At 73.6% G+C, this 111,918-nt stretch carries 109 protein-coding genes (2 of these 109 cut by a window edge); 55 read left to right on the top strand and 54 right to left on the bottom strand.

The genetic code is table 11. The features are described 5' to 3' along the window. The 4 genes from D1J63_RS02300 to D1J63_RS02285 all read right to left on the bottom strand — a co-directional run. On the bottom strand, positions 1–347 hold the start of the coding sequence (locus tag D1J63_RS02300; RefSeq protein ID WP_125627492.1) for an NHLP bacteriocin export ABC transporter permease/ATPase subunit. Its footprint begins 2,476 nt before the window's first position; the window shows 347 of its 2,823 coding nt (coding positions 1–347); it begins with the start codon at positions 345–347; its stop codon lies beyond the left edge, outside the window. A 1-nt stretch (position 348) separates the two neighbouring features. After that, positions 349–2,571, bottom strand: coding sequence for an NHLP family bacteriocin export ABC transporter peptidase/permease/ATPase subunit (locus D1J63_RS02295; protein ID WP_125627491.1), 2,223 nt, complete (start codon positions 2,569–2,571; stop codon positions 349–351). Then, on the bottom strand, positions 2,568–3,374 hold the full coding sequence (locus D1J63_RS02290; protein ID WP_164712688.1) for an HlyD family efflux transporter periplasmic adaptor subunit: 807 nt from the start codon (positions 3,372–3,374) through the stop codon (positions 2,568–2,570). The genes D1J63_RS02295 and D1J63_RS02290 overlap by 4 nt, the downstream gene beginning before the upstream one ends. 99 nt (positions 3,375–3,473) lie before the next feature. Further along, on the bottom strand, positions 3,474–3,689 hold the full coding sequence (locus tag D1J63_RS02285) for a hypothetical protein (protein ID WP_007389398.1): 216 nt from the start codon (positions 3,687–3,689) through the stop codon (positions 3,474–3,476). Between the two features lie 603 nt (positions 3,690–4,292). On the opposite strand from D1J63_RS02285, the gene D1J63_RS02280 reads away from it, so the two are divergent. The 5 genes from D1J63_RS02280 to rfbB all read left to right on the top strand — a co-directional run bounded on the left by D1J63_RS02280 (position 4,293) and on the right by rfbB (position 10,460). After that, a complete protein-coding gene (locus D1J63_RS02280; RefSeq protein ID WP_125627489.1) occupies positions 4,293–5,522 on the top strand; it encodes a S1 family peptidase in 1,230 nt (409 codons plus the stop codon). A 481-nt stretch (positions 5,523–6,003) separates the two neighbouring features. Continuing rightward, positions 6,004–8,490, top strand: a complete 2,487-nt coding sequence (locus tag D1J63_RS02275; RefSeq protein WP_125627488.1) for a SpoIIE family protein phosphatase — start codon at positions 6,004–6,006, stop codon at positions 8,488–8,490. 120 nt (positions 8,491–8,610) lie between these two features. Further along, complete coding sequence (locus D1J63_RS02270) at positions 8,611–9,033, top strand: CBS domain-containing protein (protein ID WP_102928149.1); 423 nt, start codon at positions 8,611–8,613, stop codon at positions 9,031–9,033. 117 nt (positions 9,034–9,150) lie between these two features. Next, a complete protein-coding gene (locus tag D1J63_RS02265; protein WP_125627487.1) occupies positions 9,151–9,330 on the top strand; it encodes a hypothetical protein in 180 nt (59 codons plus the stop codon). Positions 9,331–9,485: 155 nt separating this feature from the next. Beyond that, a complete protein-coding gene (gene rfbB, locus D1J63_RS02260; RefSeq protein WP_125627486.1) occupies positions 9,486–10,460 on the top strand; it encodes a dTDP-glucose 4,6-dehydratase in 975 nt (324 codons plus the stop codon). Positions 10,461–10,547: 87 nt separating this feature from the next. Here the strand turns inward: rfbB and D1J63_RS02255 are convergent, their stop codons facing one another. Next, entirely contained in the window at positions 10,548–11,132 is a 585-nt protein-coding gene (locus D1J63_RS02255) for a hydrolase (protein ID WP_061440820.1), read from the bottom strand. 133 nt (positions 11,133–11,265) lie between these two features. On the opposite strand from D1J63_RS02255, the gene D1J63_RS02250 reads away from it, so the two are divergent. Continuing rightward, entirely contained in the window at positions 11,266–11,766 is a 501-nt protein-coding gene (locus D1J63_RS02250; protein WP_125627485.1) for a metallophosphoesterase, read from the top strand. 73 nt (positions 11,767–11,839) lie between these two features. On the opposite strand, the gene D1J63_RS02245 is transcribed toward D1J63_RS02250, so the two are convergent. Next, positions 11,840–13,093, bottom strand: coding sequence for a YncE family protein (locus D1J63_RS02245; protein WP_125627484.1), 1,254 nt, complete (start codon positions 13,091–13,093; stop codon positions 11,840–11,842). A 216-nt stretch (positions 13,094–13,309) separates the two neighbouring features. Here D1J63_RS02245 and D1J63_RS02240 point away from each other — a divergent pair, with 216 nt between their 5' ends. Beyond that, positions 13,310–13,969 carry a TetR/AcrR family transcriptional regulator gene (locus D1J63_RS02240; RefSeq protein WP_125627483.1) on the top strand — a complete coding sequence of 220 codons (660 nt, stop codon included), beginning with the start codon at positions 13,310–13,312 and terminating at the stop codon, positions 13,967–13,969. A 27-nt stretch (positions 13,970–13,996) separates the two neighbouring features. On the opposite strand, the gene D1J63_RS02235 is transcribed toward D1J63_RS02240, so the two are convergent. Further along, the gene (locus D1J63_RS02235) at positions 13,997–14,362 is read right to left on the bottom strand and encodes a nuclear transport factor 2 family protein (RefSeq protein ID WP_125627482.1); all 366 of its coding nucleotides are present in this window, start codon (positions 14,360–14,362) and stop codon (positions 13,997–13,999) included. A 181-nt stretch (positions 14,363–14,543) separates the two neighbouring features. On the opposite strand from D1J63_RS02235, the gene D1J63_RS02230 reads away from it, so the two are divergent. Continuing rightward, on the top strand, positions 14,544–14,828 hold the full coding sequence (locus tag D1J63_RS02230) for a hypothetical protein (RefSeq protein ID WP_102930073.1): 285 nt from the start codon (positions 14,544–14,546) through the stop codon (positions 14,826–14,828). Between the two features lie 8 nt (positions 14,829–14,836). Here the strand turns inward: D1J63_RS02230 and D1J63_RS02225 are convergent, their stop codons facing one another. Then, positions 14,837–16,591: an ABC transporter ATP-binding protein gene (locus D1J63_RS02225; RefSeq protein WP_125627480.1), complete on the bottom strand. Its 1,755-nt coding sequence runs from the start codon at positions 16,589–16,591 to the stop codon at positions 14,837–14,839. Positions 16,592–16,768: 177 nt separating this feature from the next. Here D1J63_RS02225 and D1J63_RS02220 point away from each other — a divergent pair, with 177 nt between their 5' ends. The 5 genes from D1J63_RS02220 to D1J63_RS02200 all read left to right on the top strand — a co-directional run bounded on the left by D1J63_RS02220 (position 16,769) and on the right by D1J63_RS02200 (position 21,361). Continuing rightward, positions 16,769–17,857 (top strand): S-(hydroxymethyl)mycothiol dehydrogenase, encoded by a 1,089-nt coding sequence (locus tag D1J63_RS02220; protein WP_125627479.1) that lies wholly within the window; start codon positions 16,769–16,771, stop codon positions 17,855–17,857. Continuing rightward, positions 17,857–18,486, top strand: a complete 630-nt coding sequence (locus D1J63_RS02215; RefSeq protein ID WP_125627478.1) for an MBL fold metallo-hydrolase — start codon at positions 17,857–17,859, stop codon at positions 18,484–18,486. The genes D1J63_RS02220 and D1J63_RS02215 overlap by 1 nt, the downstream gene beginning before the upstream one ends. 149 nt (positions 18,487–18,635) lie before the next feature. After that, entirely contained in the window at positions 18,636–19,562 is a 927-nt protein-coding gene (locus tag D1J63_RS02210; protein ID WP_125627476.1) for an SDR family oxidoreductase, read from the top strand. 138 nt (positions 19,563–19,700) lie between these two features. After that, on the top strand, positions 19,701–20,501 hold the full coding sequence (locus tag D1J63_RS02205; protein ID WP_125627475.1) for an SDR family NAD(P)-dependent oxidoreductase: 801 nt from the start codon (positions 19,701–19,703) through the stop codon (positions 20,499–20,501). A 164-nt stretch (positions 20,502–20,665) separates the two neighbouring features. Then, entirely contained in the window at positions 20,666–21,361 is a 696-nt protein-coding gene (locus tag D1J63_RS02200) for a L,D-transpeptidase family protein (RefSeq protein ID WP_125627474.1), read from the top strand. Between the two features lie 34 nt (positions 21,362–21,395). Here D1J63_RS02200 and D1J63_RS02195 read toward each other — a convergent pair whose 3' ends face one another. From D1J63_RS02195 to D1J63_RS02180, 4 genes are read right to left on the bottom strand one after another with little or no spacing between them, the layout of a single operon-like run. Then, positions 21,396–22,598: a Gfo/Idh/MocA family oxidoreductase gene (locus D1J63_RS02195; protein WP_125627473.1), complete on the bottom strand. Its 1,203-nt coding sequence runs from the start codon at positions 22,596–22,598 to the stop codon at positions 21,396–21,398. Between the two features lie 38 nt (positions 22,599–22,636). Then, the gene (locus D1J63_RS02190) at positions 22,637–23,977 is read right to left on the bottom strand and encodes a sugar ABC transporter substrate-binding protein (protein WP_125627472.1); all 1,341 of its coding nucleotides are present in this window, start codon (positions 23,975–23,977) and stop codon (positions 22,637–22,639) included. Between the two features lie 10 nt (positions 23,978–23,987). Next, a complete protein-coding gene (locus tag D1J63_RS02185) occupies positions 23,988–24,950 on the bottom strand; it encodes a carbohydrate ABC transporter permease (RefSeq protein ID WP_197924707.1) in 963 nt (320 codons plus the stop codon). Between the two features lie 60 nt (positions 24,951–25,010). Further along, positions 25,011–25,907, bottom strand: coding sequence for a sugar ABC transporter permease (locus tag D1J63_RS02180; protein WP_125627471.1), 897 nt, complete (start codon positions 25,905–25,907; stop codon positions 25,011–25,013). Positions 25,908–26,077: 170 nt separating this feature from the next. Between D1J63_RS02180 and D1J63_RS02175 the strand changes: the two genes are divergently transcribed. Next, positions 26,078–27,241, top strand: a complete 1,164-nt coding sequence (locus tag D1J63_RS02175) for an ROK family transcriptional regulator (protein WP_125627470.1) — start codon at positions 26,078–26,080, stop codon at positions 27,239–27,241. Between the two features lie 163 nt (positions 27,242–27,404). Beyond that, positions 27,405–27,590, top strand: a complete 186-nt coding sequence (locus tag D1J63_RS02170) for a hypothetical protein (protein WP_125627469.1) — start codon at positions 27,405–27,407, stop codon at positions 27,588–27,590. Positions 27,591–27,659: 69 nt separating this feature from the next. On the opposite strand, the gene D1J63_RS02165 is transcribed toward D1J63_RS02170, so the two are convergent. Next, positions 27,660–28,997 carry a S1 family peptidase gene (locus D1J63_RS02165; RefSeq protein WP_125627468.1) on the bottom strand — a complete coding sequence of 446 codons (1,338 nt, stop codon included), beginning with the start codon at positions 28,995–28,997 and terminating at the stop codon, positions 27,660–27,662. A gap of 131 nt (positions 28,998–29,128) precedes the next feature. Between D1J63_RS02165 and D1J63_RS02160 the strand changes: the two genes are divergently transcribed. Both D1J63_RS02160 and D1J63_RS02155 read left to right on the top strand, forming a co-directional pair. Continuing rightward, positions 29,129–30,310, top strand: coding sequence for an aminotransferase class I/II-fold pyridoxal phosphate-dependent enzyme (locus D1J63_RS02160; protein ID WP_125627467.1), 1,182 nt, complete (start codon positions 29,129–29,131; stop codon positions 30,308–30,310). 68 nt (positions 30,311–30,378) lie between these two features. Further along, positions 30,379–30,786, top strand: coding sequence for a PPOX class F420-dependent oxidoreductase (locus tag D1J63_RS02155; RefSeq protein ID WP_125627466.1), 408 nt, complete (start codon positions 30,379–30,381; stop codon positions 30,784–30,786). 7 nt (positions 30,787–30,793) lie between these two features. On the opposite strand, the gene D1J63_RS02150 is transcribed toward D1J63_RS02155, so the two are convergent. Both D1J63_RS02150 and D1J63_RS02145 read right to left on the bottom strand, forming a co-directional pair. Next, entirely contained in the window at positions 30,794–31,216 is a 423-nt protein-coding gene (locus D1J63_RS02150) for a zinc ribbon domain-containing protein (protein WP_102927520.1), read from the bottom strand. Between the two features lie 142 nt (positions 31,217–31,358). After that, complete coding sequence (locus D1J63_RS02145; RefSeq protein WP_125627465.1) at positions 31,359–32,087, bottom strand: TetR family transcriptional regulator; 729 nt, start codon at positions 32,085–32,087, stop codon at positions 31,359–31,361. A 130-nt stretch (positions 32,088–32,217) separates the two neighbouring features. Here D1J63_RS02145 and D1J63_RS02140 point away from each other — a divergent pair, with 130 nt between their 5' ends. Then, positions 32,218–33,051 carry a hypothetical protein gene (locus tag D1J63_RS02140; protein ID WP_125627464.1) on the top strand — a complete coding sequence of 278 codons (834 nt, stop codon included), beginning with the start codon at positions 32,218–32,220 and terminating at the stop codon, positions 33,049–33,051. 38 nt (positions 33,052–33,089) lie between these two features. Continuing rightward, positions 33,090–33,581, top strand: a complete 492-nt coding sequence (locus D1J63_RS02135; RefSeq protein WP_125635122.1) for a flavin reductase family protein — start codon at positions 33,090–33,092, stop codon at positions 33,579–33,581. Between the two features lie 14 nt (positions 33,582–33,595). On the opposite strand, the gene D1J63_RS02130 is transcribed toward D1J63_RS02135, so the two are convergent. Continuing rightward, positions 33,596–33,979, bottom strand: a complete 384-nt coding sequence (locus tag D1J63_RS02130; RefSeq protein ID WP_197924704.1) for a hypothetical protein — start codon at positions 33,977–33,979, stop codon at positions 33,596–33,598. Positions 33,980–34,302: 323 nt separating this feature from the next. Next, the gene (locus D1J63_RS02125; RefSeq protein WP_102927518.1) at positions 34,303–35,244 is read right to left on the bottom strand and encodes a MurR/RpiR family transcriptional regulator; all 942 of its coding nucleotides are present in this window, start codon (positions 35,242–35,244) and stop codon (positions 34,303–34,305) included. A 192-nt stretch (positions 35,245–35,436) separates the two neighbouring features. On the opposite strand from D1J63_RS02125, the gene D1J63_RS36640 reads away from it, so the two are divergent. Next, a complete protein-coding gene (locus D1J63_RS36640) occupies positions 35,437–35,607 on the top strand; it encodes a hypothetical protein (protein WP_164416401.1) in 171 nt (56 codons plus the stop codon). A gap of 117 nt (positions 35,608–35,724) precedes the next feature. On the opposite strand, the gene D1J63_RS02120 is transcribed toward D1J63_RS36640, so the two are convergent. After that, the gene (locus D1J63_RS02120) at positions 35,725–36,423 is read right to left on the bottom strand and encodes a nucleoside/nucleotide kinase family protein (protein WP_125627462.1); all 699 of its coding nucleotides are present in this window, start codon (positions 36,421–36,423) and stop codon (positions 35,725–35,727) included. A gap of 54 nt (positions 36,424–36,477) precedes the next feature. Between D1J63_RS02120 and D1J63_RS02115 the strand changes: the two genes are divergently transcribed. The 4 genes from D1J63_RS02115 to D1J63_RS02100 all read left to right on the top strand — a co-directional run bounded on the left by D1J63_RS02115 (position 36,478) and on the right by D1J63_RS02100 (position 41,784). Beyond that, positions 36,478–37,218 (top strand): beta-phosphoglucomutase family hydrolase, encoded by a 741-nt coding sequence (locus tag D1J63_RS02115; protein ID WP_102927516.1) that lies wholly within the window; start codon positions 36,478–36,480, stop codon positions 37,216–37,218. Further along, positions 37,215–39,593 carry a glycosyl hydrolase family 65 protein gene (locus tag D1J63_RS02110; RefSeq protein ID WP_125627461.1) on the top strand — a complete coding sequence of 793 codons (2,379 nt, stop codon included), beginning with the start codon at positions 37,215–37,217 and terminating at the stop codon, positions 39,591–39,593. The genes D1J63_RS02115 and D1J63_RS02110 overlap by 4 nt, the downstream gene beginning before the upstream one ends. Positions 39,594–39,740: 147 nt before the next feature. Beyond that, positions 39,741–41,237 (top strand): hypothetical protein, encoded by a 1,497-nt coding sequence (locus D1J63_RS02105; RefSeq protein ID WP_125627460.1) that lies wholly within the window; start codon positions 39,741–39,743, stop codon positions 41,235–41,237. Positions 41,238–41,310: 73 nt separating this feature from the next. Beyond that, positions 41,311–41,784 (top strand): DUF5709 domain-containing protein, encoded by a 474-nt coding sequence (locus D1J63_RS02100; RefSeq protein WP_125627459.1) that lies wholly within the window; start codon positions 41,311–41,313, stop codon positions 41,782–41,784. 69 nt (positions 41,785–41,853) lie between these two features. On the opposite strand, the gene D1J63_RS02095 is transcribed toward D1J63_RS02100, so the two are convergent. The 3 genes from D1J63_RS02095 to D1J63_RS02085 form a co-directional block, all read right to left on the bottom strand. Further along, positions 41,854–42,075, bottom strand: a complete 222-nt coding sequence (locus D1J63_RS02095) for a hypothetical protein (protein ID WP_102928430.1) — start codon at positions 42,073–42,075, stop codon at positions 41,854–41,856. 77 nt (positions 42,076–42,152) lie between these two features. Continuing rightward, a complete protein-coding gene (locus tag D1J63_RS02090) occupies positions 42,153–43,283 on the bottom strand; it encodes a PP2C family protein-serine/threonine phosphatase (protein ID WP_125627458.1) in 1,131 nt (376 codons plus the stop codon). Between the two features lie 59 nt (positions 43,284–43,342). Continuing rightward, complete coding sequence (locus tag D1J63_RS02085; protein WP_125627457.1) at positions 43,343–44,551, bottom strand: glycoside hydrolase family 64 protein; 1,209 nt, start codon at positions 44,549–44,551, stop codon at positions 43,343–43,345. Between the two features lie 416 nt (positions 44,552–44,967). Here D1J63_RS02085 and D1J63_RS02080 point away from each other — a divergent pair, with 416 nt between their 5' ends. Both D1J63_RS02080 and D1J63_RS02075 read left to right on the top strand, forming a co-directional pair. Continuing rightward, a complete protein-coding gene (locus D1J63_RS02080; RefSeq protein ID WP_125627456.1) occupies positions 44,968–45,867 on the top strand; it encodes a GNAT family N-acetyltransferase in 900 nt (299 codons plus the stop codon). Between the two features lie 122 nt (positions 45,868–45,989). Beyond that, the gene (locus tag D1J63_RS02075; RefSeq protein WP_125627455.1) at positions 45,990–46,358 is read left to right on the top strand and encodes a hypothetical protein; all 369 of its coding nucleotides are present in this window, start codon (positions 45,990–45,992) and stop codon (positions 46,356–46,358) included. Positions 46,359–46,364: 6 nt separating this feature from the next. Here the strand turns inward: D1J63_RS02075 and D1J63_RS02070 are convergent, their stop codons facing one another. Then, positions 46,365–47,252 carry a Gfo/Idh/MocA family oxidoreductase gene (locus D1J63_RS02070; protein WP_125627454.1) on the bottom strand — a complete coding sequence of 296 codons (888 nt, stop codon included), beginning with the start codon at positions 47,250–47,252 and terminating at the stop codon, positions 46,365–46,367. A gap of 388 nt (positions 47,253–47,640) precedes the next feature. On the opposite strand from D1J63_RS02070, the gene D1J63_RS02065 reads away from it, so the two are divergent. The 9 genes from D1J63_RS02065 (at position 47,641) to D1J63_RS02025 (ending at position 59,920) form a co-directional block, all read left to right on the top strand. Further along, positions 47,641–48,573 (top strand): dienelactone hydrolase family protein, encoded by a 933-nt coding sequence (locus tag D1J63_RS02065; protein ID WP_125627453.1) that lies wholly within the window; start codon positions 47,641–47,643, stop codon positions 48,571–48,573. Positions 48,574–48,744: 171 nt separating this feature from the next. Then, positions 48,745–51,501 carry a helix-turn-helix transcriptional regulator gene (locus tag D1J63_RS02060; RefSeq protein WP_125627452.1) on the top strand — a complete coding sequence of 919 codons (2,757 nt, stop codon included), beginning with the start codon at positions 48,745–48,747 and terminating at the stop codon, positions 51,499–51,501. 120 nt (positions 51,502–51,621) lie between these two features. Continuing rightward, positions 51,622–52,899: a helix-turn-helix domain-containing protein gene (locus tag D1J63_RS02055; protein ID WP_125627451.1), complete on the top strand. Its 1,278-nt coding sequence runs from the start codon at positions 51,622–51,624 to the stop codon at positions 52,897–52,899. A 1,155-nt stretch (positions 52,900–54,054) separates the two neighbouring features. Next, positions 54,055–54,846, top strand: coding sequence for an ABC transporter ATP-binding protein (locus tag D1J63_RS02050; RefSeq protein WP_125627450.1), 792 nt, complete (start codon positions 54,055–54,057; stop codon positions 54,844–54,846). Beyond that, complete coding sequence (locus D1J63_RS02045) at positions 54,843–55,640, top strand: ABC transporter ATP-binding protein (RefSeq protein WP_125627449.1); 798 nt, start codon at positions 54,843–54,845, stop codon at positions 55,638–55,640. Before D1J63_RS02050 ends, D1J63_RS02045 begins: the two co-directional genes overlap by 4 nt. Beyond that, on the top strand, positions 55,637–56,536 hold the full coding sequence (locus D1J63_RS02040; protein WP_125627448.1) for a branched-chain amino acid ABC transporter permease: 900 nt from the start codon (positions 55,637–55,639) through the stop codon (positions 56,534–56,536). Before D1J63_RS02045 ends, D1J63_RS02040 begins: the two co-directional genes overlap by 4 nt. After that, positions 56,529–57,677, top strand: coding sequence for a branched-chain amino acid ABC transporter permease (locus tag D1J63_RS02035; RefSeq protein WP_125627447.1), 1,149 nt, complete (start codon positions 56,529–56,531; stop codon positions 57,675–57,677). The genes D1J63_RS02040 and D1J63_RS02035 overlap by 8 nt, the downstream gene beginning before the upstream one ends. Continuing rightward, complete coding sequence (locus tag D1J63_RS02030) at positions 57,674–58,954, top strand: ABC transporter substrate-binding protein (RefSeq protein ID WP_125627446.1); 1,281 nt, start codon at positions 57,674–57,676, stop codon at positions 58,952–58,954. Before D1J63_RS02035 ends, D1J63_RS02030 begins: the two co-directional genes overlap by 4 nt. Before the next feature lie 147 nt (positions 58,955–59,101). Beyond that, complete coding sequence (locus D1J63_RS02025) at positions 59,102–59,920, top strand: SAM-dependent methyltransferase (RefSeq protein ID WP_125627445.1); 819 nt, start codon at positions 59,102–59,104, stop codon at positions 59,918–59,920. A gap of 91 nt (positions 59,921–60,011) precedes the next feature. Here the strand turns inward: D1J63_RS02025 and D1J63_RS02020 are convergent, their stop codons facing one another. Further along, a complete protein-coding gene (locus tag D1J63_RS02020; protein ID WP_125627444.1) occupies positions 60,012–60,932 on the bottom strand; it encodes a helix-turn-helix transcriptional regulator in 921 nt (306 codons plus the stop codon). A gap of 134 nt (positions 60,933–61,066) precedes the next feature. After that, positions 61,067–61,294 carry a DUF397 domain-containing protein gene (locus D1J63_RS02015; protein WP_061440777.1) on the bottom strand — a complete coding sequence of 76 codons (228 nt, stop codon included), beginning with the start codon at positions 61,292–61,294 and terminating at the stop codon, positions 61,067–61,069. A 180-nt stretch (positions 61,295–61,474) separates the two neighbouring features. On the opposite strand from D1J63_RS02015, the gene D1J63_RS02010 reads away from it, so the two are divergent. The 4 genes from D1J63_RS02010 to D1J63_RS01995 all read left to right on the top strand — a co-directional run bounded on the left by D1J63_RS02010 (position 61,475) and on the right by D1J63_RS01995 (position 65,037). Then, entirely contained in the window at positions 61,475–62,053 is a 579-nt protein-coding gene (locus D1J63_RS02010) for an ATP-binding protein (protein WP_102928132.1), read from the top strand. A gap of 28 nt (positions 62,054–62,081) precedes the next feature. Beyond that, a complete protein-coding gene (locus D1J63_RS02005; protein WP_164712686.1) occupies positions 62,082–62,627 on the top strand; it encodes a hypothetical protein in 546 nt (181 codons plus the stop codon). Positions 62,628–62,834: 207 nt separating this feature from the next. Beyond that, on the top strand, positions 62,835–64,604 hold the full coding sequence (locus D1J63_RS02000; RefSeq protein ID WP_125627443.1) for an ABC transporter ATP-binding protein: 1,770 nt from the start codon (positions 62,835–62,837) through the stop codon (positions 64,602–64,604). A gap of 172 nt (positions 64,605–64,776) precedes the next feature. Beyond that, entirely contained in the window at positions 64,777–65,037 is a 261-nt protein-coding gene (locus D1J63_RS01995; RefSeq protein ID WP_164712685.1) for a DUF5133 domain-containing protein, read from the top strand. Between the two features lie 69 nt (positions 65,038–65,106). On the opposite strand, the gene D1J63_RS01990 is transcribed toward D1J63_RS01995, so the two are convergent. Then, positions 65,107–65,931, bottom strand: a complete 825-nt coding sequence (locus D1J63_RS01990) for a helix-turn-helix domain-containing protein (protein WP_125627441.1) — start codon at positions 65,929–65,931, stop codon at positions 65,107–65,109. 135 nt (positions 65,932–66,066) lie between these two features. Between D1J63_RS01990 and D1J63_RS01985 the strand changes: the two genes are divergently transcribed. Beyond that, positions 66,067–66,552 (top strand): hypothetical protein, encoded by a 486-nt coding sequence (locus D1J63_RS01985; RefSeq protein ID WP_125627440.1) that lies wholly within the window; start codon positions 66,067–66,069, stop codon positions 66,550–66,552. A gap of 107 nt (positions 66,553–66,659) precedes the next feature. Next, positions 66,660–66,875, top strand: a complete 216-nt coding sequence (locus tag D1J63_RS01980; protein WP_102928128.1) for a hypothetical protein — start codon at positions 66,660–66,662, stop codon at positions 66,873–66,875. A gap of 45 nt (positions 66,876–66,920) precedes the next feature. On the opposite strand, the gene tgmB is transcribed toward D1J63_RS01980, so the two are convergent. From tgmB to D1J63_RS01965, 3 genes are all read right to left on the bottom strand, one after another. Beyond that, positions 66,921–67,907, bottom strand: coding sequence for an ATP-grasp ribosomal peptide maturase (gene tgmB / locus D1J63_RS01975; RefSeq protein WP_125627439.1), 987 nt, complete (start codon positions 67,905–67,907; stop codon positions 66,921–66,923). Between the two features lie 16 nt (positions 67,908–67,923). Next, entirely contained in the window at positions 67,924–68,115 is a 192-nt protein-coding gene (gene tgmA / locus D1J63_RS01970; RefSeq protein ID WP_003978169.1) for a putative ATP-grasp-modified RiPP, read from the bottom strand. 118 nt (positions 68,116–68,233) lie between these two features. Continuing rightward, positions 68,234–68,554 carry a YkvA family protein gene (locus tag D1J63_RS01965; protein WP_164712684.1) on the bottom strand — a complete coding sequence of 107 codons (321 nt, stop codon included), beginning with the start codon at positions 68,552–68,554 and terminating at the stop codon, positions 68,234–68,236. Between the two features lie 205 nt (positions 68,555–68,759). Here D1J63_RS01965 and D1J63_RS36870 point away from each other — a divergent pair, with 205 nt between their 5' ends. Next, positions 68,760–70,250: a hypothetical protein gene (locus tag D1J63_RS36870; protein WP_125627438.1), complete on the top strand. Its 1,491-nt coding sequence runs from the start codon at positions 68,760–68,762 to the stop codon at positions 70,248–70,250. Positions 70,251–70,329: 79 nt separating this feature from the next. On the opposite strand, the gene D1J63_RS01955 is transcribed toward D1J63_RS36870, so the two are convergent. From D1J63_RS01955 to D1J63_RS01945, 3 genes are read right to left on the bottom strand one after another with little or no spacing between them, the layout of a single operon-like run. Beyond that, positions 70,330–72,459: a xanthine dehydrogenase family protein molybdopterin-binding subunit gene (locus D1J63_RS01955; RefSeq protein ID WP_125627437.1), complete on the bottom strand. Its 2,130-nt coding sequence runs from the start codon at positions 72,457–72,459 to the stop codon at positions 70,330–70,332. 29 nt (positions 72,460–72,488) lie between these two features. Beyond that, a complete protein-coding gene (locus D1J63_RS01950) occupies positions 72,489–73,481 on the bottom strand; it encodes a xanthine dehydrogenase family protein subunit M (RefSeq protein ID WP_125627436.1) in 993 nt (330 codons plus the stop codon). Next, complete coding sequence (locus tag D1J63_RS01945; protein ID WP_102929581.1) at positions 73,478–74,041, bottom strand: 2Fe-2S iron-sulfur cluster-binding protein; 564 nt, start codon at positions 74,039–74,041, stop codon at positions 73,478–73,480. Before D1J63_RS01945 ends, D1J63_RS01950 begins: the two co-directional genes overlap by 4 nt. Positions 74,042–74,197: 156 nt before the next feature. On the opposite strand from D1J63_RS01945, the gene D1J63_RS01940 reads away from it, so the two are divergent. Further along, entirely contained in the window at positions 74,198–74,884 is a 687-nt protein-coding gene (locus D1J63_RS01940; RefSeq protein ID WP_125627435.1) for a maleylpyruvate isomerase N-terminal domain-containing protein, read from the top strand. A 63-nt stretch (positions 74,885–74,947) separates the two neighbouring features. Here D1J63_RS01940 and D1J63_RS01935 read toward each other — a convergent pair whose 3' ends face one another. Beyond that, a complete protein-coding gene (locus D1J63_RS01935) occupies positions 74,948–76,108 on the bottom strand; it encodes a hypothetical protein (RefSeq protein WP_125627434.1) in 1,161 nt (386 codons plus the stop codon). A gap of 192 nt (positions 76,109–76,300) precedes the next feature. On the opposite strand from D1J63_RS01935, the gene D1J63_RS01930 reads away from it, so the two are divergent. Continuing rightward, the gene (locus tag D1J63_RS01930; RefSeq protein WP_102929972.1) at positions 76,301–77,095 is read left to right on the top strand and encodes an SDR family oxidoreductase; all 795 of its coding nucleotides are present in this window, start codon (positions 76,301–76,303) and stop codon (positions 77,093–77,095) included. 10 nt (positions 77,096–77,105) lie between these two features. Here the strand turns inward: D1J63_RS01930 and D1J63_RS01925 are convergent, their stop codons facing one another. Beyond that, positions 77,106–78,203 carry a YihY/virulence factor BrkB family protein gene (locus D1J63_RS01925; RefSeq protein ID WP_164712682.1) on the bottom strand — a complete coding sequence of 366 codons (1,098 nt, stop codon included), beginning with the start codon at positions 78,201–78,203 and terminating at the stop codon, positions 77,106–77,108. Positions 78,204–78,393: 190 nt separating this feature from the next. On the opposite strand from D1J63_RS01925, the gene D1J63_RS01920 reads away from it, so the two are divergent. From D1J63_RS01920 to D1J63_RS01905, 4 genes are read left to right on the top strand one after another with little or no spacing between them, the layout of a single operon-like run. Further along, positions 78,394–78,801, top strand: a complete 408-nt coding sequence (locus D1J63_RS01920; protein WP_102929974.1) for a hypothetical protein — start codon at positions 78,394–78,396, stop codon at positions 78,799–78,801. Continuing rightward, on the top strand, positions 78,798–79,583 hold the full coding sequence (locus tag D1J63_RS01915) for a hypothetical protein (protein ID WP_176152825.1): 786 nt from the start codon (positions 78,798–78,800) through the stop codon (positions 79,581–79,583). The genes D1J63_RS01920 and D1J63_RS01915 overlap by 4 nt, the downstream gene beginning before the upstream one ends. A gap of 38 nt (positions 79,584–79,621) precedes the next feature. Then, the gene (locus tag D1J63_RS01910) at positions 79,622–80,146 is read left to right on the top strand and encodes a roadblock/LC7 domain-containing protein (RefSeq protein ID WP_125627432.1); all 525 of its coding nucleotides are present in this window, start codon (positions 79,622–79,624) and stop codon (positions 80,144–80,146) included. A 52-nt stretch (positions 80,147–80,198) separates the two neighbouring features. Next, positions 80,199–80,573: a hypothetical protein gene (locus D1J63_RS01905; protein WP_102927216.1), complete on the top strand. Its 375-nt coding sequence runs from the start codon at positions 80,199–80,201 to the stop codon at positions 80,571–80,573. A 67-nt stretch (positions 80,574–80,640) separates the two neighbouring features. Here D1J63_RS01905 and D1J63_RS01900 read toward each other — a convergent pair whose 3' ends face one another. Continuing rightward, complete coding sequence (locus D1J63_RS01900; RefSeq protein ID WP_102927215.1) at positions 80,641–82,005, bottom strand: FAD-dependent oxidoreductase; 1,365 nt, start codon at positions 82,003–82,005, stop codon at positions 80,641–80,643. Between the two features lie 267 nt (positions 82,006–82,272). On the opposite strand from D1J63_RS01900, the gene D1J63_RS01895 reads away from it, so the two are divergent. Then, complete coding sequence (locus D1J63_RS01895) at positions 82,273–83,742, top strand: MFS transporter (protein ID WP_125627431.1); 1,470 nt, start codon at positions 82,273–82,275, stop codon at positions 83,740–83,742. A 37-nt stretch (positions 83,743–83,779) separates the two neighbouring features. Here the strand turns inward: D1J63_RS01895 and D1J63_RS01890 are convergent, their stop codons facing one another. Beyond that, a complete protein-coding gene (locus D1J63_RS01890) occupies positions 83,780–83,926 on the bottom strand; it encodes a hypothetical protein (protein ID WP_102927213.1) in 147 nt (48 codons plus the stop codon). A gap of 153 nt (positions 83,927–84,079) precedes the next feature. Between D1J63_RS01890 and D1J63_RS01885 the strand changes: the two genes are divergently transcribed. After that, a complete protein-coding gene (locus D1J63_RS01885) occupies positions 84,080–84,253 on the top strand; it encodes a CsbD family protein (RefSeq protein WP_102927212.1) in 174 nt (57 codons plus the stop codon). Positions 84,254–84,364: 111 nt separating this feature from the next. Here D1J63_RS01885 and D1J63_RS01880 read toward each other — a convergent pair whose 3' ends face one another. The 3 genes from D1J63_RS01880 to D1J63_RS01870 form a co-directional block, all read right to left on the bottom strand. Next, positions 84,365–85,210: a chitosanase gene (locus D1J63_RS01880; RefSeq protein WP_125627430.1), complete on the bottom strand. Its 846-nt coding sequence runs from the start codon at positions 85,208–85,210 to the stop codon at positions 84,365–84,367. Between the two features lie 162 nt (positions 85,211–85,372). Further along, the gene (locus tag D1J63_RS01875; RefSeq protein WP_164712681.1) at positions 85,373–88,108 is read right to left on the bottom strand and encodes a SpoIIE family protein phosphatase; all 2,736 of its coding nucleotides are present in this window, start codon (positions 88,106–88,108) and stop codon (positions 85,373–85,375) included. Positions 88,109–88,241: 133 nt separating this feature from the next. Next, on the bottom strand, positions 88,242–90,821 hold the full coding sequence (locus D1J63_RS01870; RefSeq protein WP_125627429.1) for a SpoIIE family protein phosphatase: 2,580 nt from the start codon (positions 90,819–90,821) through the stop codon (positions 88,242–88,244). Positions 90,822–91,100: 279 nt separating this feature from the next. On the opposite strand from D1J63_RS01870, the gene D1J63_RS01865 reads away from it, so the two are divergent. Both D1J63_RS01865 and D1J63_RS01860 read left to right on the top strand, forming a co-directional pair. After that, on the top strand, positions 91,101–92,456 hold the full coding sequence (locus D1J63_RS01865; protein ID WP_125627428.1) for an endo-1,4-beta-xylanase: 1,356 nt from the start codon (positions 91,101–91,103) through the stop codon (positions 92,454–92,456). A gap of 228 nt (positions 92,457–92,684) precedes the next feature. Further along, on the top strand, positions 92,685–93,113 hold the full coding sequence (locus tag D1J63_RS01860; protein ID WP_164712680.1) for an ATP-binding protein: 429 nt from the start codon (positions 92,685–92,687) through the stop codon (positions 93,111–93,113). A gap of 5 nt (positions 93,114–93,118) precedes the next feature. On the opposite strand, the gene D1J63_RS01855 is transcribed toward D1J63_RS01860, so the two are convergent. Beyond that, positions 93,119–93,484: an STAS domain-containing protein gene (locus tag D1J63_RS01855; protein ID WP_102927905.1), complete on the bottom strand. Its 366-nt coding sequence runs from the start codon at positions 93,482–93,484 to the stop codon at positions 93,119–93,121. Between the two features lie 182 nt (positions 93,485–93,666). Here D1J63_RS01855 and D1J63_RS01850 point away from each other — a divergent pair, with 182 nt between their 5' ends. Beyond that, on the top strand, positions 93,667–93,945 hold the full coding sequence (locus D1J63_RS01850; protein ID WP_233648190.1) for a hypothetical protein: 279 nt from the start codon (positions 93,667–93,669) through the stop codon (positions 93,943–93,945). Between the two features lie 498 nt (positions 93,946–94,443). Here the strand turns inward: D1J63_RS01850 and D1J63_RS01845 are convergent, their stop codons facing one another. Together D1J63_RS01845 and D1J63_RS01840 are read right to left on the bottom strand one after the other, a co-directional pair. Continuing rightward, positions 94,444–96,096, bottom strand: coding sequence for a glycerol-3-phosphate dehydrogenase/oxidase (locus D1J63_RS01845; RefSeq protein WP_241235497.1), 1,653 nt, complete (start codon positions 96,094–96,096; stop codon positions 94,444–94,446). Beyond that, positions 96,093–96,710: a TetR/AcrR family transcriptional regulator gene (locus D1J63_RS01840; protein WP_125627426.1), complete on the bottom strand. Its 618-nt coding sequence runs from the start codon at positions 96,708–96,710 to the stop codon at positions 96,093–96,095. Before D1J63_RS01840 ends, D1J63_RS01845 begins: the two co-directional genes overlap by 4 nt. Before the next feature lie 71 nt (positions 96,711–96,781). On the opposite strand from D1J63_RS01840, the gene D1J63_RS01835 reads away from it, so the two are divergent. Beyond that, entirely contained in the window at positions 96,782–98,380 is a 1,599-nt protein-coding gene (locus D1J63_RS01835; RefSeq protein ID WP_164712679.1) for an FAD-binding oxidoreductase, read from the top strand. Between the two features lie 72 nt (positions 98,381–98,452). Continuing rightward, positions 98,453–99,334 (top strand): YegS/Rv2252/BmrU family lipid kinase, encoded by an 882-nt coding sequence (locus D1J63_RS01830; protein WP_102927305.1) that lies wholly within the window; start codon positions 98,453–98,455, stop codon positions 99,332–99,334. A gap of 54 nt (positions 99,335–99,388) precedes the next feature. On the opposite strand, the gene catB is transcribed toward D1J63_RS01830, so the two are convergent. The 13 genes from catB to D1J63_RS01765 all read right to left on the bottom strand — a co-directional run. Beyond that, complete coding sequence (gene catB, locus D1J63_RS01825) at positions 99,389–101,668, bottom strand: catalase CatB (RefSeq protein WP_125627425.1); 2,280 nt, start codon at positions 101,666–101,668, stop codon at positions 99,389–99,391. Between the two features lie 136 nt (positions 101,669–101,804). After that, positions 101,805–102,032, bottom strand: a complete 228-nt coding sequence (locus D1J63_RS01820; RefSeq protein ID WP_125627424.1) for a hypothetical protein — start codon at positions 102,030–102,032, stop codon at positions 101,805–101,807. A gap of 142 nt (positions 102,033–102,174) precedes the next feature. After that, positions 102,175–104,070: a DUF2264 domain-containing protein gene (locus D1J63_RS01815; RefSeq protein WP_125627423.1), complete on the bottom strand. Its 1,896-nt coding sequence runs from the start codon at positions 104,068–104,070 to the stop codon at positions 102,175–102,177. Further along, on the bottom strand, positions 104,067–105,098 hold the full coding sequence (locus tag D1J63_RS01810) for a hydroxyacid dehydrogenase (RefSeq protein ID WP_125627422.1): 1,032 nt from the start codon (positions 105,096–105,098) through the stop codon (positions 104,067–104,069). Before D1J63_RS01810 ends, D1J63_RS01815 begins: the two co-directional genes overlap by 4 nt. Then, positions 105,095–105,958: a carbohydrate ABC transporter permease gene (locus D1J63_RS01805; protein ID WP_125627421.1), complete on the bottom strand. Its 864-nt coding sequence runs from the start codon at positions 105,956–105,958 to the stop codon at positions 105,095–105,097. Before D1J63_RS01805 ends, D1J63_RS01810 begins: the two co-directional genes overlap by 4 nt. After that, positions 105,955–106,941, bottom strand: a complete 987-nt coding sequence (locus D1J63_RS01800; RefSeq protein ID WP_125627420.1) for a sugar ABC transporter permease — start codon at positions 106,939–106,941, stop codon at positions 105,955–105,957. Before D1J63_RS01800 ends, D1J63_RS01805 begins: the two co-directional genes overlap by 4 nt. A gap of 26 nt (positions 106,942–106,967) precedes the next feature. Continuing rightward, positions 106,968–108,299 carry a sugar ABC transporter substrate-binding protein gene (locus tag D1J63_RS01795; RefSeq protein ID WP_125627419.1) on the bottom strand — a complete coding sequence of 444 codons (1,332 nt, stop codon included), beginning with the start codon at positions 108,297–108,299 and terminating at the stop codon, positions 106,968–106,970. 125 nt (positions 108,300–108,424) lie between these two features. After that, positions 108,425–109,534 (bottom strand): substrate-binding domain-containing protein, encoded by a 1,110-nt coding sequence (locus D1J63_RS01790; protein ID WP_125627418.1) that lies wholly within the window; start codon positions 109,532–109,534, stop codon positions 108,425–108,427. 80 nt (positions 109,535–109,614) lie between these two features. Then, entirely contained in the window at positions 109,615–109,935 is a 321-nt protein-coding gene (locus tag D1J63_RS01785; RefSeq protein WP_125627417.1) for a gas vesicle protein K, read from the bottom strand. After that, a complete protein-coding gene (locus tag D1J63_RS01780) occupies positions 109,932–110,180 on the bottom strand; it encodes a gas vesicle protein (RefSeq protein ID WP_206209684.1) in 249 nt (82 codons plus the stop codon). Before D1J63_RS01780 ends, D1J63_RS01785 begins: the two co-directional genes overlap by 4 nt. Beyond that, positions 110,177–111,022, bottom strand: a complete 846-nt coding sequence (locus D1J63_RS01775; protein ID WP_125627416.1) for a GvpL/GvpF family gas vesicle protein — start codon at positions 111,020–111,022, stop codon at positions 110,177–110,179. Before D1J63_RS01775 ends, D1J63_RS01780 begins: the two co-directional genes overlap by 4 nt. Next, entirely contained in the window at positions 111,019–111,363 is a 345-nt protein-coding gene (locus tag D1J63_RS01770) for a gas vesicle protein (RefSeq protein WP_125627415.1), read from the bottom strand. The genes D1J63_RS01775 and D1J63_RS01770 overlap by 4 nt, the downstream gene beginning before the upstream one ends. A 24-nt stretch (positions 111,364–111,387) precedes the next feature. Next, positions 111,388–111,918: the 3' portion of an SRPBCC family protein gene (locus D1J63_RS01765; RefSeq protein WP_125627414.1), read on the bottom strand. 426 nt of this gene lie beyond the right edge of the window; 531 of the gene's 957 nt are visible here — the last part of the coding sequence; its start codon lies beyond the right edge, outside the window — the gene reads right to left on this strand; its stop codon occupies positions 111,388–111,390.

The following is a 111,918-nucleotide window of genomic DNA, read 5'->3' as shown; positions in this document are numbered from 1 at the left end:
CCGTACGCGTCGTACGACCACGTCTGGGTGTGCGCCGGCTGGTACAGCTCGCGCAGTGCGATGCGGTGCACGACGCAGTCCCGCAGCGGACGCGCCACCAGCGTGTGCTGCGGCCCGGCGACCGGCCCGAGCAGCACCGAGCCCGCCTCCAGGCGCCCCAGGTGGTGCCAGTGGCCCTGCTCCGCGGCGTCCACCGCGAACAGGTCCACCGCCCCGGACACCACGAGCCACAGCACCTGCGGCCCCTCCAGGTCCAGCCGGTTGAACCCGGCGCAGTCCACGCGCGTACCCAGCGCGCCGAGAGCCCCCAGGACCAGGTCGCCCTGTCCCTCCTGCACGGTCGTCATCTCACCGCTCCCTGACCAGCGCCGCGTACGCGCCGCCGTGTGCCACCAGCTCCGCGTGCCGCCCGCGCTCCACGACCGTGCCGTGCTCCAGGACGACGATCTCGTCGCTGTCCCGCACGGTGCTGAGCCGGTGCGCGATCACCACGCAGGCGCAGCCGCGCCGGCGCAGGTTGTCCATGACCACCAGTTCGGTCTCCGCGTCCAGGGCGCTGGTCACCTCGTCCAGGACCAGGATGCTCGGCCGGCGCACCAGCGCCCGGGCGATCTCCAGACGCTGGCGCTGCCCGCCGGAGAAGTTCCGGCCGTCCTGCTCGACCGGGCTGTGGATGCCGCCCGGCCTGCGCATCACCACGTCGTACAGCGCCGCGTCCCTGAGCGCGTCCACCACGGCGTCGTCGGGGATCGACGGGTCCCACAGCGCCACGTTGTCGCGCACCGAGCCCTCGAACAGGAACACGTCCTGGTCGACGAAGGAGACCGAGGACGCCAGCGCCCCGCGCGGGATGTCGTCCAGCCGCTGCCCGTCGACGCGGATCACCCCGTCCCAGGGCGCGTACAGGCCCGAGATCAGCCGTGACACCGTCGACTTGCCGCTGCCGGAACCGCCCACCAGTGCCACCTGCTGTCCCGGCCCGACGGTCAGGTCGAAGCCGGTGAGCAGCGGCTTGTCCAGCGGGTTGTAGCCGAAGGAGACGTTCTGCAGTTCGACGTGACCGTGCAGCCGACGGGTGGAGTCGGCGCCGCCGGGGCGGTCGTAGAGCGGGTCCGCCCGGAAGTTCTCCACGTCCTTCAGCCGCGCCACGTCGGCCGCGAAGTCCTGGATGCGGCCCGCGACGCCGTTCAGCCGGGTCAGCGGGGCCGTGAAGCGGACCACCAGCGCCTGGAAGGCGACCAGCAGACCGACCGAGATGTGGCCCTCGACCGCGCGCATGCCGCCGATCCACAGGATCAGCGCGCTGTTCAGCGTCGCGAGCGTCGGCGCGACCACGCCCAGCCAGGCGCTCGGCACCCCGAGCCGCTGCTGCTCCTCCAGCGTGGTGGCGTGCTGGCCGGCCCACTTGCGGAAGTAGCCGTCCTCGCCGCCGGTCGCCTTCATCGTCTCGATCAACTGGAGGCCGGTGTACGCGGTGTTGGTCAGTCGTGCCGTGTCCGCCCGCAGCTTCGCCGTACGGGTCGCGCGCAGCCGGATCACGACCCGCATCGCGAGGATGTTGAGCAGCGCCACCCCGATGCCGACGAAGGTGAGCTGCGGGTCGTACGTGTACAGCAGTACGGCGTACAGGACGACCACGATCGCGTCCACGCCCGCCGCGGCGAGGTCGCGGGCCAGCGTCTCGGCGACCGCGTCGTTCGACTGGAGGCGCTGCACCAGGTCGGCGGGGCTGCGCTGGGAGAAGAAGGTCACCGGCAGCCGCAGCAGGTGCCGCAGGAACCGGGCACTGGAGAGGGTGGAGGAGATGATGCGGCCGTGCAGCAGGTTGGCCTGCTGGAGCCAGGTCAGCACCACCGTGAGCAGCACACAGGCGCCCATCGACGCGAACAGCACGCCGAGCAGCGAGGTCTGCCCGCCGATGAGGAACATGTCGATGTAGGTGCGGCTGAGCGCGGGCACCGCCGCGCCGACCGCCACCAGGAGCAGGCTCGCCAGCACGGCCGCGGGCAGTGTGCCCGCGGTTCCGCGCAGCCGGGCCGGCATCGCGCCGAGCACACCGGGCTTGCGGCCGCCGCGGGTGAAGTCGTCACCGGGCTCCATGGTCAGCACGACACCGGTGAAGGAGCCGTCGAACTCCTCCAGGGACACGAAACGGCGGCCCTTGCCCGGGTCGTTGATGAACACCCCGCGCCGCCCGAACCGGCGGCCCATGCCGTCGTAGACGACGTAGTGGTTGAACTCCCAGAAGAGGATGGCCGGTGCCGTCACCTCGGCGAGCGCGGCCAGGTCCATCTGCATGCCCTTGGCGGTGAAGCCGTAACCGCGCGCCGCCTTCAGCAGGTTGCTCGCGCGGGATCCATCGCGGGAGACACCGCAGGCGATCCGCAGCTCCTCCAGCGGGACATGACGGCCGTAGTGCCCGAGCACCATGGCGAGGGAGGCGGCGCCGCACTCCACGGCCTCCATCTGGAGCACGGTGGGTGTACGGACGGTCTTCGCCCGGCTCTTGGGCACGCTGCGCCTTGGCGGGGCGGCGCGGCGCCTGCCCCGGGTCTCCTGTGCGGTGCTCACGGCAGCAGCCAATCGACGGGACGCTGGTCGGCCAGCCGGATCGAGCCCGTGGCCAGGGTCATGGAGGTCAGTTCGAACGGCGGTCCCTCGGCCGAGGACCACTCGTAGCCGCTCTTCGTGGACGTGGAGGTGTCCAGCCGTACCGTCACGGCGACCGGCCTGCCGTCCTTGGTGAACTGCTCGCCGAGCGCGCCGTCCCCGAGGAAGGCACCGATCGTCTGTGCCGACTGGGCCGAGCGGTCCACGGACTTCACCTCGCCGTGCAGGACGCCGTACTGCTGCGTCGGCACCGACTGCACGGTCAGGTCGACGGAGGCGTGCGCGGGGATGGCGGCCGCGTTCTCGGCGGGGACGTAGACGGTGGCGTAGAGGGGGTCGTCGGCGTGGGCGACCTTCTCCACCGAGGCGACGTTGGCACCGGTGCTGATGATCTGCCCCACGGTGGCCGCGAGCGCGCTGACCCGGCCGGCGTCGACCGTGCGGACCACGCTCTCGCCCTCGGCGGTGCGGACCTTCAGCACCGGGGCGTCGGCGGCGAGCCGCTGACCCGGTCGGGCCAGGACCGCGGTGACCTGCCCGGAGACGGGGCTCTGGAGGAGGTAACTGCCCTGTCCGTGGGTGAGGATGGCGGGCGCGGAGACCGTGGAGGTCACCGAGCCGCCCACCGCCCACACGGACGCGGCGGCCATCGCGACCAGGGTCACGGACAGCACCAGCCAGCCCTGGGGACGGGCGAAACGCACCGGAAGATCGAGGTCCTCCGGTGACTGGAGTTTTGCGAGGGCCTGTTGGCGGAACTGCACGGCTGACGTATCCAGGGCTCGACGAGAACGGCCGCGGGAGAACGGCCGAAAAGTCCCGGAGCCTGGACGGCTCCGGGACTCAGCGACGCAAGGGCGCGATCAGAGACCGGCGACCAGGCCCGTGACCGGGGCCGTGTTCAGGCCGGTGGCACCCTCGACCGTGCCGACCACGGTGTTGACCAGGCCGGAGACCGGGGCGATGCCGTCCACCAGGCCGGTGACGGTGCCGACGGCGTTCACGTTCAGGCCGCCGGAGACGTTGTCGAGGTCGGCGTCCGAGATCTCGACGGTCTCAACCTGGGGGGTGGAGTTCATGATGGAACTTCCCTTCGTATAGCCATTTCACAAGGGGGGAGCGGCCCCCTCTGGGGACAGATGACGGCCGCGGCCCACGGGCGCCGGGCGCCCGTTTCCAGAGCCCTCCGCGGCCCCCGCGGTGCGATGGATCAAAGCACGCGGCGGGTCCGGGCTTCCAATCAATCACCCCTCCCACCAGCGCACTTGCGACCTCCGGGCACCCAAGCGTGCAGGAGCGCGCACGCCTTCGCGGCGACTTCTTCACACGGTGCGCGACATCGGCTCGTGCGATCCCTTGCCCCCGCGGCGGCGATTGGGACACTCCGGCTCCAAAGGCGTACGGGTCCTCGCCGGCTTGTGCAGATGCCCGGGCGGGGGTGACCGGGTTGGGCATTCGATGTGCAGATTCGCTGAAGCAGTCATTCCGCTCCGTGGCCGGAACAGTGCGTTACCGCTTGATCGCGGAGGGTGTCGATGGTCGGCGTGAAACGGAGTGCGCCGGGGCGCGGCTCGACGGCCCGTCTGAACACCGCGCCCGGCCCGTGCGTACCAACAGCCGTCCAGGCGCCCCCAACTGCCGGACCGGCGGGTACCAACCCCGGTCCCAGGAGGTCGAGTAGGTTGAGTCACAAGCGAATCCCCAAGCGCAAGGCCGCGATGGCGGCGGGCGGCGTGGTCGCACTCGGAGCGGCCGCCGTCCTGCTGCCGAACGCCAACGCCTCGCAGGACGGCGGCTCCCCGGACGACGCCGCCGCGGCGCCCAGGACCCTCAAGGCGGCGGACGCGTCGGATCTCGCCTCACGGCTCGCCGGTCTGCTCGGCGACACCTTCGCCGGCTCCTACTACGACTCCGGCGCGCAGCAACTCGTCGTCAACGTCGCCCCCGGCGACGACAACCAGGTCGTGGTGCGGGCGAAGGAGGCGGGTGCCAAGGTCCGCGAGGTCGACAACAGCATGAGCGAGCTCAGGAGCGGAGCACGGACCCTCAAGTCGGAGGCGAGCATCCCGGGCACCTCGTGGGCGATCGACCCGCGCACCAACAAGATCCTGGTGACCGCCGACAGCACCGTCACCGGCGACCGGTGGGACCGCCTCGAATCCACCGTCGAGGGCCTCGGCGACGGCATGGCGACGGTCAGGAAGTCCGCCGGCACCTTCAAGACGTTCGCGTCGGGCGGGGACGCCATCTTCGGAGGCGGTGCGCGCTGCTCGCTCGGCTTCAACGTCACCGCGGGCGACGGCTCGCCCGCCTTCCTGACGGCCGGTCACTGTGGCGTCGCCGCCGACCAGTGGTCCGACGCGCAGGGCGGCCGGCCGATCGCCACCGTCGACCAGGCGGTCTTCCCCGGCCAGGGCGACTTCGCGCTCGTCACGTACGACGATCCGGCGACCGAGGCCCCGAGCGAGGTGAACCTCGGCGACCAGACCCTGCCGATCGGCCGGGCCGCCGACGCGACGGTCGGCCAGGAGGTCTTCCGCATGGGCAGCACGACCGGACTGGCCGACGGCCAGGTCCTCGGCCTGGACGCCACCGTCAACTACCCCGAGGGCACCGTCACCGGCCTCATACAGACCGACGTCTGCGCCGAGCCGGGCGACAGCGGCGGCTCCCTGTTCACCCGGGACGGCCTCGCGATCGGGCTGACCTCCGGCGGCAGCGGCGACTGCACGGTGGGCGGCGAGACCTTCTTCCAGCCGGTCACCACCGCCCTGGAGGCGGTCGGGGCCACCCTCGGCGACGAAGGCGCGGGTGGCGGTGAGGGTGCCGGTGCCGGAGAGTCGGGTGGTGCCGGTGACGCGGGTGAGGGCACGGGAGTCGGCGGCGACGACGGGTCGGGGCTGACGGGCTGACGGGGGGGGGGGGGGGGGGCTGACGGCTGACGGCACGTCCACCGGACCGCCGTCCCGACCCCCGGCGGGATGGGGCGGCGGTCCGGGTGTACGGCACACGTACCGACCCGGCGGGCGGCCTCCGGTGGCGGGCGTCGGCGCCCCGCAGGTCCGGGCGGCAGGGCGCGCAGGCCCCGGGTCTCCCGGCCCGCCCCGCTGCCCGGCCGATCCGCTCCCGGTCTCGCCCGCCTCGCCCGCGGTGCCGGTCCGCGCCGTTTCGCCCGCGGCACCGGCCCTCGCCGTTTCGCCCGCGGTGCGGGTCCGTGCCCCGCGTGCCGGCCGTGTCCGCGTCGCGCCCCGTGTACCGGCGCGTGCCCGCACCGCGCCCGCCCCGTGCCCACCGGCAGGGCTCCACCCGCACCCGTCCCGCGGCGGAAGCGCCCGTACGCGAGCCCCCGGTGTGCTCCTCGGCGCCGGTACCCGATCCGTAGGGGCTGCGCAGATGTCCCATAAGCGCTGTAATGGCGACGTGGTCGAAGAGGGCACTGCGGAACGCGGACCGAGGGCGCTGCGTGCCGAGGGTGCCCTGAAGGCGATCGCGGCCGGCCCGGAGCCCCGGGAGCGGGTGCGTGCCATCCTCGAGCAGGCACTGGTGTTCGCGGGCGCGTCCTTCGCCGCCCTCTACACACCCGGCGACGACCCCGAGCTGCTCTGTCTGGTCGTGTCGGCCGGTGCGCCGCGCACCCTGTACGGCGTACGGGACAGCTATCCCGCGGCCGGTGGCTCCCCGGTCGCCGACGCCCACCGCGCCGGCGAGGCGGTGTGGATCGGGCCGGAGGAGTTCGCCGGAACGGCCGAGTCGCGGCACGTGCCGTCCAGCGGCTTCTCGCTGGCGGTCCTGCCCGTGCGCGGGGACGGCGGCGGCTGCCTCCTCGTGCTGACCGAGCGCCCGGGCGGGTTCGACGCCGACGACCGCGGGTGCCTCGAACTGATCGCCGAGGCCATGACCTGCCCCACCCCGGCCGGAGCCGTCGGCACCACCGAGTCCGGCGACCTCCAGCCGGACGCCTTCACGCTGGCCATGGACACCGGCCGGGCGGAGGTCGGCGACGGCATCCTGCGCCTGTTCGGCCTCGCCCCCGAGGAGTTCGACGGCAAGGTGGAGACGCTGCTCGGGCTCACCGTGCCGGAGGACCTGCCGTCGCTGATGTCGGTGACCGAGTCCGACCACATGACCATCGGCGAGCGCGAGCTGGAGTTCCGGGTGCTGCAGCCCACCGGCCCGCCGAAGTGGCTCCGGCTCAGCGGACGCCTGCTGCCCGCCGGCGACGGCCGGCCCGCCCGGCTGGTCGGCACCGTCGCCGACGCCTCCACCCTGCGCCCGGACGTGACCGATGTCGCCCGCGTCCAGCGGCTCGCCGCCACGCTCGCCACCGCCGGGACCGTGCGCGACGTCAGCCAGGCCGTGGTCGCCGCCCTGCGCCGACCGCTGCGCGCCGACCGGATCGCGCTGGCCGAGCTGGAGAACGACCGGCTCGTCGTCACCGTCCTGGATCCGCCCGACCCCGAGTCCTGGCCCGAACTGTGGCGCCTGGAGTGGCGCACCGAGTGGCCGGACGCCCCGGTACGGGCCATGCCCACCCTCGCCGCCGCGCTGCGCGAGGGACGCGCCCGGATCTGGCCGGCGGGCACCGGCGACCTGGAGCCCGCACTCGCCGACGTGGGCCCCGGCGGTCTGGCCGTACTGCCGCTGCCCGCGGGCGGCCGCATGGCCGGCGCCTGCCTGATCGGCTGGGACGCCCCGCACGACTTCGGCCCCGACGAGCGCGCCCTGCTCACCGCCTCGGCGGGCCTCGCCGGGCAGGCCCTGATGCGCGCCCACGCCTTCGACGCCGAGCACGAACTGGTCGGCATGCTCCAGCGCCAGCTGCTGCCGCGCCGGCTGCCGAAGCTGCCCGGTGCGGTCGCCGTCGCCCGCTACCTGCCCAGCACGGCCGGACTGGAGCTGGGCGGCGACTGGTACGACGTGATCCCGCTTCCCGACCACCACGTGGCCCTGGTCATCGGCGACGTCCAGGGGCACAGCGCCGGCGCGGCCACCCTGATGGGCCAGATGCGCACGGCCCTGCGCGCCTACGCCGTCGAGGGCCATCCGCCGGACGTGGTGGTTTCCCACGCCAACCGGCTGCTGACCGGCATGGAGACCGACCTCTTCGCCACCTGCGTCTACGTCGACCTCGACATGGAGGAGGGCTCCGCCTGGTGCGTGCGCGCGGGGCATCTGCCGCCGGTGCTGCGCCACCCCGACGGCAGTACGGAGATCGCCGAGGTGGAGGGCGGTCCGCCGCTCGGCGTGGTCACCCAGGCCGACTTCCCGATGAGCCCGCTGCGGCTGCGGCCCGGCACGCTCATCGCCCTCACCACGGACGGCCTGGTGGAGTCGCCCGGCGCCGACATCGACGAGGGCATGGACCGGTTCGCGCACGCCCTGGCCGTCTCCGACCCCACCCACCTCGGACTGGTCGCCGACGCCCTGCTGGGCAACGCCCGCCGCAACGACGACGTCGCCCTGCTGCTGGTGCGCTACGACGGCATGGCCCTGCGCCCGCTGCGCGAGAGCTGGTCGGTGTGGCGGCTGCCCGAGGCCGTACGGCACGCCCGCCGCTTCACCCGGCGCACCCTGCGCTCCTGGGGCGTACCCGACGACGACATCGACGGCGTGCTGCTGATCGTCTCCGAGCTGGTCACCAACGCCCTGGTGCACACCGACGGCAAGGTGCGGCTCGACCTCACCCTGATCAGCGGCCGGCTGCGCGTCGCGGTCGCCGACGCCTCGCCGCGCACACCCGTCAAACCGACCAGTATCGGCTGGGAGGCCACCGGCGGGCGGGGCATCCTCCTGGTCGAGGCGATGTCGGCGACCTGGGGGACACTGCCGGTCAGTGGGGGCAAGCAGGTGTGGAGCGAGATCCCGGTGGGCGGCGGCTGAGCGCCCTGGGCCGAGCCCGAGGGGGCACCCTCACCGACGTGCGGGGCGGCGCCCCGACGGGTACCCGCCCGGTCGACCACGAGCGGGTGCGGAACCCGGGAACCGAGGAGCGAGTGCCCCATGACCCAGTACGTCCGCGACATCATGACCGGCGACCCGGTGACCGTCGAGCCGCTGACCTCCGTCACGGCCGTGGCCCGCCTCATGCGCGACCGGGACCTCGGAGCCGTCCTGGTCACGGAGGGCGACCGGCTGCGCGGCCTGGTCACCGACCGCGACCTGGTGGTCCGGTCGCTGGCCGGGGGCGGTGACCCGGAGCAGACCACCGTCGCCGGGGCGTGCAGCGACGACCTGGTGACCGTGCGCTCCGACGAGGAGCTGAGCCACGCCGTCGAGCTGATGCGCGAGCACGCCGTACGCCGGGTCCCGGTCGTCGACGACGACGGCCACCCGGTCGGCATCGTCTCCCTCGGCGACCTGGCCATGGAGCGCGACCCGGAGTCGGCGCTCGGCGACATCAGCGCGGCTCGCCCCAACCCGTAGGCACCGCTGGGCACATGCGCACGGTGTTTCACGGCGCGCCGCACGGGGACCCGACAGGGCGAGCGCACCAGGCGCACCGGGCGCGGAGGACGCGGAACCAGAAGGAAGATGATGCTCGTGACCACGGAAACCAGCGGCAAACCGGTTGCCCGCCGGCTGGAGACCGGCTGGTCGAAAGCCCGCCGCCTGCGGAGCAGGGGTGTGCCGCGCACCTGTGTGCCGGCCGTCGAGGACGGCAGCACCACCCGCGCACCGCAACCGGGCCAGGAGTCGAACATCGTCCGGGGCGAGGACTGAACGGGCCCCGAGGGTGGTGACACCGCCCAGCGCGCCGGCCTCGGGGCCGGCGCGGTGCGCGTTCCGGGCCGGTCACGGACGGCGGTGGACACACCGGTAGCGTCTCAGGCGCCCGCACCGCCCGTCCCCCACCGCAGCAAGGCACGGAACCGCCCATGAACATCCTGGTCACCGGCGCCGCCGGATTCATCGGCTCCCGGTACGTCCGGACCCTCCTCGCCTCCGACGAACCAGGGACACCGCGGATCACCGTCCTGGACTCCCTCACCTACGCCGGGACCACCGCCAACCTCGAAATCGGCCACCCCCGGCTGGAGTTCGTGCACGGCGACATCCGCGACCGGGCGCTCGTCGACCGGCTGACGGCCGAGGCGGACCAGGTGGTGCACTTCGCGGCCGAGTCCCATGTGGACCGCTCGATCCACGCCGCGTCCGACTTCGTCCTCACCAACGTCGTCGGCACCCAGAACCTGCTGGACGCCGCCCTGCGCCACGGAGTGGGACCCTTCGTCCACGTCTCCACCGACGAGGTCTACGGCTCGGTGGAGTCCGGCGCGGCAACCGAGGAGCATCCGCTGCGGCCCAGTTCCCCGTACGCCGCGTCGAAGGCGTCGGGCGACCTGCTGGCCCTGTCCTACCACCGCACCCACGGGCTCGACGTACGGGTGACCCGGTGCTCCAACAACTACGGCCCGCACCAGTTCCCCGAGAAGCTCGTGCCGCTGTTCGTCACCCACCTCCTGGACGGCCGCCGGGTCCCGCTGTACGGGGAGGGACGCAACGTCCGCGACTGGCTGCACGTCGACGACCACTGCCGGGGCGTCGACCTCGTCCGCACCCGGGGCCGGGCCGGCGAGGTCTACAACATCGGCGGCGGCACCGAGTTGAGCAACCGCGAGCTCACCGGCCTGCTCCTGGACGCCTGCGGCGCGGGCCCGGACCGGGTGGACCACGTCGAGGACCGCAAGGGCCACGACCTGCGCTACGCGGTCGACTGGAGCAAGGCCCGCGAGGAACTGGGCTACCGCCCCCGGCGTGCCTTCGCGGCAGGGCTGGCCGAGACCGTCGCCTGGTACCGGGACAACAGGGCCTGGTGGGAGCCGCTCAAGCGGCGCACCGACGCGGGCTGACGGGCGGCGGCGCGTTCAACCCGCGGCCATGCGACCCGGTCGTGTGTCCCAGCCGTATGTCTCAGCCGTATGTCTCAGTCGTGCGTCTCAGTCGTGCGTTTTGGCGAGCAGCTCCAGGATCTCCCGCGTCGTGCCCGTCTCGCCCAGGCGCGGGAAGATCCGCTCGACGCTGCCGCGGTGTGCCTCGGCGCTCATGTCGCTCATCGCGTCGGTGGCGAGCGTGACGTGGTAGCCGTGCTCGTGGGCGGCGCGGGCGGTGGACTCCACGCCGATGCTGGTGGCGATGCCGGTCAGCACGATCTGGGTGACGCCGCGGCGGCGCAGTTGGACGTCGAGGCCGGTGCCGTGGAAGGCGCCCCAGTTGCGCTTGGTGACGGTGATGTCGCCGGGATGCCCGGCCAGCTCGTCGACGATCACGTCCCAGCCCTCGGGCCGCGGACCGCCGGCGCCCCCCGCCTCCGTACGACCCGGCACGGCGTCCGCCCCGTCGGCGGCGAAGGAGACCCGGACCAGCACCACCGGCAGACCGCGGGCCCGGAAGGCCTCGGCCAGTTCGGCGCTCCGGGCGACGACCTCGGCGCCGGAGTACGGCTCGGTCGGCGCGGCGACGATACCGGCCTGGAGATCGATCACGACGAGGGCGGTGCGGGGGTCGAGGGCGGTGACGGACATCGGGTGGTGCCTCTCAGACGGATCTCGGACGGTTCGGGGGTGCCCGGTCGGCGCCCCGGACCACCGTAAATTCGACAGGTAAGACTGTCCAGCTGAGACTGCACAGTTTTACCTGTCGATTAAACTGGGGCGCGTGCGTCTGCTGATCACGTCCGACACCCACCTGCCCAAGCGCGCCAGGGAACTGCCGGCGCCCCTGCTGGCGGAGCTCCCCCGTGCGGACGTCGTCCTGCACGCCGGGGACTGGGTCGACACGGTCACCCTCGACCTGCTGGAGAGCCGCAGCCGCCGACTCCTCGGGGTGTACGGCAACAACGACGGGCCCGCACTGCGCGCCAGGCTGCCCGAGGTGGCGTACGCGGATCTCGGCGGCCTGCGCTTCGGAGTCGTCCACGAGACCGGCGCCGCCCAGGGGCGGGAGGCACGCTGCGCCGCCCGCTTCCCCGACCTGGACGTCCTCGTCTTCGGGCACAGCCACATCCCCTGGGACACCACCGCGGCGACCGGCCTGCGGCTGCTCAACCCGGGTTCGCCCACGGACCGTCGCCGTCAGCCGTACCACACCTACATGACCGCCACGGTCGCCGACGGCCGGCTCGGGGACGTCGAGCTGCACCGGCTGCCGCCGCGCTGACGAGAAGGGCGGGAAAGGGCGGGCGCACAGCTGCTGCCGCCGGCGACACGACGGGCCCGGACGGCACGGAGCCTCAGCGGGCCGACGGTCCGGTCCAGCCGGCCGCCACATGACCGATGCGGACCCGCTGCGGGTGGTCGCCCACGGGGACGGAGACCGACTTCCCGCCGGTGGCGAAGTCGATGGCCGTGACCCGGTCGGCGCCGCTCTCGGAGACCACGCAGTGCGTGCCGTCGCCGCTGACCGTGGCCCAGTACGGCTTGGCGGCGGACACCAGCGGACCCTCCTGGAGGGTGTCGCGGTCGACCACCGTCGCGTAGTCGTCCATCGTGCCCGCCACACAGATCTTGGCGCCGTCCGGACTCATGGACAGGCCGTGGTGCCGCGAGTCGTTGACCCACGTGGTGCGGTCCTCGCTCGCGGCGGGGTTCTTCGGCAGGGTCTTCGTCCGGGTGATCCGGTCGGTGGCCACGTCGTACTCGAAGAAGCCGTTGAAGAACGAGACCTGGAAGTACAGCTTCGACTCGTCGGGCGAGAAGACGGCGGGCCGCACCGCGTCCGAGTGGTCGCCGAGGCCGATCGCGTCGAGCCGTTCGCGCATGTCGACGACCCTGACCCGCTCGTACGTCCGCGCGTCCACGATCGTGATGCGCCGGTCGCCCTTCGTCCAGTCGAGCCAGGGGGCGTCGAGCGCGGTGTTCACCTCGCCGATGGACATGTTCCAGATGTACTTGCCGTCGCGGGTGAAGATGTTCTCGTGGGGCTTGTCGCCGGTGGCGAAGGAGCCGACCTGTTCACCCGTCTCGATGTCCAGGACGTGCACGGTGTTGGAGGTCGAGGCCGAGACGGCGACCCGGGTGCCGTCGGGGGAGACCGCCATGTGGTCGGAGCGGTAGCCGGACACGGGGAAGCGCCAGTCGATGTCGCCGGTGGCGAGGTCGACGGAGACCACGTCGGCGAAGCTCGGCCGGGAGACGACCACCGAGGTGCCGTCCGGCGTCGAGTACATGTCGTCGACGAGCTGGTCGTGTCCCTCGCCGACACCGTTGCGGATGGCCTGGAAGTAGATCCACTTGATCGGGTCCGCGTTGATCTCCGCCATCCGCTCGGCCCGGTCCGGGACGACGTCGATCCGGCCGATCCTCGCGAAGTCGCCGGTGGACCGGATGACGTCCGCGGTGCCGTCCCAGTTGTTGCCGACGAACATCACCTCGCGCAGGTCGGCACGGGCGTCCGGGGCGGCCGAGGCGGTGGCGGCGGGCGCGGCGGCGGTCAGGGCGAGGGCGGCGGCGACGGCGCCGAGGTGCCTGGTGGTGAAGGCGGGCATGCTGCTCTCCTCCGGCAAGGGGGTGGTGGGGGCGATGGAGCGCTGGAGCCGTGGGGCGGTGGTGTGCTGGAGCGCGCAATCTGAACACAGCTGCTTTCAGAGTGAACTTACTGCAAAGTAAGGAAAGAGCGCCCTTCTCCACAAGGCCGCGGACACGACAAAATCGGCTGCACGGCGAGGAGTTGCCGCGGCGAGAGAAAGGGAGGGGGAGAGCGGGTGACGGGCAGGCTCAGGGCACCGACGGGCCGCTACGGCGGCAAGTCGGCCGCACAGCGCCAGGCCGAGCGCCGTCGGCGCTTCCTCGACGCGGCCCTCCAGCTCTTCGGCGACACCCCCGGCTACCGCGCCACTACGGTGGCCGCCCTCAGCGACGCCGCCGGTCTGTCCACCCGCCAGTTCTACGAGGAGTTCCGCACCCTGGAGGACGTGCTCGCCGCACTCCACCTCCAGGTCAACGACTGGGCCGAGCAGGCCGTCCGCACCGCGGCCGACGACACCCGCGACCTGCCGCTTCCCGAACGCGCCGCCGCGATCTTCCGCGCCTACGCGGGCAACGTCACCGCCGATCCACGCCGCGTCCGCATCACCTTCGTCGAGATCATCGGCGTCAGCCCGCGTCTGGAGGAGCAGCGGCTGGCCCGCCGCGCCCGCTGGGTGGACCTCATCCGCGCCGAGGCCCATGCGGCCGCCGGACGCGGGGAGGCGGCGCCCCGTGACTACCGGCTGGCCGCCACCGCGTTCATCGGTGGCGTCAACGGCCTGCTGCACGACTACAGCGCGGGCTGGGTGGACGCGACCCTGGACCAGGTCGTCGAGGAACTGGTCCACCAGCTCCTCGCCCTGCTGCGCCCACCCGGCTCGGACCCGGGGTGCTGACCGCCCCCACGCAGTGAAGGCCCCGGACTACTCGTCCCAGGCCTGGATCATGGTCTGCTCGACGATCTCGCCGTCCCGCAGCGAGAGCATCGACTCGGCGAGGACCCGCACGCCGTCGGGATAGGTGCATTCCTCGGTGTACGCGGCCTGGTCGCCCTGGACGACGCAGCGTGCCATCCGGTGGGTCATGTCGCGGCCGTAGACGTCGTCGAGCATCTCGGCGATCTCGTCCCGGCCGTGCAGGACCTTCGGGCGGCTGGGCTGGTCGTACCGGTCGACGATGCGGACCTCCGCGTCCTGCGCGTACAGCGACAACAGGGGTGCCGCCGTCTCTCCTTCGATGCCCCGGCGCAGGGCTTCGGTGTCGAAGCCGGGGCCTGTCGTGGTACTCATGACGACCTCCTTCGGACGTCGAGAGCCGCGGCCCGGAGCGGAGACGGGCCGCCTCGGCCCTCTCCCTTCGAGCTTCCTCCGACTCACCGCCCGGGGCAACGCCGACCGCGGCACTGCTCCTCACGGGTGACCGGCACCGCCCGCCCGTGTCCGCCACCGGCCCGAGGGCGTTGCTCAGCACATGATCTCAACACGACGTATCGTCGCCGTCGTCGGGCTCGCCGCCGGTGTCACCGGCCTCGCCGCCCCGATGGCGAGCGCGGCAGGCGGGGGCCCGCTGGGCACGGAGAAGCTCAGCGTGACGAACACCCTCGACACACTCGCGGTCGGTGACATGCCCGCCGAGGACCGGGCACGGATGCCGCTCCCCTCCCAGCAGCTGAACCGGCTCCAGGACCTGCAGCAGCTCCAGCAGGTCACCGGCCTGGTCTCACCGCTCTTCGGCGTCGTCCCCGCCCTGGGCTGACGTCGGCGTCAGCCACCGGACGCCAGGAACTGGGTGGCCGCCAGCTCCGCGTACAGCGGATCGGCGGTCACCAGCTCCCGGTGGGTGCCGACCGCACGCACCCGCCCCGCGTCCATCACCACGATCCGGTCGGCCGCCGTCACCGTGGACAGCCGGTGCGCGACCACCAGCACCGTGGTCGTCCGGGCCACCTCCGCCACGGTGTCGCGCAGCGCCGCCTCGTTGACCGCGTCCAGCTGCGAGGTGGCCTCGTCGAGCAGCAGCAGCCGGGGACGGCGCAACAGCGCCCGGGCGATGGCCACCCGCTGGCGCTCACCCCCGGACAGCTTGGTGCCGCGATGCCCGACCAGCGTCTCCAGGCCGCTCGGCAGCCGCTCCACCAGGGAGTCCAGACGCGTCGTCTTCAGCACGGCGATGAGCGTGCCCTCGTCCGCCTCCGGGTTGCCCAGCAGCAGGTTGTCCCGCAGGGAACCGGAGAGCACCGGGGCGTCCTGCTCCACGTAACCGATCGCGGCCCGCAGCGAGGCCAGTTCCCACTCCCCGACGCTCCGGCCGTCCAGCGTGATCTCCCCGGCACTCGGGTCGTAGAACCGCTCGATCAGGGAGAAGACGGTGGTCTTGCCCGCGCCCGACGGACCGACGAACGCCGTCATCCCCCGGGCCGGCACCTCGAAGCTCACCCCGTGGTGGATGTACGGCAGGTCGTCGGCGTAGCGGAAGCGGACATCGTGGAAGGCGACGGACGCCGGCCGCGCACCGGGCGACGGCAGCGGAACCGGCCGGGCCGGCGGCTCCGCGGGCAGGCGCAGCGCGTCCTGGATCCGGCCCAGTGCCGCCCGGCCCGTCTGGTACTGCGTGATCGCGCCGACGACCTGCTGGATCGGGGACATCAGATAGAAGACGAACAGCAGGAACGCCACCAGCGTGCCCACGTCGATCGCCCCCGTCGCCACCCGCGCCCCGCCCACCGCGAGCACCGTGATGAAGGCGATCTGCATCGCCAGGCCCGCCGTGTTGCCCGCGGCGGCCGACCACTTGGCGGCGCGCACGCTCTGCCGCCAGGACTCCTCGGCCGCCTCGTGCAGCGCCCGCTCCTCCCGGGGCTCGGCGCCCGACGCCTTCACCGTGCGCAGCGCCCCGAGGATCCGCTCCAGCGCGGCGCCCATCAGCCCCACCGCGTCCTGCGCCTGCCGGCTCGCGCGGTTGATGCGCGGCACGATCAGCCCCAGCACCGTGCCCGCCCCCACGACCACCGCCAGCGTCACCCCGAGCAGCACCGCGTCGACCACGCCCATCATCACCAGCGTCGCCACCAGCGTCAGCCCGCCGGTGCCCAGGCCGATGAGGGAGTCCGTGGTGACCTCGCGCAGCAGCGTCGTGTCGGAGGTGATCCGGGCCATCAGGTCACCGGGCTCCGTGCGGTCCACTGCCGCGATCCGCAGCCGCAGCAGATACGACGACAGGGTGCGCCGCGCGCCGAGCACCACCGACTCCGCGGTGCGCCGCAGCACGTACGAACCCAGCGCGCCCAGCGCCGTGTTGGCGACCACCAGCCCCGACATGGCCAGCAGCGCCCCGGTGATGGCCCGGTCGTGCGCCAGGTCGTCGATCAGCTCCCGCGCCACCAGCGGCAGCAACAGCCCCGTGGCGCCGGTGACCAGGGAGAGCAGGGCGCCCGCGCACAGGGCCGTGCGGTGGGGGCGTATGTAGGACAGGAGCAGCCGCCAGGCGGGCGTGCCGGTCTCCGGCTCTGCGGTGGTCACGTCGCTCCTTCGGCACGCGGGCGGGGCACTCAGGCTACGTGGGCGCCCGGGCGGGCGGGCCGCCGGTGCACGGCCGACCGGCCGAACCCCGGCAACCGCCCTGTCACCTGCCCCTTTCCGATCACTTGAGCGTAGGGTCTGGGGGAACGCTGTACGGCCGAGGAAGGGGTCAGGAGCATGGCGCAGGAAGTACGCGGCGTGATCGCGCCGGGCAAGGACGAGCCGGTCCGGATCGAGACGATCGTCGTGCCGGACCCCGGTCCGGGCGAGGCCGTGGTGAAGATCCAGGCCTGCGGGGTGTGCCACACCGACCTGCACTACAAGCAGGGCGGCATCAGTGACGACTTCCCCTTCCTGCTCGGCCACGAGGCCGCCGGTGTCGTGGAGTCGGTCGGCGCCGGTGTCACCGACGTGGCCCCCGGCGACTTCGTGATCCTCAACTGGCGTGCCGTGTGCGGCAAGTGCCGGGCCTGTCTGCGCGGGCGGCCCTGGTACTGCTTCGACACCCACAACGCCGAGCAGAGGATGACCCTCGCCTCCACCGGCCAGGAGCTGTCCCCGGCTCTCGGCATCGGCGCCTTCGCCGAGAAGACGCTGGTCGCCGCCGGACAGTGCACCAAGGTCGACCCGGCCGTCTCCGCCGAGGTGGCGGGTCTCCTCGGCTGCGGGGTGATGGCCGGCATCGGCGCCGCCATCAACACCGGCAACGTCGGCCGCGGCGACACCGTCGCCGTCATCGGCTGCGGCGGCGTCGGCGACGCGGCGATCGCCGGGGCGTACCTGGCCGGTGCCTCGAAGGTCATCGCCGTGGACATCGACGACCGCAAGCTGGAGACCGCGCGGGGGATGGGCGCCACCCACACCGTCAACTCCCGCGGGACCGACCCCGTCGAGGCGATCCGCGAACTGACCGGCGGCTTCGGCGCCGACGTCGTCATCGAGGCCGTCGGCCGCCCGGAGACCTACCGGCAGGCCTTCTACGCCCGCGACCTGGCCGGCACCGTCGTCCTGGTCGGCGTCCCCACCCCCGAGATGAAGCTTGAGCTGCCGCTGCTCGACGTGTTCGGCCGCGGCGGCTCGCTCAAGTCCTCCTGGTACGGCGACTGCCTGCCCTCCCGGGACTTCCCGATGCTCATCGACCTCCACCTCCAGGGCCGCCTGGACCTCGGCAAGTTCGTCACCGAGACCATCCGCCTGGACCAGGTGGAGCAGGCCTTCGACCGGATGCACGCCGGCGACGTACTGCGTTCGGTGGTGGTGCTCTGATGGCCCCGCGCATCGAACGCCTCGTCACCTCCGGGCAGTTCAGCCTCGACGGCGGCACCTGGGACGTCGACAACAACGTCTGGCTCGTCGGTGACGACCACGAGGTCGTCGTCATCGACGCCGCCCACGACGCCGACGCCATCGCCGAGGCCGTCGGGGACCGCCGGCTCACCGCGATCGTGTGCACCCACGCCCACAACGACCACGTCAACGCGGCGCCCGCGCTCGCCGAGCGCACCGGCGCCACCATCTGGCTGCACCGCGACGACCTGCCCCTGTGGCAGCAGACCCACCCCGACCGGGACCCGGACGCCTGGCTGACCGACGAACTCGTCATCGAGGCCGCCGGCGCCGACCTGACCGTCCTGCACACCCCGGGGCACGCGCCCGGCGCGGTCTGCCTCTACGACCCCGGTCTCGGCACCGTCTTCACCGGCGACACCCTCTTCCGGGGCGGACCCGGTGCCACCGGCCGCTCCTACTCCCACTTCCCGACCATCATCGACTCCATCCGCGACAAGCTGCTCGTCCTGCCGCCCGAGACCGAGGTCCGTACCGGCCACGGCGACTCCACGACCATCGGGGCCGAGGCCCCGCACCTGGAGGAGTGGATCAAGCGCGGGCACTGACCGCGGCCGGGGCAGTCTCCGTCAAGAACGCCCCGGACACGCGGTAAAAGGTGACAGAAGATGTCCGGCTTCCCGGGCACCCTCGAACTCGACATCGCCCGCGGGGCGTGAGCCGTGCGCGGCACGAGGGAGAGGAACGGGAGCCGGACATGACAGGGTCACCGAAGGGTCCGCTGACGGGCAGGGTCGCACTGGTCGCCGGGGCCACCCGCGGCGCCGGCCGGGGCATCGCCGTGGAACTGGGCGCGGCCGGCGCCACCGTCTACGTCACCGGCCGCAGCACCCGCGCCCGGCGCTCGGAGTACGACCGCCCCGAGACCGTCGAGGACACCGCCGACCTGGTCACCGAAGCCGGCGGCCACGGCATCGCCGTACCCGTCGACCATCTCGACCCGGCGCAGGTCGCCGGCCTCGTCGACCGCATCGCCCGCGAACAGGCCCGCCTCGACGTCCTGGTCAACGACATCTGGGGCGGCGAGCACCTCTTCGAGTGGGACAGCCCCGTGTGGGAGCACGACCTCGACAACGGTCTGAGGCTGCTGCGGCTCGCCGTCGAGACCCACGCGATCACCAGCCACCACGCCCTGCCGCTGCTGCTGCGCCGCCCCGGCGGGCTGGTCGTCGAGATGACCGACGGCACGGACGCCTACAACCGCGACCACTACCGCAACTCGTTCTTCTACGACCTCGCCAAGACGTCCGTCCTGCGCATGGCCTTCTCCCTCGGGCACGAACTGGGACCCCGCGGCGCCACGGCGGTCGCGCTGACCCCCGGCTGGCTGCGCTCGGAGATGATGCTCGACCACTTCGGCGTACGCGAGGAGAACTGGCGCGACGCCCTCGACCGCGTCCCGCACTTCGCCATCTCCGAGACGCCCCGCTACGTCGGCCGCGCGGTCACCGCCCTCGCCGCCGACCCCCACGTGGCACGCTTCAACGGCCGGTCCCTCTCCAGCGGCTCCCTCGCCCAGGAGTACGGCTTCACCGACCTCGACGGCAGCCGCCCGGACGCCTGGCGCTACCTCGTCGAGGTACAGGACCCGGACAAGCCGGCCGACGTCACGGGGTATCGCTGAGCGTCGGCAGGCCCGGGTCGGCCCGTACGGCGGCCGCGCCGATGACGGCGCCCAGGAGCGCGGGGAGTTGCCGCAGGAACGCGGACATGGACGCACGGTGGCTGCCCCGGTGATGGTGGCGGTACTACCGTCTGGCCCATGACGGACACCAGGCGTTTCACCGACCACACGGCACTCGTGACGGGCGCGGCCCGGGGCATCGGCGCGGCCACCGCACGCCGGCTCGCCGCGGAGGGGGCCCGGGTGCTGCTGACCGACGTGGACCTCGCCGCGGCGCGGCACACGGCGGCACAGTTGACGGAACAGGGGCTCGCCGTGGCGGCGTTCGCCTGCGACGTGCGGGACCGGGCGTCCGTCGAGGCGGCCGTCGCCCATGCCGTGGACGCCTTCGGCGGGCTGGACGTCCTGGTCAACAACGCCTACGCGTGCACGCCCGACGTCCCGCTGTTCGAGGACGAGCCGGACGAGGTCTGGGCCCGCGACCTCGACGTCACCCTCACCGGCGCCTACCGCTGCTGCCGGGCCGCCCTGCCCCACCTCGCCGCCTCGGGACGCGGCGCGATCGTCAGCGTCGGCTCGGTCAACGGGGTCCAGGACTTCGGCAACCACGCCTACAGCGCCGCCAAGGCCGGCCTCGCCTCGCTGACCCGGACCCTCGCCGGGCACGCCGCCCCGCGCGGCGTCCGCGTCAACCTCGTGACACCGGGCACGGTGCGCACCACGGCCTGGGAGGGCCGGGAGGAGGAACTGGCGGCGGTACGGGGGCTGTACCCGCTGGGGCGGGTGGGCGAGCCCGAGGACATCGCGGCGGCCGTCGCCTTCCTCGCCTCGCACGACGCCGCCTGGATCACCGGCACCACCCTCGCCGTCGACGGCGGCCTGACTGCGGTCAACACCGGCTTCAGGCGCGCCGTGCGGGAGCCGGACGGCATGGACTGAGCGGGCCGACAGGCACGGTCCGCCCGGTGGCCTTTGTCACTGTTTCGTCGCGGCGGCGGGCGGCGCGCAACCAAAGCCGCCGGACGCCGGTCTAGCAGGCCGGGATCGCACGAAGGCGACCTTGCACTCGGCGCACCGCCGCGACGCGAAAGGCATGACCGGCCATGGGGGACACACGCAGACGGGGAGCCGTCGCACTCGGGATCACGGCACTGGTGGCACCGCTGACACTCGCGCTCACGGCGGCACCGGCACAGGCCGCCGGCTGCGGCGCGAAGGCGGGCCCGTACCAGAAGAAGGTGGAGAAGTTCCTCGGCCGCAAGGCCGACGGCAAGCAGTCCACCGCCGACTGCAAGGCCATCCGGGCCTTCCAGACCAAGCACGGCATCACGCCCAACGCCGGCTACGCGGGGCCCGTCACCTGGGGAGTGATGGACCTGATGACGAAGCAGAAGGCCGTCGGAAAGAACCCGAACAAATCCGGCAAGTGCCCCACCAACAAGGGCCGTATCGCCTGTGTGAACCTCAGCCTCCAGCTGAGCTGGATCCAGGACGGCAAGAAGCTGGTGTACGGGCCGGTCCCGGTCCGCACCGGGCGCAACGGCTACGAGACCCGCACCGGACTGAAGAAGGTCTACTGGCGCAACATCGACCACGTCTCGACCATCTACCACGTGCCGATGCCCTACAGCCAGTTCTTCGACGGCGGTCAGGCCTTCCACTCCGTCGGCGTCAGCATGTGGAACCCGCCGGGCTCGCACGGCTGCGTCAACATGCGGAAGGCCGACGCCAAGAAGTACTGGTCGCTGCTGAAGAAGGGCGACGACGTCTACGTGTACGGCCGCAAGCCGGGCACCTGACGGAGGCGGGGCGCCCGGCTCGTGCCGCGGCGCCTCACAGCTCGGGGGCGTCCCCGAAGTCCGGGATCTCGAGCCGGACCCCGCCCTGCCGGGCGGACTCGTGCGCGACGATGCCCGGCAGGGTGTAGCGGGCCGCGACCCACGCGTTCACGGACGGCAGGGTCCGGGAGCCGACCGCGGTCACGAAGTCGTCCACCAGGAAGTGGTGGCTGCCCTCGTGACCGTTGTGCATCCGGTCGAAGACCCGGGGCAGTCGCGCCCGGTCGTGCACCGGCGCCGAACCCGAGGTGAAGGCGGCCCGCAGCTCCGGCGCTATGTGCCGCAGCGACGGGTCGTCGGGAGACGTGGTGGGCTTGGGCTCCAGCAGTTCGCTGATGTCCTCCACCCCGCTCTTGTCCTGCCACAGCGCCACCGTCGCCAGCTGCTCCATGCTCGCCTCCGTGCCGAAGAAGCGGAAACGGGACTCCCGGATGTGCGAGGGATAGCCGACCCGGCGGAACTCGTTCGTACGGAACGACCCGCCGCCGGCCACCTCGAACAGCGCGGTCGCGTTGGAGACGTCGTTGTCGAACCGGCTGACCGACCGGTCGAAGACCCCGTCCCCGCGCTCGTCCACCACGCCGATCGCCGAGACGCTGACCGCGTGGGTCCGCCAGGCGCCCAGCACCCCGCCCACCGAGTGCGTGGGGTAGAGCAGCGGCGGATAGCTGGCCGTGGCCTTCCAGCCGTCGCCGCCGCTGTACCGGTAGGCGTCGTAGAAGCCGAGGTCCATGTCGTGGACGTAGTCCCCCTCGGCGTAGAAGAGCCGTCCGAAGGCGCCTTCCGCGATCTTGTTGCGGGCGTGCACGGTCGCCGGGTTGTACTGGCTGGTCTCGCCCATCATGTACGTCAGCCCGGTCGCCTTGACCGCGTCGATGATCTCCGCGATCTCCTGGGTGCTGATCGCCATGGGGACCGCCGAGTACACGTGCTTGCCCGCGCCCAGCCCCTGGAGCACGAGGGGACCGTGGGTCCAGCGCTGCGTGAAGATCGCGACGGCGTCCACCGCCTCGGACTCCAGCATCGCCTCGTAGCTCGGGAAGGTGCCGGTCAGGTCTTCGGCGGCGGCGAGCCGCTCGGCCCGCTCCGGCAGCAGGTCGGTGACGAACACGTCGCTCACACCGGGGTGGGCCCGGAACAGCCTGGCGAACTGTCCGGAGAACTGGCCGGCGCCGACGATGCCGAGGGAGAACGTCATGGATGGCGTGCCCTTCACTGGTCGCGTCATTGGTCGCGTCACTGGTCGAGGATGAGATTGATCTGGTCGTTGGTCTCGTCGAGGCTGTCGGCCGGCTTGCCGCCGCCGTAGACGTCCTGCATGGCCGGATGCATGAGCGCCAGCACGTCCGCGGCGTACTCGGTGATCGGGAACGTGAAGGTCCGGAAGTGCTTCTTGTCGTCCACGGGCCGCGTGAAGGCCGAGACGTCGATGCCCTTCCTCCCGTACGCCGCGACGGCCGCCTCGGTGCCGCCGGGCGTGGCCGGGAAGACGATGCCGTAACCGCCCACGGTGCGCTGGCACTCCTCGGAGGCCAGGTACTTCACCCACTTCAGGGCGCCCGGTTTGTTGTCGGCGTTCTTGGTGACGGAGTCCGCGAGGCCGTTCATCATCGTGGCCCGCTTGCCGGTGGGGCCCTGGGGAGTGACCGCGGTGGCGATGTCCATGCCCTCGAAGCCGGCGTACGTGGAGATCATCCACGCCCCGTCGAAGGCGGTGGCCGCCCTGCCCGCCGCCACCTGGGCGTTGGCCTGGTTCGACCGGGAGTAGTCGGTGAACGGGGCCATGTAGCCCTTGTCCGCCAGCCCGAAGTACCACTCGATCACCGACTGGAAGGTGTCGTCGTCGTACCGGTACTCGGTGCCCCACCGCTCCTCGTCGGTGTAGGTCCAGCCCGCGGAGGCGGCGAAGTGGCTCCAGGTGGTCTGGCCGTCGCCGTCCCCGCCGCCGCCCGTGGCGAGGCCGTAGACCTCGACGTGGTCCTTGTCGAAGCCCGGTTCGTCGCCCCGCCTGCCCTCGGCGTCCACGGTCAGGTGGGCGATGGCCTTCTCGAAGGTGCCGCCGTCCTCCGGGTTCCAGTCGAGGCCGTTCAGCTCCTCGGCGCCGAGCCCCGCCTCCGCCGCGAGCCTCTCGTTGTAGAAGAGGGCGACGGTGTCCCAGTCCTTGGGGGCGCCGTAGCGGTGCCCGTCCTCGCCGATCCAGCCGGCGGCCAGGCCCGGCTGGTAGGCGGCGTCCTCGATGCCGAGGCCGTCGAGCGGCTCCAGCACCTCCAGATCGGCGAGCTGACCGAACTTCTGGACGTGGTCGGTGAACACGTCCGGCTCGGTGCCCGCGATGAGGCTGGCCGTGAGCTTGGTCCAGTAGTCGTCCCAGCCCATCTGGGAGATCTTCACGTCCAGCCCAGGGTTGCGCCGCTCGAAGCCCTTCGCGCACGCCTCGTACGCGGGCAGCTGGTTGGCGTCCCAGAGCCAGTACGTCACCGTGTTCCCCGACGACCCGGAGCCGTCGCCCTGCGCGCAGCCGCTCACCAGGGACAGCGCCAGCGCCCCGGTCAGCGCCGTGGCCGTACGAAATCGCATGCCCGTCCCCTCACTTGACGCCGGTGAAGCCGATGGTGCCGACGATGCGGCGCGCGAAGACGCCGAACAGCAGCAGCATGGGCAGCGCCGCGATCAGCGTGGCCGCCATGAGGCCCGACCAGTCGGTGCCGGTCTGCGGGGTCTGGGCGCGGAAGACGGCCAGCGCCACGGTCAGCACCCGCGAACTGTCGCTGTAGGAGACCATCAGCGGCCAGAAGTAGTCGTTCCAGGCCGTGATGTACGTCAGGACGGCCAGGGTCAGGACGGGCGTCGACGCCATCGGCAGCAGCACCCGGAAGAACACCCGCACCTTGCCGGCCCCATCCAGCAGGGCCGCCTCCTCGACCTCCCTCGGGACGTTCATGAAGAACTGCCGCAGGAAGAACACCGCGAACGGTGTCATGAACATCGTCGGCAGGGCGATGCCCAGCAGGGAGTCCACCAGGCCGAGTTCCTTGATGAGGACGAAGTTCGGCAGCAGGGTGAAGATGGCGGGCACCATCAGCCCGGCCAGGAACAGCGCGAACACCGTGTCCCGGCCCCGCCAGCGCAGCCGGGCGAAGGCGTAGGCGGCCATCGCGGAGAAGAGGATCTGGCAGCCGGTGATCAGGGTGGCGACCAGCACGGAGTTGAGCAGGTACCGCCAGAACCTGAGCCCGCCGCCGGCCCCGCCCTGTGCGATCGCCTCCTCGGCGGACTGGAGGCCCAGCGCCCGCTCGAAGCCGCCCGCGGTGGGGTCGACCGGCAGTGGGTCGGCGGGGTGGGCGGCCAGCCCGGTGTTGGTGGACAGGGCGGTGCGCAGGATCCAGTAGAAGGGCAGCAGCGTGACGAGCACGATCGCGGCCACCACCGCCCAGGCCACCGTCCGCCCGGGGGAGAGGCGGCGTCCGCCGCGCCGGCCCGCGACCGCGGGGCCCGCGCGGGCCGCTTCGGCGGCGGGCGCGGTGGCGGGCACGGACGTGGTGTCGGTCATTCCGTTTCTCCTCTCCGTCTCTCTGCGTCGTCTCCGGGCCGGTTCCGCGCCGTCCGCGCGTCAGCCGAGGTCGGTGCGGCCGGCCCGGGTGAGCCGGTACTGGACGAAGGTGATGGCGCTCAGCACGACGAGCAGCGCGACGGACATCGCCGAGGCGTAGCCGAACTGGAAACGGCCGAAGGCGGCGCCGTAGATGTAGTACTGGAGAACGTTCGTGGCGTTCGCGGGCCCGCCCGCGGTGGTGACCGCGACCGTGTCGAAGACCTGGAACGACCCGATCACCGTCATGATCAGGACGACGGCGAGGACCGGTCGCAGCAGCGGCATGGTGATCCGCCGGAACATCCGCCACTCGCTCGCACCGTCCACCTTCGCGGCCTCGTACATGTCCTTCGGGATGGCCTGGAGCCCGGCGAAGAGCAGCAGTGCCGTGTAGCCGACATGGCGCCACACGTTGATCAGCGCGATGGCCGGGATCGCCCACGTCTCGTCGGCCAGGAAGGGAACCCGGTCGAATCCGAGGCCCGCGACGATCTCGTTGCCGATGCCGAGCTGGGTGTCGAGGATCCACAGCCAGACGATGCCGGCCACGACGTTGGACATCAGATACGGCGTGAGCACGATCCCGCGCAGCACCGACGACTGGGTGAGCCGCTGGAGCAGCACGGCGACGGCCAGCGCCGACACGGTCTGCACCCCGATGTTGATGACCACGTAGACGACCGTGACCCGCAGCGAGTCCCAGAAGATGGGGTCGTGGACCATCCGCACGTAGTTGTCCGGGCCCACCCACTCGGCCGGTGTCAACAGGTTGAAGCGGGTGAAGCTCAGGTAGACGCCCCGCAGCGTCGGCCAGAGCAGGAAGACCACGAAGCCGAGGAGCGCCGGTGCGACGAACACCGCGGCGAGACGTCCGTCACCCCGGTTCCCGGCACGGCTGCTGGAGGCGACGGCCATCGGAAGACTCCCCTCGCGTGCGGCGGCCCGAACCTTGTTTACTTTTGGCGCGGAACAATCATTCCGTCAAGGGGTCGCGTCCACATCGTTCAGTGGCTTTTCGGGGGGCACGTCACGGGGATACGGTAAGGGTGTTGTTTCCGAGCTGGAAGAAAATGGAGCCCGAGTCCATGCCCCCACGTGCCGAAAGCTGGCCGCCTCTGAGCCCCGGGGAGCGCTCCGTGGCGATCGAGGTCCTCGTGCACGGCCCGCTGTCCCGCAGCGAGATCGCCCGGCGGCTCGGCCTCTCGCCCGGCAGCCTCACCCGGCTGACCAAGCCACTCACCGAGTCGGGGCTGCTGGTGGAGGTCCCGGAGGCGGGCGGGCCCGCCGAAGTGCGACAGGGCCGCCCCTCCCAGCCGCTCGACGTGGTCGCGGACTCCCGGTACTTCCTCGGCTTCAAGATCACACAGGACATGGTGTACGGCGTCGTCACCACCCTCAGGAGCGAGATCGTCGCCCGCCACGACCGCGCCCTGACCGGCCACGACCCCGACGAGGTCGTGGGTCTGCTGGCCGGTATGACCGCCGAGCTGTCGCGTGACCGGCCCGGCGTCGCCGGGATCGGCGTCGGCGTCGGCGGACTCGTCGAGGACCGGTCCGTCGTCGGCGAGTCGCCCTTCCTGGGGTGGCGGGGGGTGCCGCTGGCCGCACTGGTGCGGGAGCGCACGGGGCTGCCGGTCGTCGTGGAGAACGACACCGCCGCCTTCGTGGAGGCGGAGACCTGGTTCGGGGCGGGGCGCGGCCTGGACCGGTTCGTCGTCCTCACCATCGGCGCCGGGATCGGGTACGGACTCGTGCTCGGCGGCAGGCGGGTGCCGTACGCCGGGGACGAGGACCGCGGCTTCGGGCGCCACTGGATCCTCGACCCCCACGGCCCGCTCACGCCCGACGGCCGGCGCGGCAGCGCCGTCTCCCTGCTGACCATCCCCAACATCCGCTACCAGGTGCGGGCCGCCACCGGCCGCGACCGGACCTACGAGGAGATCCTCGCGGCCGCCGCGGCGGGGGAGCCCATGCCCGCGCGGGTCGTGACGGAGGCCGGGCGGGCGCTGGGCACCCTGGTGGCGCAGATCGCCAACTTCGTGATGCCGGAGAAGATTCTGCTCGCGGGGGAGGGCGTCGGGCTGATGAAGGTGGCCGGCGACGTGGTGGACGCGGCCGTCCGCGACAACCGGCACCCGAGGGCCGCGCCGGTCGGTCTGGAGACCAAGGTGTCCGACTTCCACGACTGGGCGCGCGGCGCCGCCGTGCTGGCGATCCAGGTGCTGGTGCTGGGGGCGGCGCAGGAATGAACATGCGGGGGTGAACGGGCGGCCCGTGTGCGGCAGGACACATCGGCGGGAACGAACTCGCCCGCAGGTCTTGACAGATGGCAAGATCGACGTGATCAGTAACACGGTCCGATATGTCCGCTTGGCTCGCGATTACTCACATCGTCTTCACGCCGGGCGCCGTATGCTTCACAGCATGTCCACCAGTGTTGAACCCTCCTCCGAGCGATCGGCTGCCGAGGTCAACGAGGAGATCCGGGCCCTGTGGCTCCGGTCGGGCGGGACACTGAGCGTCGAGCAGCGCGCGGAGTACCAGCGGCTCGTCATGGAGTGGGCCCACGCGGCCCCGGAGTCCGTGAAGGCCGCCTGACCGGCGCCCGCGGACTCCTCGCCCCCGGCCCGCCGGCAGCCGCGCGGCCGGCCCTCGTACCGGCCCGGGTCAGCCCCATGTCGCCGAGTACTGCCGTCGGTAGGCCTTGCGGTCCTGCTCCGTGCGGATCCACCGCGTCGCCACCAGCGCGACCAGGCTGCCCGCCACGACCAGCAGCCCCGGCCCGACGTTCCGGCGGTCCGTGAGCCGGGCCAACAGCGGCGTGCCGTCCGCGCCCGCCGCCGGGGCCGCCGCTCCCGCGGCGCCCGACGCCGAGGGCGCCGGCGTACCGGCCGCGGCACCCTCCCCGCCGGAGACGATCAACCGGACCCCGAGCGACTTCATGGCCTCCGGCAGCGGCTGGAAGAACGTCGTGCCGCCCTTGGCGCAGTCACCGCTGCCTCCCGACGTCACGCCGAGCGCGAGGCCCTCGGAGAACATCGGCCCGCCGCTGTCCCCCGGTTCGGCGCACACGTCCGTCTGGATGAGTCCCGTGACCGTGCCCTCCGGGTAGTTGACCGTCGCGTCCAGCGCCGTCACCCGGCCGGCCCGCAGTCCGCTGGTGCTTCCGCTGCGGAACACCCGCTGCCCCACCGCCGGTTCGCCCGTCCCGGTGATCCGCACGCCCTTGCCGTCGCCGACCGCCACCACGTCGGCGTCGTCTCCCGCCTTTCCACCCGCGTACTTCACCAGGGAGAAGTCGTCCCCGGGGAAGCTCCCGGCGACCGTTTCGCCGACCTGCCGGCCCCCCTCGCCGTCGCCGAACCAGACGGAACCCGTCGGCCCGCAGTGACCGGCGGTCAGGATGAAGTCGCTCGTGCCGTCCGTCACGTTGAACCCCGCCGAGCAGCGTCCCGCGGTGGACAGGATCGGCTCCGCCCCGTTCAGGCGGGTGGTGAACGTCCCCTCGACGCGCTCCATGCGGACGAACTCCCCGATCCCCGCGGCGACGCCCGTCAGCCGCGACCAGTCGGCCCCGGAGACCGTGCGGTCGCCGCGCACCACCACCTCGTTCGACCGGTAGTCCAGCGCCCACGCCGTACCGGGCACCCGGGGTGCCGCACGCAGCGTCGAGGCCGCCGACCTCAGCTCGGACATGCTGTGCCGCACCACCTTCGCCCGCGCACCGGCCCGCCGCACCGCGTCGGCCGAGGACTCGTCCGTGACCGCCACGACCGGCCGCCCGTCGGCGTCCACCCAGTGCCCCGCCGTACGGTCGCCGCCCAGCCCTGCCACGAGATCGGCGCCGGCGCCGGACGCGGTCCGCGCGAGGGTGTGCGGCGCGGCGGACGGACCGGGAGGTTCACTCGCCACCGCCCGGGTGACCATCGTCCCCCCGAGCAGCAGCCCGCCGACGGCCGCCAGCCGTGCCACTCGCCGGACGATGCGTCGTCGTGCGTGCCTCATGCGTGCGCTCCCGAACCCGACCGCGCGGCGTCGCCGCCGCGGGGGCCTCCGGACGTCGAGCACCCTCCTCCCATACGGCGGCGGACCGCGCGGTGTTCACCCCGCCCGCAGGCGGGTCCTATCTTAGGCCCATGACCAGCACCCCGCGGGACCAGTCCGGAGAACCCAATCCCCTGCACGCGCTCACCCTGGACGAGCTTCGCCGCCGTACGAGCATGAAGTGGCGTACCCACCCCGCGGACGTACTGCCGCTGTGGGTGGCCGAGATGGACGTGCCGCTCGCCCGGCCCGTCGTGCGCGCCGTCACCGAGGCCATGGAACTCGGCGACACTGGCTACCCCATTGGCACCGCCTACGCCGAGGCGCTGGCCGCCTTCGCCGGCAAGCGGTGGGGCTGGGACGACCTGGCCGTCGAGCGCACGGCGATCGTGCCCGACGTGATGCTCGGCGCCGTCGAGATGCTCAGGCTGGTCACGGACCCCGGCGACCCGGTGATCGTCAACCCGCCGGTGTACCCGCCGTTCTACGCCTTCGTCACCCACATGGACCGGCGCGTCGTCGAGGCACCGCTCGACCCCGGCCTGCGGATCGACCTCGGCGTGCTGGAGGAGACGTTCCGGCGCGCCGTCGCGGGCGGCGGCCGGGCCGCCTACCTGCTGTGCAGCCCGCACAACCCGACCGGCACCGTGCACACCGCCGACGAACTCGCGGCCGTCGCCGCCCTCGCCGAGCGCCACGGCGTCAGGGTCGTCGCCGACGAGATCCACGCACCCGTCGTCACCGCGCCCGACGCGCGGTTCGTGCCCTATCTGAGCGTGCCCGGCGCCGAGCGCGGCCTCGCGCTGATGTCGGCCTCCAAGGGCTGGAACCTGGCCGGCCTCAAGGCGGCCCTGGCCCTCGCGGGACCCGGCGCCGCCGCCGACCTGGCGCGGATGCCCGAGGAGGTCGGGCACGGACCCAGCCACATCGGCGTCCTCGCCCACACCGCCGCCCTGCGCGACGGCACCGCCTGGCTGGACGCGGTGCTCGCCGGGATCGACGGGAACCGGCGGCTGCTCACCGCCCTGCTCGCCGAGCGGCTGCCCGGGGTCGTCCACCGCCCCGGCGAGGCGACCTACCTCGCCTGGCTCGACTGCCGTGCCCTGGACCTCGGCGACGACCCCGCGGAGGTCTTCCTCGACCGGGGCCGGGTGGCCCTCAGCTCCGGTCTCCCCTTCGGCAGCGGCGGCGCGGGGCACGTACGGCTCAACCTGGCGACCTCGCCGGAGGTGCTCACGGAGGCGGTCGGGAGGATGGCGGCGGCCCTGAGGTGACGCGCGGCGCCGCCGGGCCGTACGGACCCGCCGGGGCCCGTCCGGGTACGGGTCTAGACTTCCGGATCATGGACGACGACGCGTCGCTGGAACGGCTCGGCACCGGCAAGTACCTGCTGGTCACGACCTACCGCAAGAACGGCACCCCGGTCGCCACCCCGGTGTGGGTGGTGCGGGACGGGGACGCGCTCGGGATCTGGACGGTGGCCGACTCCTGGAAGGTCAAACGCGTCCGCAACCGCGCCGACGTCCTGGTGGGCCCCTGCGACGTGCGTGGCAGGCCCACCGGCGAAGGGGTCCCGGGGACGGCGGAGATCTGCGACCCGGCCACCACGGCCCGCTACCGGAAGCTGCTGATCCGCAAGTATGGCGTCGTCGGCCTGCTCACCCTCCTCGGCAGCCGGCTGCGCCGGGGACTCGACGGCACCGTGGGAATCCGCATCACGCCGACGTCCGGACCGGTGGCCGACGACTGACCGGTGCTCAGGTCCAGGCGCGGTAGGGCTCGTCGACCAGCTGGAAGACCGGCTCGCCCCGCACCGGGTCCTTGGCCGTGGACAGCCGCACGCGGTCGCCGCTGTGGATACCGATGAGCGGACCCATCACCCGGCCGCGCAGCACGAAACCCTCGGCCATTTCTATGAGCGAGACGTTGCGCGCGGCAGGGGTGTTGCGGTGCACCACGGTGGCGTGGCGCACCGTCCCGGTGCCCTCGCTCCGTTCCGTCCGCAGCTCGCTGCCGCGGCAGACCGGACACAGCACCCGGTGGTACATGGCGGTGCCGCACCAGGTGCACCGCTGGTAGAAGACGGCCTCGGAGTCCGGGCCCCGGCCCTTGGCCTCCGGGTCGAGCAGGCCCGTCGCGGGGCCGGCTGCCTGCTGAGCGACGTTTCCTGAGTGGTACACGCTGGTCAACTCCCTGCGCTCGGGCCGGAATCCCGCGTGCGCGGTCGCCGGGCACGCGTGTGCGCGGCTCACCGTGCCGCCGTGCACGCACCTCAGCGTATGGCACTGAGTGTCACTCGTAAAGGCACTCGGTACCCCGGATTCAGAACGCGGACTCGATCTCCCGCAGGACCTGCCACAGGGGTGTCCCGCGCCGCGCGGCCACGACCACCACGTCCTCGGGCGAGTCGCCCCGGGGCGGCGCCACGGGTACGTCGCCGAACGCGGACTGCGCGTACGCCAGCGCGTGGTCGACCGCGGCGCCCGCGTCGTCGCGGCCGTCCGAACGCAGCCAGGACCGCAGGGCGTTGTTGTGCGCCGCGACCACCGCCGCCGCGATCACGTCGGCGCGCAGGATGCCGTCCGGGCGCCCGCCCAGCCGCCCGCGCAGATACTCGGCCAGCGCGCGCTCGTAGCGCCACACCACCGACAACTCGTAGGCGCGCAGCCCCGGGACCTTCTTCGTGAGGTGGTACCGCTGCACCGAGAACGCGGGGTTCTCGGCGTACATGCCGAGGACGAGCCGGGCCGCGTCGCAGACCCGCCGCACCGGGTCGGCGTCCTCGGGGGAGCGGGCCAGGAACGCCTTCATGTCCGTCAGGCACCGTTCGTGGTCGGGGAAGACCACGTCCTCCTTCGACGGGAAGTACCGGAAGAAGGACCGCCGTCCGACGCCGGCCAGGGCGACGATGTCGTCCACGGTGGTCTGCTCGTACCCCCGCTCGAGGAACAGCCGGAACGCCGCCGCGACCAGCGCGTCCCGCATCGGCGGCCGGACCTGTGCCGCATCCGTCCCGTCCCCGCGGCGGGGCGCCGCACTGCTGGTGCTCATGAAGGGGAACGTAGCAGCCCGGCGAGGTGGGTGGCACTCAGTGCAGTGAAAGGAGGGAACCGAGTGCACTCGTGTCCGCTCTTCGCCGATCGCATACGATCACTTCCGGTCAGCCCCGGAGGAGTTCCGTATGCCGTTCGCCCGCCCCCGCATCCTGTACGTCACCGACCTGGCCTACCGGGCACGCGGACGCCGGTACTGCGACGAGGACATCTTCCTGACCTCCCGGCTGCGGGAGGAGTTCGACCTGGCCCTGTGCCATCCCCGGGACGCCGCCGCGCTGCTGGACGGCTTCGACGCCGTCGTCGTGCGCAACAGCGGTCCGGTGCGGGAGTACAAGGCCGCCTACGACGCCTTCCGCGAGCGCGCGGCCGAGCGCGGAACACGTGTCTACAACCAGCTCACCGGCCGGGCGGACATGCTCGGCAAGCAGTACCTGCTCGACCTGACCGCGGCGGGATTCCCGGTCGTCCCCACCGTCGACCGCGCCGAGGACCTGCACCTGCTGCCCGTCGCGGACGAGTACGTCGTCAAGCCCAGGCTCGGCGCGGACTCGGCGGGGCTGCGGATCGTCCCGGCGGCGGGCGTGCCCCAGGCGCTGGGCGACGCCGCGGACCTGCTCGTCCAGCCGCGCGTCGACTTCGCCTACGAGGTCTCCTTCTACTTCGTCGACCACGACTACCAGTACGCCCTCCACGCGCCGCACCCCGACCGTCGCTGGCGGCTGGAGCCGTACGACGCCACCGTGGCCGACCTCGACTTCGCGCGGCGGTTCATCGAGTGGAACGGCGTCGACCACGGCATCCAGCGCGTCGACGCCTGCCGCGCACCCGGCGGTGAGCTGCTGCTGGTCGAACTGGAGGACCTCAATCCCTACCTGTCCCTGGACGCCCTCGACGAGCCCGTCCGCGACGCCTTCGTCACCGCCCTGCGCACGGCCCTGCGGCGCCTTCTCGCCACCTGAGCCGGCCGAGCCGCCCGTGCCGTCCCGGCGTGCCTAACATGGCCGCCATGGACGTGTTCCTGGACCGGCTCGACCCGGACATGTGCGTCGTCACGGCCGCCGCGCACGGGGAACGGGCCGGCTGCCTGGTCGGCTTCTCCTCGCAGTGCTCCATCCGGCCCGTGCGCTACGTCGTATGGATCTCCGACGTCAACCGGACCTTCCGCGTCGCACGGTCCGCCGACGTCCTCGCGGTCCATCTGCTCGCCCGCGACCGGCGCGAGACGGCGGAGCTGTTCGGTGGGCGCAGCGGCGACGACGTGGACAAGTTCCGGCGGGTCCACTGGCGGGAGGCGTACGGCGGGGCCGTCGTGCTGGAGGACGCCGAGGCGTGGTTCGTCGGCCGGGTCCTGGAGCGCGTCCCGGGGGGCGACCACACCGGTTTCGTCCTCGATCCGGTCGAGTGGGGCGGGCGCGAGAAGAGTGCCGGTGGTCCGCTGCTGCGGCTCGCCGACGCCCGCACCATCGCGCCGGGACACCCGGTCGACTGAGGCGGTCCGGCCCGTCAGCGTCCGGCGGTGCCCCGCTCGGCCAGTGCCTCGGTGACCGCCCGCACGCTGCGCGCGATGTGCTGCAACTGGAGGACCTCCGCCGCGTACAGCTTGATGGTGTGCTCGATGGCCGCCTCGTGCAGCCCGAGCCGCGGCAGGTCCGCGCGGGCGGTCTGCAGCGCGGTACGGGCCACCCGGATCTCGTGCTGCACCTGGATCTGCGCATGCCGGGCGAGCAGCACCGGGTGGCGGATCAGGGCCGGATAGCCGGAGTAGCGCGCCGGCACCAGCTCGCGCAGCCACCTGGTGGCCGAGCGTTCCCAGTCGTAGCTGCCGGGTGTCTTGACCTGGCAGGGCCAGTCCGGGCTGGTGCGCGTGGTCGTCAGGGGCATGATCATCGCTTCCGGGGGTGCGGCGTCGACGGGGTGGGCGACGGGTGGGGGGCGGCCCCGGTCCAGGGGACGACCGGGACCGCCGCGGGCGCTCGCGCAGGCGATGCCCGACCGGAACCCCCGGTGCGCCGGAGCGGGTAGGAGTCGGCGGCCGGGTGTTCGCGGCAGATGGGGACGCGCTCCGGGGCGGCCGGGGCGCGATCCGTGAGCAGTATTTATATATGCCATCCGCTTTGCAAGGCGTATGAAAACATTCATTTCCGCTTTGACCGGGGAAGCCCTCGTACGCACCGCCCGCTGCCGCCGCCGGGCGTCCCGGCGGGGCCGGCTCAGTCCCGCAGGAAGAACTGGTGCTGGTCGGCGACCTGCTCGTACTCCTCCAGCCGGGCCTGCGTCCGCTCGGGGTCGGCGTCCGTCATGGCCTGGAGCAGCGCCGCGCACATCACGCCCGGCGCCGCGTAGGAGTCGAAGACCAGCCGGGACCCCGTGCCCGTGGCGAAGGTGACGTCGGCCTCGTCCACGACGGGGCCGAGCGCCAGGTCGGTGATCAGCGCCACCTTCAGTCCGGCCCCGCGTGCCACCCGCACGGCGCCCAGCGTCTCGTGGGCGTGCCGGGGCATGGAGAAGGCCAGCACCCAGGTGCCGCCGGCCTCCCTGGACTGCAGCAGGGCGTCGTAGGCGACGGTGCCGCCCCGGGTGACCAGGCGTACGTCGGGATGGATCCGGCGGGCCGCGTAGGCGAAGTACTCGGCGAGCGAGACGGAGATGCGCAGCCCGAGGACGGTCAGGGGCGCGGAGGCGGCCAGCTTGCGGCCGACGTCGATCACCCGGTCGGCGTCGGCGAAGTCGCGCCGCAGGTTCTCCAGGTTCTCGATCTCGGCGTCCACGGCCGCCTGGAGTTCGTTGCCGCGGCTCTCCTCGGCCGCGAAAGTGCCCCGGCCGCCGAGCGCGATCGCCTGGAGCCGCTCCCGCAGCGCCGGGTAGCCGCTGAAGCCGACCGCCGAGGCGAACCGCGTCACCGAGGGCTGGCTCACGCCGACCCGGTCGGCCAGGTCGGTGATCGACAGGAACGCCGCCTCGGTGAGGTGGTCGATGAGGTACTGGGCGATGCGCCGCTGTCCCGGGGAGAGACGGGGCCGGTCGAACAGCGTCCTGAGCCGGGAGGTGGGGGAGATCTCCGACTCGGGGGCCGCCCGTCCGGACGTGATCGCCGACGCCTGTGCGCGTGCCTGCTGCGGCGATGGCACGGGTGCGTCTCCTGTGTCTCCCATGTCTCCCACGGAGGTCAACATAGCTCACCCCCCCGCGCCGGCCAGGGCGGACCACCGCACACGCGCCCCGCCCCGGACGGCAGCGCACCGCCCGGAGGAGGACCCCACCGTCCGGGAAGGGGGATAGCACCGCGTCGCCCGGGAACCCGCCGCGGCACAAGGACCCGCAGACACGGACGAGGAGCCGACGTCATGACCGTCCCGGAAGAGAACCGGCCGAAGACCGACACCACCGACGACGTTCTCGAGCAACCCGCACGCCGCCGCGAGGACGAGCCCCGCCCGCCCGGCGGCACCGGCCGGACCCTGCGCGAGGCCCTGGAGGAGGCGCACGTCCGCCCGGACGACTTCGACGAGAAGTGACCGCGTCGGACGTCGACGAGGAGTGACCGGTTCAGACGGACGTCGAAGGGAAGTGACCGCGTCGCACGTCGACGAGCAGTGACTGTTTCAGACGGGCGTCGACGAGCAGTGACCGTTTCAGACGGGCGTCGAGGGCGCCGGTCCCCGCGCGCCCGGGGGCGGGCCCGTCACCGCGTCCGCCGGTACCACCAGGTCGGCCCGGTGCCGGGTCGCGGCGACCAGGTCGGCGTTGCGCCGGTCGGGTCCCAGCGCCCACGCGGCGGCGTCGGCCGGTGACTTGCCGAAGCGCTCGTGCCGCGCCACGAGCCGCCGGACGCGCTCCGTCTCCTCCAGCGCGCAGAACCACACCTCGTCGAGCCGCGGCCGCACCCGCGCCCAGGCCCCGCTCTCCAGCAGCAGGTAGTTGCCCTCCGTCACGACGAGCCGGGCGGCCGGCGGCACCGGCAGGGCCCCGGCGATCGGCTGCTCCAGCACCCGCTCGAAACCGGGCGTGTACACGACGTCGCCGTCGGGCCCCGTGCCCTGCTCGCGCAACCGCGCCAGCAGCGCCGCGTACCCGGCGGCGTCGAAGGTGTCCGGCGCCCCCTTGCGGTCCCGGCGGCCCAGCCGGTCCAGTTCGGCGTCGGCCAGGTGGAAGCCGTCCATCGGCACGTGCGCCACCCAGGGCTCGCCCGCGCCGTTCAGCTCCCGCACCAGATTCCCGGCGAGCGTCGACTTTCCCGCCCCCGGAGGGCCCGCGATGCCCAGGATCGCGCGCCGTCCGTCCCGGGGCAGGCGGCGGGCACGGGCGAGCAGGTCCTCGAACGTCAGCGGCACATCCCACAGTGTGTCACCTGATCGGAGCCGCCCCGACGGGGAACTGTGGGGGGTATGACGACGCAGCTCGGACTTCCCGACGACATCCAGGCCTGCCTCTTCGACCTCGACGGGGTCGTCACCAGGACCGCGGTGGTGCACGCCGCCGCCTGGAAGGCGACCTTCGACGCCTTCCTGCGCGAGCGGGACGGCGCGGGCTTCCGTCCCTTCACCGACTCCGACTACGACCAGTACGTCGACGGCCGCCCCCGCGCCGACGGCGTCCGCTCCTTCCTCGCCTCGCGTGGCATCGAACTGCCCGAGGGCACCGCCGACGACCCCCCGGACGCACAGACGGTCAACGGCGTCGGCAACCGCAAGAACGAACTCCTCCTGGAGAAGATCCGCACCGACGGTGTGGAGGCCTACGAGGGCACGCTGCGCTACATCGACGCAGTCCGGGCCGCCGGCCTCGCCACCGCGATCGTCTCCTCCAGCGCCAACACCCGGGACGTGCTGCGCTCCATCGACGCCGAGCGGCTGTTCGACGTACGGATCGACGGCGTGGTGGCCCGGGAGCGGAAACTGCCCGGCAAACCACATCCCGACACCTTCCTGGCCGCCGCCCGCGACCTCGGCGTCGAGGCGTCCCGCGCCGCCGTCTTCGAGGACGCGCTGGCCGGCATGGACGCGGGCCGCTCCGGACACTTCGGCTACGTCGTCGGCGTCGACCGCGTGGGCCAGACCGACGCCCTGTACGCCCACGGCGCCGACCGCGTCGTCAAGGACCTCGCCGAGCTGGGGGGCCACGCGTGATCACCAACCGGACGTACACCGTGGAGCCCTGGCGGGTGCGCGAGACCGCCCTCAACCTCGACCTCCTCGCCCAGAGCGAGTCCGTGTTCGCGCTGTCCAACGGGCACGTCGGCTGGCGCGGCAACCTCGACGAGGGCGAACCGCACGGCCTGCCCGGCAGCTACCTCAACGGCGTCCACGAACTCCACCCGCTGCCCTACGCCGAAGCGGGCTACGGTTATCCGGAGTCGGGCCAGACCGTCATCAACGTCACAAACGGCAAGCTGCTGCGGCTGCTGGTCGACGACGAGCCCTTCGACCTGCGCTACGGGCGGCTCGGCAAGCACGAACGCACCCTGGACCTCAGGCGCGGTGTGCTGGAGCGCACCTGCGAGTGGACCTCCCCGGCGGGCACGACCGTCCGGGTGCGCTCCACCCGCCTGGTCTCGCTCACCCAGCGCGCCATCGCCGCCGTCGAGTACGAGGTCGAGCCCCTGGACGCTCGGACCCGGGTGGTCATCCAGTCGGAACTGGTCGCCAACGAGAGCCTGCCCTCCTCCGACGGCGACCCGCGGGCCGCCAAGGCCCTGCGGTCCCCGCTGGAGCCGGAGGAGGACCTGGCCATCGGGTCGCGGCTGCGGCTGGTCCACCGCACCCGGCGCAGCGGCCTCAGGGTCGCCGTCGCCGCCGACCACGTGGTCGACGCCCCCGGGGAGATCACCACCAGCAGCGAGAGCAACACGGACGTCTCCCGCCTGACCGTCACCTCGGTCCTGGACCCGGGACAGCGGCTGCGGGTGCAGAAGACCGTCGCCCACGGCTGGTCGGGCGCGCGCTCCCGCCCCGCGATGAGCGACCAGGTCGAGGCCGCGCTGGCCGCCGCCGCCCACGGCGGCTGGGACGGGCTCCTGGCCGAACAGCGGGACTATCTCGACGACTTCTGGGCCCGCGCGGACGTCGAGGTGCACGGGGACGAGGAGATCCAGCAGGCCGTCCGCTTCGCCCTGTTCCACGTGCTGCAGGCCGGGGCGCGCGCCGAGCAGCGCGCGATTCCGGCCAAGGGACTGACCGGTTCCGGATATGACGGTCACGCGTTCTGGGACACCGAGATGTTCGTGCTGCCCCTGCTGACCTACACCGCCCCCAAGGCCGTCGCGGAAGCGCTGCGCTGGCGCCAGGACACCCTGCCCGCCGCCCGGGACCGCGCCACCCAGCTCGGGCTGCGCGGCGCCGCGTTCCCGTGGCGGACCATCGACGGCTCGGAGGGCTCCGCGTACTGGCCCGCCGGCACGGCCGCCTTCCACGTGGCCGCCGACATCGCGCACGCCGCGGTGCGCTACACGGCGGCGACCGGCGACCTCGACTTCGAACGCGAGACCGCCCTGGAACTGCTGGTGGAGACGGCCCGGCTGTGGCGCTCACTGGGCCACCACGACCCCCACGGCGTCTTCCACATCGACGGCGTCACCGGTCCCGACGAGTACAGCGCCGTGGTCGACGACAACACGTACACCAACCTCATGGCACGCTCCAACCTCCTCGCCGCGGCCGACGTGTGCGAACGCCACCCCGAGGAGGCGGCCCGGCTGGGCGTGGACGAGGAGGAGAGCGCGACGTGGCGGGACGCCGCCGAGGCCGTGCACATCCCGTACAACGAGGAGATCGGCGTCCACGAGCAGCAGGCCGGCTTCACCCGCCACCAGCGCTGGGACTTCGCGAACACGGGTGCCGACCAGTACCCGCTGATGCTGCACTTCCCCTACTTCGACATCTACCGCAAACAGGTGATCAAGCAGTCGGACCTCGTGCTGGCCATGTACACCTGCGGCAGCTGGTTCGACGCCCACTGCGACGAGGAGCAGATGGCGGCCAACTTCGCCTACTACGAGCCGCTGACCGTACGGGACTCCTCCCTGTCCGCGTGCTGCCAGGCCGTCGTCGCCGCGCAGACGGGACATCTGCGGCTGGCCTACGACTACGCGACCGAGGCCGCGCTGATGGACCTGGCGGACCTGGAGCACAACACCCGCGACGGACTGCACATCGCCTCGCTGGCCGGCACCTGGATGGCGCTGGTCGCCGGCTTCGGCGGCACCCGGCGGGACGGCGACGGCCTGCGCTTCACGCCGCGCCTGCCCGAGAAGTTCAGCCGCCTCGCCTTCCGGCTCCAGTTCCGCGGCCGGTGCCTGCGGGTGGAGATCGGCCCCGACCGGGCCTCGTACTCGCTGCTGGCCGGACCGCCGCTGACGATCCATCACCACGGCACCGAGGTGCGGGTGGACGGGGACGAGCCCGTCACCCTCGGCATTTCCGCGCCGAAGTGGCGGCCCACGCCCGAGCAGCCCCCGCACCGCCGCCCGGGCGTCGCCGACCGGCCGGGGCCCGGCGAGGAATGAGAGTGCGCGACTGGCCGAGTTCTGCCCTGCATGTCCGGGACGCGCGGGTTAGTTTGACCATGTTTTCCGGGAATCCGGGCTCCCGCCACGGGCGGCAGGAGGTGAGAAACGAGCGGCCCCGCGACGAGCGGGGGTGAGGGGTGCACGATGGCCGACGGCGTGAACGCCATTCTCGTCGACGGACGCGGTGGCGAGGCGGCGAAGGCCTCCCGCACCCCGTGGCGGCCGCGCGGCGACGCGCCGGTCGCGGTGGTGGCCGGTGTCTTCACCCTGGCCCAACTGCTGCTCGTCCACCCCTCGATGGGGCTCGGCTGGGACGAGATCGTCTACACCAGCCAGGTCACCACCCACCACCCCGCCGCCTTCTTCAGCGCGCCCCGCGCCCGCGGCGTCTCCCTGCTGGTGGCGCCGGTGGCCTCCTGGTCGGCCTCCACCGAACTGCTGCGCGTCTACCTCGCCGTGCTCTCCGGCCTGGGGCTGTACCTCGCCCTGCGCGCCTGGAAGGGCCTGTTCCCGTCCCGGGTCCTCGCCACGGCCGGCGCGTTCTTCGCCACCCTGTGGGTGACCCTCTTCTACGGCCCGCAGGCCATGCCCAACTACTGGGTCGCGATCGGCGCCCTGATCACCGTGGGCTGCCTCCTGCGGGCCCTCGGCGCCCCCGGACCCCGGCGGGCGCGCTCCGCCCGGGGCGCGCTGTGGGGAGTCGCCGCCGGGGCCCTGCTGATGGCGCTGATGCGGCCCACCGACGCCGTCTGGGTGAGCGTCCCCCTGCTGGTCCTGCTCCTCGTCCGGCGCCACTGGCCGCTGCTGCTCGCCCTCGCGGGCGGTCTGGCGGTCGGGGGAGGGGAGTGGGCGGTGGAGGCGTACGCCTGGTACGGAGGGCTCGGGGAGCGGCTCCAGAGGGCCTCCGAGATCCAGGGCGGCCTCGGCTGGAACATCGCCGTCGACGACCAGATGCGCAGCCTGGGCGGGCGGGGCCTGTGCCGCCCGTGCACCGGGGACATGCCGCACCCGGTGGTCACCCTGTGGTGGCTGCTCCTCCCGGCCGTCGCGATCCTCGGCGCGGTCGTCGCGGTCCGGGCCCGGCGCGCCACCGCGACGCTGGTACCCCTGGCCTGCGCCGTCACCGCCGCGGTGCCGTACCTGTTCCTGATCGGCTACGCGGCGCCCCGCTTCCTCCAGCCCGCCTACGCCCTGCTCGCCCTCCCGGTCGCCGACGCGCTGTGGCACCTGGCCAGGACCGGACGCGACCGGTGGCGGCCGGTGGCCGCGACGCTGGTCGCGCTCGCGGTGGCCGGGCATCTGGCGGTCCAGCTCTCGGTCCTCGTGGGCACCGTGAACGGCAACGTCGACAGCCGCGAGGACTGGGCCCGCGTCGCCGACGAACTGCACCGGCTCGGCGTCCGCCCGCCCTGCCTGCTCACCGGGCACGAGTCCATCCCGATCGGCTACTACACCGGCTGCTCCTCCGGCTCCACCGGCGGCAACAACGAGAACACCACCGCCGCCGAGATCGTGGACACCGCCCGGCGGATCCCGGTCGCCGCCCTCACCGGCCCGGGCGGCACCCCGCCCGCCTACGCCCGCGACTGGGACCCCCACCACATCACCGACCTGGAGATCCGCGTCGCGCCCCCGGGTTAGAGATCGCGTATCGGGAAACGCGAACCGGACAGCGAGACCACCGAGCGGACGCGAGCGCGAGAGGGAGGCAGCGATGGGCACGGACCCGATGGCCGACGACGCCTACCAGCCCACCGGCACCAACGAGGAGCAGGAGGACGCCGCGCCCCTCGACCTCCAGGACGCCGTCGACGAGCGGACCTACGACGACACGCTCGACGAGGGCTACTCCCCGCCGGAGAAGCCCCTGGGCGTGACCAAGCACGGCACCACCGCCGCCGAGCAGCACGAGGGCGAGACCCTCGACGAACGGCTGGCCGAGGAGGTGCCCGACGTATCGGCCCCCGACGGGGACGGCGTGGGCGACGAACCCGGGGGCGAGGGCGAACCGGTCGACCCGGAAGCGGGCACCGACCGTTCCGGCCGCCTGGTCGCCCCCGACGAGGGCGTACGCACCGACACGACCAAGGAGACGGTCGCGCAGGACGTCGGCATCGACGGCGGCGCCGCGGGCGCCGAGGAGGCCGCGGTGCACGTGGTGGAGGACGAGACGGAGCTGCCGGAGTAGTCCCGGACACCCCCCGGACCGAGCCGGGAGCCCCGGCCGGACGCACAGTCCGGCCGGGGCTCCCGGCGGTCAGGGCAGCAGCTTGTCGAGGGCCGAGGGGCCCTCCTCGGCCAGCTTGCGCCTGGCCCACTCCAGGTTCTGCGGGGTGATGTCCCGGCCGGCCGCCAGGACGAGGTCCTCCGGGGACACCTCCGTGCCGGTGCGGGCGTGGAGCAGGTCGTCCGGAGTGGCGCGGTCGTCCCCCGCGCGGGCTTCGGAGGGTCGGGAGGCGTCGGGCTGTGACGTCGACATGATCAGTGCTCCTCGGATCCGGATCGCTGCTTCGGTGCCGTGCTGTTGTTCGGTCCCGAATATCCCGATAACACCATTCAATGCGGAAGCGGCCCGCGCATCCCGAGCGCCGGCGGCGCGGGAGTGAGCACGAGCATGGTCACGTCGTCCTGCACGTCCGGGCAGAACCGCACGAGGTCCGCCCAGACCAGGTCCGGGAGCGCGGCGGACTCCTCGCCCGCGAGGCCGCCGAGCCGCTCCGCCAGCGGATAGAAGGCGCCGCTGTCGTCCCTCGCCTCGACCACGCCGTCCGAGGCGAGGAAGAGCCGGTCGCCGGGGCGCAGCGACACCGTGCACGCCTCGATCGCCCCGGCGTCCGCGAGGCCGAGCCCGAGCGGCGTCCACGGCGACACCTGAAGCTCCGTGGCGTCCGCGCCCCGCAGCAGCAGGGGCGGCGGGTTCCCGCACACCACGACCCGCACCTCCAGGGCGTCGGCGGAGAACTCCAGCAGCGCGGCCGTCGCGAACAGCTCGGCGTGCCGCGCGTCCGCCGAGTCCACCAGCAGCCTGCGGTCCAGCCGCCCCGCCACCGACGCCAGGTCCGGCTGGTCGAGCACCGCCTCCCGGAACGCCCCCAGCAGCGAGGCCACCGTCGCCACCGCCGACAGACCGTGCCCCTGCACGTCCCCCGTCACGACCCGTACGCCGAAGGGGCCGTCCCGGACGTCGAAGAAGTCGCCCCCGACCAGCGTCCCGCGCTGCGCCGCCCGGTACAGCCCCGTGCAGCGCACCGCACCCACCCGCTCCGGCAGCGGAGGAGCGACGGCGCGCTGCGCGGCCTCGGCGACCGTGCGCTCCAGACCCAGCTGTGCGTCCCGGCGGCTGCGCACGAAGGACACGAAGACGCTGAGCACGGCGACGAAGACGATGGTCAGCAGGTCGGCGTCGCCCGGCCGGTCGAGCCCGAGCGCCGGGATGTGCAGCAGCGCGATCACCACACCGCCCAGCACGGCGGTCGCCAGCGGGCCGTACGACAGGACGGCCAGCGGCGGGATGGCGCCCAGCAGGAAGCCGATCTCCAGCGGTTCGTGACTGAGCAGGGTGGCCGCGCAGATCACCACGACGAGGGCCGGCGGGAGCACCCGGACCCAGCGGGGCGGCGGCGCCCCGCTCAGCCAGCTCCGCCGGTCCTCGCCCCGACGCGGTGACAGGGCGGGCACCTTTCGCACACCACCACGCTCCTACGCCGGAGCACGGCGCGCACGCGGGGAGCGGCCCCCCCGCGCGTCTAGAGGGCGCCGAGCGTCAGCCGGAACCCGGTGGGCGCCGTGTCCTGGATGTACGAGGCGAAGTCGGCCACGTCGTCGAAGGCGAAGCCGTACGCCCTGCCGTCCTCGGTGGCGGCGTGCACCGCCTTGGCGTAGTGGTTGGTCAGCGCGGTCCGGTAGAACGTCGCCGGGTCGGTCGTGGGCTGGTCGGCCGAGGAGACCAGCGTGGAGCGGTTGAAGCCCGCACCGAGGACCGCGGCGACGGGGCCGGTGGTGCCGTCGTTGGGCGCGGCGAGGTTGCCGTCGCAGAACAGCACGTCCCGGGTGGACGGCTTGGCGAAGGACACCTGGGCGGGACCGTCGAAGGTCAGCCGGTCCCCGCGCACCCGCCCGGTGAAGGTCCCCGCGTTCGTGGTGATCCTCAGGTCCTTGCCGGTGTACGTGCTCCACACCTCGTCGATGTACGGGGCGAGGTAGTCCTTGGGGAACAGACCGGCGTCCAGCCCGTGGCCGGGGGCGATCACGCGGAGGTCGTCCACGACCAGCGGCGCGAACTCCTCCACCTTCCGCACCGCGTCGAAGACGGCCGCCCGGCCGCCCGGGCGTATGGTGCCGGTCGTCCGGTCCTCGGCGCCGGTCAGCCGGATGCTCAGCGGCACACTGAACATGTCGACCATGGTGGTGTTGCAGAACATCCCGGAGGAGTTGTACGTGAACTCCGCGCAGTCGTGCAGCACCCCGTGGTTGGGGTCGGACTCGACCCAGCCCGCCGGGTACTGCAGTGCGGGGTTGCCCGCACCGTCGGCGACGACCTTGAACTTCAGCTTCTCGCCGAGGGACACGTAGATCCGGCCGGAGAGGTGGGGCAGGTTCAGCCTGGTCTCGCCGCTGCCGGCGAGGCCGATCGCGTAGTCGGTGTAGCCGTCGGCGCCGTTGTCGGAGAGGGCAACGGGGGCGACGGCGCCGTCGGGGGTGACCCGCACCTGGCGGCCGTCCACGTTGCCGACGATGTACACGTGCACGTCGGCGTTGCCGAAGGAGCCGGTGTCGTTGACGATCGTCAGCGGCAGGGCGCCGGCCGCCCCGGCCTTCGGCGCGGCGTCGTCCGAGCCGACTTCCGCGAGGGCGTGCGGGGCGACGGCAGCGGCGACGGGGGCGGCCACCACCATGCCGCCGAGGGCGACCAGAAGCTTGCGGCGGGCGAGCGGACGCTGGTGACGAGGGGTCATGTGGGGGGTCTCCAGAGTGATCGGGGCATGGCGGCGGGAGAGTCCTGAGAGCGCTCTCACGGCGTGCGCCGATGCTAGGCGGCGGCCACGGCCCGGCCAACCACCTCCGACGGTGCTCAAAGGCGTTGTCCCAGATGGGAGTTGGGGCGGGTGCGAGGTGCGGAGGAACGCTTAACCGCCGTTTAAGGCCCGTTTAATCCACGCCCCCACGGTTCAGTCCACGCCCCCCCACCGTCCGCGTCGGAAAAGCTGTGGCCGTACCCGCCCGGCGGCCACTAGTGTGTGCCCGACGCCCTGAGACACACGGAAGGAGGGCAGAGCCGTGCAGTTCACCTCATCCTCGCGCTCCCTCCCCGTAGTCCCGGCGTACCTCGACTGACCGGGAGCGCACCACACCTGCACCTCCCGGAGGAACCGTGACCGATCTGGTCATCCGCGCGCTCGACGCGAGCGACGCCCATCTCTTCGACACCCTGCCCGACCCGTTGGACGCCCGTGAGGGCCACCGGCGCACCCGACACCGCCCCGACTGGAAGCGGGTCGCCCTGCGCGACGGAACCGTCGTCGCCCGGGCCGCCTGGTGGGGCGGCCCCGACGACACCGAACCCGTCACCGTCAACTGGTTCGACGTGGCCGAGGGCGAGGAGGAAGCCGGAGCCGAACTCCTGCGCACCGCGCCCTGGCAGGTCGAACTCGAACTCAACCCGCCCGGCACCTGGCGCGAGGACCCCGCCGTGCGCGCCGCCACCGAGGCACGCTTCACCGCCGCGCGGGCGGCCGGTTACGACCTCCTGGTCGAACGCTTCCTGTACCGGTGGACACCGCAGTGCGGGCTCCCCGAGCGGCCCGGCCGCCTGGACTTCCGCCCGGAGCCCGACGACGCGGTGTTCTTCGACGCGCTGCGCCGCATCCACTCCGTCACCCTGGACGCCCACGCGCTAATGGACATCGCGGAGGGCGGGCTCGACCAAGCCGCGCAGTCGGAGCTGGACTTCTTCCACTGGTGCCCGTCGCCGCGGGAGTGGTGGCAGCTGGCGTACACCTCGCGGGGCGAACTCGCGGGCATCCACATCCCCGCGCACAACCCGTCCGGTCCGTGCATCGGTTTCATCGGCGTCCTGCCGGAACACCGCGGGCGCGGATACGCCTACGACCTGCTGGCCGAGTGCACCCACTTCCTGGTCGAACGGGGCGCGGAGTTCGTCTCCGCGGCGACGGACCGGGGGAACCATCCCATGGCCGCCAACTTCGCCAAGGCCGGCTACCCGGTCGTGCGGGAACGGATCAACTTCCGTCCCGCGGCGGCCGTGCGCTGACCGGATCGGACCGGATCCGGATCGTGCCGGACCGGGCCGGAGCGACTCCGGCCCGGTCCGGGTGGCGGATGGCATGCTGGCCCCGCACGGATGATCACCAGCGCGGGTCCGGCGGAGGCGACATGGGGTTCGAGGGCGAGACCTGGCACGTGCGGGGCGTGCCGGACACCGGGGAGGACGGGGGAGCCGGCACGGAGATCGGGGAGATCCTGATCGAGGACGCCGACTTCCCCTGGCTGTCGGGGCGTTTCCGCGCCGGCCCGGCCTTCGACGCCGTCCGGGGCCTGTTCGCCCGCGAACTCGCCCTCGCGGAACGGGACGGAGCCGGGCACCGGGCGGAGTGGGAGACGGTCTGCGCCGAGATCGGACGGCGGGTGCGGCTGGTGTCGCCCGACGGTCCGGTCGCCGAGTTCCTGCTGCACATCGACGGCGACCGGGCCTGGTTCCGGTGGAGCGACGCGCCCTTCGAGCGGGAGGGGGCCGACCGCTGAGCCCGGTCAGTCCCGGTCGGTCAGCAGGGCCTCGGCCTCGGCGAGGATCTCGGTGACCCGCAGGCCGAACGCGGCGTCGCACGGATGCGGGCGCCCACCGCCGGCTGCGGCGAGCAGCGCGTCCGCGGCCCGCCGCAGGGCCGGCACCGGACCTTCCGTCGTCTCCGGGAGCAGCGTCACGCCGGCCCGGCCGCGCAGTTCCACCGTGGCACCCGCCGCGGCGGGCGGCGCCGTCAGGCTGAGCGTGAGCGTGCTGGACGCCCCGCCCACGTGGTCGAGCACCAGATGGACGGTGTCCCCGGGGCCCGGCGCGGCCGCCGCCACCCGCCGGGCGTCACCGAGGACCGGCAGCAGCACGGACAGGGCGTGCGGCCCCACGTCCCACAGGGCGCCCTTCTCCCGCCGCCAGGGCGAGTCGGCGAACGGGCTGTCGCCGTCGCCGAACACGGCACCGAGCCACTGTGCCCGGGCCGTGAACCAGCCGTCCCCGGTGGCCTGTTCGGTGATCCACGCCTCGGTCCCGGGCTGGAAGCGGGTGGTGAAGAAGACCACCGAGGCGACGCCCGCCGCGCGCACCGCCTCCACCACCGCCCGCCCCTGCGCCACCGTCGGCGCGAGCGGCTTGTCGAGCAGCAGATGCCGCCCGGCCCGCGCCGCGCGCACCGCCAGGTCGGCCTGCACGGCCGGGGGCAGCGCGACGGCGACGGCCTCCACGTCGGCCAGCAGGGCGTCGACGTCGTCGTAGGCGCGCGTGCCGTGCCGCTGCGCCACTGCCTTCGCGGCGTCCGGGCGACGCCCCCACACCCCCACGAAGTCCAGCCCGTCGTGCCCGGCCAGCGCGGGGGCGTGCGCCATGTCCGCCCAGGGGCCGGTGCCGAGCAGTCCGATGCGCATCCCGTCGCCTCTCCGCAGTGCCGGACCCCGGTACGGGCCCGCCGATGTTCCTCCAGGACGGCCGATGCGTGACACCCGGCCGCCGCCGAGCGTGCCACACCGACGGGGTGCGCGAACAGGGCGGACGGTGCGAGCGGGTGGGAGGACGGTGCGCCGGGCAGCGGGGCGGCGGCACGTGGGAGGGCGTGCCGAACCCCGGTTCGGCGGCCCGACGCGCACGAGACCGGTAATCCTGCCGATCCCCCCGGCCGCCCCGCCCGTCGACAGTGGCACCGCCAACTCATCGGCGAAGCCCGTCCGGCGGGTGTCCCGGGACGCGACCCCACGCGTTCCGGGCCGTGTGCGACCACCGGCCGGCCGCTCGCCACGACCGAGAGGACCACTCCTCGTGCAGCAGAACCCCCACGCCCACGCCGCCCCCGAGGTCTCACGCCCCGCCTTCCGCGGCACCCGGCGGCGACTCGCCGGCGTGACGGCCGCCGTGGCCGCGGTCTTCGCGCTCGGCACCCTCACCGGCCCGGGGGCCCAGGCCGCCGACAACCCGTACGAGCGCGGCCCGGCACCCAGCGAGTCGAGCATCGAGGCGCTGCGCGGCCCCTACTCCGTGGCCGACACCCGCGTTTCCTCGCTCTCCGTCACCGGCTTCGGCGGCGGCACCATCTACTACCCGACCAGCACGAGCGACGGCACGTTCGGCGCCGTCGCGATCGCGCCCGGATTCACCGCGTACCAGTCCTCCATGGCCTGGCTCGGACCGCGGCTGGCCTCCCAGGGCTTCGTCGTGTTCACCATCGACACCAACACCACGCTGGACCAGCCCGACTCACGCGGCCGCCAACTGCTGGCCGCCCTGGACTACCTCACCGAGCGCAGCTCCGTCCGCGGCCGGATCGACAGCAGCCGCCTCGGCGTGATGGGCCACTCCATGGGCGGCGGAGGCACCCTGGAGGCCGCCAAGTCCCGGCCGTCCCTCCAGGCGGCGATCCCCCTCACGCCCTGGAACCTGGACAAGAGCTGGCCCGAGGTCAGCACCCCGACGCTGATCGTGGGGGCCGACGGCGACACGATCGCCCCCGTGGCCACCCACGCCGAGCCGTTCTACTCCAGCCTGCCCTCCGCGACCGACCGGGCCTACCTGGAGCTGAACAGCGCGACCCACTTCTCGCCCAACACGTCCAACACGACGATCGCGAAGTACAGCATTTCCTGGCTCAAGCGGTTCATCGACAACGACACCCGCTACGAGCAGTTCCTGTGCCCGCTGCCCCGGCCGAGCCTGACGATCGAGGAGTACCGGGGCAACTGCCCGCACGGCTCCTGACCCCGGACCGCTGTGCCGGCGCACGACCGGGACCGGGGCCGGTTGGGCGCCGGCACAGCGCTTCCGCGGCCCGCCCGGGCGCACCACCGCAGGTGACGGCGCCGATGCCCGGGCGGCCACGGGCGGACCGGCGCCTTCCGCCTCGGGTTACGCGCGCGTAACCTCCCGGGAATGACCGGAGAGACGACCGTACGCACGGCCGTGCGGATCCACGGCCACGGCGCGCAACGCAGGGCCCTGCGCGCCCTGTTGGACGGGCTGCCCGCTCACGGCGGCCGGCTGCTGCTGGCCGGCGAACCCGGACTGGGCCGGACCGCTCTGCTCCAGTGGGCCGCCCGCTCCTTCCGGGCGGGGCCCGTACTCCACCTCGGCCCGGACCCGGAGGCGACCGCGACCGCGGGGCATCTGCTCGACACCCTGCGGGCGGCGGCCGACGGGGCGCCCCTGCTCGTGTGCGTGGACGACGCGCACCTGTGGGACGCCCCGGCCCGCAGCGCGCTCGGCCGCGCGGCGGAGCACCTGGACAGCGCCGGGCGGGTCGGCCTGCTCCTGTCCGCCGCCTCGGACCGCGCCGTCGACCCGGCCCTCGCCCGCCTGCCCGTCGTCCGCCTGGATCCGCTGGCACCGCCGCGGGCCGCCGCCCTGCTCGACGACGTGACCGACGGCGCCGCCGCCCCGGCCGTCCGGGAGCGGCTCCTGGCCGAGGCGGAGGGCAACCCGGCCCTTCTCCTCGCCATGACGCGCAGGCTGTCACCGGCGGAGCTGCGCGGACACCGCCCCCTGCCCGGTCCGCCGGCCGACGCCGCGACCCTCGTCGAGGTCGCGGGCGGCGCTGAGGCCGCCCCGTCCGCCCGGGCGCGTGACATGCTCCTGACGGTGGCGGCGGCCGTACGGGCCTCGGACGGGCCGGACGTCGACGCCGGCCTCGTCCGTGACGCGCTGCGGCGCCTGCGGCCGGCACGGGAATCCGGCGCGCGTCCGGAACCGCTGCCCGCGCAGCTCGCCCGGGCCGGCGACCGGCTCCGCTTCCACAGCCCGCTGGTGCGCCGCACGGTGTACGCCATCGGCGCGCCGGACCGGCGCCGCGCCGTGCACGGGGCGTTGGCCGAGGTGCTGGAGAGCGGCGGCGACCGGCTCCCGGGACTGCTGCACCGGTCCTGGTCCCTGAGCGGTCCGGCGCGGGACCCCGCCCGGGCGGACCGGCTCGCGGCGGTGGCGGCCGACGGCACGGTGCCGTCCTCGTACCGGCTGCGCGCGACGGCGTACGCCCGCGCCGCCGAACTGACCGCCGACTCGGCGGGACGGGCGGAGCGGTACACCGCCGCGGCCGAGCAGGCCCTGCTCGCGGGGCGGCCCGAACAGGCCCGGCCGCTGCTGGCCGCGGCCCGGGACCGCGCCGCACCCGCCGCCGTACGGGGACGGGCCGAGCTGGTGCGCGGGCTCGTGGAACTCGGGGACGGCCCGGTCGGCGACGCCCATCAGTCCCTGTCGCTGGCGGCCTCCCTGCTGGCCGAGGCCGCGCCCGCCGAGGCCGCGACCGCCGCTCTGGCCGCCGCCGACGCCGCCTGGGCCGCGGGCGACCTGCCCGCGTGTCTGGCCACGCTCGCCCCGGAACCGGCTCCCCGCACCGGGGGCGCGGCCTCGCTCCGGCGGCCGCACGGGCCCACCACCGTGGCGGCCGTCATGCACCACCACCGCGTCGGCATGCGGGCGCTGCTCGAAGGGCGGCTCGACCGGGCCGGTGCACCGCTCGGGCAGGTGGTGGAGCGGGGCAGGACCGAGGACCGGCCCGAGCCGCTGTTGCGGTCGGCGGCGGCCGCGCTGCTGCTCGGCGACGTGGACGCGGCCCGCCGCGCCGGCGCCCGGGCCCTGGCCGCCGTCCGGCAGCTCGGGTCCCAGTCGCTGGAGCCCCGGGCGCTGGAGTACCTCGCCTACGCCGAACTGCGTGCGGGCCGGCACCCGCAGGCCCGCACCCACGCGGAGGAGGGGCTGCGCACCGCACTGCGCGCCGGGCAGCGCAACACGGCGGCGCACCACCGGGCCGTGCTCGCCCTCGCGGCGTCGATCGAAGAGGAGCCGGACGCCGTCGCCCGCCACGTCGCGGAGGCCCTGGAGACGGCCCGGCGGCACGGGCTCGCCCAGGCGGCCACCCTCGCCCAGTGGGCGGCGGCCCGCGCCGACCTCGGCCGGGGGCGCCCCTTCGACGCCGCGGACCGGCTGGGTCTGCTGGTCCTCCCGGGGCCGGGGCGGGGCCACTTCGCGGTGTGGCGGCTGGCCGTGCCCTGCTTCGTGGAGGCCGCGGTGCCGGCCGGACGCCACGAGGAAGCCCGTGAGGTCCTCACCGACTTCGCGGGCTGGGCGGCGTTCGGCGCCGACCCGCAGGCAGCCGCCCAACTGGCCCGCTGCCGGGCCCTCCTCGCACCGCCCGACCGCGCCGACGACCTCTACCGCCAGGCGCTCGCCCGCCACGACGAGGCGGGCGGCGACTTCGAACGGGCCCGCACCGCGCTGCTGTACGGCAAGTGGCTGCGCCGGCGGCGCAGACCGCGCGAGGCCCGCGACCGGCTCGGCGCCGCGCTGGCCGGCTTCGAACGCTGCGGCGCCGGCGTCTGGGCCGCCCAGGCACGCGACGAACTGCGCGCCCTCGGGGCGGCCCCGCACGCCACCGGCACACCGACCCCGCTGGGCCGTCTGACCCCGCAGCAACTGCGCATCGCGCGGTACGTCGCCGAGGGCGCCACCAACCGCGAGGTCGCGCTGGCCCTCGGCGTGAGCACCCGCACCGTCGACTACCACCTCCGCAAGGTGTTCGCCGCACTCGGCATCCGGTCCCGGCTGGAGCTGGCCCGTGTCGTCGGGCAGGCGGAACAGGGCCGAGCGGCCCGGCGGACGGCCGCGCACCAGGAAAAGACCGGTGCACGACCCTAGGGACCGACCGGACGGTATGTCATCCTTCGGGGCAGGACGAGTCAGGGGGCAGACCCGGCGCGGCGGGACGGCCCGCCGCGGGGCGGCGCCTCCGCAAGCCCTGCCCTGGGGAGGACCGCGATGCAGCACGCCGTACGGTCACGAGCAGCGATCCGCACCGGGCTGACGCCCGTTCCACGCCCGCGGACACCCGGCGTCACGTCGTTGATCGACGCCGACGCCCTGCGTGTCCTGCACCGGGCCGCCCGCACCCTGCTCGACGACCTGCCCGACCTGACCGACCGCCTGGTGGCCCTGCTGCAGGAGCAGGAGCCCGCCTACCGGGCCGCCGTCACGAAGGACGCCGCCGCCACCTGGCAGGAGGCGCACCGCTCCCTGCGGCACAGCGTGGCCTCGCTGCTCGACCCGCGCGGCGCCCGGGACGCGGCCCGTCGCTGCTCCTGGCGGATCGGCGCCGCCCGCGCCGAGCAGGGGCTCCCGCTGGACGCCCTGCTGCACGCCTTCCGCCTGGGCGGCTCGCTGGTGTGGCAGCGGCTCGTGGAGGAGACGTCCAGGGCCGCCCCCGAGGACGTACGGCTCCTCGTGCACGTGGCCGCCGACGTCTGGAATTTCGTCGACGAGCACTGCACCCTCGTCGCGGACGCCTACCGGCAGACCGAGTGGCAGATCGGCCGGCGCCGCGAGAACCGGGCCCGGCTGCTGGCCGCCGGCCTGCTCGACGGCACCGGCCGCATCGCCGACCTGCCGGAGGCCGCCCGGGCCCTGGGCCTGCCGGAACAGGGCCGATACGTCGTCGTCGCCGTCACCGGCGGCCCCCCGGCCCGGTCCGACGCCGCCCGCGCCGTCGCCGTACCGCCCGGAGCCCGCGTCCACTGGCACGCCGGGCCCGAGGTCGACTACGGCATCGTCCTGGTCGGCGCCGTGGAAGGGCTCACGGACCCGGGGCCGCCCGCGTCCCACGCCCCCGTCCCGGGCCTGCGGATCGGCGTCGGCAGCCCGGTCGAGGGACTCGCCGCCGTCGGCGACGCCCGCAGGCTCGCGGACACGGCCCTGGACATCTGCCCCGCGGCGGGCGGCACCGTACGACTGGCCGACCAGCTCCCCGCCGCCCTGGTCGTCTCCAGCCCCGAGCTGGGGCGTGCCCTCGCCGAGAAGGTGCTCGGCCCCCTGCTGCGCCTCGAGCCCGCCGACCGCGAGGTACTGCTGGACACCCTCACCACGTGGCTGGAGTGCGACGGTTCGGCCCAGCGCGCCGGTGAACGCCTCTACTGCCACCGCAACACCGTCCTCAACCGCCTCCGCCGCTGCGAACAACTCACCGGCCGCTCCCTGGCCCGCCCGGCCGACGTCGTCGAGTTCAGCCTGGCCCTGACGGCGCGACGCGTTCTGCGCGACTGAATCGGCAGCGACGCCCACGCCGGCACGGGGACGGTCTGGCCCGGCCGTCACCCGGCACCAGCGGGGTGCCGCCTTGGGTGGGGCGTCCTCTCATCGTCCGACGGGTCCTGTGCGATTGAATCGGTCGCGACGCCGACGCCGGCACAGGGGACGGTCTGGCCCGGCCGTCACCCGGCGCCAGCGGGGTGCCGCCTTGGGTGGGGCGTCCTCTCATCGTCCGACGGGTCCTGCGCGATTGAATCGGTCGCGACGCCGACGCCGGCACGGGGACGGTCTGGCCCGGCCGTCACCCGGCGCCAGCGGGGTGCCGCCTTGGGTGGGCCGTCCTCTCATCGTCCGACGGGTCCTGCGCGATTGAATCGGTCGCGACGCCGACGCCGGCGCGGGGACGGTCTGGCCCGGCCGTCACCCGGCGCCGGCGGCGTGCCGCCTTGGGTGGGGCGTCCTCTCATCGTCCGACGGGTCCTGCGCGATTGAATCGGTCGCGACGCCGACGCCGGCGCGGGGACGGTCTGGCCCGGCCGTCACCCGGCGCCAGCGGGGTGCCGCCTCGGGGGGGGGGGCGTCCCCTCACCGACCGTCCGGTGGACCCCCGGCGGGACGCCGCCGCCCGCACGACAGGTCGGCGGTGTCCCGCCGGACCGTGCGCTGTTCGGTGCCCGCCCATGGGGCTGGTCCGGCCGACGCGCGCCGGGCGGCCGTGGCGCGGCTGCCGACCGACGTACCTGGCAGCGTCGTTCGCCGATGGGCGCCTCTGTGACTCATGCCCGGTCGCCGTCCGGCGCCAGCCGTGTGTCTTCTGGGCGGGGGGCTTTCCGACCGGCCCGGTGGGTGGGCCCGTCGGCGGCATCCTGCCGATTCGTGCGCTGCCCACCGCACGCCGTCGGAGTGGTCCGGGGCCTTTCCCCGACTCTTGCCTCGGCCCCACCGGCCAAGGCCTGGCCTGCGCCGGCGCTCCGCTCCGTCGGTGCGAGCGCCGGGGCACGCCGTCCGGCCACCGCCCCCTGGGCATCCGCACAGACTCACCCGCCCCGGACTGGGACCCCGCAGCGACCCTGCCCGACCCCCCTGTACCGCCGACCGACCCCGTGCTGTCGTGAGCTCCCCCCGATCACCCGTCACCGTGCCCTCCCGGCCCGGTCCCAAGGAGCCGCGATGCCCGCAGCACCACCGGACGGCGCGCCCGCGCTGCACGTCGAGAGCCTCGACGTGACGTACGGGCGCGCACTGTCCGCCCTCCGCTCCGTGTCCCTGACCGTCCCGCACGGCGCAGTCGTCGCGCTGCTCGGTGCCAACGGCGCCGGCAAGACGACGCTGCTGCGGGCCGTCTCGGGCACCCTGCGCCTGCACCGCGGCGCGATCACGGCGGGTCGCGTCCGCTACGGCGACACGGCGCTCGACGGCCGCGACCCGGTCGCCGCCGTACGCGCCGGAGTCGTCCAGGTGCCCGAGGGCAGGCGGGTGTTCGCCGGCCTCACCGTCGACGAGAACCTGCGGGCCGGCGGACTCGGCCTCAACCGGCGCGCCCCGGCCCAGGTCCGCGAGGCCAGGGAACGGGTCTTCACCCTCTTCCCGAGGCTCGCCGAGCGCACCCGCCAGGCCGCCGGCCTGCTGTCCGGCGGCGAGCAGCAGATGCTCGCCATCGGCCGCGCCCTGATGGCGGCGCCCCGCCTGCTCCTCCTCGACGAACCCTCCCTCGGGCTCGCCCCGATGATGGTCGACCGCATCGCCGAGGTCGTCCGCGAGATCAACGCCCAGGGCACCGCCGTACTCCTCGTCGAACAGAACGCCGGCATGGCACTGTCCCTGGCCGAACACGCCTACGTCCTGGAGGTCGGCGAGATCGGGCTGTCGGGCGCCGCCGCCGAACTCGCGCGCACCGACGCCGTACGCCGCCTCTACCTGGGCGAGACCGCCGACGCAGCCGACGGCAAGGGGGCCGCGTGACCGCCCCCGTCCCCGCACCGCCCGCGCTCGACGTACGGGGCGTCACCGTGCGCTTCGCCGGTCTCCTCGCCCTCGACGACGTCTCCTTCACCGTCGCCCCCGGCACCGTGCACGCCGTCATCGGCCCCAACGGCGCGGGCAAGTCCACCTGCTTCAACGTCCTGTCGGGCCTGTACCACCCCGCCGCCGGCACCGTACGGCTCGGCGCCGCCGAGCTGACCCGGCTCGCCCCGCACCGCATCGCCGCCCTGGGCGTCGCCCGCACCTTCCAGAACATCGTCACCACCCAGGGCACCGTCGCCGACAACCTCATGCTCGGCCGGCACGCCCTGTCCCACGCCGGGTTCGCCGCCAGTGCCCTGCGCCTGCCGCGCGCCGTGCGCGAACAGCGCGAACACCTCGCCAAGGCCCGCGAGATCGCCGAACTCACCGGCCTCGGCGCCCACTTCGACGCCCCCGTCGCGTTGCTGTCGTACGGCGACCGCAAGCGCGTCGAACTCGCCCGCGCCCTCTGTCTGGAGCCCCGTGTCCTGCTGCTCGACGAACCCGTGGCCGGCATGAACGCCGCCGAACGCACCCGGACGACCCGGGTGATACAGGAGGTCCGCGCCGAACTCGGCCTGTCCGTCGTGCTGGTCGAGCACGACATGGGCCTGGTCATGCGGCTCGCCGACGAGGTCATCGTCCTCGACTTCGGCCGGGCCATCGCCCACGGCACCCCCGACGAGGTGCGGCGCGACCCCGAGGTGCTCCGCGCCTACCTGGGCACCACCACGGGGGAGGACGCGGCATGACCGGCTTCCTCGACAGTCTCCTCAACGGGCTGGCCCTGGGCTCCGTGTACGCCCTGATCGCCCTCGGCTTCGTCACCATCTTCAAGGCCTCCGGCGTCCTGAGCTTCACCCACGGTTCGCTGCTGCTGCTCGGCGGGTACCTCGTCGCCGTCCTCCACGACGACATCGGCTTCGCCGGGGCGCTCGCCGTCGCGGTCCTCGTGACGGCCGCCGCGGCCGGGGCGCTGGACCGGCTGGTGCTGCAACGCGTCGGCGGCGGCGACCCGCACGCCGCCCACGTCCAGACCATCGTCACCATCGGCGTCGACATCGTCCTGGTCACCGACCTAGCCCGGCGCATCGGCGGCGATCTGCTGCCGCTCGGCGACCCCTGGGGCTCCGCCGTGACCGACCTCGGACCGGTGACCGTGGCCGACAGCCGCATCGCCGCGATCCTCGTGTCCGCCGTCGCGATCGGCGGCGCCTTCGCCCTCTTCCGGTTCACCCCCTGGGGCCTGTCGCTGCGCGCGGCCGCCGAGGACCGAGAGGCGGCCGCCCTCATGGGCGTACGGCTCACCCGCGTCCGCACCGCCGCCTGGTGCCTGGCCGGCGCACTCGCCGCACTCGCCGCCGTCTTCCTGGTCGCCTTCCCGGCACCCGGCCTCGAACGCACCACCGGCCAGATCGCCCTGAAGGCCTTCCCGGCCGCCATCCTCGGCGGCATGACCTCCCCGGTCGGCGCCCTGGTCGGCAGCATGCTGATCGGTCTCACCGAGGCCTTCGTCGCCGGCTACCAGACCGACCTGCACGTCCTCGGCGAGGGCTTCGGCGACGTCGCGCCGTACGCCGTGATGGTGCTCGTCCTGCTGGTGCGCCCCGCCGGACTCTTCGCGGCGAAGGGAGCGGCCCGTGTCTGATCCGCGACCCCTCCTGCGCAAGCGCGGCCCGCTCCTGCTGACCGCCCTGCTCCTGTGCGCCCTGCCCTTCTACCTGGACGCATTCTGGCTCCGCATCGGCCTGTTCTCCATGGCCGCCGCCATCGGCGCCGTCGGGCTCGGCCTGCTCAGCGGCAGCGCCGGGCAACTCTCCCTCGGGCACGCCTTCTTCCTCGCCGTCGGCGCCTACGGCTACGTCTGGCTGGCGGGCGAGCCGGGCCCCGGGCTGCCGCCCGCAGTGGCCCTCGTCCTGGCCGTCCTGCTCGCCGGGGCGGCGGGCGGCCTGTTCAGCCCCGTCGCCGGGCGCGTGAAAGGCATCTACCTCGGCGTGGCCACCCTCGCGCTGGTCTTCCTCGGCCACCACGTCCTGCTCACCGCGGACTCCGTCACCGGCGGCTTCAACGGGCGCTCGGTGCCGCCGCTGGAGCTGGGCGGCTTCGCCTTCGCCGAGGGCGAGCCGGAACTCACCGTCCTGGGCGTGCCGTTCGGCGCCGAGGAACGGCTCTGGTACCTCGGTCTCGCCCTGTTCGCCGTCACCTGGTTCACCGCGCGCGGACTGCTGCGCGGACGGCCCGGGCGTGCCCTGGTCGCCCTGCGCGACAGCGAGACCGCGGCCTGCGTCATGGGCGTGCACGTGGCCCGGTACCGCTCGGCCGCGTTCGTCGTCTCGTCGATGTACGCGGGCCTCGCAGGCGTCCTGCTCGCCCTCTCCTTCCGCCGCGTGGTGCCCGACTACTTCTCCCTCGCGCTCTCCGTCGACTACCTCGCCATGATCGTCATCGGCGGCCTCGGCTCGGTGGCCGGAGCCACCGCGGGAGCGGTCTTCGTCACCGCGCTGCCCCTGCTGATGACCCGCTACGCCGACCAGTTGCCCCTGGTGGCGGCGCCCGGCTCCGGCGACGCCTCGATCGGCCCGACCGAGGCGTCCCGCTACCTCTACGGCGCGGCCATCGTCGTCATCCTCCTCTACGCCCCCGACGGCCTGCACGGACTGGCGAGCCGCACCCGGGCCCGCCTGCGCCGCCGGCCACCGGCCACCCGGCCTCCCGGCACCGGGCCGGTCACCGCCGCCACCCCCGCCACCTCCGACACCACCGCACGAGCCAAGGAGCACACCCCGTGAACGTCACGCACCCCAGGCCCCGCACCGCCCGGACCGCCGCCCTGGCCGCGGCACTGGCCGCCGTGCTGCTCGCGGGCACCGCCTGCAGCTCCAAGGCGGACGGCGGGAGCACCGACGACGTCGCCGAGGGCGTCAGGACCGGACCCGGAGTGGGCGAGAAGAGCATCAGACTCGGCGCCCTGACCGACCTCACCGGCCCCTACGCCACCCTCGGCAAGAGCATCGTGCAGGCCCAGCAGATGTGGGCCGACGAGACCAACGCCGCGGGCGGCATCTGCGGACGCCAGGTCGAGATCGTCGTCAAGGACCACGGCTACGACGTGCAGAAGGCGGTCACCGCCTACGCCGACATCGCGCCGGACGTCGTCGCCCTGCCCCAGGTCATCGGCTCCCCGGTGGTCGCCGCCCTGCTCGACGACATCGAGCGGGACCACATGCTCACCTTCCCGCAGGCCTGGGCGGCCTCCCTGCTCGGCCGGGACTCCGTCCAGGTCCTCGGCACCACCTACGACATCGACATGATCGCCGCCGTGGACTTCCTCACCCGTACCAAGAAGCTCGCGAAGGGCGACACGATCGGTCACGTCTACTTCGAGGGCGACTACGGCGCCAACGCGCTGGAGGGCTCCGAATGGGCCGCCGAACAGGCGGGGATGAAGGTCGTCGGACAGAAGATCAAGGCAACGGACACCGATCTGACCGCGCAGGTGTCCGCGCTGAGCAAGGCCGGGGTCAAGGCGATCCTGATCAGCGCCGGCCCCGCCCAGACCGCCTCCCTCGCCGGAGTGGCCGCGGCCCGCGGCCTGAAGGTGCCGATCGTCACCAGCGCGCCCGGCTACGCGCCCCAGCTGCTGAAGACGCCCGCGGCGCCGGCCCTGGAGGCCATGGTGCACGTGGTCAGCGCCGCACCGGCGGTCAGCTCCGACCTGCCGGGCGTGAAGAAGATGGCCGCCTCCTACCAGAAGGCGTACCCGGGCGAGCCCGTCGACTCCGGCGTGCTCTCCGGCTACAACGCCGCCCGGCTGATGGGGGACGACCTGAAGAAGGCCTGCGAGGGCGGCAGCCTCACCCGGCAGGACGTGGTCAAGGCGCACCGCTCGCAGAAGAACGCCGACACCGGACTCGGCACCCCGCAGAACTTCACCTACGTGACCGCACCGGCCAGCCGGTCCACCTATGTGCTCAAGCCCGACGCCAAGGCGCTCGGCGGCCTGGTCGGCGTGGAGGAGGCCCACAAGGCGGCAGGCGTGGACGCGTATCTGGCCGCACGCGGCTGACCCGATCGAGTGGCCGTCAACTGGGTTGCGTGACAATCCATTTGACGGCCACCGGATCCGGCCTCTGGTTTGGCTGACCACTAGGTCTTTAGGATGTACTGTCTGTCATGCCAGTCCAGTTGGCGCCCGTACGGAGCTGGGGGAACGATGCAAGCCGACAAGCAGCTGTCCACGGAGATCGACGCCAACGTGCCAACAGCGGCACGTATGTACGACTTCTACCTGGGCGGCAAGGACAACTACGCGGCCGACCGGGCGGCCGTCGGCGAACTCGACAAGGTCGTCCCCAGCACGCGTCGGCTGGCGCTGAACAACCGGCGTTTCCTCCAGCGGGTCGTCCGCGTCCTCGCCGAGGACTACGGCATCCGCCAGTTCCTGGACCACGGCTCCGGCCTGCCCACCCAGGACAACGTGCACCAGGTCGCCCAGCGCGTCGCCCCCGACTCCCGCGTCGTCTACGTCGACAACGACCCGATGGTGCTGGTCCACGGCCGGGCACTGCTCGACCAGAACGACCAGACCGCCGTCATCCACGCCGACATGCGGGCGACGGAGGAGATCTTCTCCCACCCCGACACCCAGCGTCTGATCGACTTCTCGCAGCCGGTCGCCGTGCTGTTCAACTCGGTCTTCCACTGCATCCCGGACAGCGACACCGACGGGCCCAAGGCGGTCGTCCGCCGGGTGACCGAGCGGCTCGCGCCCGGCAGCTTCGCCGTGATGTGCCAGCTGGTCAGTGAGGACCCCGAGGTGCGGAAGTTCGTCACGGACTTCATGGACCAGGCGACCCAGGGGCACTGGGGCCGGGTGCGCGAACCGAAGGACGTCGAGGCCCTCTTCGAGGGCATGGACATCCTGGAACCGGGTCTCGTGGAGGTCTCCACCTGGCGCCCGGACACCGAGGTGGCGCCACGTCAGCTCACGGACGAGTGGATCGAGTTCGGCGGGCTGGGGCGGCTGCGCTGAGCGCCCGCACCGACGGGCCGGCGCACCGCGACGACGGACACCACGAAGGGCCGCACGCATCGCGTGCGGCCCTTCGCGCGGTCGCCGCTCGCTACTTGGCGGCGTAGCGCATCGCGATCGTCTCGCGCAGCCGGTCCAGTGACTCGCGCGGGGTCAGCGCCTCGTCGGCCAGCCGGTCCAGCGCGACCCGATACTGCTCGGTCTCGTCCCGGTCCTCCAGGAAGTTGGCGCTCCCGATGTGCTCCAGATAGACCACGTCGGGCAGATCGGCGCCGCCGAAACGCAGATAGGTGACGGGAATCGCGGGCGCCGACGCGTTCGTCACGTCCAACGGCACGATCTGCAGCGTCACATGGGGCTGCTCCGCCATGTCGACGAGATGCTCCAGCTGCTCCCGCATGACCTCGCGGCTGCCCAGCACCCGCAGCAGCACGGACTCGTCGATGATCGCCCACAACTGCGGCGCGTCGGCGCGGCTCAGCAACTCCGCCCGGCGCTTGCGCAGCTCGACGCGGCGCCGGACCTCTCCCGCGGCGGCGTTCGGCAGGCCGCGCTCGACCACGGCCTCGGTGTAGGCGGGGGTCTGGAGCAGACCGGGGACGTACTGGATCTCGAAGGTACGGATGGTCGAAGCGGCCTCCTGGAGGCCGACCAGGCGGTCGAACCACTCGGGCATCAGGCGCTTGTCGTACCGCTGCCACCAGCCCGGTTCGCCGGCCCGCTGCAACAGCTTGAGCAGGACCGAGGCCTCGTAGGCGTCGGTGCCGTACCGCTGCAGAAGCGCGCGTACGTCGGTCTCCGTGGGCGGCTTGCGGCCCTTGCCCGACTCGATCCGGGAGAGCTTCGCGCCGCTGAACCCCACGTCGCGGGCGGCCTGGTCCTGGGAGAGGCCGGCGTCCTCGCGGAAGCCCGCCAGCTGGACGCCGACGAGCATCTTCAGCAGGGTCGGGGCCGGCTCGGCCCGCTCCAGGTAGGGCTCGAGACGGGAGATGCGATGCGACGCGGCGGACATCCTGACTCCCAGCAGACCGGCAGACTTGAAGGGAACACTATCTCATCCCATCGGTGCTCGCCGCATCCGCCCGTAGAAATCGGGTAGTTGGGCTCCGTTTGGGGCTCCGCTCGCGACCGCCGCGCCGCTCCGCCCTACAGCAGGTGGTCGAACTCGCCGTCCTTCGCCCCGGCGAGGAAGGCGGCCACCTCCGCCGGCGTGTAGACGAGCGCGGGACCGTCCGGATAGCGGGAGTTGCGCATCGCGATGCCTCCGTCCACGAGGGCGACCTCGACGCAGTTGCCCTCGGCGTTGCTGTGCCGACTCTTCTTCCAGCAGGCGTCCAACAAGCTGGCCTGCACTCCGTTGCGCACTGGTGGCACCGCGGTCTCCTTGCTGTTCGGGGGAGCGGACCGAGCCGTGCCGGTCCCCGAGCGCCCCCATCCGACTTTTTTCGCGCAATTTCTCGTGCAATTGCACGCGAGCGCTCTAAGCGTGGATAATAGCCGTGGCGTCAACCCCCCGGTTGAGGTCCCGTTCTGACGTCGCATCAGGGAGATGCTGTGCCGTCACCTGCGCATCCAACGCTCCGGTCGCCCGGCGAACCCGTGTCGGAGGCAGGCGCGACGAGCCGCCCGGCAGGGCTCCCGCACCCGGCGCGAGAGGCCGCCGGCCGGACCGAGCGGTCGCTGCCCGCCTCGTACGAGAGCCGTCCCGCCCTCGGCGGCGGGCCGGCCTCCGCCGCGCTGCGCGTCGCGTGCAGCCGGGAGGGGTTCGCCCGGGCGCGGGTCTTCACGCGGGACACGCTGCGCGGGTGGTCGCTCGAACATCGCGGTGACGACGCGGTCCTAGTGGTCACCGAACTCGTCTCCAACGCCGTGACGCACGCGGTGCCGTCGGCCGCGGCCGGTGTGCCGGAGGTCAGGCTCGGGCTCGCCCTGGGCCCGGCCCGGCTCACCCTGACCGTCGCCGACCCCGGGGACAACACGCCCGTGTTCAACCCGTCCGACGGCTCCGCACTCCGGGAGCACGGACGCGGCCTGTGCATCGTCGACGCGCTCGCGGAGGAGTGGGGCTGGGCCCCGCGTCCTCCGGCGGGCAAGACGGTCTGGGCCACGTTGTCGACCCGTCCCCTCACCTGACCCGACTGCCGCGGAAGGGCCCCACACCATGCGCAGCGCTCCGACACCCGAGCCGAGCATCCAGCGCACCGACCGTCACGCACCACCCGGCGCGCACCGCACCACCGCCCTGCTGGCCGGCCTGGACGGCGTGCCCTGGAGCGACATCCAGGACTCCACCGGCTCGGCGGCTGCCATTCCCCGGCTGTTGCGCAAGGTGGCCCGAGGTGACGCCGAAACCGCCCGCGCGGCCCTCGGTGACCTGCGCAAGCGGATCTGCCAGTACGGCTTCGTCGTCGAGCAGGCTACCGCCGCGACCGTGCCCTTCCTGTGGGAGCTGGCGCAGCGGCCCCAGGTGAGCTGCCGGGCGCAGATCATCCAGCTGTTGAAGAACATCGCCGACGCCCGGCAGTGGGAGACCACCGCCACCGCCTATCCCAAGCTGCTCAACCACCGCGAGAACCCGGTGGCCTGGGAGCGTGCGGCCCGGCAGGCCGTCCGCGCCCGGCGGGACGGGCTGGAGCGGCTGCTGGCCGAGGACGACACCGAGATCATGCGCGCCAGCACGGAACTCGCCCGCACTCTCGGGGACTGACGCCCCGCACACTCGAGGACCGAGGAGACCGGGACCCGCGCCCTCCACGGGGGAGAAGGCGCGGGTCCCCTCCACGCCTGCCGCGGCCTTCAACGGCCTTCACCGCCATCCACGGTGCGGAACGGTGTGGCGTACTGCTGGCCGACGGGGTAGGAAAGCGCGGGAAGCAAGCGCTTTCCCCACTCGGTCACCAGGAGGACCACGCCGATGGCGTCGCCGCCCGAAAAGCCGCTCGACCACCGCTACCGGGGCGAGCACCCGATACGCACCCTCGTCTACCTGTTCCGCGCCGACCGCCGCCGGCTGGCGGGCGCGGTCGCCGTCTTCACCGTCAAGCACAGCCCCGTCTGGCTGCTGCCCCTGATCACCGCCGCCATCATCGACACCGTCGTGCAGCACGGCCCGATCGAGGACCTGTGGACCAGCACCGGGATCATCATGTTCATCCTGGTGGTCAACTACCCGCTGCACCTGCTGTACGTACGCCTTCTCTACGGCAGCGTGCGCCGCATGGGCACCGCCCTGCGCTCCGCGCTGTGCACGCGTATGCAGCAACTCTCCATCGGCTACCACTCGCGGGTCAGCGCGGGCGTCCTGCAGGCCAAGGTCGTGCGGGACGTGGAGACGGTGGAACAGATGGTGCAGCAGACCGCCGAGACGGGCCTCGGCGCGTTCACCGTCCTCACCGGTGGCCTCGTCATCATCGCCGTGCGCACCCCCGAGTTCCTGCCCGTCTTCCTCGTCGTCGTCCCCGCCGCCTCCCTCCTCGTGGCCCGGCTCCGTGCCCGGCTGCGCACCCACAACGAGCACTTCCGCCACGAGGTCGAGACCCTGTCGTCCCGGGTGACCGAGATGACCCGGCTCATCCCGGTCACCCGCGCCCACGGCCTGGAGGGCAAGGCCCTGCGCCGCATGGACGGCACCCTGGACCGGCTGCTCACCTCCGGGATGCGCCTGGACCTGGTCAACGGCCGCTTCGGCTCGCTGTCCTGGGTCGTGCTCAACGTGGTCGGGGTGCTGGTCCTCGCGGGAGCCGCGCTCATCTCCTACTACGACGTCTGGGGAGTCACCGCCGGCGACGTCGTCATGCTCAGCGCCTTCCTGACCACCCTCACCAACTCCACGACCACGCTGGCGGGCCTCGCCCCCGTCATCACCAAGGGCCTGGAGTCCGTCCGTTCGGTCGGCGAGGTGCTCCAGGCGCCCGAACTGGAGGACAACGAGGGCAAGTCGGAGCTGACCTCACTGCGCGGAGCCGTCACCTTCGAGGGCGTCGGGCACCTCTACGAGAGCGACGGGCGGCCCGCGGTCAGCGACTTCACCCTCAGCGTCGAACCCGGCGAGACCATCGCCCTGGTGGGCGCGTCCGGCGCCGGCAAGTCCACCGTGCTCAACCTGGTGATCGGCTTCCTGCGGCCGACCTCGGGCCGGCTGCTGCTCGACGGCACCGACATGAACACCCTCGACCTGCGCACCTACCGCCGCTTCGTCTCGGTGGTGCCGCAGGAGTCGATCCTGTTCGACGGCACGATCCGGGAGAACGTCGCCTACGGCATGGACGACGCCGACGAGGAGACGGTGCGCGCCGCCCTGCGCGACGCCAACGCCCTGGAGTTCGTCGACCGGCTGCCGCGCGGCCTGGACACCCTGGTCGGGGAGCACGGGGCCAGGCTGTCCGGCGGACAGCGCCAGCGCCTCGCCATCGCCCGCGCCCTGATCCGCGACCCCCGGGTGCTGATCCTGGACGAGGCCACCTCGGCGCTGGACACCCGCTCGGAGGCGCTGGTCCAGCAGGCATTGGCCCGGCTGCTGCGCGGGCGCACCACGTTCGTCGTCGCGCACCGGTTGTCCACCGTGCGGGGCGCCGACCGGATCGTGGTGATGGGCGAGGGCCGGATCCTGGAGACCGGCACGCACGAGGAACTCCTCGCCGGGGGAGGGGCGTACAGCGCACTGCACAGCGGGCAGGTCGCCTGAGCCGTCTCGGAGGCTGCCGATCCGTCCGCTTTCAACTAACTCGTCGACCACTCCTGATGGCGTTCGGACAGGAAAGGACGGGATCTGGTCAATTGCGAACGCGGCCGTGCATGATGTGACTGATTCCCTGGGGTTCGGGCATACGCAGCGAAAACCGAGAGAGGGGCGCTTCGTGCTCGAACCGGACCCGAAGGTCGTCAGGGAGTTGCTGACGCGGTTCGCGTCGCTGCGGATCGCTCAGGCGGAGAGGGAAAGCCCGGAGGCGGCGCGGGAACTGGCGGACGTCAGTTACACCCTGTGCGTGATGATGGCGACGACCGCCGTCCACGACGCGGTGGCGAGGGCGGACGCGCTGCTGCTCGCCAAGGGGCGCGCGCGGGAAGTCGGCTCGCTGAACGCGGACGGGGAGAGCGGCCTGTCCCTGGCTGTGTGACACCCCCACCCGCCCACCCCGTGTCGTGGCGCGAACCGGCCACTCCGGCCCGCACCACGACACGGGAACCTACGAATCCTCCGGAGAGGTGGGGACCTTCGCCCGGAAGGCCGCACGGTAGGCGTACGGGGTGGTGCCGACCACCCGGCGGAACCGCTCGCGGAAGGCCGTCGGAGAACCGAACCCCGCCCTCCGGGCGATCCGTTCGACCGGCTCGTCCCCGTTCTCCAGCAGGTACTGGGCGCGCCGCACCCGCGCCCGCGGCAGCCACTGCAGCGGAGTGGTGCCCGTCTGCTCGCGGAACCGGCGGCTGAACGTGCGCTCGCTCATCCCCGAGCGCGCCGCCATCGCCCCGAGGGTGACCTCCCCGGCCAGGTTGTCCTCGATCCACCGCAGCAGCGGCTCCAGGTCCGAGCCGCGTGGGACGGGCGGACGCTCGTGCGCGATGAACTGGGCCTGCCCGCCCTCCCGTTCCAGCGGTACGACGCACATCCGGGCGGTGTCCGCGGCGACGGCGGACCCCAGGTCCCGGCGGATCATGTGCAGGCACATGTCGAGACCGGCGGCGGCGCCGGCCGAGGTGAGGATCTGCCCGTTGTCGACGTAGAGCACGTCCGGCCGCACCTCCACCCGCGGGTACCGGTGGCCCAGCTGCGAGGAGTCCGGCCCGCCCTCAGAGCGGGTCCTCGACGCACTGCGCCGGGCAGCCGGTGCCGGGACGCGGATCGCGTCGGTGTGCGGGCTGTCGGTGCGCACCTCGGCCGACTCCGCGCACAGACCCACCCGGTAGGGCTTGCGCCCGTCGGGCAGTCGCGTCCAGTCGAACGCCTGCATGGGTGCCGCCATGTCCAACGGAACCACGTCGTCGAGGACCAGGATCGCCACCGAGTGCATGGGCGTCACTCTGGGCGAGGTGCTGGCGAGAATCCGTTGGAAGCTGTCGTTTCCGCCGCTGTGCGGTCGTCCGTCGGCTTTCTACCTTGGACTTCGATCACCGCATCGTCCGAACTGCCCTCCGGAGCCCGGCCCATGACCAAGATCCTGCTGTCCCTTCACGTCCTGGCGGCCATCCTCGCCGTCGGGCCCGTCACCGTCGCGGCCAGCATGTTTCCCGCGGCCGTCCGCCGGGTGCCGGTGGGGGTGGCCGCCGGGGGAGGGGACGGGGCGGGCGCCGGGGACGTGGGCACCGTTCGGCTGCTGCACCGCATCTGCCGGGTCTACGCCGGTCTCGGCATCGCGGTGCCGGTCCTCGGCTTCGCCACCGGCGCCTCGATGGGCGTCCTGGGCGACGCCTGGCTCGTCGCGTCCATCACCCTCACCGCGGCCGCCGCGGGACTCCTGGTCGCCTTCGTCCTGCCGCGTCAGGAGGAGCTTCTGGAACAACTGACCGACCTGCGGCCCGTCGAGCGGGCCCGTACGGCCCGGCTGGCCATGTTCACCGGGGTGTTCAACCTGTTGTGGGCCACGGTGACCGTGCTCATGATCGTGCGGCCCGGGTCCACCACCGGTGCCTGAAGGCCGTTCACATCCTGGCCGAATGCGCACCCCCGCGTGAACGGGCGCCTAGACTGCTCAGTCGCGCCTCCGTACGGGGGCGGACGACACGAAAGGCACGTTGACGGGTGTTCCAGGATTCCCCCATCTACGACCGACTCGTCGCCGAACGCGGTGACGTCCCCGACCAGGTGCGGCGGGACGCCGAGCGTGTGAGCAGGGAACTGGAGGTGGTCATGCGTCCCTTGCGCACCCCCGGGCACCTGCCCGGTGCCGAACGCCGGCCGTCCCCCGGCGCCGGCTGGCAGCGCACCGCCCTGCTGCCCGGCCCGCGCCCGAGCTGACCGTCGGCCGCGTCGCGCGGGGCCCCGTGACGGGCGCACCGGCCCTCACCCGGCCGCCACCGTGCCCGGACCGCCTACGTCCACCGGATCCGCGGCGCCGGGCCGGGCCAGCCAGTCGGCGATGGTCCGGGCGATCGGCTGGCCCGTGTCCACCTCGACGAAGCCGAACTGTCCCGACTGGTTGCACTCGAGGAACCACCAGGTGCCGTCGCCGTCCTCGGCGAAGTCCAGGGCGCCATAGGCCAGTCCGGCCGCCCGCAGGTAGGCCCGGACCCCCTCGGCGACGCGCGGCGGCACCTCGGCCGGGCGCCACGGTTCGCCCGAGGCGGTGAAACGGACGTCCACCTCGTCGGGGCCCAGATGCGCGAGCGCCGTCTTGCGAGCGGCCAGCAACTCCTCGCCGACCACCGTCAGCCGGACGTCGGCACGCTTGGCGACCCGGCGTTGCAGCAGCGTCGGGCCGTGGGCGACGGCGGAGAAGTCCGCCTCGGGCGGAACCCGGCTGGTCGGCACGGCCAGGGGCGGATCCTGCGGATGGGCGCCCGAGACGGGCTTGACCACCAGGTCCGGGTAGCGCTCGGCGAACTCGCGGGCCGCCCGGGGAAACGTCGTGATCAGCGTCGCCGGCACCGGCAGCCCGCACTGCTGGGCGAGACGCAGCTGCCAGGGCTTGTACCTGGCCCGGTGCGCGGCATCGGGCTGGTTCATCCAGCGCGCCCCCGAACCCCGGAGCATGCCGTACAGCGCCTGGCCGGACTCCTCGGTCAGCCACGCGGACGGTTCGGCGGCCCGGGTGGCCGCGCCGCCCGGCCTGCGCACCCAGACGGACCGCAGCCCGCCGATGCTCACCAGGCGTCCCCCCGAGGACAGATGGCCCCGGAAGGAGCCGTGCACGAACTCGCCGGACAGCGCGACGGAGTCGGTGAGGTCGGCGGGGTCCAGGCGGACCACCGGTACTCCCGACGCGTTCAGGTGCACCACCACCATGTCCGCGGTGACGTCCTCTTCACTGGTCAGGATCAACACGGTCATTCTCGGCGGCCCGTGTTCAGTCGTCGAAGTGAGTCTTCGACCCCGCGGTGGAGGTCGTGGTCCCCAGCTCTCTCAGCAGCGCGTGGTCGCAGGCGGCCACCCGCCCGTCGAGGAGCACGTTCAACTGCAGCCCGGAGTCGTAGACGTACGGAGTGGTGGCTTCCAACTCCACTGCCGGCCGTGCGTAGTTGAGCGCGAACGGTTGCATCGTCTCTCCCTAGTCGGTGCTGCGCCGATCAGACGACGGCCCTTCGCGCCGCCGTCTGGTCCGCCGACTTCCTTCGGCTTCCAGAGACTTATACGAATCGAACGGGTGATTGGTTTCCTTACGCTGCGTAGTCACCGGGCGGGCCGGTGGTCCGACGCCGGTCGGCGGCCCCGCGCCGGCCGCCGATCCGGCCGCGCGTGGAGCGCAGCGCCAGCAGCAGCACGCCGATGTCGTCCAGGTAGACCGGATCGGGCAACAGGTCCGCCGGGAGCACCAGGTAGAGGACGGCGCCCCAGAACACCCAGCGCGGCCCCGTGGGAAGGCCGGCCCGCCTGAGGTCCCGCCGGGTGCGGACCAGGCGCACCAGCACGGCGACCGCCGCCGCGAGCACGAGCGCCGCGAGCAGCACCGCCACGACGATCACAGTGGTCGTATCCACGGACCCCTCCTCCGCGGCGCGCGGCACGCGCCCTTCTGTCCGGATGCCCGCTCCCGGCGGCCGCAAGACCGGTGGACGGGGTCTCTCATCCCTGTGGCCCACCGGAGTGGCACGGCGCCGTGGACGTGCCTAGTAATGGCAGCACACAGCGCGAGTCGCATGTCGGGGACGCAGGGCGGCCGCACCCCCATCACACGGAGAGATCATGACCACCGGCTCTTCATCAGCTCGCTCGCCCGAGTACGCCATATCCGCCTTGGACCTGCCCACCGGGGAGACCACCACGACCACGGGCACGGCACGACCGCCGGGCGCGGATCCCGGTGCCCGGACCTCCGCGGAACGGCCCTCGCCCGAGCGGGACAGCGACATGTGGGACGTCGACTTCGACGACGACGACCTCCCCGAACTCGAGCCCGACCCCGACCTCCCCGCTTCCGGCTCCGACGGTCCCGGCCCCCGGCAGCCCGGGCCCGGCGAGGCCGACGCCGACGCGGACCCCCACGCCGACCCGCACGCCCACGCCGACGTCCACGACGAGGCGGCGCGGACCCACGGCGATCCCGTCGGCGACCTGGTGCGCGCCGCCGTGGCCGACCGTCCGCTGGAGGAGGTCGTCGACCTGATCACCACGCTGGAGAAGTCGCCGCGGTACGCGCAGGCCACGACCGACGCGCTCCGTGCCGTCGGCGTGAACCGGTCCGTCGAGGACGTCACCCGGCTGGTGGGCCTGCTGACCCGGCCGCCGCGCCACTCGGACAGCGCGGACGAGGCGATCCGGGCCGCGGCGGAGTGCCGCTCCGTGGAGGACGTGACCCGGCTGATGGCGCTGCTGCACCGCACGCCGCTGGAACCGCACTGCGGACAGGAGGCCGTGCGGGCCGCCGCCACCGGCCGGCCGGTCGAGGAGCTGGTCGAACTGATCGGCCGGCTCGCCGAGGACGGACACCTGCGCCCGGAGCGGCCCGACGCCCGGCATCTGCGGGCGGCCCGGGACGCGGCCGACGAGGACGACGGACGGGAGCCCGCCGCCCGGCCGGGGGGACGCGGCGGCGCGTTCGGCGCAACGGACCGCCGCGGCCGCGAACGCCGCATGCGGCCGCGCCCGTTCCGCCGGGGACGCGACGCCCGGGACGCGAGCGCCGCGGCGCGCGAGGGCGACGAGACCCGTTCGGCGCGCGACCGCGACAGGCCCCGCACCCCGCGCGACCGCGACGACGCCCGCGCCGCGCGCGACCGCGACAAGGCCCGCGCGGCACGGCGCGCCGCGCGGGGCCCGGTGTGGCCGGCCTGGCTCACCGCCGCGGTCCTGGCCGGGTGCGGCGTGGTCTACTTCCCGCTGCACCGCGGTGACGCCTCCGCACAGGCCTACGGAGTGGCCCTCGGCCTGTCGGCGCTCTGCCTGGTGCTGGCCCTGCTGCTGACCGTGCGGTCGGCCGTACCGCTGCTGGCCGCCGCGGTGGTGGGACCGGCGGCGCTCGCCGCCGCCAAGCTCTACGGCAGCGCCACCCCCTCGGCGCGGGTCTCCCCGGTCACCGACCTCACGCTCGCCCCGACCTGGATCGCGGTCGCGGTGGCCGTGGCCGCCTCCCTCGTCGCGCTGACGGCGCTGTGCGTGCGGGTGGCCGCGCCGGCCTCCGCGCGGCGCCGGCCGGCGCGCCGGGTGGCCGTGGCGAGCCGTACCGCGGCGGACTGAGCGCGCCCGCCCGCGTACGCGCCCACGAAGCGGCCCGCGCCGGACGGTCGTCCGGCGCGGGCCGCGGGCATCGCGGTGCTCAGACCCCGAGCATGCCCGGGGGATGCTCGTGTGCCAGCAGGGCGGTGAGCACCCGGTCCGGAGTCAGCGGCAGTTCGCGGAAGCGGATGCCGGTGGCGTGGTGGACGGCGTTGCCGACGGCCGCCGCCGAGCCCACGATCCCGATCTCCCCGATCCCCTTGCTGCCCATGGGGTTGAGATGGTCGTCCTCCTCGTCGACCCAGTGCGCCTCCAGGTCCGCGACGTCCGCGTGCGCGGGCACGTGGTACGACGCCAGATCGCGCTCGACGAAGTCGCCGAAGACCGGGTCCACCGTGCTGTCCTCGGTCAACGCCATCCCCAGGCCCATCGTCATGCCCCCGATGAACTGGGAGCGGGCCGTACGGGCGTTGAGGATGCGCCCGGCGGCGAAGACGCCGAGCAGCCGGGTCACCCGTACCTCGCCGGAGACGGTGTCCACGGTCACCTCGGCGAAATGGGCGCCGAACGCGTGCCGGGCGTAGGGGCTCTCGGCGTCCGCCTCGCCGGAGGTGTCGGCATCGGCGGTGACCCCCTCGTCGGGCAGCGGCCCCGAGTGCTCCGCCAGCCGGCCGGCCAGCCGGGCGCACGCCTCGTGCACGGCCGATCCCCAGGACGCGGTGCCCGAGGAACCGCCGGCCATCGGGGCGAATCCGATGCCGCTGTCGGCCACTTCGATCCGCACCCGCTCCAGCGGGGCGCCGAGGGCGTCGGCGGCGACCTGCGCGAGCACCGTACGGGCGCCCGTGCCGATGTCGGTGGCGTTGACCCGTACCAGGAAACCGCCGTCCGGCAGCGCCCGCGCCGAGGCGACGCACGGGGAGACCAGCACCGGGTAGGTGGCCGAGGCCACCCCGCTGCCGACGAGCAGGGGCCCGGCGGAGCGGGAGCGGGGACGGGGGTCGCGGTCCTCCCAGCCGAAGCGCCGGGCGCCCTCGCGCAGACACTCCACCAGGTGCCTGCTGCTGAAGGGCTTTCCGCTGTCCGGCTCGGTCTCCGGTTCGTTGCGGATCCTCAGCTCCACCGGGTCGACGCCGAGTTCCGCGGCCAGTTCGTCCATGGCGGACTCGAGGGCGTACATGCCGGGACACTCGCCCGGCGCCCGCATCCACGACGGCGTGGGCACGTCCAGCGCCGCCACACGGTGCAGCGTGCGCAGCGCGGGGGTGCCGTACATGACGCGGGCGGGGACCGCGGCCTGCTCCACGAACTCCTTCACCCGAGAGGTGTGCGTCGTCACCTCGTGCACCAGGGAGGTGAGCCGGCCGCCGGCGTCCGCGCCCAGGCGCAGCCGGTGCAGGGTCGGCGCACGGTGCCCGACGACGGCCGGCAGGTAGCGGCGCGGCAGCGCGACGGTCACCCGCCGCCCCGTCTCGCGCGCCGCCAGCACGGCCAGCACCACCTCGGGACGCGGGGTGCCCTTCGAGCCGAACCCGCCGCCCACGTGCTCGGCGCGCACCGTGATCCGGTCCTCGGGCAGCCCGAACAGGCGCGCCAGTTCCTTCTGCACCGCCGTGGTGCCCTGGCTGGAGCAGTGCACGCTCAGCCGGTCGCCGTCCCACTGCGCCGTGCTGGTGTGCGGCTCCATGGGGTGGTTGTGCAGCGGCGGCACCGAGTACTCGACGTCCACCCGCCGCGCCGAGGCGGCGAAGGCGGCGTCCGGGTCGCCGTGCTCGGTGACGGCCGGGAAACCCCCGTTGGCCGACTCGGGCACGTACGCCCCGGGATGCGAGGCGGTGAGGGACACGTCGTGGGGTTCGGCCTCGTACGTGATGCGGACGGCGGCGGCGCCGGCGCGGGCCGCCTCCAGCGTCTCGCCCACCACCACGCCCACGAACCAGCCCCGGTGCGGGACGTGCGGGCCCTGCAGCACCGCCAGGGTCGGGTCGTCGGGATCGCCGAGGCGGGGCGCGTTCTCGTGCGTGAGCACCGCGAGCACACCGGGCAGCGCGAGCGCCGGCGCGGTGTCGACGCCGGTCACCCGGCCGCGCGCGACCGTCGCCGGCACGGGCCAGGCCTGGGCGCGGCCGGGCGCGTCGAACTCGGCGGCGTAGCGGGCGGTGCCGGTGACCTTCTCCCGCCCCTCCCGGCGCTCGACGGGAGCGCCCAGGACGGCATCGGTGGCGGTCATGGAGTCCTCCTCGTGGACACCGGGGTCCGTCAGGTGGTGGCCGGCGGGGCGAGCCGGCCCAGTACGTCGAGGGCCAGCCGGCGGGCCAGCGGCACCTTGTAGGCGTTGTCCCGCAGCGGCTCGGCCGCGGCCAGCTCCAGGTCGACGGCGTGCTCGAACGCCGCCGTGGTGGGCGCCGCACCCACCAGCGCGTCCTCCGCCCGCCGGGCCCGCCAGGGCCGGTGCGCCAGCGCCCCGAAGGCGATCCCGGCCCGCTCCACCACCCCGTCCGCCAGGTGCAGCACGACGGCGACGGAGGCCAGCGCGAAGGCGTACGACGCCCGGTCGCGGGCCTTGCGGTAGGCCGAGGGCAGTCCGGCGGTGGCCGCGGGCAGCACCACGCCCGTGATCAGCTCACCCGGGTGGATCTCCGTGTCCCGCTCCGGGTGCATGCCGGGCAGCCGGTGGAAGTCGGCCGCGGGCACGCTGCGGCCGCCCTCGGGGCCGCGCAGCTCCACGCGCGCGTCGAGGGCGGCCAGCGCCACCGCCATGTCCGAGGGGTGGGTGGCGATGCACTGGTCGGAATGGCCCAGTACGGCATGGTCGCGGTGCACGCCCTGCAGCGCGCCGCAGCCGGTGCCGGGCTCGCGCTTGTTGCAGGGCTTGGACACGTCCTGGAAGTAGGGACAGCGGGTGCGCTGCAGCAGATTGCCGCCGGTCGTGGCGGCGTTGCGCAACTGCCCGGAGGCGCCGGCCAGCAACGCCTGGGACAGGGCGGGGTAGCGGTCGCGCACGGCGGGGTGGGCGGCGAGGTCGCTGTTGCGGACCATCGCACCGGCCCGCAGCGAGCCGTCGGGCAGCTCCTCCACCGTGTCCAGCGGCAGCCGGGTGACGTCGACGAGGGCGGCCGGCGTCTCCACGCCCAGTTTCATCAGGTCGACGAGGTTGGTGCCGCCGCCGAGGTAGCGGGCGCCGGGGTGGGCGGCGAACGCGTCGGTGGCCTCCTCGACGCTGCCCGCGCGTACGTAGGCGAAGGGCTTCACGGGATCACGTCCTCGACCGCGTCGGCGATGCGCGGATACGCACCGCACCGGCACAGGTTGCCGCTCAGCCGCTCCCGGATCTCCTCCCGGTCCAGCTCGACCGGCGCCCCGGAGGGCGTCGCCGGGTCGGTGACGTGGGAGGGGTGTCCGGCCGCGGCCTCGGCGAGCGCGCCGACCGCGGAGCAGATCTGGCCCGGTGTGCAGTAGCCGCACTGGAAGGCGTCGCGGTCGAGGAAGGCGCGCTGCACCGGGTGCAGTTCCTCGCCGTCCCCGGCGAGGCCCTCGACCGTGGTGATCTCACAGCCGTCCAGGGCGACCGCGAACAGCAGGCAGCTGTTGACCCGCCGCCCGTCGACCAGGACCGTGCAGGCGCCGCACTGCCCGTGGTCGCAGCCCTTCTTGGCGCCCGCCAGACCGAGATCCTCGCGCAGGAGGTCCAGCAGGACCCGGCGGTGGTCGACGGTGAGCGTGTGCGGTTTGCCGTTGACGCGGAGCGTGGTCTCCGAACGGGAGGACTCCGGTGGGCGGGAAGCGGGGGCGCTCTCGTGCTGGCTGTCCATGGCGTCGCTGACCTTCCGGGACGGGCCGGGCTCCTGTGCCGTCCGCGTATCCACCTCGCGCCGGATGACACGTGAGGGTGCCCTCAGCGGGGCCCCGGGCAGCCGCGGTCCTCGACCGGCGCCGGCCGACCGGGACGACGCCCCTAGGGTGACGCCATGAGCACGCGATGCGGAGAACCCACGGAACCGGCGCACGTCGTGCGCGAGGCCTACGAGGCGCTGGCGGGCGTCGTCCGCCCGCTGGGGGACGAGGAGTCGTGGCTGCCGACCGGCTGCACCGGGTGGGCGGTGCGCGACCTCATGTTCCACCTGCTCGCCGACGCCCAGCGGGCACTGGTGGCGCTGCACTCCCCGGCCGCAGGACCGCCCGACCGGGACGCCGTCACCTACTGGACGGACTGGGCACCGAACCCGGTCGGCGCCGCCCACGGGCGACGCTACAACCGGGTCGCCGCGAGCATGTTCCTCGACTTCGGGCAGCTCAAGGAGGTGTGCCTGGAGACCCTGGCCGCCGCCGCGCGGGCCGCGGGCGCCGCCGCTGCGGACCGGCCGGTCGGCACCCAGGGGCACGTCCTGACGGCCGGCGACCTCATGATCACCCTGGCCGTGGAGGCCACCGTCCACCATCTCGACCTGACCGTCGCCCTGCCCGCCGCGCCCGGGCCGGCACCGGCCGGGCTCGCCGCGGTCCGCGCCACCCTGGACGGCCTGCTGGGCCGCCCGGTGCCGGTCGACTGGGGCGACGAGCACTACGCCCGCGCGGCCACCGGACGCGCGCCCCTGACCGCCGCCGAACAGCAGGCCCTGGGAGCGGACGCGGCCCGCTTCCCCCTGTTCAGCTGAGACCGGGGCACCACGGTCGGCCGAGGCCGCAGGGCCGCCGCGCACGTCAGCGGGGCGGCGGGATCACTCGCCCGACCGGGGCGATTCGCCGGCGGTCCCGCCGTCGGACCGGGGCCGCGGTGTCCGGGTGGCGCCCCGGAACCGGTCCAGTGTGCGGGTCAGCCCGCGCAGCGGGGACGCCGGTGGATCGGCCGGGGGCGGCCCGGCCGGGGCGGCGCCGGCGGACTCGCGGTACACGGCGAGGGCCTCGGCCGCCCGTTCCGCCGCCTCCCGGTACAGGTCACGGGACTGGGTCATCGCTTCGAGCGCCTCGGCGTACATCGCCACCAGCTTGCGCTCCCGCGCCAGTTCCTCCTCCAGCGTCAGCAGCCGCCAGTCCTCCCGCAGCGAGCCGAGCGCCGCCACCGCGTCGTCCGGCAACGGCCTGGCCAGCGCGGCGAAGGCCGTCACCGCCGCGATCAGCGCGGTGGGCTCGGAGCCGTCCAGGAAGACGGTGCGGACGGAGAAGTCACCGGCCGCGTAGTCGTCCGGGGCAGGCGTGCCGGGCAGCACGACGGCGCCGCCGCGCGGGACCTGGACGCCGAAGTCCTCCAGCGCCCAGTTCACCACCCGCAACTGCTGCGGCGCGGCGCGGTGCTCGACCACCCGGTGGCGCAGACCGGGCGGCAGCCACTGCGCGAGCGGAACCCGGCCGCGGTGGTCCGGAGTCATCGCCTCGTGCACCACCACGTGGATGTTCCAGGGGCTGCGCCCCGCCTCCTTGAGCAGCCTGCGTACGGCCTTGTCGTCGTCCGGCAGGGTGTTGATGCCCCGCAGCCGCAGCCCCGTGGCGGTGTCCCGGTCCCACGTGACGTCCGGGTCGTCGGGCCAGAACACGGTCGCGGGGGAGGGCCAGGCCAGGTCCCAGGCCTCCACGGCCTCCGCGAGCAGCGTCCACTCCTGGCCGCCCGCCGAGGCCGGCTCCAGGATCAGCCGGGCCCGAACGGTCACGTCCCCGGGAGCCCTCCAGCGCGCTTCGAAGATCCGCGGTCCCGGCGTGCCCGCCGGCCCGGACTCCTCCGTGGGCTCGTCGGGCGGCTCGAGGAAGTCGTCGACGACGTGGTCGTCCTTGAGCCGCTGCAGCGTGTGCCGGACGGTGTCCTCGGCCGCGGAGCCGACATGGCGGCCGCGAGCGGCCCACAGCGTGGGCGGATACGTGGGGCGGGCGGTGGGAGAGGTCGGCATGGGTCCATCGGGCAGCAGGGGCACGGACGTAGGCAAGTATTGTCGCCGCAGGTCAGCCGAGAGCACCGGGGGTCCGCCGACCGGGCGTGCCGCGGCGCGGCGCACGGTGCGGCCGACCGGGCCACGACGTGCCGTGGGCGAAGGTGGGCAGGAGCAACCCGACCGACCGTACGGCACGACAGGAGCGACCTGATGAACCTCGACCTCGGCGGACGCACCGCACTGGTGACGGGCTCCTCGCAGGGCATCGGGGCGGCGATCGCCGCCGGGCTGGCCCGGGCCGGAGCCACCGTGGGCGTCAACGGGCGCGACGCCGGGCGCCTGGCCGAGAGCGTCGAGAGGCTGCGGGCCGAGGTGCCGGACGGCGTGTTCGTGCCGGTCGCCGCCGACCTCGGGACCGCGGAGGGTGCCGAGCGGGCCCTGGAGGCGCTGCCCGACGTGGACGTCCTCGTCAACAACCTCGGCGTCTTCGGCGCCGCGCCCGCGCTGGAGATCGGCGACGACGAGTGGCGCCGCTACTTCGAGATCAACGTCCTCGCGGGAGTCAGGCTGACGCGCGCCCATCTCCCCCGGATGAGGGACCGCGGCTGGGGCCGGGTGCTGTACATCGCGAGTGACTCGGCCGTCGTGATCCCGGCCGAGATGATCCACTACGGAGTCTCCAAGACGGCCCTGCTGGGAGTCGGCCGCGGCTTCGCCAAGGAGGCGGCGGGCAGCGGCGTCACGGTGAACTGCGTCATCGCGGGCCCCACCCACACCGAGGGCGTCGAGGACTTCGTGTACCAGCTGGTCGACCGCGACCTGCCCTGGGACGAGGCACAGCGCGTCTTCATGCGCGAACACCGGCCGCAGTCGCTGCTCCAGCGGCTGATCGAACCCGAGGAGATCGCCAACCTGGTGGTGTACCTCAGCTCCCCCCTCGCGTCCGCCACCACCGGGGCCGCCGTCCGGGTGGACGGCGGCTACGTCGACTCGATCCTCCCGTAGGCCCCCGGTCTCATCCGGGCCCCTCGCACTCGTCCCCGTCCGCGCGCCGCCGGTCCGCCTCGTCCCAGGCCCGTGTGTCGCGCGGCTCCACGTACGGTTCCTCCTCGGGCGGATGTCCGGCGTCGATGACGCGTTGCCGGGCCAGCTCCGCGTCGAACTCCAGACCGAGCAGGACGGCCAGGTTGGTGACCCACAGCCAGACCAGGAAGATGATCACGCCGGCCAGGGTGCCGTACGTCTTGTTGTACGAGCCGAAGTTGGCCACGTAGAAGGCGAACCCGGCGGAGGCGAGCAGCCAGATCAGCAGCGCGACCAGACTGCCCGGGGAGATCCACTTGAAGCCCTTGACCCGGGCGTTCGGCGCGGCCCAGTACAGGATCGCGATCATGAAGGTGACCAGCAGGACCAGCACCGGCCACTTGGCGATCGACCACACGGTCAGGGCGGTGTCCCCGACACCCAGGGCGGTGCCCGCCTGCCGGGCCAGGCTCCCGGTGAAGACCACGATGAGCGCGCTGACCACCGCGAGCACGAGCAGCACCACGGTCAGCCCCACCCGCAGCGGCAGCACCTTCCACACCGGGCGCCCCTCGGGCATGTCGTAGACCGCGTTGGCCGCCCGGATGAAGGCGGCGACATAGCCGGACGCCGACCAGACGGCACCCACCAGACCGACCACCGCGAGCGCGGAGCCCAGGCCCGCCTTGGCCTGCAGCTGTTCCACCGCGTTCGTGAGGACGTCCCGCGCGGAGCCGGGCGCCAGCTTCTTCACGTTGTCCAGGACCTCCTGGGTGGCGGAGTCCCCGGCGATGCCGAGCAGCGACACGAGCACCAACAGCGCCGGGAACAGCGCCAGGATCCCGTAGTAGGTCAGGGCGGCGGCGCGGTCGGTCAGCTCGTCGTCCTTGAACTCGGCGACCACGCGCCGCAGCAGCGCGGTCCACGAACGCTTCGGCAGTTCGGTGGGGGAGTCCGGGGCGGCGTCCTCGGTGGCGGCATCCGGACCGTAGCCGTCGTCCGGCCCCTCGGAAGGCGGTGCGTCCGCCGGTGCGTCCGCCGGTGTGTCCTTCATGTGCTTCCCGCGACGGGGGAGATGCAGTCGGGCCATGCCTGCCGGGTTGCCCGTCTCGGCGCGGGCACGCCCGCCCAGCCGCTCCCGTACCGGGCCGAACCCCGCAGTATGCCGCAGCGCGGGCACGTTCCTCTGGAAAATGCCAAAGGGCTCACCGGATGCGTGCACTTTCCGTAGTGTCGTCGTCACGTTCGCGGTACTGCCGTGCAGGGGGAGGGGATCCGGCGTGCCCGGAATCGACGAGAGTCTGCTGGAAGCCATGAGGCTGCCCGGCGCGCGCGGCGCGTCGCTGGTCGACTGGATCAGCGGGCTGGCTCTCGGCGCCGTCGGCGAGGCGCCGGGCGGCGACTGGGAGGCCACCGCCGCGGAGACGGCGGAGCTGGGCCGGCACGTCGCGGAGAGCGGCTCCCTGGCGGCGGGCGGCACGGCAGCCGGCGGTGCCGAACCCGGGAAGGAACCCCCGGTGGAGGACCTGATCGCCACCACCGGCGACGCCTACCACCTGCTCAGGTTCGTCAGCACCCCGTTCGACAGCACCGTCTTCCTGCACCTGTGGCTCGACCGCAACGACGGCAACCTCGCCCTGGCCCGCATCCGGCTGGCCGAGATGGCCGACCGGCTGGTGCTCGGATGACCCGCGTGACGACCACCTGGACCGCGTACGAGACGACCGCCGACGCCCTCGGCGCCCTGGCGGCCGAGGGGGCGACCGGCGCCCTGTCGGGCGAGCGGGGCATCGTCTACCTCAAGGCGGGCCGCGTCGTGCACGTGGAGTCGGCCTTCGCCCCCGACCTCGGCGCGCTGCTCACCCGCAGCGGCGCGGTCCCGCCGGACGGCTGGTGGGAGGCGGTCGACCGGGGCGGGGCACAGCACCGGGTCGGCCACCGGCTCGTGGCCGGCGGGACGCTCGCCGCCGGCGCGCTGGAGGTCTGTCACCTGGGCGCGCTGTTCGACGCCGCCTACTTCGTCCTGGCCCACGACACCCGCGCGCAGCGCTTCCGGCCGGGCGCGGTGCACTGGCTCGGCGCGGTCCGTTCCGTGCCGGTGGACGTCGTCGTGCGCGAGTGCGGACGCCGGCGCGCGCTGCTGGACCGCATATGGCCCGACCCCGCCATCGACACTCTCCCGCTGACCCGGGTGCCGGGCGCCGGGAACGCCGCCCTGCCCGTGCGGCGGGGCCGCACCCTGACCCAGGTCGACGGCGTCCGCACCGCCGCGCAGATCGCCTCGGCGCTCGCCTGCCGCACCTACCACACCCTCGTCGAACTGCGCCGCCTGGCCGCCGACGGCCTCGTCCGCGCGGCGGCCGCCGAAGCCCCGCCCCTGCCGCCCGGACCCGAACCGCCGGGGGTCGTGTGGGACGACCCCGACACGGCCCTGCTGCGACGGCTCCGAGACGCCCTGGAGGCCCTGTGATCCGCGCGCGTCGCAGGCGCGACGAAAGGAGACTGCTCATGGCCGTCGAGAGCGACGTCCTGGACGAACTGCACCGGCTGCGCAACCGCGTGCCCCAGCTGACCGGGTCGCTCGCGGCCACCGTGGACGGGCTCGTCCTGGCCCACGACGCGCCGGGCACCGAGCCGGAGGGGCTCGCCGCGCTCACCGCGGCCGCCCTCGGCGTCGCGCACCGCACGGCCGAGGCGACCGCGCGCGGCGGCTTCCGTGAACTGCTGCTGCGCGGGGCCGACGGCTACGTCGCCACGTACGCCGCCGGTCCGGCCGCCGTGCTCACCCTGCTCGCCGACGGCCGGGTGAACGTGGGCCGGCTGCACCTGGAGGGCCGGCGCAGCGGCGCGCGGATCGGGGAACTGGTCGCCGCCGGCCTCGGTCCCGAACGCGGCGGCGCCCCGGACGCCGAACCCGTCACGGCGCTCCCCGACCGGGCGGCCCGCCCCATCGGCACCCTGCCGGTGCGCACCCCGCAGCGCCCCGCCCACCAGCCCGCTCCCCGGGCGGGCGGCCACCACCGGCCGACCTGACCCCCGATCGCGTACCGAACGCACACCGATCACGTCCGGAAAGGAAACCACCATGGCCAACCTGGAGACCTCGCTCAAGGAATGCCTCAGCTCCATCGACGGAGCGACCGCCGTCGCGCTCGTCGACTACACCAGCGGAATGGCGCTCGGCACCCTGGGCGGCGGAAAGGACTTCAACCTGGAGGTCGCCGCCGCGGGCAACACCGACGTCGTGCGGTCCAAACTGCGCACGATGGAGCACCTCGGACTCAAGGACGAGATCGAGGACATCCTGATCACGCTGGGCACCCAGTACCACATGATCCGCCTGCTCAAGGGCCGCGGCGGCAACGGGCTGTTCCTCTACCTGGTCCTGGACGCGAGCCGCGCCAACCTGGCCATGGCCCGCCACCAGCTGCGCCGCGTCGAGAGCGACCTGGAGGTCTGAACCCGACGGCGACACGTCCGGCACCGGCCGCCCCGGCGAGGAGGCGGCCGGTGCCGGACACCACTGCTCAGGCGCCGCTCTCCCGGAGCATGTCCTCGCGCTCGACGTACTTCACGCGCTCCCGCCCCTGCGGCTCGCCCTGCGCCTTCTCGGCGGCGTCGAGCTTGTACCAGCCGTCCCAGGTGGTGAAACGGACGTTCCGCTCGGCGAGGAAGGCGTCCACGGCCTCCGGAGCCGGCGAGGCGGGCGTCTGGAGACGGCCGTTCGCGTAGTCGTCCAGCAGGTTGGACACCGTCTCGTTGGCGTCGCCCTTGGTGTGGCCGATCAGGCCGACCGGGCCGCGCCGGATCCAGCCGGTGACGTACGTCGACTGCAGGTGCTCCCCGGACTCCTGGACGACCCGGCCGCCCACGTCCGGGACCGTGCCCGAGTCGATGTCCCAGGGCAGCTTGGGGAGCTGGTCGGAGAGGTAGCCGACGGCCCGGTAGACCGCCTGGACGTCCCAGTCCTTGAACTCGCCGGTGCCCTTGACGTTGCCCGTGCCGTCCAGCTCGGTGCGCTCGGTGCGCAGGCCGACCACCTTGCCGTCCTCGCCGAGGATCTCCGAGGGCGACTCGAAGAAGTGCAGGAACAGCTTGTGCGGCCGGTCGCCGACGTCGCGGATGGCCCAGTTCTCCAGGGTCTTGGCGACCATGTCGGCCTGCTTGTTGGCGCGCCGGGTGGCGATCGAGCCCTCGTCGTAGTCGATGTCCTCGGGGTCGACGATCACCTCGATGTTGGGGGAGTGGTCCAGCTCCCGCAGCTCCATCGGGCTGAACTTCGCCTGCGCCGGGCCGCGGCGGCCGAAGACGTGGACCTCCAGCGCCTTGTTGGCCTTCAGACCCTCGTACACGTTCGGCGGGATCTCGGTGGGCAGCAGCTCGTCCGCCGTCTTGGCGAGGACCCGGGCGATGTCCAGGGCGACGTTGCCCACGCCGAGGACGGCGACCTTCTCCGCCTCCAGCGGCCAGGTGCGCGGGAAGTCGGGGTGTCCGTCGTACCAGGCGACGAAGTCGGCCGCGCCGTAGGAGCCGTCGAGGTCGATGCCGGGGACGGACAGCGCCCGGTCGGCCGTGGCGCCGGTGGCGAAGATCACACCGTCGTAGAAGGCGCGCAGATCGTCCAGGCTGACGTCGCTCGGGTAGTTCACATTGCCGAAGAGGCGGATCTGCGGCTTGTCGAGCACCTGGTGCAGGGCCGTGATGATGCCCTTGATGCGCGGGTGGTCGGGCGCGACACCGTACCGGATGAGTCCGAACGGGGCGGGCATGCGCTCGAAGATGTCGATGGAAACACCGGGGTCGGCGGCCACTTCGGACTTGAGCAGGGCGTCAGCGGCGTAGATCCCGGCCGGGCCGGATCCGACGATGGCCACCCGCAGTGGGCGGGGCATGTTGATGTTCCCTTCGAGCGGTAACAGATCGACTCTCGGGGAAGCCTAAGCTAAGGCAAGCCTAAGTCGGTACGCGGGTCCGGTCTATGAGGTCATAAGCACACCTTATGGGATCTCATGGTTCAGGTTTGGGTCCCGGGTTCGGCGGCCCGGGCGGGGAGCACGGGCGGGGGCGCGGGCAGCGCCCAGTGTTTGAAGGTCCGGTCACGGGTGACGCAGGCGGGGGGCGAAGTGGCGCGTCCCGTGAGCCTCACGAGGGGAGCCCGTGTGCAGCGTCCGGACGACGAACCCGATCCCCGCCGGTGGCGGGCCCTGTGGGTCACCCTGGTCGCCGGGTTCATGACCCTGCTGGACGTCACGATCGTCGCCGTGGCCCTGCCCTCCATGCAGGAGGGGCTGCACACCTCGCCGGCGTCCGTGCAGTGGGTCGTCTCCGGCTACGCGCTGGCGTTCGCCCTGACCCTGGTGACCGCGGGACGGATCGGCGACGCGTTCGGCAGGCGCCGCGTCTTCCTCGTCGCCCTGGCCGCCTTCGTGCTCTTCAGCGCCGCGGCCGGGGCCGCGCCCGGCATCGAACTGCTCGTCGCCGCCCGGCTCGCCCAGGGAGTCGCCGCGGGCAGCCTGGCACCGCAGAACTCGGCCCTCATACAGCAGCTGTTCCGGGGCGCGGAACGCGGGCGCGCGTTCGGCCTCTTCGGCGCCACCGTGGGAGTGTCCAGCGCCGTGGGGCCGGTCGTGGGCGGCCTGATCCTGGCGCTGGCCGGCCCCGAGGGCTGGCGATGGATCTTCTACGTGAACGTGCCGGTCGGCCTGCTCGCCCTGCTCCTCGGCTTCCGCCTGCTGCCCCGGGTGGCGCCCGGCGGCCCGGGGCGCCTCGATCCGGTGGGGGTGGCACTGCTCGGCGCGGGGATCCTGGCGGTGATGCTGCCGCTGGTACTCGCCGAGGGCGGCGGCCTGACCAAGGCGTGGTGGCTGTTCCCGGTGGGAGCGCTGGTCCTGGTCGCCTTCGCCCGCTGGGAGCGCCGCGTCGCCCGCCGGGGCGGCCAACCGCTCCTGGAACCGGGACTGCTCACCGAGACCCGCGGCTACGCCACCGGCGCGGGGCTGGGAGCCCTGTACTTCGTCGGCTTCAGCGGGGTGTGGCTCGTCTTCGCGCTCTTCTTCCAGAACGGGCTGGGCTACTCACCGCTGATGTCGGGCCTGGCGGTGACCCCGTTCGCGGTGGGCTCGGCCGTCGCCGCGGCCGTGGCGGGCCGGCTGGTGGAACGGCTGGGGCGACTGCTGACCGTCTGCGGACTGGTCGCCGTCATGGCGGGGCTGGGCACGACCGCGCTGCTGCTCTGGCTCGCGCCCTCCGGCATGGCCGCCTGGTTCGCTGCCCCGGCCCTGCTGCTCGGCGGGCTGGGCAGCGGTTGCGTGATCTCCCCCAACATCACCATGACGCTGCGCGACGTGCCGGTGCGGATGGCGGGCGCGGCCGGGGGTGCCCTGCAGACCGGCCAACGGCTGGGCGGCGCCGTGGGCACCGCCGCGCTGCCGGGCCTCTTCTACCTGACGCTGAACGCCACCCACGAGGACTACCACGAGGCCGTGGCCCTGTCGGTCGGCACCGGAGTCGCCGCCATGCTGTGCGCGCTGACCGTCGCGGTCCGCGACTGGCAGCGGGACCGTCCCGGCCACGACCGGGACTGCCCGCCGGAGACGTCCCACAGCCATACGCACGCCGGTCAGAACTGACCGCCCGACGCCGGGCGGCGAGTCGGCGAGCCGGCGCTCAGCGGCGCTTGCCGAACTTGCGCAGCATCTCCTGGGCCTGCGCGCGGCGACGGGGGTCCGAGGCGGCCCGGCGCACCTGCTCCGCCGCGCGGCGGCCCTGCGGACTGCGCGCGAACCGCTTGATCCGGTCCAGTACTCCGGCCATGACATTCCTCCGAGTCGACGAGGTGCTCACTTGCCGGTGCTCGTACCCCTTGCCCCGCCGGACACCCCTGACTGGCCTTCGCACGTTTGGACCCGCCGCACGGGGCGACCCGCCGGGCAGGACATCGCACACCGACGCCGAGAGGTGAACACTGTGGCCGGCAACCAGAAGTCCAAGGCCAGGATGGAGCAGGCCAAGGGGAAGGCCAAGGAAGCGGCCGGCCGGGCCGTCGGCAACGAGAGGATGACGGCCGAGGGCCGCGCCGCCCAGTCCAAGGGCGACGCCCGGCAGGCCAAGGAGAAGGGCAAGGACGCGTTCCGGCACTGACACCGGAACGGTTCGGACGCACGGGCCGCGGAACCCGGCAACGGCCGGATCCGTGGCCCGCGTCGTGCCCGGCGGCCCCGGAACGGGGCCGGTGGTCTCACGAGGCGCGGGTCAGCCGATGTGGTAGGCGTCCCCGTACACGTGCCAGTCCAGCGGCGGCTCGAGGTCCAGGTTGCCCTCGTTCAGGAAGACGCGCTGGGCCGTGTCGACCCGGCTGGTGTCGCTGTGCGCCTCCTCCTGCCTCATGGCCCACACCCGTTCGTCGAGGAAGGCGTGCAGGTAGGCGACCTCGTCCCCGCCCCGGGCCGGCGGCAGGGCCCGGCCGAGGGCGCGCTCGCGGATGCTGCCGAAGCTCAGCCGGTCGCCGCCGTCGCCGTGCATGACGATCGCGTCGTAGTACGCGAACTGCCCCAGCGTCCGCAGCCCGTCCTCCTTGCCGCGCCGGACGGCGGGTTCGAAGTAGACGCGGTCGCGCTCGTCGTCCTGCGCCCGGCGGAACTCCGCATCCGCGTCGGCGGCCCGGCGCCAGTCGTCCGGGAAGCCGGGGTCGAGGCCCTCGTGCGAGTCGGAGCCGTCGACCCGGCGCAGGGCCGGCAGATAGGGCGCGAGGACGTTGCCGGGACTGCGCTCGGCGTACAGCTCCACCAGGTCGAGCATGTCGCCGGTGCCGGAGCAGAAGCCGATGATGCCCGCGGTGTAGCCGCGGCCGTCGCCGATGTCCTCGATGTACCGGTACTGCGCCTTCCAGTCGAGCGAGGAGTTCTCCGCGCTCGACACCAGTTGCATGGCGATCTCCTTCTTCGCCGGGTCGTCGAGCCCCGTCGCTCGCGCGGACGCCGCCGCGGCCCGCGAGGGGGTGAGGAGGGGGACTGTCGCCAGGGACGCGCATGCCATGGCGATCACGGTACGGCGCGAGGGGCCTGCGGGGCGCGCCGGGTCGGGGAAGGGGTGCCTCACGGAATCTCCAGGTGTGGTGGGGGGTCGGGAGTGCCGGGCACTGATAGGAAAGTTTCCTACCAGACAATCGGCGCGCCGGACACCCGTCCCGCACGGAATTGGTACGCACCGAGGGGGGCCCGCGGCTCCCGGGCCCGTCCGGGGGAAGGGCCTGCGCGGCCGTCAGGGCACCGGCTGCTCCGCCCAGATGACCTTGCCCGCCGGCGTGTAGCGGGTGCCCCAGCGCTCCGCGAGCTGCGCGACCAGGAACAGACCGCGCCCGCCCTCGTCCGTCATGGCCGCGTAGCGCAGATGCGGCGAGGTGCTGGAGCTGTCGAACACCTCGCAGATCAGGCTGCGATCGCGCACCACCCGGACGTGGACGGTCTCGCCGCCGTACCGGATGGCGTTGGTGACCAGCTCGCTGAGGATCAGCTCCGTGGTGAACACCAGGTCGTCCAGGCCCCACTCGCCCAGCCGCCGGGTGACCTGGGAACGCACCTCGCCGACCGCCGCCGGATCGTTCGGGACGTCCCACTCCGCGACCTGGTCGGGGCCCAGCGTCCGGGTGCGGGCGACCAGCAGCGCGATGTCGTCGCCCGGCCGGTCCGGGAGCCGGGCGTCCAGGACGGTCCGGCAGGTCTCCTCGGGCGTCTCGCCGGCCGTCTCCAGCGCCCGGCGCAGCTGTTCCAGGCCGACGTCGATGTCGTGCTTGCGGTCCTCGACCAGCCCGTCGGTGTACAGCACGAGCCGGCTGCCCTCCGCCAGCCGCAGCTCCGTCGTCTCGAACGGGAGACCGCCCAGGCCCAGCGGGGGCCCCGCGGGCACCTCGGGGAACTCCACCGTGCCGTCGGGCCGGATCAGGGCCGGCGGCGGATGGCCCGCCCGGGCCATCACACAGGAGCCGGCGACCGGGTCGTAGATGGCGTAGAGACAGGTCGCACCGGTCACCGGGGCGGTGCTGTCGTCGGCCGCCTCGTCCTGGTCGATGCGGCCGACCAGCTCGTCCAGGAGCCCGAGCAGTTCGTCGGGCGGCAGATCGAGAGCGGTGAAGTTGTGCACCGCCGTCCGCAGCCGGCCCATGGTGGCCGCGGCGTGCAGCCCGTGCCCGACGACGTCGCCGACGACGAGCGCGACCCGGGACCCGGACAGCGGCAGCACGTCGAACCAGTCCCCGCCGACCCCGGCCTGCGCGGGCAGGTAGCGGTAGGCGACGTCCAGGGCGTTCTGGTCGGGCAGCCTGCGGGGCAGCAGACTGCGCTGGAGCGTCACCGCCATGCTGTGCTCGCGGGTGTACCGGCGCGCGTTGTCGATGGAGACCGCGGCCCGCGCGACCAGTTCCTCGCCGAGCGCCAGCTCGTCCTCGTCGAACGGCTCGGGCTTGACCGAACGCCAGAAGCTCACCACCCCGAGCACCAGGCTGCCCGCACGCAGCGGGACGGTGATCAGCGAGTGGACGCCGTACTCCACCACCTGCGCGGAGCGCTCGTAGTCCTGTGCCTGCCAGCCCGGGGCCTCGCCGAGGCGGGGCTCCAGTACGGCCCGGCCGGTCCGTAGCGTGCGGCCCTGCGGCGAGGAGTCGACGTAGCGGATCTGCCGGCCCACCGGATAGAGGGGGACCTCCTCGCTGACTCCGCTGCGCGCGGTCCGGCGCAGCGGAGTCAGCGAGTCCGGCTGACCGCCGGCCAGCACGGTGTCGAACAGGTCGACGGTGACGTAGTCCGCGAACCGGGGGACGGCCAGCTCGCCCAGCTCCTCGGCGGTGCGGGTGACGTCGAGGCTGGTGCCGATGCCCACCCCGGCCGCGTACAGGATGTCCAGGCGCTCCCGGGCGGTCTCGGCCCGGCCGGACAGGGCCCGCAGCTCGGTCGAGTCGCGCAGCGTCGCGACGCTGCCGGCGGGGCCGCCCCGGACGTCCGTGGGCCGCAGGTTGATGGCCAGCAGCCGGTTCTTGACCAGGTGCACCTCGTCGGTGGCGGCCTGGCCGGAGGCCAGCAGCTCCGCCAGGTCGGACGGCAGCCCGAGCGCCCCGACGTGCCGGCCCTCGGCGTCCGGCGGCAGGGTGAGCAGGCGCCGCGCCTCGTCGTTGGCCAGCAGCAGCGTGCCCTCGCCGCCGACGATGAGCACGCCCTCGCGGACGCTGTGCAGGACGGCGTCGTGGTGTTCGTACATCCGGGTCATCTCGTTCGGCCCCAGGCCGTGCGTCTGCCGCAGCAGCCGCCGGCTCACCAGGGCCGTGCCCCCGGTCGCGAGGGCCAGTCCGACGGCCGCCGCGCTCAGTACGAGGGGCAGCTGGCGGTCGGCGACCCCGCCCACGTTCTCGGTGGTGATGCCGGCCGAGACCAGGCCCACCACCTTCCCGCCGGGCGCCTTGACCGGCACGATGGCCTGGACGAGCGGCCCGATGGTGCCCTCGATCTCCTCGGTCACCGTCTTCCCGGCCAGCGCGGGCGCGATGTTTCCGACGAACTTCTTGCCGATGCGGTCCGGCTTGGGGTGCGTGTAGCGGATGCCCTCGGGGTTCGTGACGACCACGAAGTCCACGCCCGTGGCCTTGCGCACCGCCTCGGCGCGGGGCTGGAGCACCGCCGTGGGATCGGGACTGCGCAGCGCCTCGAGGATGCCGGGGGAGTTGGCGAACGTCGAGGCCACGGAGACGGAACGGTTGCGGGCCTCCACCTGGCTGTCGTGCCGCACCTGGAGCACCAGCGAGACCGCCGCGGCCACCACGAGCAGCAGCACGATGACCACGTTCATCACGAAGACCTGGCCGGCCACGCTGCGTCCGGACAGCGCCGAGCGCAGCGCCGAGGCGGGCCGCCCCGCGTCCGCTCCCCGTCGTGACCGGTCCGCGTCCTGCCGGTGTCGGACGTGCGGGCCGCCGGGACGACGGGGTGACCGTTCTCCCGATCGACCCATCAGTCGGACCATGTGCTCATGTCTACACTGCCGGGCCTCCGGAGGCGAGGGGCGCCCCCCGGGACACGGCCGGCCGCCGGACGGGGCACCCGGGCGTTCCCGTCGGGTGCCGCCGGGTCGTCCACGGCGGGCCTCACCCGCGGCTCCCGGGGCCGACGCGGCGGGTGGCGAGCAGCAGCGCGATGTCGTCGGGGCGGTCCGTGGTGTGGCGGGCGGACACGACGATCCGGTCCGCGACACCGGCCAGCGAACGGTTCCCCGGCCGTACGGCGGGCGCGCCGGCCCGGGCCAGCGCGAGACGCAGCGCGTTGATCCCGTCGTCGATGTCGGCGCCGGGCCGCTCCACGAGACCGTCCGTGTACAGGGCGAGGACGGTGCCGGGCTCGACCACGAACTCGGTCAGCGGGTAGGGCGCGCGCGGGTCCACCCCGAGCACCACCCCGCCGGGCAGGTCGAGGGTCTCGGTGCGTCCGTCCGGGTGGCGCAGCAGCGGCGGCGGGTGTCCCGCCCGTGCCGCGCAGGCCCGTCCGGTGGCCGGGTCGAGCCGGATGTAGCAGCAGCTCGCGAACAGGCCCGGGTCCAGATCGGCCAGCAGGCGGTTGACGCCGCTCATCACCTCGTCCGGCGGACGGTCGCCGAGGGCGAAGGCGCGCACCGCGCTGCGCAGTTGCCCCATGGTCGCCGCGGCCTGCACGCCGTGGCCCTGCACGTCCCCGATGACGAGGGCCATGCTCTCCCCGGAGGCCACCACGTCGTACCAGTCCCCGCCCACCTCCATGCCCTGGGTGCCGGGCAGATAGCGGCCCGCGGTCTCCAGGAGCGGGTGCGCGGGCAGCCGCCGGGGCAGCAGCACCTCCTGCAGCCCGCGGGCGAGCGCGGTCTCGGACTCGTAGCGCCGGGCCTTCTCCATGGCGTGGGCGATGAGGCCGGCGAGGGCCGTGAGCACCGTGCGCTCCTCGGCGCCGAAGCCCCGGGACCGTTCGAAGCCGAGGATGCAGGAGCCGACCGGACGCCCGGAGGCGATCAGCGGCAGGAAGGCGCGGGCACCCTCCGTGGCGTCCAGCGGAATGCCCGGATACGCGGCGGCCAGGTCCTGCATCGTGTCGAAGAAGAGCGGCCGTCCGCTGGTCAGCGTCTCCACCCCGGGCAGCCGGGCGTCCAGCGGCACCCCTTCGAAGGGCGCCAGGAAGCCGGGCGGAAAGCCCGTCTCCCACGCGAGATGCAGATGCCGGTCCTGGAGCAGGTAGATCGCGAGCCGGCGGCCGCCGAACGCCGACAGCAGCTCCCGTACGACCACGGCGGACACCTGGCGTGCGGTGACCGCCTCGGTGAGCGCCACCGCCAGGACGATGGGGCGGTACTCCGGCGCCGTGGCGGCGACCGGCGGCGCCGGGTCACCCACGTCGGGCTCGGGGGCCGCGTCGGCCGCGCCGCCTTCCGGCGCCCCGTGCTCGGGCGTGAGGCCGGCCGACGCGTCGGCCACCCGGTTGGCCGGGCGGAGCGTGGCCGTCAGGAAGTCCGGCCCGGGATACACGCTGACGGCGAGCCAGTCGCCCTCGTAGGGCTGCGGCGCGGTCCGGCGGCCGGCGTCGGGCGGTCGCCGGACGTGGAAGCGGACCGGCTCCGGGGAGAGCAGGGCGCCGCGCAGATGATCCTCGTAGGCGGCCTGGTCCAGCCAGGGCACGGCCTCCCACAGGGAGCGGCCGACCAGCGCCGCCCGCGGCGCGCCCAGCAGGCGGGCGGCGCGGGGGTTCGCGTACACGACGGTGCCGAGCCGGTCGACGCACAGGACACCCTCCGGCAGCAGGTCGGCCGCGGCGTCGGCCACGGTGCCGTCGAAGGGGTCGCGCATGGCGCCGCGCACCGGCCCGCCGGGCGGCGCCCACCGTGGCCGCCACAGCTCCACCAGGCGCGGTGAACCGTCCACGGTGCGCACGTACAGGGGCAGCCGGGGCGGCCGGCCCGCGGCGGTGTCCCGCAGCGCCGCGGCGATCCGGTGACCGTCGTCGGGGGCCAGCACCCCGGTGAACGTCCCGAGCGCCGCCGGTGTTCCGGCGACCCCGGACGCGATGCCGAGCAGGGCGCACAGCGGCTCGTCGAGGGTGACGGCGCCGGTTCCCGGGTCCCAGCCGAAACTTCCGGCGCGGTGCGCGGGCCGGCCCGAGGCCGGCGGTCGTACGCACAGCGGCTCGCCCTCCCAGACGACCGGCGGCGCGGCACCGTCGGCGTCCAGCCGCTCCAGGGCCGCGCCCAGGTCCTGCGCCAGCCCGGCCACGCGGTCCGCGCCCTCCAGCACGTCGGCGGCGTGCGGTGCCGGGGGACGCAGGACGGTCAGCACGCCGTAGGCCCGGCTCGCACCGGCGACGGGCACGTACAGGGACCCGAAGGGGAAGGGCAGACCGGCCGCGAACTGCGGGTACCGGCGCATCGTCTCGGCGGCGTTGGGCAGCACCACACGGACCCCCAGCCGGTAGGCGTCGGCCACCGGGAACGGGCTGTCGGCGTGCAGGCGCCACCAGGGGCGGAACAGTGCACCGGGCAGTCCGGCCAGGACGGCGAGCCGCAGCACGCCGGGGGTGGGGGAGCGCAGGTACACCCCGCCCACATGGCCGCCGGCCGCCCCGATCGCCCGGGTCGACGCGTCGATCAGCGCCGCGGTCAGCCGTCCGGGCACCCGGTCGGTCCGCCCGGCGTCGTCGGCGCCTGTGCTCATCGGCCCCACCTCGTCCGTGCGCCGCCGCCGCGCGGGCGACACGGGCTGCGCGGGCGACACAGCCAGAATGCGCCCCCCGCGCCCGGTCGCGCACGCGGTCGGTCCGCACGGGTGACCGTGACGTCACCGTCACGGGGCGTTGACCCGGCGCACGGGAGTCCGTAATCTCCTCCGCGACATTCGGAAATCAGACCGAAACTTTCGACCTTTTGGGGCGAGGTTCGGCGGCTTCCGCCCTTCCGAACGGCCTTCGCGCACCGATTCAGGGAACGGGATGACATGAGCATGACGTTGAGACGCCTGTCGAGAGCGGCCACCGCCGGTCTCGTGGCCGCCGCCGCGCTGACGGCCGCGGCCCACTCCGCCGAAGCCGCCGACACGCTCGGGTCCGCGGCCGCCGGACAGGGCCGCTACTTCGGCACCGCCGTCGCGGCGAGCCACCTCGGCGAGGCCGACTACACCGCCACGCTGGACCGCGAGTTCAGCTCGGTGACCCCCGAGAACGAGATGAAGTGGGACGCCACCGAGCCCAGCCGCGGCACCTTCACCTTCACCTCCGCCGACCGGATCGTGGACCACGCGCAGAGCAGGGGCATGGACGTACGCGGCCACACCCTGGTCTGGCACTCCCAACTGCCCTCCTGGGTGGGCTCACTGGGCGCCTCCGACCTGCGCACGGCCATGAAGGACCACATCAACGGCCTGATGGGGCACTACAAGGGGGAGATCCACAGCTGGGACGTCGTCAACGAGGCGTTCCAGGACGGCGGCAGCGGCGCCCGGCGCAGCTCGCCCTTCCAGGACAAGCTGGGCGACGGCTTCATCGAGGAGGCGTTCCGCACCGCCCGCGCCGCCGACCCGGCCGCCAAGCTCTGCTACAACGACTACAACACCGACGGCGTCAACGCGAAGAGCAATGCCGTCTACAACATGGTCAAGGACTTCAAGTCCCGCGGCGTGCCCATCGACTGCGTCGGTTTCCAGTCCCACTTCAACAGCAACTCCCCGGTCCCCTCCGACTACCGGCAAAACCTCCAGCGCTTCGCCGACCTCGGCGTGGACGTGCAGATCACCGAGCTGGACATCGAGGGCTCCGGCTCGGCCCAGGCCGCCGACTACACGAAGGTCGTCGAGGCCTGCCTCGCGGTGGACCGCTGTACCGGCATGACCGTCTGGGGCGTCACCGACAAGTACTCCTGGCGCAGCAGCGGCACCCCCCTGCTGTTCGACGGCAACTACCAGGAGAAGCCGGCCTACGACGCCGTCCTGTCCGCCCTCGGCGGCTCGGGCGACCCGGGCGACCCCGGAGACCCCGGTGACCCGGGCGACGGCACCGCGACCTGCACGGCCACGTACACCAGGACCGCGGACTGGAACAGCGGCTACAACGGCCAGGTCACCATCACCGCGGGCGACGAGCCGATCAGCGCCTGGACCGTGACGGTCACCCTGCCGGCCCAGCAGTCCGTTTCCTCCCTCTGGAACGGCACGCCCACCTGGGACGGCAACGTCATGACGGTGAAGCCGAGTTGGAACGGCACCCTGGCGGCCGGCGCCTCGACCGGCTTCGGGTTCACCGCGGCCAAGAACGGCAGCGACGCCGCGCCCACGGTCGGCACCTGCACCGCCTCCTGATCCGGCCGGTCGTTCGGCCGCTTCCGTCCCCGGCACCGTCCCCGTCCCGCGCCGACCGGGACGGGGGCGGTGCCGGGCCGCGCGATGTCGGGCGGTTCCGCGCTCGGAAAACGGCGCGTCCGGCGGAAGTTGGGGCGAAGGGAGCGTGGGAGGCGCGCCGGTGCGTATCGTGAGAGCCGGGGACCTTCGCTCCCCCACTCGGCTTCGGACCGGACGGTGAGGCTCGGTATGACCCCGGCGCACGGACCCGACACCGCGGACGGCTCCGTCGTGTCCGCGGCGGTGGAGTTCGGGGGCGGATCCGCGATGATCCCCGCCGCCAGGGACGTCGTGCACGGATTCGCCGCACGTCTCGCCGAGCGGGGCGTGCGACCGGCGGACGCCTTCCTGGACGCCGCCCGGCTGGTCGTCAGCGAGCTGGTGACGAACGCGCTGCGGCACGCGCCCGGCCCCTGCCGGCTGGAGCTGACCCTGGTCGGCGACGGCGTGGAGATCGCGGTGTCGGACACGGGGGAGGCGTTCCCCACCTTCCTGCCCCGCGACCCCGCCCGGGTCGGCCGGCACGGGCTGGAGATCGTGACGCGGCTGTGCGCCGAGGTCATCACCAAGCCGCACGCGACGGGGAAGACGGTGTACGCGCGCCTGCCGCTGACCTGACGCGGTCAGGCGGTCAGGGCCTGCTCCACGCTCGGGTAGCAGGGGATGAGCGCGTCGACGCCCACCAGCCGCAGCACGCGTTCGACGGCGTCGCGCGGGGCGGCGAGCCGGAACCAGACGCCACGGGACTCGGCGGCCCGGTGTGCGGAGATCAGGACGTTGATGCCGCTGGAGTCCAGGAACCCCACCTCACCGAAGTCCACCACCGTGCCGGGCGCGGACTCCACCGAGGACAGCAGGACCTCGCGCAGCTGACCGCTGCCGTCGAGATCGACCTCTCCGGAGAGGATCACGAGACTGACTCCGTCGCCCGTGGTGGTACGGGTGATCAGCAGCCGCTCCGGTACTGCCGCTCCCTCGATCTCCGCCACGCTGCCCTCAGCTCTCGTCCGTGCCGGATGTGCCCGGTCGTCGTCGGTGGCTCGATGTTAAGGCTCTTCGCCGTCCGCGTGGCCCACTTGGACGGACCGGAGCGCATCGGCCGGCACTGGCGCACCGGCCGCCACGGGCTCGACGCGCGCCCGGGCGCTCCACTGACTACGGTCGAGGTGTGGTGGCACACACATTCGAGGAGCTCGTGCACAAGCGCCGCGCGGCGGACCTGGCACAGCACCGGGTCGAGGAACTGCGCGACTCGTACGGGTCACCCACGCAGCATCAGTGGACCCCGCGGCAGTCCCACACCTACGAGACGGCCGTACGGGCCTGGCGCGACCTGGACCGGGACGCGCGGACCGCGATGACGGAGTACGTCAAGGAGGGAGGCCAGTCCCAGCACAAGATCGAGGCAAGACTGCGCAAGGCCGTCCAGGAGGACGACCGCGACACCTGACCGGGCAGGCGCCCGCCCCTCCGGCCGCCTGCCGCACCGGCCGACCCCGCTCGGCCGACCCGCCCGGCCCGACGCCCCAGCCCGTCGGGCCGGACGGGTGCGTACGGACCGGGGGGCCTCGGCCGGTCTCGGCCCGGGTCCGCTGCGGCCCCGTGGATGCCGCCGGCTGCCCCGCCGGTGCCGCAGGTGCGTACGGGCCGGGGGGCCTTGGCCCGTCTCGGCCCGGGTCCGCTGCGGCCTCGTCGATGCGGCCGGCCTCGCCGTTGGTGCCGCCGGTGCCGCCGGTGCCGCCGGTCCCTTACGGACCGGGGGCCTTGGCCGGTCTCAGCCCGGGTCCGCTGCGGCCCCGTCGATGCCGCCGGTTGCCCCGCCGGTCCGTACGGGCCGGGGGCCGCGGTCGGTCTCGGCCCGGGTCCGCTGCGGCCTCGTCGATGCGGCTGGCCCCGCCGCTGGTCCCGCCGATGCCGCAGCTGCGTACGGGCCGGGCCTCGGCCGGTCTCAGCCCCGGTCCGCTGCGGCCTCGTCGATGCCGCCGGCTGCCCCGCCGCTCGTCCCGCCGGTGCCGTCGGTCCCGCTCGTCCCGCCGGTCTCGGCGACGAGATCGCGCACCGTGTCCAGGGCCGCCGCGCGGTCCTCGGGGACCACGCCGATGCGGGTGCGCCGGTCGAGCAAGTCGGCCGCGTCGAGGGCGCCCTCGTGACGCAGCGCCCACACCAGTTCCGCCCCGGTGACGGGGTGGCCCGGCAGCACACGCTCGGCGAGGCGGGGATCGCGGTCGGCGAGGGCCTGCACCGCCGGCGCCTCGGTGCCGTAGTGCCGCACCAGGCGGCGCGGCGCCCCGACCCGGGCCAGGGCGTGCGGGGCGGCGGCGCCGACCAGGGGCAGCGCGGCGGTGGGGGACGGTCCGGCGGCGAGGCCCCGGGCGGCGACGGCGGCGTCCACGGCGTCCTCGGCCATCCGCCGGTAGGTGGTGAGCTTGCCGCCGACCACGGTGACCACGCCCTCGGACGAGGTGAGCACGGCGTGCCGGCGGGACACGTCCGCCGTGCGGGGCCCGGCGCCGGGCCGGTCCGACGACGTGGTGTCGAGCAGCGGGCGCAGCCCCGCGAAGGCGCCGACCACGTCCTCGCGGTGGACCGGCACCTCCAGCACCGAACCGAGCACGTCGAGCAGGAAGCCGACGTCGGTCTCGGGCACGTCGGGCACGTCCGGGACGTCCCCGTCCACGGGCTCGTCGGTGAGGCCGACGTAGACGCGGCCGTCGTCCTGGGGCAGCACGAGGACGAAGCGGTTGGTCTCGCCGGGGATCGGCACGTGCAGGCCGGCCGGGAGCGTGCCGAGGTGCTCGGAGCGCAGGACGAGGTGGGTGCCGCGGGAGGGGCGGATCCGGATGCCGTCCACGAGGTCGCCGGCCCACACCCCGGACGCGTTGACCACCGCGCGGGCCCGTATCACCCCCTCCTCGCCGGTCAGCTCGTCGCGCACGCGGGCTCCGGACCCGGTCAGCTCCAGGGCCCTGACCCGGGTCAGGATCCGGGCTCCGCGGGCCGCCGCGGTCCGGGCCAGCGCCGTCACCAGCCGGGCGTCGTCGGTGAGCCGGCCGTCCCAGGAGAGCAGGCCGCCGCGCAGCCGGTCGGAGCGCAGCGCCGGGGCGAGGTGGCGGGTCTCCACGGCGGACAGGCGCCGCGGCGCGGGCAGCGTGGCCCGCGCGGTGCGCGCCGCGAGCCGCAGGGTGTCGCCGGCCCGGAAACCCGCCCACGCCAGGGCGGCCTGGCGGCGGGAGACGAGCGGGGTGAGCGGCAGGACGAAGGGCTGGGCGCGCACCAGGTGGGGTGCCGTGCGCTCCATCAGCACCCCGCGTTCCACCGCGCTCTCGTGGGCGACGTCCAGCTGTGCGGAGGCGAGGTAGCGCAGACCGCCGTGGATGAGCTTGGAGCTCCAGCGGGAGGTGCCGAAGGCCAGGTCGTGGGCGTCCAGGGCGGCGACGCTCAGGCCCCGGGCGGCGGCGTCCAGGGCGGCGCCCGCGCCGGTCGCGCCGAGCCCGACGACGAGGACGTCCACGACGGGACCGCCGACGGTGTCGGCCACCTCGCGCGAGCGTCGTGCGGCGGACAGGGAGGCCCCGGCGGCGGGGCGGTCGGCGTTGCTCATGGCGTGAGGGTCCTCTCCAGGATGGTGCGCAGCTCCGCGAGGAGGGCCGCCGGGGCCAGCTCGGCGTCGTCCTCGTCGGTCATCGTCCGCAGCGACAGGGCGTAGGACTGGACGACCAGCAGCACCGACCGTGCCTGTCGGCCGGTGTGCACCGTGCGCACCGACCCGTCGGCGTGGCCCTCCTCGAGCGCCTCGGCCAGCAGTGCCAGGAGCGCCTCCTGGCTGGCTCCGCGCCGGTCGAGGACGTAGGGCAGGAGCAGTTCGGGGTCGACGTCGACGATCTTGCGGAAGAGGGGGTGGGCGCGGAACGCCTCCACCCCGGCCACCAGGCCGTCGACGATGCGCGAGCGGGTGCCGGTGTTCTCCCCGGGCCCGGGGATCGCGCCCGTGGCCACCGCGATCCACTCGCGGGTCATCAGGTCGCCGACCAGCGACCGCACGTCCGGCCAGCGCCGGTACAGCGTCATCCGGGAGACGCCGGCGCGGCGGGCGACGTCGGTCATCGTCGTACGGCGCACCCCGACGGCCATCACGCAGTCGCGCACGGCGTCCAGCACCGTGTCGTTGTCCGCGGGGGTCTGCCTGCTCGCATGGTTGTGACGGTTGGGCGTCATGTGTCACAGTGTAACGCCCGGCGGGGCGGTGCGGACGGCATCCCCCGAAACGACCGTGAGGACGACAGGCAATGGACATGCTGTGGAACGGCTGGGGCGATCCGGCCAGGGCGACGCCGCTGCCCGACACGGTGACCGGACTGCTGCGCGAACTGCTCGGCGTCACACGCCGAGAGGCCCCCGTGCTCCCGCTGGCGGAGATCGCCGTACCCGTCTCGCCGCTGGGCGAGGATGCCCGGCGTGCGCTGGAGACGGCCGTCGGCGGCCGCGCGGACGACGTGCGCACGGACGCGGAGAGCCGCATCCGGCACACCCGCGGGAAGTCCACCGCCGACCTGCTGCGGATGCGGGCCGGCGACACAGCCGACACCCCGGCCGCCGTCGTCCTCCCGGACGGCCACGACGAGGTCCTCGCCGTGCTGGCCGCCTGCGCGGAACACGGGCTGGCCCTCGTTCCGTTCGGCGGCGGCACATCCGTCGTCGGAGGGCTCGCCCCCGGACACGGCGGCGCGTTCGTCGCCCTCGACCTGCGCCGCATGAACCGCCTGCTCGACCTCGACGAGGTCTCCCGCACCGCCACCCTCCAGCCCGGCCTGCGCGCCCCCGAGGCCGAGGCGCTGCTCGCCGAGCACGGATACACCCTCGGCCACTTCCCGCAGTCCTACGAGTGGGCCACCGTCGGCGGCTTCGCCGCGACCCGCTCCAGCGGACAGGCCTCCGCCGGCTACGGACGCTTCGACGAGATGGTCCTCGGCCTCACCCTCGCCACCCCTTCGGGCACCCTCGACACGGGCCGCGCCCCGCGCTCGGCCGCCGGACCCGACCTGCGTCAGCTCGTCCTGGGCTCGGAGGGCGCCTTCGGCGTCATCACCGCCGTCACCGTGCGGGTGCGGCCCGTGCCGAAGGTCCGCCGCTACGAGGGCTGGCGCTTCGCCTCCTTCGACGAGGGGGCCGCGGCCCTGCGCCGGCTCGCCCAGGACGGCCCCCGGCCCACGGTGCTGCGGCTGTCCGACGAGACCGAGACCCTGATCGGCCTCGCCCAGCCCGACGCCATCGGAGCCTCACTGCAGCAGGGGGACGCCGGCTGCCTCGCGGTCGTCGGTTTCGAGGGCACCGAGGAGGACACCGCCCACCGCCGCGAGGGCGCCGCCGCCGTCCTGCGCGAGAGCGGCGGCACCTTCGCCGGTGACGAACCGGGGGAGCGCTGGGCCCACGGCCGCTACTCGGCGCCGTACCTGCGCGACTCGCTGCTCGACGCCGGCGCGCTCGCCGAAACCCTGGAGACGGCGGCCTACTGGTCCCGCCTCCCCGCCCTCTACGCCGGCGTCCGCGAGGCGCTCACCGGCACCCTCACCGAGGCCGGCACCCCGCCCCTGGTCATGTGCCACATCTCGCACGTCTACGAGAACGGCGCCTCCCTGTACTTCACGGTCGTCTCCGCCCAGGGCGAGGACGCCGTGGCGCACTGGACCCGCGCCAAGCACGCCGCCAACGAGGCGATCCTCGCCGCCGGCGGCACCATCACCCACCACCACGCGGTCGGCACCGACCACCGCGACTGGTACGTCCGGGAGGCCGGCCCCCTCGGCGTCGAGGCGCTGCGCGCGGTCAAGCGGAGCCTGGACCCCGCCGGACTGCTCAGCCCGGGCGTCCTGCTGCCCGCGGACTGACCCCGCCCGACCGAGCGCCCCGACCCCGTGAGACAACAGTCCGGCACCACCCGTCAGCCCGGAGGCACACCGATGCGACAGTTCACCGCCGTCGTCAACCCCACCGCGGGCGGCGCCACCTCGGCCGCCGCGCTGCTCGGGGTGGCCCGGCTGCTGCGGGAGGCCGGGGCGGAGCTGGAGACCGAGTACAGCCACAGCCTCGCCCACGCCCGCGAACTCGCCCGGCGGGCCGGAGCGTCGGGGCGGGTGGTGCTCGCCGTCGGCGGCGACGGCATGGCGGGCGGGATCGGCGGCGCCCTCAGCGGCACCGGCGCCGTGCTCGGCCTGGTCCCGGCCGGACGCGGCAACGACTTCGCCCGCGCCCTGAAGCTGCCCACCGAGCCGGCCCGGCTGGCCGAGGTGCTGCTGCACGGCGACCCGCGGCCCGTCGACACCGTCGAGGTCACCTCCGCCGTCCACGACCGCACCGTCGTCCTCGGCAGCGTGTACGCCGGTGTCGACGCGCTGGCCAACCGGCACGCCAACACCACACGCCTGCTGCGCGGTGCCGCCTCCTACTACGCGGGGGCGGTCCGGGCCGTGGCGGGCTGGCGCGCGACGCGCTACCGCGTCACGGTCGACGGCGAGGAGCACGCCTTCACCGGCTACACGGTGGTCGCCGCCAACTCCGGCTACTACGGCTTCAACCGCCTCATCGCCCCCTCGGCCCGCGTGGACGACGGCCTGCTCGACGTGGTGATGATCCACCAGGCGCCGCGGCGGCTGTTCTTCGCCCTGATGAACGAACTGGCGACGGGCGCCCACGTGCACCGGCCCCAGGTGCACGTCCTGCGCGGCCGGGAGGTCCGCATCGAGGCGAACCGGGCGATACCCTACGGCGCCGACGGCGAGGTCGAGGCCGTCGTGCCCGTCACGGCCAGGGTGCTGCCCGGCGCACTGCGCGTCCTGTGCTGAACACACCAGGGGGCCGGGCACCGACGCCGGTGCCCGGCCCCACGGCCCGGTGGATCAGCCCCGCGGCGTGGTGAAGCGTTCCCACACCCGGTGCGAGCCCATCAGCCCCGTGACCTGCTCCAGCGCGGCGGTGCCGGAGTCGGCGACGATCACCCCCGGTGCGTCGGTGGGCACACCGGAAGCCTCCAGCGCCGGTGTCCCGCCGGCCCAGACCCCGATCGCCTTGCCGTGTCGGAACGCCTCCGACAGCAGCAGGCTCACCCGCGGGTCGACCGTCCCGGGACCCGCGGGCGCCGGGCCCGCCTTGTAGTCGCGCGGGGTGTAGGCGTCGCCGCCCATGTCGGGCGTCCCCGCGACCAGTACGGCGTCGAACTCGACCGACCGCGCGGTGACATAGCTGCGCTGCACGGTCAGCGCGGCGTCGCCGGAGCCGAGGGTGCCACCGGTCGGCGCCACGACCAGCGGCACCATCCCGGCGTTCAGCACCGCCTCCCGCACGGCCGCCACGCCCTCCAGGTCCGCCCCGCCGGTCACGATGCCGACGACCCTGCCGTCCAGCGGCCAGGTCCCGCCGACCTGGGACAGCGCCGGACTGGGCTCGACGTCGGCCGGCGGCACGGTCGGCTCCGGGGCGGGCAGTCCGAGGCCCTCGGCGACACCCGCGCACAGCTCGGGGTCGATGTTGGCCAGGACCTGCAGGGTCCGCACCCGGATCGCCTGCTCGTAGCACTTGCCCAGCTCGAAGGTGTAGGCGCCGATGATGTGCTCGCGCTCCACCGGGCTCATGCTCAGCCAGAACCGGCGCGGCTGGCTGAAGTGGTCCGAGAACGACTCGGGGGCCTCGCGGGCCTTCCTCCCCTCCGGCACCCGCACCGGAGCCTCGATGAACGCGTTCGTGTCCGCCCCCGCGGTGAACGGGCAGCCGCCGTCGAGGGAGTTGGGCCGGTAGGGCGCCACGCCCCGGTGCACGGCGCTCTGGTGCATGCCGTCGCGCAGCATGTCGTTGACCGGCGCCTGCGGCCGGTTGATCGGCAGCTGCGGGAAGTTGGGACCGCCCAGACGCGTGATCTGGGTGTCCAGGTACGAGAACAGCCGCCCCGCGAGCAACGGGTCGTCGGTGATGTCGATGCCCGGCACCAGGTGCCCGACGTGGAAGGCGACCTGCTCGGTCTCGGCGAAGAAGTTGGACGGGTTGCGGTTCAGGGTCAGCAGACCGACCGGCTGCACCGGCGCCAGCTCCTCGGGCACGAAGTTGGTCGGGTCCAGCAGGTCGATGCCCTCGAAGGTCTGCTCCGGGGTGTCCGGGAAGGTCTGGATGCCCAGCTCCCACTGCGGGTACGCGCCCGCCTCGATGGCGTCCGCGAGGTCCCGGCGGTGGAAGTCGGGGTCGACGCCGTTGATGATCTGCGCCTCGTCCCAGACCAGCGAGTGCACGCCCAGCTTGGGCTTCCAGTGGAACTTCACCAGCGTCGTGGCGCCCTCGGCGTTCACCAGCCGGAAGGTGTGGACGCCGAAGCCCTCCATCATCCGGTAGGAGCGCGGGATGCCCCGGTCGCCCATGAAGAAGATGGTGTGGTTCGTCGCCTCGGTGTGCAGCGAGACGAAGTCCCAGAAGGTGTCGTGGGCGCTCTGCGCCTGCGGGATCTCCCGGTCCGGATGCGGCTTCGCCGCGTGCACCACGTCGGGGAACTTGATGGCGTCCTGGATGAAGAAGACCGGGATGTTGTTGCCGACCAGGTCGAAGACGCCCTCACTGGTGTAGAACTTCGTCGCGAACCCGCGGGTGTCCCGCACGGTGTCCGACGACCCGCGCGAGCCGACCACCGTGGAGAAGCGCGTGAACACCGGCGTCTCCACGTCGGCGGCCAGGAACCCGGCCTTGGTCACCGAGGCCGCCGTGCCGTAGCTCTGGAACACCCCGTGCGCACCCGCGCCCCGGGCGTGGACCACGCGCTCCGGGATGCGCTCGTGGTCGAAGTGCATGACCTTCTCGCGCAGATGGTGGTCCTGCAGCAGCACGGGACCGCGTGGCCCGGCCTTCAGCGAGTGGTCGGTGTCGTACAGGCGCGTCCCCTGGGCGTCCGTCAGGTAGCTGCCGGACTGTGCCACCCGCGCCTGGTCCGCACCCGTGGGCTGCCCGGTCGGCGACACGGTGTCCGGGCCGGTCTGGTCCGGCTTCGGGGGCAGCGGTTCACGGGGCTCGGTGGGTTCGGCGACGGGAGGCGACTGGGGGCCCGGCCTGCCGGGAATCCCGTCCGGCGGCCCGCCGGCCTCGCCGTGCAGGCCCTCGGTCACCTTGCGGGCTGCTCGCTTGAGGGGGTTGGCCTCGCTCATCGGCCTTTCTCCGTTTCTGGGCGGGCCGCTGCACGCGCCCGGTCGTGTTCGGGTACCGACTGCCGTGGTGGGCCGTGACCGCGTACCCAGCGTTAGGGACTCAAGGCATGGGCGCGAGGAACGGAGGCGGTTGGGCTCAGGTGACGGTCTGTCCGTCGTGGATGCCGCCCCGGCAGAGCGTCGTGAAGGACCCCGTCCCGTCCCCGGCCGCCGAGATGATGATCACTCCGCCGCCCTCGATGCACTCGGTCGCCGTCACCTCTCCCAAAAGGACCGGGGCGCCGGGCTCCGCGGCCTCCGCTCCGGCGGCGCACAGGATCCACAGGGCCACGGCCGCGACCACGGTGCATGACGACTTGCGCATGGAGACGGCTCCTTCTCACGGGTGCCGTTCCAGCGTCACCGTCCCGCCCCCGGCGCGCCACCGGGGGCGTGCGTGCGGGGGAGCGGACACGCGGAGGGCTCCGACCGCGGCCGCGGTCGGAGCCCCGGAGGTGCCGTACGGACTAGCCCTCCGTGTGGGTCACCCCCACCGGTCCGAACGACACCCGGGTGCGGGCGGCGTCGGCCGCCCAGACCACCTCCACGCCGTCCTCGCCGGGCACCACCCGCGCGACCGCGTCGGCCACCGGGACGTGCACCGGTTCGCCGGTCAGCGCGGCCAGGCTGACGTGCACGGAGGTGCCGCCCGCCGCGCCGGACAGCCGGGGCAGCTCCGCCCACGGCACGAACGCGGTGCCCTGCGGGGCGCGCACGGTCTCCGCCTCCGGCTCCCAGCCGTAGAGTCCGTGCAGCGCGGAGGACAGGGGCTCCTCGGGGCCGGTGGCCCACCCGGTGTGCGTGACCCGGGCCCCGGCCGGCGCCCCGACCACCCGGTGCACCCGCAGCTCGTACGGCCCCCGGGCCACCGTCACGCTCTCCACCCGCAGCCCCGGCACCATCGGCGGCCCGGCCACGAAGACGGGCCGGTGCCAGGACGCCGCCCAGCCCCAGCCGTCGCCGCCTCCCGCCCCCAGCGCGTGGACCCGGCGCCGCACACTGGACCGGCCGTTCACCTCGACCGACAGGTGGTTGTCCGCCACGTTCTCGCGGGCCGTGGGACCGGTCCGGGTCGAATAGGCCTGCCGGCCGTAGTACGGGTCGTCCTCGGCCGCCGACTCGCCCTCGTGCGGGCGCACATGATCGCTGCCGTGGTTGTGCAGCCGTACGATCCCGTCGCCGCGGGTCGCCTGCACCAGCAGCCCGGGTGCCGTCAGCGCCAGCACCCGGTCGGCCTCCTCGACCGGCGCGGGCTCCTCCGTCGCCGTCCACAGCGGGTGGTCCGCCGGGGCGAGGAGCGACACGAACGCCTTCGACGCCCAGTACGGGGAGGCCGGGCCCGAGTACTCCTGGAGGGTCGCCTCGTGCGGGCCGTGCCAGCCCAGGCTCAGCAGCCCCTCGTCCGTCAGCGCCCCGCGGTCCACGAAGTACCGCAGGTTGCCGCTCACCAGCCGCCGCGAGGCACCCGGCGTCAGCGGGGTGTGCCCGGTCAGCGCGCCCAGGGCCACGGCCGACGACGCGGCGAAGCGGTAGGTGAGGGAGCGGCCGAAGTGCAGCGGAGCGCCGTCGGCCCCGAACATCAGGGCGAAGCCGTCGAGATGGACGCGCAGCCGCTCGCCGTACCGGGCGAGGGCGCCGCTGTCGCCGCCGAGGTGGGCGTCGAGCACCGGGTAGAGGTGCAGCGCCCAGCCGTTGTAGTGGTCGAAGGCGCGCCCGTCCCCGTCGGCGTACCAGCCCTCGCCCCGGTACCAGCCCTCCATCAACTCCAGCGCCCGGCCCCGGGCCGCGGCCGTCTCCGCGTCGCCGCGGCCGACCGACTCCAGGAATCCGGCGACCATGTACGGGAACAGGTACCAGTTGTTCGGCGCCGGCACGTGCCGCAGCGCACCGCGCAGCCACTCCTCCACCCGGTCCTGGACGCCGGAGTCGAGGTTCTTCCACAGCCACGGCGCGGTCAGCCGCAGCCCGAGCGCCACCGAGGCGGACTCGACCATGGGCTGGCCCTGCACGTCGTGGTCGAGGATCAGCGGCCAGGACTCGGTGTCGTCGCGGCCGGGGGTGCGGGTGCCCGAGGCGAGACCCTCCGCGTAGCGGTCCAGCCAGCCGTGCGGGTCCGCGCCGCCCGCGCCGGCGACGCGGAAGCCCGCCGCGAGGAAGGTCCGCGCGAAGCCCTCCAGACCGTCGGAGCGCACCCCCGAGCGCGAGGGCCGTCCCGGCAGGTCGAGCAGGGCGCGGCCCGGGGTGCTCCAGCGCCACCCGGCCCACAGCAGCCCGTCCGCGACGGCCTCCCAGTGGGCGCGGGTGTAACCGGTGTACGGGCTCGACGCACGGTCCTCGGTGGGCAGTTCGAACGGGATGCTCATGCCAGGAACGCCAGCCTTTCGCGTCGTACGGGATGGAGGAAGCCGGAACCGGAGGCCCAGCGGGTGGTCTCGGCGAGGGCGAGTTCGGCGAGACGGCGCCATTCGTTGCCCTCGGAGCCGGCGAGGTGCGGGGTGATCAGGGCGTGCTCGCAGTCCCACAGCGGGTGGTCCGGCGCGAGCACCTCGGGGTCGGTGACGTCCAGGACGGCCCGGACGCGGCCCGCGAGTACGGCCTCGGTGAGCGCGTCCTGGTCGATCACCGCGCCCCGGGAGGTGTTGATCAGCACCGCGTCGGACGGCATCGCGTCGATCAGCGAACGGCCGACCAGGTGCCGGGTCTGAGGCAGCAGCGGCGTGTGCACACTGACGGTGTCGCAGCGCGCGAACAGCTCGGGCAGCGCCACGTTCTCGACGCCCAGCTCGGCGGCCTCCGCGTCGCCGACGTAGGGGTCGTGCAGCAGGACCTCCACGTCGTGCGGCCGCAGCAGTTCGACGACCCGGCGGCCGATCAGCGAGGCCGACAGGATGCCGACCGTGCGCCGGTAGTTGCCGACGCCGCGCGGGGTGCGCAGCCAGTTGCCGCGGGTGCGGGAGACCCGGAAGTCGCGGGCCCGCTCCAACACCCGCTTGCCGGTCAGCAGGATCATGCCGAGGGTGTACTCGGCCACCGGCAGCGCGTTGGCCGCGGCGGCCGAGGAGACCTCGACGCCCCGTTCCCAGCAGGCGTCCGTGACGTGCCCGCGGACGCTGCCCGCCGTGTGCACCACGGCCCGCAGCCGGGGCGCCGCCCGCAGCACCTCCTCGTCCAGCGGCGGACAGCCCCACCCGGTGATCAGCAGCTCCACGTCGGCCAGTACGGATCTCGCCCGTGCCGTGGTCAGGTCGTCGAGCACCGGGAACGGCGCGAGGTCGCAGACCCGGCGGAAGCCGGCCAGGGACTGGGGGTCGAGGACGGCCGAGGCGGCGTCCGGGGACATGGCCACGGCGGCACGGGGCCGGTGGCCGGGTCCGGGGTCGTGCACGGTCACTTGACGGCTCCGGCGGTCAGGCCGCTGCGCCAGAATCGCTGGAGCAGCACGAAGGCGAGGATGAGCGGCAGCACGGCGAGCAGCGAGCCCATGATGACCACGGGGTAGTACTCGGGCGACACGGACGCCGAGCTGTTCCACTGGTACAGGCCGAGACTGACGGGATACAGGTCCTGGTCGGACAGCATCACCATGGGCAGGAAGAAGTTGTTCCAGATCGCGGTCAGCTGGAAGAGGAAGACGGTGATCAGACCGGGCCCGAGCATCCTGAGCGCCACCCGGGCGTAGGTGGTCAGCTCTCCGGCCCCGTCCACGCGCGCCGCCTCCAGCACCTCGTCGGGCACATAGCCCCGCGCGAAGATCCGGCCGAGGTAGACACCGAACGGATTGAACAGCACCGGGATGAAGACCGCCCAGAAGGTGTTGACCAGGCCGGCCTCGGAGGCCATCAGGTACAGCGGCAGCGCGAGCACCGTCTGCGGCACCATCACCGCCGCGAGGACCAGGCCGAACAGCTTCTCCTTGTGCCGGAAGCGGTACTTGTCGAAGGCGTAGCCGCAGGCCACGCTCACCAGCGCGCCGACGGCCGCGCCGAGAACCGCGTACAGCAGGCTGTTGACGTACCAGCGGCCGTACAGTCCGCCGTCCATGGCGAACAGGTCCTTCATGTTCTGCAGGAAGGAGAAGTCGCTCAGGGAGAGCAGGTCGCTGCTGAAGAGCGCGTCGCGGTTCTTGGCCGAGGCCAGTACCAGCCAGAGCACCGGCAGCAACGTGTAGAGGACGGAGACGGCGACGACCACGTTGACGGTGGCGCGGCCCAGCAGCCTCGGGCGGAGCAGGGAACTGTCGGCGGCGCTCATCGGGCCTCCTCGGAGTCGGCGCGGCTGGTGAAGCGGGTGACGCCGTAGGACAGGGCGATGGTGCACACCAGCAGGACCACCGAGGCGGCCGCCGCGAGGCTGTAGTTGTTGCGGGTGAAGGCCGCGTCGTAGATGTACATGCTGGGCGAGAACCGCGAGTTGATCATCGGGGAGGACTGGCTGAGCAGCATCGGCTCGGTGAAGAGCTGGAGCGCCCAGATCAGGGTGAAGATCGAGACCATCACGATGGACGCCCGCACCAGCGGCGTCTTGACCTGGAGCGCCGTGCGCACCGGCCCCGCGCCGTCGACGACCGACGCCTCGATCACCTCGCGCGGCACGGCCTGGAGGGCGGCGTAGAAGACCACCATGTTGTAGCCGAGGTTGCTCCACAGGGCGATGTTCACGATGGACGGGATCACCGTGTGCACGCCCAGGAAGTCGATCGTGATGTCGCCCTGCGCGAACAGCTCGATGACCGGGCTGATGCCGGGCGTGTACAGGTACAGCCAGATCAGCGCGGCGATGATGCCGGGCACCGCGTGCGGCAGGAACAGGCCGAGCTGGGCGAAGGCGCGCAGCCGGACCACGCCGGAGTCGAGCAGCAGGGCGAGGGCGAGTGCGCCGACGACCATCAGCGGGATGTAGATGAGGCAGTACAGGGCGACCGTGCCGAGGCCGCCGAGGAAGGTGGGGTCGGTGAGCACGGCCGCGTAGGAGCGCAGTCCGACGAAGACCGTGCGCTCGGGACCGAAGCCGAGGCCGGGCTGGTCGTCGCTGAAGAAGCTGAGGTAGACGGCGGTGCCGACCGGAATCAGGAAGACGGTGACCAGCAGGGCGAAGAACGGCGTCATGAGGACGCCGGCGGCGGTCAGTTGGCGGCGCTTGGCCGCTCTGCGGGCCCGCAGGCCCGAGTCCGAGGGCGCCGGGGAGGCGGCGCGGGCGGCGCCGGCCGGCACCCGTGCGTGGGTGGTCGTGGTCATGGGTGTGTCACCTGCCTTTCGTCGGCTCAGGTGCTGTGCTGGGTGGTGGACAGGCCGAGGGCCCTGAGGTCGGGCATGGTGCCCTCCTGCGCGGTGCGCAGCGACTCGACGAGGCTGCCCTGGCCACCGCTGACCCGGGCGAAGGAGTCCTGCATGACCTTCTGGGTGGCGCTCATCCGCGGGCCCCACAGCCACTGGTCGCCGATCTTCTCGGCCTCCTGCTCGAACAGGCTGTAGATGTCCTGGCCGCCGTAGTACGAGCGGTCGAAGGCGTCGCGGCCCACCGCGACCAGGCCGGGGGCGGCCGGGTACTGGCTGCTGGTGCCGCTGGAGAGCCGGGCGCGCAGGGCGTCGGGGTGGGAGACCTGCCACTCGATGAACTCCATCGCGGCCTCGGGGTGTTTGCTGTCCTCGGTGACCGCGAAGGTCGAGCCGCCGTGCGTACCGGTCGCGGGGGCGGCGGTGTCCCACTGGGGCATGGGGGCGATCCGCCACTGGCCCTTCTGCCCGGGACGCGCGTTCATCTGGGCACCGGCGTCCCAGGCGCCGGTGAGCCGGGTGAGGACCAGTCCGTTGCCGATCTGCGCGTCGGACTGCCTGCTCTCGACGGCGTTCATGAAGACGTCGTCCCGGTCGATCAGCCCCTGCCAGTACTCCGCGACCCGCCGGGAGGGCGCGTCGGCCAGGGAGACGTTCCACGCACCCTTCGAGGTGTCGAACCACTGGGCGCCCGCCTGCCAGGCGTAGCAGGCGAACTGCGTCATCCCGTCGGTCGGGAAGAGCACCAGCCGGCGGTCGGCAGCCCTGCGGCGCACGGTCGCGGCCTGCTCGGCGAACTCGTCCCAGGTCCGGGCGACTCGGAGCCCGTAGTGGTCGAACAGGTCGGCGCGGTAGTGCATCACCATGGGTTCGACGTCCAGCGGCACGGCGAACACCCGGCGCTCGAAGGTGGTCAGGCCGAGCGCCTGCGGCAGCAGTTTGCGGCGCAGACCGTCACTGACCAGGTCGGTGATGTCGCGGGCGACGCCGTCGACGGCGAACCCCGGTACCTGCGGATACTCGAGGGTGGCGACGTCGGGCGCGTTGCCCGCCCGTGCGGCGTTGCTGAGCTTGGCGTAGCCGCCCTGCCCGCCGGAGGGGATCTGCTGGAACTCCACCTGGACGTTCCGGTGGGTCCGGTTGAACGCGTCGACCACTTCCTGGCTGCCGCGCAGGGCGGACCAGAAGGTGATGCGGGTGGTGCTGCCCGTGCGGGCCGACGATGCGCCGGTCCCCCCGCTGCAGGCGCTCACGGCTCCTGTCAGGGGGAGGGCGGTCATCGCGGCGAGCACGGAGCGACGGCTGGGTCGTCCGGGCATGGCGCCTCCGCGGCTCCTGCGGGTCCGCGCGGGGGCGGACGCGACTCTTCGAGACACCGGAATCCTGAACGTCCCGACCCAAACGGTCAATAGATCGATCAGAAGAAAATGAAACGCTCAAACGCTCATTCGTCGAGGGGTTCGACCGGCCGGGCCGTCGACCCCCGCACCATCAGCCGCGGCAGCAGTTCGATCCGCCGGCCCGGCCGCCGGCTGCCGGGCGCCTCGGACAGCCGCTGGAGCAGCAGTTCCGCCGCCGCGTGACCGACGTCCGCCTTCGGCGGCGACACGGCCGTCAGCGGGGGCGAGGCAAGACCGGCCACCACATCGTCGTACGCGACCACCGAGCAGTCCTCCGGGACCCGGACCCCCTCCTCCGCGAGCCGCTGGACGACCATCAGCGCGTCCACGTCGCCGTGCAGCACCATCGCGGTCGCACCCACCTTGCGCATGAGCGCCGGCAACTCCGCCGTCTCGTCCGCCGTATACGGCCCGTCGGCCCCGGCCTCCGGCGCGACCAGCGCCCACGCCCACTGCTCCACCAGCGGATGCGCCCCGGCGATCCCGGTGAAGGCGGCCCGCAGCGAGCGGGCGGTGGGGCTGTCGTGCCGGGTGGCGAAGACGATGCGCCGGTGACCGAGCCCCACCAGGTGCTCCACCGCCAGGTGCGCGCCGTACCAGTGGTCCGAGCAGACCGAGTCCAGGGCGTGCAGCGCGCTGCCGCGCCAGGGACGGCGCTCCATCAGCACCGTCGGGACCCCGATGCCGGCCAGCCACTCGTGGTCGGCCTCCTCGTGGGCCCGGCCGCGCCACCGCGGGGCGATCAGCAGTCCGTCCGCGCCGTCCGACAGCGCCCGTTCCACCAGCGGGCGCTCGGCGCCGGACGCCTGCGGCGCGAGGTGCAGGGCCATGCGCACCCCGGCCTGCTCCAGGACCGTGCGCGCCCCGTGCAGGGTCTCGGTCAGGTACGAGTGCCGTACGGGAACCACCACGGCCACCCGGTCCCCGCCCGCCGGGGCCGGGTCGGGGGCGGCCGTCTCCCGGTCGGGCAGCGTCGACCGCACGACCCCGTGGCCGCGGCTCAGCCGCCCCTCCCGCGTCAGTTCCTCCACGTCGCGGCGCACGGTGACCACCGAGACCTGCAACTCGTCGGCGAGGTCGCGCACCCGCGCGGTACCGCGTGCCTGGACCGCCGCCAGTATCCGCTGGCGCCTGAGATCGACCGGCTCCCGCATCAGGCCTCCCCACCCGGGAATGTTCGTTTGAGCGATTCCGCGTCATCATAACGATCGCTCGCGCCGGGTGCCCGGGTCTTTCACCACCCCCGGGGATCCGGGTCGGCGAGGAGGGGGCCCAGCGGGCCGAGGTCGAGGTTCAGGTCGGAGCGGCTCAGGCCGTGCTGGGCGCACAGGTCGTCCATGCGCTCGTCCAGCAGCATCAGCGCCGTGCCGAGCCGGTCCTCCTGCTCCGCGCTCAGCGTCCCCTCGTCGAAGCGGCGCACGGCCTGGCGTTCCATGAGCTGGCGCAGCAGTTCCACCACGGTGAGGACCAGTGCGGCCAGGTCGTTGCCGACCCGCTCGGGGTCCAGGTCCAGGGCGTGGGCGGTACGGGCGGCACGGGCCCGGGGCGCGGTCACAAGGGCCCGCTGTCCGGCCAGGGGGCGGGCACCCGCTCGTTCACCGACGACAGCAGCGCGTGCAGGGAGATCCGCACCAGCGGCACGTCCGCGACGGCCAGGACCAGATCGCCGCTGACCACGACGCCGGTCGCCAGCACCCGGTCCAGCAGGTCGACCAGGGGCACGCCGACCGGTGCGTACGGCTCCGCGCCGCCCCAGGGCACGGGCGCCGGGCCCGGCGTACGGGAGTCCGGGACGGTCATGGCCGGGCCTCCCGCTCCGGGCCGGCCTGCGGGTCCTCGTCCCAGCGGGCGAAGGAGTACGGGATCCACGGGCCCGAGGCGTCGACCCGTACGGCCGGACGCCTCCCGTCGGCGGCGATCCGGGCCAGCGCCTCGGTGAAGTCGGCGCGCCGGGCGTCGTCCACCAGGTAGGCGATGTTCAGGAGCTGCGGGGCCCGGCGGCCCGTCAGCCGCTCGCTCTGCGGGCGGTGCCGTGTCGCGGCGACCGCGTACCGCCGCAACTCGGCGTCGACGGCCTCCGCCTCGGCCAGTGCCTTCTCGTGGGCCCCCCGCCGGTCCCGCCGTCGTGCGCTCACTCTGCTGAGGTAGGCGCGGCCACCGCCGCCGGGAGCCGTGCGTGCCCCGGGGTCCGCGGCGGGCTCGGGCGAGGCCTCGGCGGCGTGCACCTTCACCGCCCACTCCGTACGGTCGCACAGGCGGTCGAGCAGCGTCTCCAGCACCGGCTGGCGGGCCGTGACGGCCCGCGCCGCGGTCAGGTCGCCGCGGTACAGGGTCGCCATCGGCAGCGGTACGACCGGGCCCCGCCCGGCCGCCGCCGCCTCGACACCCCGGTGGTGGGCGCGGGCGCAGCGTTCCAGGTCGCCGGGCCGGTTGAGGCGCTCCGTCAGTGCCTCCTCGTCGAACAGGGCCGCGGGAACGTCCTGCACGACCAGGCACAGGCCGCCCGCGCGCACCACGCGCAGCGGACCGCCCTCCTCGTGCCCCCTCGCCGCCGCCAGGAGGGCCGGGTCCGGCGGGGTGCGGGAGACGGCGAAGGCGCAGACGATGCCGGGAGCCTGCGGCCCGGCGTCGGTGGTGCTCATCGCACGGCTCCCGTCGTCTCCTCGGCGGCACCCTCCAGGGCGTCGAGGCGTTCCCGCAGCCGCGCGTTCTCCTCGGCGAGCGCGTCCCGCGCGGCCCGGGACGACAGTGCGGGGTCGGTCTCCCACCAGTCGATGCCGGCCTTCTTCGCGGTGTCCACCGAGGCGATGAACAAGCGCAGCCGGATCGTCAGCAGTTCGATGTCGAGCAGGTCGATCTTGATGTCGCCGGCGATGACGATCCCCTTGTCGAGGACGCGTTCGAGGAGGTCGGCGAGGCTGCCGGAGGGAGGCCCGTAGGGCTCTGCCTCCGGGCCCGGGTAACGGTGTTCGAGGTCGGTCACCGCGCACCCCTCGCGGTGGCGTGGTCAGCGACGGCGGCGGGCACGTTCGTCGTCCTCGGCGCCCTCGCCGTACTCCTGGTCCGCATACGGCTCCTCCTCGTCGTACTCGCCTTCCTCGTCGTCCTCGTCGTCCTCGTACGCGTCCTCCGCGTCGTCCTCGTCCTCGTCCTCGGACTCTTCGAACTCTTCGGGTTCTTCGGCGTTCTCCTCCTCCAGCGCTTCCTCGTGGCTCTTGACGACCTCGCCGTCGCGGATCTCGCCGCGCCAGCCCTCGACGTCCTCGCCGTCCGTCAGGGTCACGTGCCGCGCGAAGTGCTTCAGGTCCAGCCGCAGCCGGCGTCCCTGGGCGCGCCAGAGGTTGCCGGTCTTCTCGAAGAAGCCCGCCGGGTAGTACTCGACGACCACGACGACCCGGGTCAGCCGGGGCGCCAGTTCGTGGAAGGTGACCACTCCGTTGGTGCTGCCCTTGGCGCCCTCGGAGGTCCAGACGATCCGCTGGTCGGGGATCTGCTCCTGGACGGTCGCCTTCCAACTCCGGGTGGAAAAGGCGATCTT

It is taken from the genome of Streptomyces sp. KPB2 (genome assembly GCF_003950055.1).
GTDB lineage: Bacteria > Actinomycetota > Actinomycetes > Streptomycetales > Streptomycetaceae > Streptomyces > Streptomyces salinarius.
This window is presented reverse-complemented; position numbering and strand designations above follow the sequence as displayed.

What these genes read in the sequence shown, in the direction of transcription:
- D1J63_RS02130 (WP_197924704.1), bottom strand. Translation starts at nt 33,979, where the DNA reads ATGATCATGCCCCTGACGACCACGCGCACCAGCCCGGACTGGCCCTGC.
- D1J63_RS02070 (WP_125627454.1), bottom strand. Translation starts at nt 47,252, where the DNA reads ATGCGCATCGGACTGCTCGGCACCGGCCCCTGGGCGGACATGGCGCAC.
- D1J63_RS02175 (WP_125627470.1), top strand. Translation starts at nt 26,078, where the DNA reads ATGCCCCCACGTGCCGAAAGCTGGCCGCCTCTGAGCCCCGGGGAGCGC.
- D1J63_RS02210 (WP_125627476.1), top strand. Translation starts at nt 18,636, where the DNA reads ATGACAGGGTCACCGAAGGGTCCGCTGACGGGCAGGGTCGCACTGGTC.
- D1J63_RS01860 (WP_164712680.1), top strand. Translation starts at nt 92,685, where the DNA reads ATGACCCCGGCGCACGGACCCGACACCGCGGACGGCTCCGTCGTGTCC.
- D1J63_RS02125 (WP_102927518.1), bottom strand. Translation starts at nt 35,244, where the DNA reads ATGGGAGACACAGGAGACGCACCCGTGCCATCGCCGCAGCAGGCACGC.
- D1J63_RS02140 (WP_125627464.1), top strand. Translation starts at nt 32,218, where the DNA reads ATGCCGTTCGCCCGCCCCCGCATCCTGTACGTCACCGACCTGGCCTAC.
- rfbB (WP_125627486.1), top strand. Translation starts at nt 9,486, where the DNA reads ATGAACATCCTGGTCACCGGCGCCGCCGGATTCATCGGCTCCCGGTAC.
- D1J63_RS02155 (WP_125627466.1), top strand. Translation starts at nt 30,379, where the DNA reads ATGGACGACGACGCGTCGCTGGAACGGCTCGGCACCGGCAAGTACCTG.
- D1J63_RS02215 (WP_125627478.1), top strand. Translation starts at nt 17,857, where the DNA reads ATGGCCCCGCGCATCGAACGCCTCGTCACCTCCGGGCAGTTCAGCCTC.
- D1J63_RS01905 (WP_102927216.1), top strand. Translation starts at nt 80,199, where the DNA reads ATGGCCAACCTGGAGACCTCGCTCAAGGAATGCCTCAGCTCCATCGAC.
- D1J63_RS02190 (WP_125627472.1), bottom strand. Translation starts at nt 23,977, where the DNA reads ATGCGATTTCGTACGGCCACGGCGCTGACCGGGGCGCTGGCGCTGTCC.
- D1J63_RS02195 (WP_125627473.1), bottom strand. Translation starts at nt 22,598, where the DNA reads ATGACGTTCTCCCTCGGCATCGTCGGCGCCGGCCAGTTCTCCGGACAG.
- D1J63_RS01915 (WP_176152825.1), top strand. Translation starts at nt 78,798, where the DNA reads ATGACCCGCGTGACGACCACCTGGACCGCGTACGAGACGACCGCCGAC.
- D1J63_RS02205 (WP_125627475.1), top strand. Translation starts at nt 19,701, where the DNA reads ATGACGGACACCAGGCGTTTCACCGACCACACGGCACTCGTGACGGGC.
- D1J63_RS01790 (WP_125627418.1), bottom strand. Translation starts at nt 109,534, where the DNA reads ATGCGGGAGCCGGTCGATCTCAGGCGCCAGCGGATACTGGCGGCGGTC.
- D1J63_RS36870 (WP_125627438.1), top strand. Translation starts at nt 68,760, where the DNA reads ATGACCACCGGCTCTTCATCAGCTCGCTCGCCCGAGTACGCCATATCC.
- D1J63_RS02230 (WP_102930073.1), top strand. Translation starts at nt 14,544, where the DNA reads ATGATCTCAACACGACGTATCGTCGCCGTCGTCGGGCTCGCCGCCGGT.
- D1J63_RS01945 (WP_102929581.1), bottom strand. Translation starts at nt 74,041, where the DNA reads ATGGACAGCCAGCACGAGAGCGCCCCCGCTTCCCGCCCACCGGAGTCC.
- D1J63_RS02145 (WP_125627465.1), bottom strand. Translation starts at nt 32,087, where the DNA reads ATGAGCACCAGCAGTGCGGCGCCCCGCCGCGGGGACGGGACGGATGCG.
- D1J63_RS01830 (WP_102927305.1), top strand. Translation starts at nt 98,453, where the DNA reads ATGCGACAGTTCACCGCCGTCGTCAACCCCACCGCGGGCGGCGCCACC.
- catB (WP_125627425.1), bottom strand. Translation starts at nt 101,668, where the DNA reads ATGAGCGAGGCCAACCCCCTCAAGCGAGCAGCCCGCAAGGTGACCGAG.
- D1J63_RS02005 (WP_164712686.1), top strand. Translation starts at nt 62,082, where the DNA reads ATGCGCAGCGCTCCGACACCCGAGCCGAGCATCCAGCGCACCGACCGT.
- D1J63_RS01935 (WP_125627434.1), bottom strand. Translation starts at nt 76,108, where the DNA reads ATGCCGACCTCTCCCACCGCCCGCCCCACGTATCCGCCCACGCTGTGG.
- D1J63_RS02255 (WP_061440820.1), bottom strand. Translation starts at nt 11,132, where the DNA reads ATGTCCGTCACCGCCCTCGACCCCCGCACCGCCCTCGTCGTGATCGAT.
- D1J63_RS02055 (WP_125627451.1), top strand. Translation starts at nt 51,622, where the DNA reads ATGCAGCACGCCGTACGGTCACGAGCAGCGATCCGCACCGGGCTGACG.
- D1J63_RS02220 (WP_125627479.1), top strand. Translation starts at nt 16,769, where the DNA reads ATGGCGCAGGAAGTACGCGGCGTGATCGCGCCGGGCAAGGACGAGCCG.
- D1J63_RS01780 (WP_206209684.1), bottom strand. Translation starts at nt 110,180, where the DNA reads ATGACCGTCCCGGACTCCCGTACGCCGGGCCCGGCGCCCGTGCCCTGG.
- D1J63_RS01835 (WP_164712679.1), top strand. Translation starts at nt 96,782, where the DNA reads ATGGACATGCTGTGGAACGGCTGGGGCGATCCGGCCAGGGCGACGCCG.
- D1J63_RS02160 (WP_125627467.1), top strand. Translation starts at nt 29,129, where the DNA reads ATGACCAGCACCCCGCGGGACCAGTCCGGAGAACCCAATCCCCTGCAC.
- D1J63_RS02270 (WP_102928149.1), top strand. Translation starts at nt 8,611, where the DNA reads ATGACCCAGTACGTCCGCGACATCATGACCGGCGACCCGGTGACCGTC.
- D1J63_RS02100 (WP_125627459.1), top strand. Translation starts at nt 41,311, where the DNA reads ATGGGCACGGACCCGATGGCCGACGACGCCTACCAGCCCACCGGCACC.
- D1J63_RS01820 (WP_125627424.1), bottom strand. Translation starts at nt 102,032, where the DNA reads ATGCGCAAGTCGTCATGCACCGTGGTCGCGGCCGTGGCCCTGTGGATC.
- D1J63_RS01840 (WP_125627426.1), bottom strand. Translation starts at nt 96,710, where the DNA reads ATGACGCCCAACCGTCACAACCATGCGAGCAGGCAGACCCCCGCGGAC.
- D1J63_RS01875 (WP_164712681.1), bottom strand. Translation starts at nt 88,108, where the DNA reads ATGGGTCGATCGGGAGAACGGTCACCCCGTCGTCCCGGCGGCCCGCAC.
- D1J63_RS02275 (WP_125627488.1), top strand. Translation starts at nt 6,004, where the DNA reads ATGTCCCATAAGCGCTGTAATGGCGACGTGGTCGAAGAGGGCACTGCG.
- D1J63_RS02050 (WP_125627450.1), top strand. Translation starts at nt 54,055, where the DNA reads ATGCCCGCAGCACCACCGGACGGCGCGCCCGCGCTGCACGTCGAGAGC.
- D1J63_RS01900 (WP_102927215.1), bottom strand. Translation starts at nt 82,005, where the DNA reads ATGCCCCGCCCACTGCGGGTGGCCATCGTCGGATCCGGCCCGGCCGGG.
- D1J63_RS02075 (WP_125627455.1), top strand. Translation starts at nt 45,990, where the DNA reads ATGGGGTTCGAGGGCGAGACCTGGCACGTGCGGGGCGTGCCGGACACC.
- D1J63_RS01870 (WP_125627429.1), bottom strand. Translation starts at nt 90,821, where the DNA reads ATGAGCACAGGCGCCGACGACGCCGGGCGGACCGACCGGGTGCCCGGA.
- D1J63_RS02185 (WP_197924707.1), bottom strand. Translation starts at nt 24,950, where the DNA reads ATGACCGACACCACGTCCGTGCCCGCCACCGCGCCCGCCGCCGAAGCG.
- D1J63_RS02235 (WP_125627482.1), bottom strand. Translation starts at nt 14,362, where the DNA reads ATGAGTACCACGACAGGCCCCGGCTTCGACACCGAAGCCCTGCGCCGG.
- D1J63_RS01865 (WP_125627428.1), top strand. Translation starts at nt 91,101, where the DNA reads ATGAGCATGACGTTGAGACGCCTGTCGAGAGCGGCCACCGCCGGTCTC.
- D1J63_RS01940 (WP_125627435.1), top strand. Translation starts at nt 74,198, where the DNA reads ATGAGCACGCGATGCGGAGAACCCACGGAACCGGCGCACGTCGTGCGC.
- tgmA (WP_003978169.1), bottom strand. Translation starts at nt 68,115, where the DNA reads ATGCAACCGTTCGCGCTCAACTACGCACGGCCGGCAGTGGAGTTGGAA.
- D1J63_RS01985 (WP_125627440.1), top strand. Translation starts at nt 66,067, where the DNA reads ATGACCAAGATCCTGCTGTCCCTTCACGTCCTGGCGGCCATCCTCGCC.
- D1J63_RS01930 (WP_102929972.1), top strand. Translation starts at nt 76,301, where the DNA reads ATGAACCTCGACCTCGGCGGACGCACCGCACTGGTGACGGGCTCCTCG.
- D1J63_RS01925 (WP_164712682.1), bottom strand. Translation starts at nt 78,203, where the DNA reads ATGGCCCGACTGCATCTCCCCCGTCGCGGGAAGCACATGAAGGACACA.
- D1J63_RS01815 (WP_125627423.1), bottom strand. Translation starts at nt 104,070, where the DNA reads ATGAGCATCCCGTTCGAACTGCCCACCGAGGACCGTGCGTCGAGCCCG.
- D1J63_RS02025 (WP_125627445.1), top strand. Translation starts at nt 59,102, where the DNA reads ATGCAAGCCGACAAGCAGCTGTCCACGGAGATCGACGCCAACGTGCCA.
- D1J63_RS02095 (WP_102928430.1), bottom strand. Translation starts at nt 42,075, where the DNA reads ATGTCGACGTCACAGCCCGACGCCTCCCGACCCTCCGAAGCCCGCGCG.
- D1J63_RS01845 (WP_241235497.1), bottom strand. Translation starts at nt 96,096, where the DNA reads ATGAGCAACGCCGACCGCCCCGCCGCCGGGGCCTCCCTGTCCGCCGCA.
- D1J63_RS02020 (WP_125627444.1), bottom strand. Translation starts at nt 60,932, where the DNA reads ATGTCCGCCGCGTCGCATCGCATCTCCCGTCTCGAGCCCTACCTGGAG.
- D1J63_RS02060 (WP_125627452.1), top strand. Translation starts at nt 48,745, where the DNA reads ATGACCGGAGAGACGACCGTACGCACGGCCGTGCGGATCCACGGCCAC.
- D1J63_RS02085 (WP_125627457.1), bottom strand. Translation starts at nt 44,551, where the DNA reads ATGACCCCTCGTCACCAGCGTCCGCTCGCCCGCCGCAAGCTTCTGGTC.
- D1J63_RS01775 (WP_125627416.1), bottom strand. Translation starts at nt 111,022, where the DNA reads ATGAGCACCACCGACGCCGGGCCGCAGGCTCCCGGCATCGTCTGCGCC.
- D1J63_RS01800 (WP_125627420.1), bottom strand. Translation starts at nt 106,941, where the DNA reads ATGACCACGACCACCCACGCACGGGTGCCGGCCGGCGCCGCCCGCGCC.
- D1J63_RS02000 (WP_125627443.1), top strand. Translation starts at nt 62,835, where the DNA reads ATGGCGTCGCCGCCCGAAAAGCCGCTCGACCACCGCTACCGGGGCGAG.
- D1J63_RS02115 (WP_102927516.1), top strand. Translation starts at nt 36,478, where the DNA reads ATGACGACGCAGCTCGGACTTCCCGACGACATCCAGGCCTGCCTCTTC.
- D1J63_RS01990 (WP_125627441.1), bottom strand. Translation starts at nt 65,931, where the DNA reads ATGCACTCGGTGGCGATCCTGGTCCTCGACGACGTGGTTCCGTTGGAC.
- D1J63_RS01795 (WP_125627419.1), bottom strand. Translation starts at nt 108,299, where the DNA reads ATGCCCGGACGACCCAGCCGTCGCTCCGTGCTCGCCGCGATGACCGCC.
- D1J63_RS02245 (WP_125627484.1), bottom strand. Translation starts at nt 13,093, where the DNA reads ATGCCCGCCTTCACCACCAGGCACCTCGGCGCCGTCGCCGCCGCCCTC.
- D1J63_RS01910 (WP_125627432.1), top strand. Translation starts at nt 79,622, where the DNA reads ATGGCCGTCGAGAGCGACGTCCTGGACGAACTGCACCGGCTGCGCAAC.
- D1J63_RS02040 (WP_125627448.1), top strand. Translation starts at nt 55,637, where the DNA reads ATGACCGGCTTCCTCGACAGTCTCCTCAACGGGCTGGCCCTGGGCTCC.
- D1J63_RS01805 (WP_125627421.1), bottom strand. Translation starts at nt 105,958, where the DNA reads ATGAGCGCCGCCGACAGTTCCCTGCTCCGCCCGAGGCTGCTGGGCCGC.
- D1J63_RS01890 (WP_102927213.1), bottom strand. Translation starts at nt 83,926, where the DNA reads ATGGCCGGAGTACTGGACCGGATCAAGCGGTTCGCGCGCAGTCCGCAG.
- D1J63_RS36640 (WP_164416401.1), top strand. Translation starts at nt 35,437, where the DNA reads ATGACCGTCCCGGAAGAGAACCGGCCGAAGACCGACACCACCGACGAC.
- D1J63_RS01955 (WP_125627437.1), bottom strand. Translation starts at nt 72,459, where the DNA reads ATGACCGCCACCGATGCCGTCCTGGGCGCTCCCGTCGAGCGCCGGGAG.
- D1J63_RS02105 (WP_125627460.1), top strand. Translation starts at nt 39,741, where the DNA reads ATGGCCGACGGCGTGAACGCCATTCTCGTCGACGGACGCGGTGGCGAG.
- D1J63_RS02170 (WP_125627469.1), top strand. Translation starts at nt 27,405, where the DNA reads ATGCTTCACAGCATGTCCACCAGTGTTGAACCCTCCTCCGAGCGATCG.
- D1J63_RS02285 (WP_007389398.1), bottom strand. Translation starts at nt 3,689, where the DNA reads ATGAACTCCACCCCCCAGGTTGAGACCGTCGAGATCTCGGACGCCGAC.
- D1J63_RS02180 (WP_125627471.1), bottom strand. Translation starts at nt 25,907, where the DNA reads ATGGCCGTCGCCTCCAGCAGCCGTGCCGGGAACCGGGGTGACGGACGT.
- D1J63_RS02165 (WP_125627468.1), bottom strand. Translation starts at nt 28,997, where the DNA reads ATGAGGCACGCACGACGACGCATCGTCCGGCGAGTGGCACGGCTGGCG.
- D1J63_RS02135 (WP_125635122.1), top strand. Translation starts at nt 33,090, where the DNA reads ATGGCCGCCATGGACGTGTTCCTGGACCGGCTCGACCCGGACATGTGC.
- tgmB (WP_125627439.1), bottom strand. Translation starts at nt 67,907, where the DNA reads ATGACCGTGTTGATCCTGACCAGTGAAGAGGACGTCACCGCGGACATG.
- D1J63_RS02200 (WP_125627474.1), top strand. Translation starts at nt 20,666, where the DNA reads ATGGGGGACACACGCAGACGGGGAGCCGTCGCACTCGGGATCACGGCA.